General features: G+C 56.4%; 107 protein-coding genes and 5 tRNA genes (1 of these 112 running past the window's edge). 39 read left to right on the forward strand and 73 right to left on the reverse strand.

Annotated features, from left to right (window positions below; all coding sequences use genetic code 11):
- The 4 genes from ACMGEE_RS04590 to ACMGEE_RS04605 form a co-directional block, all read right to left on the reverse strand.
- Positions 1-8,700, reverse strand: an 8,700-nt coding sequence (locus ACMGEE_RS04590; protein WP_436829749.1) for a hemagglutinin repeat-containing protein, incomplete at its 3' end; no start/stop codon positions are given.
- A 36-nt stretch (positions 8,701-8,736) separates the two neighbouring features.
- Positions 8,737-10,428, reverse strand: coding sequence for a ShlB/FhaC/HecB family hemolysin secretion/activation protein (locus tag ACMGEE_RS04595; RefSeq protein WP_436829750.1), 1,692 nt, complete (start codon positions 10,426-10,428; stop codon positions 8,737-8,739).
- 671 nt (positions 10,429-11,099) lie between these two features.
- Complete coding sequence (locus ACMGEE_RS04600) at positions 11,100-11,645, reverse strand: glycine zipper 2TM domain-containing protein (protein WP_125290754.1); 546 nt, start codon at positions 11,643-11,645, stop codon at positions 11,100-11,102.
- Positions 11,646-11,900: 255 nt separating this feature from the next.
- A complete protein-coding gene (locus tag ACMGEE_RS04605) occupies positions 11,901-13,205 on the reverse strand; it encodes an NAD(P)/FAD-dependent oxidoreductase (protein ID WP_125290755.1) in 1,305 nt (434 codons plus the stop codon).
- A 530-nt stretch (positions 13,206-13,735) separates the two neighbouring features.
- Here ACMGEE_RS04605 and ACMGEE_RS04610 point away from each other — a divergent pair.
- Complete coding sequence (locus ACMGEE_RS04610; RefSeq protein ID WP_436829751.1) at positions 13,736-14,338, forward strand: carbonic anhydrase; 603 nt, start codon at positions 13,736-13,738, stop codon at positions 14,336-14,338.
- A 259-nt stretch (positions 14,339-14,597) separates the two neighbouring features.
- Here ACMGEE_RS04610 and ycfP read toward each other — a convergent pair whose 3' ends face one another.
- The 20 genes from ycfP to yceD all read right to left on the reverse strand — a co-directional run bounded on the left by ycfP (position 14,598) and on the right by yceD (position 30,977).
- Positions 14,598-15,140 carry an alpha/beta hydrolase YcfP gene (ycfP, locus tag ACMGEE_RS04615; RefSeq protein WP_253454581.1) on the reverse strand — a complete coding sequence of 181 codons (543 nt, stop codon included), beginning with the start codon at positions 15,138-15,140 and terminating at the stop codon, positions 14,598-14,600.
- Between the two features lie 24 nt (positions 15,141-15,164).
- A complete protein-coding gene (gene nagZ / locus ACMGEE_RS04620; protein WP_253454582.1) occupies positions 15,165-16,184 on the reverse strand; it encodes a beta-N-acetylhexosaminidase in 1,020 nt (339 codons plus the stop codon).
- Between the two features lie 10 nt (positions 16,185-16,194).
- Positions 16,195-17,037, reverse strand: a complete 843-nt coding sequence (gene thiK, locus ACMGEE_RS04625) for a thiamine kinase (protein ID WP_436829752.1) — start codon at positions 17,035-17,037, stop codon at positions 16,195-16,197.
- A complete protein-coding gene (gene lpoB / locus ACMGEE_RS04630) occupies positions 17,021-17,584 on the reverse strand; it encodes a penicillin-binding protein activator LpoB (RefSeq protein ID WP_301289722.1) in 564 nt (187 codons plus the stop codon). Before lpoB ends, thiK begins: the two co-directional genes overlap by 17 nt.
- 44 nt (positions 17,585-17,628) lie before the next feature.
- The gene (locus ACMGEE_RS04635; RefSeq protein ID WP_253461015.1) at positions 17,629-17,994 is read right to left on the reverse strand and encodes a YcfL family putative periplasmic lipoprotein; all 366 of its coding nucleotides are present in this window, start codon (positions 17,992-17,994) and stop codon (positions 17,629-17,631) included.
- 18 nt (positions 17,995-18,012) lie between these two features.
- A complete protein-coding gene (gene hinT / locus ACMGEE_RS04640; RefSeq protein WP_253454585.1) occupies positions 18,013-18,363 on the reverse strand; it encodes a purine nucleoside phosphoramidase in 351 nt (116 codons plus the stop codon).
- A gap of 376 nt (positions 18,364-18,739) precedes the next feature.
- Positions 18,740-20,173 carry a PTS glucose transporter subunit IIBC gene (gene ptsG / locus ACMGEE_RS04645; protein ID WP_253454588.1) on the reverse strand — a complete coding sequence of 478 codons (1,434 nt, stop codon included), beginning with the start codon at positions 20,171-20,173 and terminating at the stop codon, positions 18,740-18,742.
- 291 nt (positions 20,174-20,464) lie between these two features.
- The gene (locus ACMGEE_RS04650) at positions 20,465-21,256 is read right to left on the reverse strand and encodes a metal-dependent hydrolase (protein ID WP_394150114.1); all 792 of its coding nucleotides are present in this window, start codon (positions 21,254-21,256) and stop codon (positions 20,465-20,467) included.
- Positions 21,257-21,273: 17 nt separating this feature from the next.
- Positions 21,274-22,260, reverse strand: coding sequence for a DNA polymerase III subunit delta' (holB, locus tag ACMGEE_RS04655; protein WP_301252730.1), 987 nt, complete (start codon positions 22,258-22,260; stop codon positions 21,274-21,276).
- The gene (gene tmk / locus ACMGEE_RS04660; RefSeq protein ID WP_253454591.1) at positions 22,257-22,889 is read right to left on the reverse strand and encodes a dTMP kinase; all 633 of its coding nucleotides are present in this window, start codon (positions 22,887-22,889) and stop codon (positions 22,257-22,259) included. The genes holB and tmk overlap by 4 nt, the downstream gene beginning before the upstream one ends.
- Positions 22,879-23,898, reverse strand: coding sequence for an endolytic transglycosylase MltG (mltG, locus tag ACMGEE_RS04665; RefSeq protein WP_253454592.1), 1,020 nt, complete (start codon positions 23,896-23,898; stop codon positions 22,879-22,881). Before mltG ends, tmk begins: the two co-directional genes overlap by 11 nt.
- Complete coding sequence (gene pabC, locus ACMGEE_RS04670) at positions 23,895-24,707, reverse strand: aminodeoxychorismate lyase (protein ID WP_436829753.1); 813 nt, start codon at positions 24,705-24,707, stop codon at positions 23,895-23,897. The genes mltG and pabC overlap by 4 nt, the downstream gene beginning before the upstream one ends.
- Before the next feature lie 133 nt (positions 24,708-24,840).
- The gene (fabF, locus tag ACMGEE_RS04675; protein ID WP_125290770.1) at positions 24,841-26,082 is read right to left on the reverse strand and encodes a beta-ketoacyl-ACP synthase II; all 1,242 of its coding nucleotides are present in this window, start codon (positions 26,080-26,082) and stop codon (positions 24,841-24,843) included.
- Between the two features lie 88 nt (positions 26,083-26,170).
- Positions 26,171-26,407: an acyl carrier protein gene (gene acpP, locus ACMGEE_RS04680; protein WP_004157115.1), complete on the reverse strand. Its 237-nt coding sequence runs from the start codon at positions 26,405-26,407 to the stop codon at positions 26,171-26,173.
- A gap of 154 nt (positions 26,408-26,561) precedes the next feature.
- Positions 26,562-27,296, reverse strand: coding sequence for a 3-oxoacyl-ACP reductase FabG (gene fabG / locus ACMGEE_RS04685; RefSeq protein ID WP_125290771.1), 735 nt, complete (start codon positions 27,294-27,296; stop codon positions 26,562-26,564).
- 13 nt (positions 27,297-27,309) lie between these two features.
- Positions 27,310-28,239 (reverse strand): ACP S-malonyltransferase, encoded by a 930-nt coding sequence (fabD, locus tag ACMGEE_RS04690; protein WP_301252721.1) that lies wholly within the window; start codon positions 28,237-28,239, stop codon positions 27,310-27,312.
- 16 nt (positions 28,240-28,255) lie between these two features.
- Positions 28,256-29,209 (reverse strand): beta-ketoacyl-ACP synthase III, encoded by a 954-nt coding sequence (locus ACMGEE_RS04695; RefSeq protein WP_125290773.1) that lies wholly within the window; start codon positions 29,207-29,209, stop codon positions 28,256-28,258.
- Positions 29,210-29,215: 6 nt separating this feature from the next.
- Positions 29,216-30,247 carry a phosphate acyltransferase PlsX gene (gene plsX, locus ACMGEE_RS04700; RefSeq protein WP_301252720.1) on the reverse strand — a complete coding sequence of 344 codons (1,032 nt, stop codon included), beginning with the start codon at positions 30,245-30,247 and terminating at the stop codon, positions 29,216-29,218.
- Between the two features lie 23 nt (positions 30,248-30,270).
- Positions 30,271-30,441, reverse strand: a complete 171-nt coding sequence (gene rpmF / locus ACMGEE_RS04705; protein WP_013025362.1) for a 50S ribosomal protein L32 — start codon at positions 30,439-30,441, stop codon at positions 30,271-30,273.
- Positions 30,442-30,455: 14 nt separating this feature from the next.
- On the reverse strand, positions 30,456-30,977 hold the full coding sequence (gene yceD, locus ACMGEE_RS04710) for a 23S rRNA accumulation protein YceD (protein ID WP_125290775.1): 522 nt from the start codon (positions 30,975-30,977) through the stop codon (positions 30,456-30,458).
- 142 nt (positions 30,978-31,119) lie between these two features.
- Here yceD and ACMGEE_RS04715 point away from each other — a divergent pair, with 142 nt between their 5' ends.
- Positions 31,120-31,704: a Maf family protein gene (locus ACMGEE_RS04715; protein ID WP_253454597.1), complete on the forward strand. Its 585-nt coding sequence runs from the start codon at positions 31,120-31,122 to the stop codon at positions 31,702-31,704.
- Positions 31,705-32,133: 429 nt separating this feature from the next.
- Here ACMGEE_RS04715 and rluC read toward each other — a convergent pair whose 3' ends face one another.
- Positions 32,134-33,096, reverse strand: coding sequence for a 23S rRNA pseudouridine(955/2504/2580) synthase RluC (gene rluC / locus ACMGEE_RS04720; protein WP_253461018.1), 963 nt, complete (start codon positions 33,094-33,096; stop codon positions 32,134-32,136).
- A 569-nt stretch (positions 33,097-33,665) separates the two neighbouring features.
- On the opposite strand from rluC, the gene rne reads away from it, so the two are divergent.
- Together rne and ACMGEE_RS04730 are read left to right on the forward strand one after the other, a co-directional pair.
- On the forward strand, positions 33,666-37,499 hold the full coding sequence (gene rne, locus ACMGEE_RS04725; RefSeq protein ID WP_436829754.1) for a ribonuclease E: 3,834 nt from the start codon (positions 33,666-33,668) through the stop codon (positions 37,497-37,499).
- A gap of 535 nt (positions 37,500-38,034) precedes the next feature.
- On the forward strand, positions 38,035-38,607 hold the full coding sequence (locus ACMGEE_RS04730; RefSeq protein WP_436829755.1) for a flavin reductase family protein: 573 nt from the start codon (positions 38,035-38,037) through the stop codon (positions 38,605-38,607).
- Between the two features lie 98 nt (positions 38,608-38,705).
- Here ACMGEE_RS04730 and flgL read toward each other — a convergent pair whose 3' ends face one another.
- The 11 genes from flgL to flgB form a co-directional block, all read right to left on the reverse strand.
- A complete protein-coding gene (gene flgL, locus ACMGEE_RS04735; RefSeq protein ID WP_253454600.1) occupies positions 38,706-39,671 on the reverse strand; it encodes a flagellar hook-associated protein FlgL in 966 nt (321 codons plus the stop codon).
- 20 nt (positions 39,672-39,691) lie between these two features.
- Positions 39,692-41,344: a flagellar hook-associated protein FlgK gene (flgK, locus tag ACMGEE_RS04740; protein ID WP_436829756.1), complete on the reverse strand. Its 1,653-nt coding sequence runs from the start codon at positions 41,342-41,344 to the stop codon at positions 39,692-39,694.
- Between the two features lie 116 nt (positions 41,345-41,460).
- Entirely contained in the window at positions 41,461-42,420 is a 960-nt protein-coding gene (flgJ, locus tag ACMGEE_RS04745; RefSeq protein WP_301252713.1) for a flagellar assembly peptidoglycan hydrolase FlgJ, read from the reverse strand.
- Positions 42,420-43,517, reverse strand: a complete 1,098-nt coding sequence (locus ACMGEE_RS04750; protein ID WP_301252711.1) for a flagellar basal body P-ring protein FlgI — start codon at positions 43,515-43,517, stop codon at positions 42,420-42,422. Before ACMGEE_RS04750 ends, flgJ begins: the two co-directional genes overlap by 1 nt.
- Before the next feature lie 9 nt (positions 43,518-43,526).
- Positions 43,527-44,228 (reverse strand): flagellar basal body L-ring protein FlgH, encoded by a 702-nt coding sequence (locus ACMGEE_RS04755; RefSeq protein WP_253454603.1) that lies wholly within the window; start codon positions 44,226-44,228, stop codon positions 43,527-43,529.
- A 66-nt stretch (positions 44,229-44,294) separates the two neighbouring features.
- Positions 44,295-45,077: a flagellar basal-body rod protein FlgG gene (gene flgG, locus ACMGEE_RS04760; RefSeq protein ID WP_125290784.1), complete on the reverse strand. Its 783-nt coding sequence runs from the start codon at positions 45,075-45,077 to the stop codon at positions 44,295-44,297.
- Positions 45,078-45,093: 16 nt separating this feature from the next.
- Entirely contained in the window at positions 45,094-45,834 is a 741-nt protein-coding gene (locus ACMGEE_RS04765) for a flagellar basal body rod protein FlgF (RefSeq protein ID WP_253454604.1), read from the reverse strand.
- 21 nt (positions 45,835-45,855) lie between these two features.
- Complete coding sequence (flgE, locus tag ACMGEE_RS04770; RefSeq protein WP_253454605.1) at positions 45,856-47,064, reverse strand: flagellar hook protein FlgE; 1,209 nt, start codon at positions 47,062-47,064, stop codon at positions 45,856-45,858.
- 26 nt (positions 47,065-47,090) lie between these two features.
- Entirely contained in the window at positions 47,091-47,762 is a 672-nt protein-coding gene (gene flgD / locus ACMGEE_RS04775) for a flagellar hook assembly protein FlgD (RefSeq protein WP_253454606.1), read from the reverse strand.
- Positions 47,763-47,773: 11 nt separating this feature from the next.
- Complete coding sequence (flgC, locus tag ACMGEE_RS04780) at positions 47,774-48,178, reverse strand: flagellar basal body rod protein FlgC (protein WP_253454607.1); 405 nt, start codon at positions 48,176-48,178, stop codon at positions 47,774-47,776.
- Positions 48,179-48,181: 3 nt separating this feature from the next.
- Complete coding sequence (gene flgB, locus ACMGEE_RS04785; protein ID WP_125290789.1) at positions 48,182-48,595, reverse strand: flagellar basal body rod protein FlgB; 414 nt, start codon at positions 48,593-48,595, stop codon at positions 48,182-48,184.
- 155 nt (positions 48,596-48,750) lie between these two features.
- On the opposite strand from flgB, the gene flgA reads away from it, so the two are divergent.
- The 3 genes from flgA (at position 48,751) to flgN (ending at position 50,252) form a co-directional block, all read left to right on the forward strand.
- Complete coding sequence (flgA, locus tag ACMGEE_RS04790; RefSeq protein ID WP_253454608.1) at positions 48,751-49,416, forward strand: flagellar basal body P-ring formation chaperone FlgA; 666 nt, start codon at positions 48,751-48,753, stop codon at positions 49,414-49,416.
- Positions 49,417-49,518: 102 nt separating this feature from the next.
- Entirely contained in the window at positions 49,519-49,812 is a 294-nt protein-coding gene (flgM, locus tag ACMGEE_RS04795) for a flagellar biosynthesis anti-sigma factor FlgM (protein ID WP_125290791.1), read from the forward strand.
- A gap of 8 nt (positions 49,813-49,820) precedes the next feature.
- A complete protein-coding gene (gene flgN, locus ACMGEE_RS04800; protein WP_125290792.1) occupies positions 49,821-50,252 on the forward strand; it encodes a flagellar export chaperone FlgN in 432 nt (143 codons plus the stop codon).
- An 87-nt stretch (positions 50,253-50,339) separates the two neighbouring features.
- Here the strand turns inward: flgN and murJ are convergent, their stop codons facing one another.
- The 4 genes from murJ to rimJ all read right to left on the reverse strand — a co-directional run bounded on the left by murJ (position 50,340) and on the right by rimJ (position 54,157).
- Positions 50,340-51,878 carry a murein biosynthesis integral membrane protein MurJ gene (gene murJ, locus ACMGEE_RS04805; RefSeq protein WP_253454609.1) on the reverse strand — a complete coding sequence of 513 codons (1,539 nt, stop codon included), beginning with the start codon at positions 51,876-51,878 and terminating at the stop codon, positions 50,340-50,342.
- A 122-nt stretch (positions 51,879-52,000) separates the two neighbouring features.
- Positions 52,001-52,918, reverse strand: coding sequence for a Gfo/Idh/MocA family protein (locus ACMGEE_RS04810; protein ID WP_253454610.1), 918 nt, complete (start codon positions 52,916-52,918; stop codon positions 52,001-52,003).
- 1 nt (position 52,919) lies between these two features.
- Positions 52,920-53,561, reverse strand: a complete 642-nt coding sequence (locus ACMGEE_RS04815; protein ID WP_253454611.1) for a DUF480 domain-containing protein — start codon at positions 53,559-53,561, stop codon at positions 52,920-52,922.
- Complete coding sequence (rimJ, locus tag ACMGEE_RS04820; protein WP_125290796.1) at positions 53,561-54,157, reverse strand: ribosomal protein S5-alanine N-acetyltransferase; 597 nt, start codon at positions 54,155-54,157, stop codon at positions 53,561-53,563. The genes ACMGEE_RS04815 and rimJ overlap by 1 nt, the downstream gene beginning before the upstream one ends.
- A 258-nt stretch (positions 54,158-54,415) precedes the next feature.
- Between rimJ and grxB the strand changes: the two genes are divergently transcribed.
- The 7 genes from grxB (at position 54,416) to solA (ending at position 59,440) form a co-directional block, all read left to right on the forward strand.
- A complete protein-coding gene (grxB, locus tag ACMGEE_RS04825) occupies positions 54,416-55,063 on the forward strand; it encodes a glutaredoxin 2 (protein ID WP_253454612.1) in 648 nt (215 codons plus the stop codon).
- Positions 55,064-55,204: 141 nt separating this feature from the next.
- Positions 55,205-55,768 carry a lipoprotein gene (locus tag ACMGEE_RS04830; RefSeq protein ID WP_301252709.1) on the forward strand — a complete coding sequence of 188 codons (564 nt, stop codon included), beginning with the start codon at positions 55,205-55,207 and terminating at the stop codon, positions 55,766-55,768.
- A gap of 201 nt (positions 55,769-55,969) precedes the next feature.
- Positions 55,970-57,016, forward strand: coding sequence for a dihydroorotase (pyrC, locus tag ACMGEE_RS04835; RefSeq protein ID WP_436829757.1), 1,047 nt, complete (start codon positions 55,970-55,972; stop codon positions 57,014-57,016).
- Positions 57,017-57,084: 68 nt separating this feature from the next.
- Positions 57,085-57,330: a DNA damage-inducible protein I gene (gene dinI / locus ACMGEE_RS04840; RefSeq protein ID WP_125290800.1), complete on the forward strand. Its 246-nt coding sequence runs from the start codon at positions 57,085-57,087 to the stop codon at positions 57,328-57,330.
- Positions 57,331-57,470: 140 nt separating this feature from the next.
- Positions 57,471-57,716 (forward strand): hypothetical protein, encoded by a 246-nt coding sequence (locus ACMGEE_RS04845; RefSeq protein WP_253454615.1) that lies wholly within the window; start codon positions 57,471-57,473, stop codon positions 57,714-57,716.
- Positions 57,717-57,955: 239 nt separating this feature from the next.
- Entirely contained in the window at positions 57,956-58,210 is a 255-nt protein-coding gene (gene bssS, locus ACMGEE_RS04850; RefSeq protein ID WP_125290802.1) for a biofilm formation regulator BssS, read from the forward strand.
- 123 nt (positions 58,211-58,333) lie between these two features.
- Complete coding sequence (gene solA / locus ACMGEE_RS04855; protein WP_436829758.1) at positions 58,334-59,440, forward strand: N-methyl-L-tryptophan oxidase; 1,107 nt, start codon at positions 58,334-58,336, stop codon at positions 59,438-59,440.
- Positions 59,441-59,521: 81 nt separating this feature from the next.
- Here solA and proP read toward each other — a convergent pair whose 3' ends face one another.
- Entirely contained in the window at positions 59,522-60,988 is a 1,467-nt protein-coding gene (gene proP / locus ACMGEE_RS04860) for a glycine betaine/L-proline transporter ProP (protein ID WP_301252705.1), read from the reverse strand.
- Between the two features lie 43 nt (positions 60,989-61,031).
- Between proP and ACMGEE_RS04865 the strand changes: the two genes are divergently transcribed.
- The gene (locus ACMGEE_RS04865; protein WP_436829759.1) at positions 61,032-61,439 is read left to right on the forward strand and encodes a hypothetical protein; all 408 of its coding nucleotides are present in this window, start codon (positions 61,032-61,034) and stop codon (positions 61,437-61,439) included.
- A 7-nt stretch (positions 61,440-61,446) separates the two neighbouring features.
- On the opposite strand, the gene trhO is transcribed toward ACMGEE_RS04865, so the two are convergent.
- The gene (gene trhO, locus ACMGEE_RS04870) at positions 61,447-62,499 is read right to left on the reverse strand and encodes an oxygen-dependent tRNA uridine(34) hydroxylase TrhO (protein WP_253454619.1); all 1,053 of its coding nucleotides are present in this window, start codon (positions 62,497-62,499) and stop codon (positions 61,447-61,449) included.
- Between the two features lie 212 nt (positions 62,500-62,711).
- On the opposite strand from trhO, the gene ACMGEE_RS04875 reads away from it, so the two are divergent.
- The 3 genes from ACMGEE_RS04875 to mdtG all read left to right on the forward strand — a co-directional run bounded on the left by ACMGEE_RS04875 (position 62,712) and on the right by mdtG (position 66,242).
- Complete coding sequence (locus ACMGEE_RS04875) at positions 62,712-63,806, forward strand: NADH:flavin oxidoreductase/NADH oxidase (protein ID WP_253454620.1); 1,095 nt, start codon at positions 62,712-62,714, stop codon at positions 63,804-63,806.
- A 154-nt stretch (positions 63,807-63,960) separates the two neighbouring features.
- Complete coding sequence (locus ACMGEE_RS04880) at positions 63,961-64,881, forward strand: Kdo(2)-lipid IV(A) acyltransferase (protein WP_436829760.1); 921 nt, start codon at positions 63,961-63,963, stop codon at positions 64,879-64,881.
- 134 nt (positions 64,882-65,015) lie between these two features.
- Positions 65,016-66,242 (forward strand): multidrug efflux MFS transporter MdtG, encoded by a 1,227-nt coding sequence (mdtG, locus tag ACMGEE_RS04885; RefSeq protein WP_253454622.1) that lies wholly within the window; start codon positions 65,016-65,018, stop codon positions 66,240-66,242.
- Position 66,243: 1 nt separating this feature from the next.
- On the opposite strand, the gene ACMGEE_RS04890 is transcribed toward mdtG, so the two are convergent.
- Together ACMGEE_RS04890 and ACMGEE_RS04895 are read right to left on the reverse strand one after the other, a co-directional pair.
- Complete coding sequence (locus ACMGEE_RS04890) at positions 66,244-66,558, reverse strand: ArsR/SmtB family transcription factor (RefSeq protein WP_253454623.1); 315 nt, start codon at positions 66,556-66,558, stop codon at positions 66,244-66,246.
- Positions 66,559-66,572: 14 nt separating this feature from the next.
- Complete coding sequence (locus tag ACMGEE_RS04895) at positions 66,573-67,697, reverse strand: alkene reductase (protein ID WP_253454624.1); 1,125 nt, start codon at positions 67,695-67,697, stop codon at positions 66,573-66,575.
- Positions 67,698-67,972: 275 nt separating this feature from the next.
- Here ACMGEE_RS04895 and ACMGEE_RS04900 point away from each other — a divergent pair, with 275 nt between their 5' ends.
- Both ACMGEE_RS04900 and ACMGEE_RS04905 read left to right on the forward strand, forming a co-directional pair.
- Positions 67,973-68,782 (forward strand): flagellin N-terminal helical domain-containing protein, encoded by an 810-nt coding sequence (locus tag ACMGEE_RS04900; protein WP_301289521.1) that lies wholly within the window; start codon positions 67,973-67,975, stop codon positions 68,780-68,782.
- 261 nt (positions 68,783-69,043) lie between these two features.
- On the forward strand, positions 69,044-69,451 hold the full coding sequence (locus ACMGEE_RS04905) for a MysB family protein (protein WP_125288639.1): 408 nt from the start codon (positions 69,044-69,046) through the stop codon (positions 69,449-69,451).
- A 2-nt stretch (positions 69,452-69,453) separates the two neighbouring features.
- Here the strand turns inward: ACMGEE_RS04905 and ACMGEE_RS04910 are convergent, their stop codons facing one another.
- Both ACMGEE_RS04910 and ACMGEE_RS04915 read right to left on the reverse strand, forming a co-directional pair.
- A complete protein-coding gene (locus tag ACMGEE_RS04910) occupies positions 69,454-69,693 on the reverse strand; it encodes a YceK/YidQ family lipoprotein (RefSeq protein WP_253454632.1) in 240 nt (79 codons plus the stop codon).
- Complete coding sequence (locus ACMGEE_RS04915) at positions 69,693-69,857, reverse strand: hypothetical protein (protein WP_436829761.1); 165 nt, start codon at positions 69,855-69,857, stop codon at positions 69,693-69,695. Before ACMGEE_RS04915 ends, ACMGEE_RS04910 begins: the two co-directional genes overlap by 1 nt.
- 70 nt (positions 69,858-69,927) lie before the next feature.
- Here ACMGEE_RS04915 and ACMGEE_RS04920 point away from each other — a divergent pair, with 70 nt between their 5' ends.
- The 3 genes from ACMGEE_RS04920 to ACMGEE_RS04930 all read left to right on the forward strand — a co-directional run bounded on the left by ACMGEE_RS04920 (position 69,928) and on the right by ACMGEE_RS04930 (position 72,490).
- Positions 69,928-71,121 carry a zinc-dependent alcohol dehydrogenase gene (locus ACMGEE_RS04920; RefSeq protein ID WP_253454634.1) on the forward strand — a complete coding sequence of 398 codons (1,194 nt, stop codon included), beginning with the start codon at positions 69,928-69,930 and terminating at the stop codon, positions 71,119-71,121.
- Positions 71,122-71,460: 339 nt separating this feature from the next.
- A complete protein-coding gene (locus ACMGEE_RS04925) occupies positions 71,461-71,934 on the forward strand; it encodes a YciE/YciF ferroxidase family protein (RefSeq protein ID WP_125288642.1) in 474 nt (157 codons plus the stop codon).
- 46 nt (positions 71,935-71,980) lie between these two features.
- Positions 71,981-72,490: a ferritin-like domain-containing protein gene (locus ACMGEE_RS04930; protein ID WP_125288643.1), complete on the forward strand. Its 510-nt coding sequence runs from the start codon at positions 71,981-71,983 to the stop codon at positions 72,488-72,490.
- A 66-nt stretch (positions 72,491-72,556) separates the two neighbouring features.
- Here the strand turns inward: ACMGEE_RS04930 and mdoH are convergent, their stop codons facing one another.
- Together mdoH and ACMGEE_RS04940 are read right to left on the reverse strand one after the other, a co-directional pair.
- A complete protein-coding gene (gene mdoH / locus ACMGEE_RS04935; protein WP_253454635.1) occupies positions 72,557-75,106 on the reverse strand; it encodes a glucans biosynthesis glucosyltransferase MdoH in 2,550 nt (849 codons plus the stop codon).
- A complete protein-coding gene (locus ACMGEE_RS04940) occupies positions 75,099-76,637 on the reverse strand; it encodes a glucan biosynthesis protein G (RefSeq protein ID WP_301251305.1) in 1,539 nt (512 codons plus the stop codon). Before ACMGEE_RS04940 ends, mdoH begins: the two co-directional genes overlap by 8 nt.
- A gap of 270 nt (positions 76,638-76,907) precedes the next feature.
- Between ACMGEE_RS04940 and mdoC the strand changes: the two genes are divergently transcribed.
- Entirely contained in the window at positions 76,908-78,032 is a 1,125-nt protein-coding gene (gene mdoC / locus ACMGEE_RS04945) for a glucans biosynthesis protein MdoC (RefSeq protein ID WP_253454636.1), read from the forward strand.
- 33 nt (positions 78,033-78,065) lie between these two features.
- Here the strand turns inward: mdoC and ACMGEE_RS04950 are convergent, their stop codons facing one another.
- The gene (locus ACMGEE_RS04950; RefSeq protein ID WP_394149898.1) at positions 78,066-79,532 is read right to left on the reverse strand and encodes a phospholipase D family protein; all 1,467 of its coding nucleotides are present in this window, start codon (positions 79,530-79,532) and stop codon (positions 78,066-78,068) included.
- Positions 79,533-79,729: 197 nt separating this feature from the next.
- On the opposite strand from ACMGEE_RS04950, the gene ACMGEE_RS04955 reads away from it, so the two are divergent.
- Positions 79,730-80,884: a beta-glucosidase gene (locus ACMGEE_RS04955; RefSeq protein ID WP_436829762.1), complete on the forward strand. Its 1,155-nt coding sequence runs from the start codon at positions 79,730-79,732 to the stop codon at positions 80,882-80,884.
- Here the strand turns inward: ACMGEE_RS04955 and ACMGEE_RS04960 are convergent.
- From ACMGEE_RS04960 to uvrY, 15 genes are all read right to left on the reverse strand, one after another.
- Positions 80,859-81,038, reverse strand: coding sequence for a hypothetical protein (locus ACMGEE_RS04960; protein WP_436829763.1), 180 nt, complete (start codon positions 81,036-81,038; stop codon positions 80,859-80,861). The two genes, ACMGEE_RS04955 and ACMGEE_RS04960, sit on opposite strands and share 26 nt — an antisense overlap.
- A gap of 27 nt (positions 81,039-81,065) precedes the next feature.
- The gene (locus ACMGEE_RS04965) at positions 81,066-81,206 is read right to left on the reverse strand and encodes a hypothetical protein (protein WP_199746402.1); all 141 of its coding nucleotides are present in this window, start codon (positions 81,204-81,206) and stop codon (positions 81,066-81,068) included.
- A 512-nt stretch (positions 81,207-81,718) separates the two neighbouring features.
- Positions 81,719-82,522, reverse strand: coding sequence for an N-acyl amino acid synthase FeeM domain-containing protein (locus ACMGEE_RS04970; RefSeq protein ID WP_301251174.1), 804 nt, complete (start codon positions 82,520-82,522; stop codon positions 81,719-81,721).
- Between the two features lie 157 nt (positions 82,523-82,679).
- Positions 82,680-83,435 carry a YoaK family protein gene (locus ACMGEE_RS04975; RefSeq protein ID WP_436829764.1) on the reverse strand — a complete coding sequence of 252 codons (756 nt, stop codon included), beginning with the start codon at positions 83,433-83,435 and terminating at the stop codon, positions 82,680-82,682.
- 318 nt (positions 83,436-83,753) lie between these two features.
- Positions 83,754-85,973 carry a TonB-dependent receptor gene (locus ACMGEE_RS04980; protein WP_436829765.1) on the reverse strand — a complete coding sequence of 740 codons (2,220 nt, stop codon included), beginning with the start codon at positions 85,971-85,973 and terminating at the stop codon, positions 83,754-83,756.
- A 139-nt stretch (positions 85,974-86,112) separates the two neighbouring features.
- Positions 86,113-87,504 (reverse strand): efflux transporter outer membrane subunit, encoded by a 1,392-nt coding sequence (locus ACMGEE_RS04985; protein ID WP_301251178.1) that lies wholly within the window; start codon positions 87,502-87,504, stop codon positions 86,113-86,115.
- Positions 87,501-88,583: an HlyD family secretion protein gene (locus tag ACMGEE_RS04990; RefSeq protein WP_301729747.1), complete on the reverse strand. Its 1,083-nt coding sequence runs from the start codon at positions 88,581-88,583 to the stop codon at positions 87,501-87,503. The genes ACMGEE_RS04985 and ACMGEE_RS04990 overlap by 4 nt, the downstream gene beginning before the upstream one ends.
- Positions 88,580-90,211, reverse strand: a complete 1,632-nt coding sequence (locus tag ACMGEE_RS04995; protein WP_301251306.1) for an MFS transporter — start codon at positions 90,209-90,211, stop codon at positions 88,580-88,582. Before ACMGEE_RS04995 ends, ACMGEE_RS04990 begins: the two co-directional genes overlap by 4 nt.
- Before the next feature lie 61 nt (positions 90,212-90,272).
- Positions 90,273-90,704 (reverse strand): MarR family winged helix-turn-helix transcriptional regulator, encoded by a 432-nt coding sequence (locus tag ACMGEE_RS05000; RefSeq protein ID WP_253454643.1) that lies wholly within the window; start codon positions 90,702-90,704, stop codon positions 90,273-90,275.
- A 521-nt stretch (positions 90,705-91,225) separates the two neighbouring features.
- Positions 91,226-91,311: transfer RNA gene (locus ACMGEE_RS05005), tRNA-Leu, on the reverse strand.
- Positions 91,312-91,323: 12 nt separating this feature from the next.
- Positions 91,324-91,397: transfer RNA gene (locus tag ACMGEE_RS05010), tRNA-Cys, on the reverse strand.
- A gap of 42 nt (positions 91,398-91,439) precedes the next feature.
- Positions 91,440-91,515: transfer RNA gene (locus ACMGEE_RS05015), tRNA-Gly, on the reverse strand.
- Between the two features lie 153 nt (positions 91,516-91,668).
- Positions 91,669-92,217 carry a CDP-diacylglycerol--glycerol-3-phosphate 3-phosphatidyltransferase gene (gene pgsA, locus ACMGEE_RS05020; protein ID WP_253454644.1) on the reverse strand — a complete coding sequence of 183 codons (549 nt, stop codon included), beginning with the start codon at positions 92,215-92,217 and terminating at the stop codon, positions 91,669-91,671.
- Between the two features lie 71 nt (positions 92,218-92,288).
- Positions 92,289-94,121 carry an excinuclease ABC subunit UvrC gene (gene uvrC / locus ACMGEE_RS05025; RefSeq protein ID WP_253454645.1) on the reverse strand — a complete coding sequence of 611 codons (1,833 nt, stop codon included), beginning with the start codon at positions 94,119-94,121 and terminating at the stop codon, positions 92,289-92,291.
- A complete protein-coding gene (gene uvrY, locus ACMGEE_RS05030; protein ID WP_253454646.1) occupies positions 94,114-94,773 on the reverse strand; it encodes a UvrY/SirA/GacA family response regulator transcription factor in 660 nt (219 codons plus the stop codon). The genes uvrC and uvrY overlap by 8 nt, the downstream gene beginning before the upstream one ends.
- A 237-nt stretch (positions 94,774-95,010) precedes the next feature.
- Between uvrY and ACMGEE_RS05035 the strand changes: the two genes are divergently transcribed.
- The gene (locus tag ACMGEE_RS05035; RefSeq protein ID WP_125288658.1) at positions 95,011-95,235 is read left to right on the forward strand and encodes a DUF2594 family protein; all 225 of its coding nucleotides are present in this window, start codon (positions 95,011-95,013) and stop codon (positions 95,233-95,235) included.
- Between the two features lie 76 nt (positions 95,236-95,311).
- Positions 95,312-95,650 (forward strand): GlpM family protein, encoded by a 339-nt coding sequence (locus ACMGEE_RS05040; protein ID WP_253454647.1) that lies wholly within the window; start codon positions 95,312-95,314, stop codon positions 95,648-95,650.
- Here the strand turns inward: ACMGEE_RS05040 and ACMGEE_RS05045 are convergent.
- From ACMGEE_RS05045 to ACMGEE_RS05055, 3 genes are all read right to left on the reverse strand, one after another.
- Entirely contained in the window at positions 95,647-96,252 is a 606-nt protein-coding gene (locus ACMGEE_RS05045) for an autoinducer synthase (RefSeq protein WP_253461038.1), read from the reverse strand. The genes ACMGEE_RS05040 and ACMGEE_RS05045 overlap by 4 nt on opposite strands.
- A 125-nt stretch (positions 96,253-96,377) precedes the next feature.
- Positions 96,378-97,100: an autoinducer binding domain-containing protein gene (locus tag ACMGEE_RS05050; RefSeq protein WP_436829863.1), complete on the reverse strand. Its 723-nt coding sequence runs from the start codon at positions 97,098-97,100 to the stop codon at positions 96,378-96,380.
- Between the two features lie 611 nt (positions 97,101-97,711).
- Entirely contained in the window at positions 97,712-98,407 is a 696-nt protein-coding gene (locus ACMGEE_RS05055; RefSeq protein WP_436829864.1) for an extensin-like domain-containing protein, read from the reverse strand.
- 267 nt (positions 98,408-98,674) lie between these two features.
- On the opposite strand from ACMGEE_RS05055, the gene cycA reads away from it, so the two are divergent.
- The gene (cycA, locus tag ACMGEE_RS05060; protein ID WP_253454650.1) at positions 98,675-100,066 is read left to right on the forward strand and encodes a D-serine/D-alanine/glycine transporter; all 1,392 of its coding nucleotides are present in this window, start codon (positions 98,675-98,677) and stop codon (positions 100,064-100,066) included.
- A 278-nt stretch (positions 100,067-100,344) separates the two neighbouring features.
- Here cycA and rutR read toward each other — a convergent pair whose 3' ends face one another.
- Positions 100,345-100,983, reverse strand: coding sequence for an HTH-type transcriptional regulator RutR (rutR, locus tag ACMGEE_RS05065; RefSeq protein ID WP_301729748.1), 639 nt, complete (start codon positions 100,981-100,983; stop codon positions 100,345-100,347).
- 267 nt (positions 100,984-101,250) lie between these two features.
- On the opposite strand from rutR, the gene rutA reads away from it, so the two are divergent.
- The 7 genes from rutA to rutG are packed head-to-tail and all read left to right on the forward strand — an operon-like array spanning position 101,251 to position 106,791.
- Positions 101,251-102,342 (forward strand): pyrimidine utilization protein A, encoded by a 1,092-nt coding sequence (rutA, locus tag ACMGEE_RS05070; RefSeq protein WP_369894871.1) that lies wholly within the window; start codon positions 101,251-101,253, stop codon positions 102,340-102,342.
- Entirely contained in the window at positions 102,342-103,088 is a 747-nt protein-coding gene (rutB, locus tag ACMGEE_RS05075) for a pyrimidine utilization protein B (RefSeq protein WP_301251183.1), read from the forward strand. The genes rutA and rutB overlap by 1 nt, the downstream gene beginning before the upstream one ends.
- 14 nt (positions 103,089-103,102) lie before the next feature.
- The gene (gene rutC, locus ACMGEE_RS05080) at positions 103,103-103,489 is read left to right on the forward strand and encodes a pyrimidine utilization protein C (RefSeq protein ID WP_253454654.1); all 387 of its coding nucleotides are present in this window, start codon (positions 103,103-103,105) and stop codon (positions 103,487-103,489) included.
- Positions 103,490-103,499: 10 nt separating this feature from the next.
- Positions 103,500-104,318 (forward strand): pyrimidine utilization protein D, encoded by an 819-nt coding sequence (rutD, locus tag ACMGEE_RS05085; protein ID WP_436829766.1) that lies wholly within the window; start codon positions 103,500-103,502, stop codon positions 104,316-104,318.
- On the forward strand, positions 104,303-104,893 hold the full coding sequence (locus tag ACMGEE_RS05090) for a malonic semialdehyde reductase (RefSeq protein WP_369894874.1): 591 nt from the start codon (positions 104,303-104,305) through the stop codon (positions 104,891-104,893). The genes rutD and ACMGEE_RS05090 overlap by 16 nt, the downstream gene beginning before the upstream one ends.
- 10 nt (positions 104,894-104,903) lie before the next feature.
- On the forward strand, positions 104,904-105,428 hold the full coding sequence (gene rutF / locus ACMGEE_RS05095; protein WP_369894875.1) for an NADH-dependent FMN reductase RutF: 525 nt from the start codon (positions 104,904-104,906) through the stop codon (positions 105,426-105,428).
- A gap of 43 nt (positions 105,429-105,471) precedes the next feature.
- Entirely contained in the window at positions 105,472-106,791 is a 1,320-nt protein-coding gene (gene rutG, locus ACMGEE_RS05100; RefSeq protein ID WP_301251186.1) for a pyrimidine utilization transport protein G, read from the forward strand.
- Here the strand turns inward: rutG and ACMGEE_RS05105 are convergent.
- Entirely contained in the window at positions 106,788-107,699 is a 912-nt protein-coding gene (locus ACMGEE_RS05105) for a DMT family transporter (protein WP_370733887.1), read from the reverse strand. The genes rutG and ACMGEE_RS05105 overlap by 4 nt on opposite strands.
- Before the next feature lie 113 nt (positions 107,700-107,812).
- A complete protein-coding gene (locus ACMGEE_RS05110; RefSeq protein WP_125288670.1) occupies positions 107,813-107,995 on the reverse strand; it encodes a con-10 family general stress protein in 183 nt (60 codons plus the stop codon).
- A 340-nt stretch (positions 107,996-108,335) separates the two neighbouring features.
- On the opposite strand from ACMGEE_RS05110, the gene wrbA reads away from it, so the two are divergent.
- The 3 genes from wrbA (at position 108,336) to ACMGEE_RS05125 (ending at position 110,709) form a co-directional block, all read left to right on the forward strand.
- Positions 108,336-108,935: an NAD(P)H:quinone oxidoreductase gene (gene wrbA / locus ACMGEE_RS05115; RefSeq protein ID WP_253454660.1), complete on the forward strand. Its 600-nt coding sequence runs from the start codon at positions 108,336-108,338 to the stop codon at positions 108,933-108,935.
- Between the two features lie 22 nt (positions 108,936-108,957).
- The gene (locus ACMGEE_RS05120; RefSeq protein ID WP_253454661.1) at positions 108,958-109,188 is read left to right on the forward strand and encodes a YccJ family protein; all 231 of its coding nucleotides are present in this window, start codon (positions 108,958-108,960) and stop codon (positions 109,186-109,188) included.
- 147 nt (positions 109,189-109,335) lie between these two features.
- The gene (locus tag ACMGEE_RS05125) at positions 109,336-110,709 is read left to right on the forward strand and encodes an NAD-dependent succinate-semialdehyde dehydrogenase (protein ID WP_436829767.1); all 1,374 of its coding nucleotides are present in this window, start codon (positions 109,336-109,338) and stop codon (positions 110,707-110,709) included.
- 98 nt (positions 110,710-110,807) lie between these two features.
- Here ACMGEE_RS05125 and agp read toward each other — a convergent pair whose 3' ends face one another.
- The 3 genes from agp to ACMGEE_RS05140 form a co-directional block, all read right to left on the reverse strand.
- The gene (agp, locus tag ACMGEE_RS05130) at positions 110,808-112,604 is read right to left on the reverse strand and encodes a bifunctional glucose-1-phosphatase/inositol phosphatase (RefSeq protein WP_436829768.1); all 1,797 of its coding nucleotides are present in this window, start codon (positions 112,602-112,604) and stop codon (positions 110,808-110,810) included.
- 314 nt (positions 112,605-112,918) lie between these two features.
- Positions 112,919-113,006 (reverse strand) — tRNA-Ser (locus tag ACMGEE_RS05135).
- Positions 113,007-113,416: 410 nt separating this feature from the next.
- Positions 113,417-113,504: transfer RNA gene (locus tag ACMGEE_RS05140), tRNA-Ser, on the reverse strand.
- A 216-nt stretch (positions 113,505-113,720) separates the two neighbouring features.
- Here ACMGEE_RS05140 and yccA point away from each other — a divergent pair.
- Positions 113,721-114,272: the 5' portion of an FtsH protease modulator YccA gene (yccA, locus tag ACMGEE_RS05145; protein ID WP_253454663.1), read on the forward strand. The gene runs 105 nt beyond the window's last position; 552 of the gene's 657 nt are visible here — the first part of the coding sequence; it begins with the start codon at positions 113,721-113,723; its stop codon lies off the right edge, out of view.

The raw sequence follows: 114,272 nt of genomic DNA on the forward strand, positions 1-114,272 counted from the left end.
GTGTTCGACCTTATAGTCCGCGTGGTTTTCAATACTGCTGAAGCCCAGCGTGCCCGTATCCAGCCGGTTTTTATCCGCCGCTGCCGTCGAGCCGATAACCGCGCCGTTCAGCTGCGTGTGGTCGCCCACCGTCACGTCAAAGCCGCCCTTGCCCGCAAAGATGCCGGTTTGTTCGGCCACGCTCTGCCAGTTGCTGTGCATCTTGTCCCGGCTCAGGTTCACGCTGGCCGAGCCACCGCCGCCGCCGAAGGTATAGCTGGCTCCGGCGCTGGCGCTCTGCTGCCTGCTGTCGTAGCGGTCGCTGTCCTGCTCCGAGGTCAGCGTCAGGTTGCGCCCGGTGTCCACCTTCACGCTGTTCCCGCTGACCTGCGCGCCCTGCAGCAGCGTGTCGCGTCCGGCGTTCAGGCTCAGGCCGTTGCCCGCGTTCAGCGTCGTCTCGCTGTGCGTCAGGCCGTTGCCGTTAGCGCGCCCTTTTGCCGCGTTGACGCTGGCCGAGACGTTGAGGCCGGTGCCGCCGGAACCGGCGGTCAGCCCCACGCCGACGCTGCCGCCCTTGCTGCTGTTGCTGCTGTCGGTTCGCTCGCTGTTCTGCGCGGAAAGCAGGCTGATATCGTTCTTCGCCGCCAGCGTCATGTCGCCGCCCGCCTGCAGCTGGCTGCCCTGCACGGTGATATCGCCCCGGCTGCCCGGCTGCGCGCCGGTGGCGGTTACCTGCACGTTGCCGCCCGCGCCCAGCGAGCTGCCCTGCGCCTGATGGCTCTCCGTGCGAGTTTCGCTTTTAGACGACTGGCTGCCGTAAGAGAGGTTAACGCCTACGGTGTTGGTCGCGCCTTCCTGATAGCCCTCATCGCCCGGCTTCAGGCCCAGCGCATCATTATGTGCGGTTGCCGCAGCGGTCTGCGCGCCATCCAGTTCATACGCCTGCTCCGCCTGGGCGACGCTCAGCGCCGCTTTGGTGTTCTGCAACGCTTTCAGGCGACCGTCGCCGGTATCCTGCGCCGTCTGCGCCACGCTGACTGCCGTGTTCAGCGCAGCGCCCACGGTGCCGGAAAGCGCCAGCGTCAGGCCGCTCTGCTTCTGCTCGGTTCTGGTCAGTGCGGTATGGCTGTTCTCCGCTGCCGTAATCGCCACGTCGCTGCCGCTGAGCGTCAGATCTTTACCGGCAATGACGTCACTGCCGTGGATGTTAAGCTGGTTACCGGCGCTGAGCGTCACGTTGCCGTCGCTGCTGCCAATCGTGCTGCCCTTATTGAGCGCGCCGTCCGCGTCAGTGGTGCTTTTCTGCATCGCCTGGCCGACGGTAAAGCCGATGCCGCCCGTGCCCATCAGGCCCGATTTTTTCTCTTCGCGCTGGTGATTTTCCTGGTGGGATTCAGCCGCGGTGGTGACTTTCAGATCCTGTCCTGCGCTCAGCGTCACATCCTGCGTGCCCGCCACGTTGCTGCCGGTGACGGTAAGATCGCGGCCTGCCTGAAGCTGTACGCTGTCGCCGCTGAACGTGGTGCTAATCCCCTGACGATCGTGTACCTCGTCGTGCGTTTCCAGGCTGCTGGCGGACAGCAGCCCTTTGCTGCTCTGCTTGCTGTGCTCGACCAGATCGGTGCTGCTGTTGCCGGTGCCTAAAGTGATATCGCGCCCGGCGCTGGCCGTTAGCGTACCGCCAGCCGTCACTTCTGCGGCGCGGGAATGAATATCCTGCCCCGCGCTGAGCTGCAAATCGCCTGCGGTAGTAATTCGTGTGCCGACATCGTTCTGCTGCGAAAGACGACGATAATTATCGCTGCCCCAGCTGTCGTTTTCACTGTGCTGCGTGGAGACGGTGCCCAGCGTCAGATCGTTGCCCGCGCGGATCTGTGTGGTGCCGTTTTCACCCGCATTAGCGATATCGCTACCCGCCAGCGTGATGTTATGCAGAGCGCTCAGCGACAGCTTGCCGTCGGAACCCTGCACGTAGATGCCCGCGGGCCGATCCACCCATCTGTCCGTGCCGTCGCCCCGCAGCGTCGCCTGGCTGGTAATATCGCGTCCCGCCAGCAGCGAAACAGATTTATCACCGCTGATGGTGCCGCCAAGGTTGGCGATATCCTGGCGAGCGCTGAGGCTGACCTGATTACCGTCGATATACCCGCTGTTGGTCAGCGTCTGCGCCGTCAGCTGCGTCACTTCACGCCCGTGGATAGTGCCGCTATTGGTCATATCCTTTTGAGCATTCAGCGCCACGCTACCGCCACCGAGCAACGCGCCGTCGCCGGTAAGATCGCCTTCTTTTACTTTCGCATAGACCTGCGGCACCAGTACCGTCTGCTGCGTCCCGTCCGGCAGCGTGACCGTCTGGTTAACCAGCCAGACGATATCGCTGGTCAACAGCGCCATCTGCGCGGGCGTCAGCGCCACGCCGAGCGTCAGTTGGTATGTTTTACCAAAAGCCACGCCGTTATTCATCAATCCGCGGAACTGATCTTCATCATTGCTGTAGCCCGCGGTATAGCGACTGCCGGTCAGTTGCGTAATCTGATCGCGTACCAGGCGCTGTTCATAATAGCCGTCGCCCAGTCGCTTCAGGGTCTGGCTGCCGTCCGTCGACAGCGCGTTCTGCATATAGTCGCTGCCCAGCCACTGCTTCTGATTAACGAAGCGCGGATCGGTTTCCACCAGGTAGTGGCTGTCGCTGGCAGGCTGAAGCGAAAACAGGCTATTGTCTGGCAGACGTGTATCCGCCGAAACGGCGCGGATAACGGGCGTAATGCTTTGTCCGTTAACCACCGTGGCGGGCAGCGTCAGTGAGAATTGCTGCCCGGCTGGCAACAGCAGCGGACGATCCTTCTGCCCGGCCAGCTTGTCCAGCGTCAGGGTGCTGTCGTAACGCGGTGCGATAACGGGTTGCGAAGCCGTATCGCCAGACGGCGTCAGCGCGACCGCCGTCGCCGCCTGCTGGCCGTTAATCGCGCCGACCGCCCCCGCCTGAATACTTACCGATTGCTGCTGTCGGTTGCCGGTCTGATAGCGGCTGCCCTGTGGCGCCGCGTTCGCCTGCCAGGCAAAGGTTTTCAGGTCGATGGTTTCCGTTACGGCAGCCGGACGATAGTTGCTGCTACTTTTACCTTGAGAAGTCTTGGTGCCGCCCAGTTTCTTTTTCTTTTTCTTGGCGTACCAGCGCACCACTTTGCCGTTATCCGTCGTGACGCGCGTTCCCTTCGTGGCCTGGTTATCCAGATCGCCAATCTGCCCACCCAGCGTGGCGCCAGCCACAATCTGGCTGTCATGATTGAACAGGCGATCGGCGGTAAAGGTCATGTTGCCGCCGGACAGGATTTTGCCCGGATCGCTCGATTTGATCTGCGTTTCCTTTACTACCCGCTGATAGGTGTACTCATAAAACTCGCTGCCGCTGGTACCGTCCGGCATGCGCGCGTTGTGCACCTTATATTTATTTTTATGGCTGGTATCCACCTCGCTCCAGTCGAAGCGATCGGTATGGCCTTTCAGCACCGCATCATGATGCTGAGCGTTTTCCGTGGTGACCGTTTTGGTGGTGAGGTTACGGTTGGTATTGTTGACCTCGGCCATGGCGATCGCCGCATCCCGTCCGGCTTCAATAGTCGCCCCGTCGTTATTGAGCTGCCGCCCCTGCCCGATGGCCTGATAGTTGCTGTCCAGCTGGCGGCCGATATGCATATCGCCAACGCTGTAGATCAGGGCATGGTCGCGGTTGTTCACCGTATCCGCAGCCAGATCGAGGCGATCCCGTGCGGCAATCACAGCCGCTTTGCCGCCGTCGCTGAGGTTATTCAGCACCGTAGCGGCAATGGCTATACGATCGCCAAAAATGCGGCCGGTGCCGGTATTGTTCAGCACGTTGGCTACAAGGTGCGTCAGCGTGCCGTCTATCAGGCCGGTGTTATTTAGCGTATCCGCAGCGGTGACGTGCGTTTCCTGCGCGCTGATTTCCCCTTTTTTGCCGTTAGTGACGTTGCGGGCAGAGAGCCAGAGCGCCTGCTGCGCGCTGATGGTGCCGTCATTGGTGAGGCTGCCGCCCGTAGCCAGCCGCAGCGTGCCGTTGGCTTTAACCTGGGAAGCATTATGGAAGTCGCCCGCCAGCGTAATGCCCAAATCACCCTGTGACAGCACCTGCCCGTCGCCGCTCAGCGAGGCGGCACCGATCTGGGCCTGCTTATCGGCAATCAGCGTGCCCTTACGGTTATTAATACTCAGCGCCTGTCCCTGAGCGGCATCCTGAACAATCAGCGTACCGGCGGAGGAGATCAGCCCGTTGAGGTTTTCCAACGCCTGCCGCACGGTCAGCGAAAGCATGGCCGTTGCCTTCAGCGCGCCTTTGCTGTTGTCCAGCGTGTCGGCCTGTACCGTCAGCGTTCCGGCCTCAATGCCCTTACCACTCTTCTGCGTGTTTTGATTGAGCAGGCGCGGCGTGGTGATAGTCAACCCCTGCCCGCCCTGGAGCAGGCCGTCGCTATTATCAAGCTGCTGAGAAAGCGTTAACCGTCCGGCGTCCACACTTTGTAGCTGGCCGGACTGATTGGCAAGCTGCCCCGCGGTCAGCGTCAGCGTTCCGGCGGAAAACAGTTTGCCGCTCTGATTTTGTAGCGCATTCTGGCCCAGCGCCAGCGTCAGATCTTTTCCGCCCTGGATCTGTCCCTGTTGATTTTGCAGCGCGCCGCTGTCGATGCGGGTCGCGCCAGAACCGGCAATCAGGCCGCGCTGATTGATCAGCGTCTGCCCTGTGGTATCAATCGCGATATCGCCCGCAGATTGCAGTTTGCCGTCGGTGTTATTCAGGGCTCCGCCGCTAAAGGTCAACCCGCCGTTGCCGGCCAGCTGCCCCTGAACGTTGTTCAAATCGGCGGCCTGCAGCGACGCCAGATTGCCCGCCGCGATAAAACCGGTCTGGTTGTTAACCCCGCCGCTGCGCAGATCCAGATTACCCAGGGCGACAATACCGTGCTGGTTGCCGCTGTCGGTATTGATCAGCGCCTGCCCCTGGGTGTCCAGCGTCAGATCGCTGCCTGCCTGTAACAGGCCGCCCTGGTTCTGTATTTCTCCTGCGGTCAGAGTCAGCTCCCCCTTACCGCCGCTCAGCGTACCTGCGCGGTTGTTGAGGTTTCCGCCGGTAAGCCGGGTCGCGTTTTTGCCAACGATCGTGCCCTGCTGATTATTTATCTCTCCAGCGTGAAGCGTTAACGTGCCGCCGCCGATCAGCTGGCCATTTTCATTAATAAAGGGATTACCCTGGGTATCCAGCCGCAGATCCTGCCCTGATTCCAGCAATCCGGCGCGGTTGTTCAGCGTGCCGGTATCCAGCTGCAAAGCGCCCCGCGCGCCCAGCTCTCCCTGCTGATGGTCAAAGGTCTGCCGATGCGTGTCGACTGTGACATTCTGCCCAATCATCACGCCGTGGTTGCCGTTGATTTGCCCGGTGTTGAGCAGCAGATCGCCTGCGGAGACAATACCGCCTTTTTGGCCACTGTCGGTATTGGTCAGCGCTGCGCCCTGGGTATCGAGCGATAATGCCTGGCCCGCCTGGATCAGGCCACGCTGATTATCTACCGCGCCGCCAGTTAGCGTCAGCGATCCGTCTGAAGCCAGCGTGCCGTCAATATTGCTCAGCGCGCCACTGTGCAGCCGGATATTGCCCGCTGCCGCCAACATGCCAGCGTCGTTATTTATATCGCCGCTGTTGAGGCTCAGCTCGCCGCCCGCGATGACGCCGCCCGACGCTCCGCTCTGCTGATTGGTAAGCGTGCGGCCATGCGTATCAAGCTGCATATCACCGCCGGACTGAATACGTCCCGCGCGGTTGTTCAGTTCGCCGCTGTTCAGCCGCAGGCTTTCCTTCGCGCTGAGGCTGCCGTCCTGATGGTCAAACGCCTGCTCATGGCTGTCGATAACAACGTTCCGCCCCTGGATCGTACCCCGATCGCCCAGGATCCGCCCGGTTGCCAGATTGAGATCGCCACGAGAGACGATCCCGCCTCGTTCGCCGCTGTCGCGGTTATCAAGCGCTGCGCCCTGCGTATCAAGCAAGAGATCCTCACCCGCCTGCAACAGGCCCCGCTGATTATCCATTGCGCCGGTGGTAAGAGAGAGTGTGCGATCTGCCAGCACAGTACCGTCGGTATTCGTCAGCGCGCCGCTGGCGATACCAGCCGCCTGTGCGGCTATGATGCCGCCACGGTTATCAGTCTCGCCGCTGGTTAGGGTCAGCGTGCCGCCACTCAGGATGCCGCCTTTACCGCTGTCGCTGTTGATCAGCTTTTGTCCGTGCGTATCGATCGTCAGATCGTGACCGGACTGGATAAGGCCCGCGTGATTATCTGTCGCGCCGCCCGACAGGCTGAGCGTGTCCTGCGCGACTACATTGCCGCTGGCGTTGATAAAATCGCCCTGCTGCGTAGCCACTACGATGCGATCGCCCAGCAGCGTGCCGCCGTGGTTATTCACTCCCTGACTTTGCGCCGTCAGCTGCTGGCTGGCTTCAATCCGCCCCCGATCGTTGTCGATAAGCCGATCCGTTTTTAGCTGTGCTTCGCCGCCCGTCGCGGAAATGCGTCCTTGCTGATTATCCAGACTTGCTGCGGCAAGGCGCAGATCCCGGTTGGCCAGCAGTTCGCCCTGATTATTGTTCAGCGCTTCGCCCGCGGTCAGAAGCAGATCGCCCTGAGCCGCCAGCAGCGTGCCGCGGCTGTTATCCAGACTGCCGGAAGCAATGCGCAGACTGCCGCCGCTTTCCATGCGACCATCCTGATTGTCCGCCGCGCCAGAGAGCGACAGCGTCATTTCACCAGGGCCGCGCTGGGAAAGCAGGCCCTGGCGGTGATCGAGCGTTTCCGCCGACAGCGTTACCGCCTGCGCCTGAGTATGCCCCTGTGAGAGATCGAGCCGCCCGCCTTTCAGATCCAGCGCCCCGGCCGACAGCAGCGCGCCCTGGTTGCCATTAAGCTGCGAGGCAGTCAGCGTCAGTGCGCCATCGCCAGCCAGCTGTATAGTCCCCTGCTGATTATCAAGTTGCTGAGCATCCAGCGAAAGCGCATGACCGTTACCGGCAATCAGCCCGCTGCGGTTTTCAATTTGTTGCGCTTTAAGATGGGTATCGCCTGCGTTAACAATCGTGCCCTGATTGTTGTGGATTTGCCCGCTGTCCAGACTCAGCGCCTCGCTGTTTTGCTGACGCAGCAGCCCGCGATTGTTACTGATGTCCCCGGCAGCAACGACCAGCTTTCCGGCTGATATTTGACCGTCATCGTTATTCAGTCGGGTAGCGGCCTGTATCTGCACCGTTTTGCCAGTCACCGTTGCGCCTGCGGTACTGATGTCGCCCTGGGTAGCGCTTAGCGCTATCCCATCCGCTGCAGTCTGGCTGCCACCCAAATCGACCCGGCTTCCGTGCGCCTGGATCCCATCGCGTGCCAGGTTTTTGCCCTGCGCTTTCAGCTCGCCCTGACTGGTTAAAACCAGGCTGCCGGGCTGCGTCAGCGCGCCGCTGTCATCAACCCCTGCTGCCAGCGCGCTTCCGCCATTGCTCTCGATCCCGTTGGCGGTCAGCGTCACGTTGCCTTTTGCGGCGATAATGCCGTCATTATGCAGGGTGCCGTTAGAGGCCAGCGTGACCGCCTGTTGTGACAGGATCCTGCCGCTGTTGGTCTGGTCATCCTGAGTAGCGATTTGCAAAGCGGCCTGGCTTTGCAGCGTGCCGCTGTTTTCCAGCCGGCCATCTACGGTCAGGCGTAGTTCGCCCGCGCCGGCGCCCAGTTCGCCGGCATTGCGTACGCCAACCCCTTTTTCGGTGCCGGTCAGGGTGATTTTGTTGGCATACATGCCGCCAAGCGCGGCGACGTCGAGCGCATAGGCTGGGCGAGCGGTCGCGTCGCTGGTTTTCACCGTGGTTACGCTACCTTCCGTAGCTACCTGATTTCGTCCGGTAACAACGTTCAGTTCTCGGGCGTGCAGCCTGGCATTTACCGCTACCGACTGTGCGACGATCTGGGTGTAATCAGCATCGCTGTCGTTTAAGCCTTTGCCCTCGATATTGATCCGCCCGCCGTTCACGTCAAAGCCTTTCAGCTGGCCGTTTTCCATAATCGGCTGGCCCGTGGTCAGGGTATTACGGCTGGCATTGATAAAACCGCAGCCGTTGCAGGTTATCCCTGCGGGATTAGCAATAACCACCGCGGCCCGCTTTCCGGCCACTTCAATAAAGCCATTGAGCTGGCTGGGATTACGGCTGTTGACCTCATTGAGGATGACGCTGGCTTCCTGCTTTGACAGCCAGGGATTAGCCGCCACCATGCCGCCCAGCTGGGTGCGCGTGTTTTGATGACTGTTGTTCAGAATGGCACCGCGCTCGCCGACATCGAGCTGGCTGTATTGATTGCGCGAGACGCCCTGGCCGTTCGGCGTCTGGATATTAATTTGCGGCAGCCCGTTGGCGGTGGACATCACCGTCGGCTGCTGGTTGCCGGGCGCGCTGCTGTCGGCAACGATATTAGCCTGCGCAGGCAGGCTAACCGCCCCAGCCGCCAGCCAAAGCGCGAAACTAAGTGGACTGATACGGATCGGCTTTTCCGTACGCGAGTTGCGCTGACGGCGACGGGCAAGATGGCCGTAGCCGCTACGGGCAATGTCGGACACCACCATCAGCATGCCGCGAACTTTATTGAAGATAATGCGGTAGCAAAGCTTGTTCATAATGCGCACAGTCCCTTGTCAGGCAAAAGAAGCGGGTCAGTAGTTCCAGTTCAGGCTGAAGCCAAAGGTTGCCGGATCGGTTTTAAATCCCTCTGGTTTTGAGAGCGGGATCCCGGCAAAAAGGTCATAGCTAAGGTTGACGGGCGCGATGGCGCCGCGTAGCCCCGTTACGCCTCCGGCCAGATGGCGTCCGGGCAAACCGCCCTGGATTGCGCTGTTGCCGCTGACTTCGCCATAGTCGACCCCAAGATAGAACTCCTGGGCAGGCAGCGGCGTCTGCCAGGCCAGCGTATTCTGTAGCGTCCAGCCACGGCTGGCGCTCAGGGTGCGCTCGCCATCAAAGCCGCGCACCGTCCAGCGGTTGCCGATAGCAAACTCATCCTGCGGCGTCAGCGGCGTGTTACTCATCTGCCGACGATATTGCATGTTGTAATTAAAACGCTGAGTACGCAGTGAGAATGGCACCGTCAGCGCCGCCTGCCAGGTCAGTATTTTTGCCAGCGCGGTCGCATAGGTGCTGTCGTGATAAGACTCTTCCCAGGCCGGTAAGGCGCCAAACCAGCGCGTGCCGCGCTGATAGCTGACTCCGGCATCAAGCGTGGCCGGACCAATATAGTGGCGATGCGACAGCCCTAACCGCCAGGCGCTGGTACGGCGCTGCTGGCTGACGACCTCGGTATCGTTGATAAAATTGCGTGACTCTTTTACCAGCACATCGTAGGTGGCGAGAGTTTTAGAAGAAGCGTTGCGGTGCAGCACCCGGCTGGCCTGCACATCGAGCGAACGGCTTTTCCCGGCATAGAGAAAATCGCGGCTGTAGCCAGCCACCGTTTGGTGGTAGTCGTAATCGCTGGCGGTCAGCCCAAACTGCCACCACCCCACCGGCACCGAATAGTGTCCGGTCAGGCTTTTGCTGCTTTTTCTGCCGGCGAAACCCAAATCGCGGCTGGCGGTCAGGTAAAACAGATCGCTCAATGAAGTGGGATTATCCAGCGCCAGCATGATGCCGCTCTGATACCGTCCCGTGCTTTCCGTGCCGGAATCGTCCAGCCAGGCGCCAAGACGCCAGAAACGTCGCTGGGTGCGCTCGATAATAATATCGCTTTCGCCGGGTTTTTCTGCCGGACGTAGCGCCATCTTCGCCTCGACGCCCGGCAGGCGCTGCAGATTTTCCAGTCCCTGTTCGATATCGCGCAGATCCAGCAGGTCGCCGGAATGCGCTGGCATGGTGGGATAGAGGCTGACGTAGCGCGAAGCGCCGGGAGCCAGCTCAACCCGACGGATTTTACCCGGCACAATCAGCAGCTTCAGCTCGCCCTGACGCAAATCCTGCGGCGGCGCGAGCACCCGGGTTGTCACCCAGCCATGATTAATAAGACGGTTTTGCAGCGTGCCCATTAGCTGATTGATGCCCTGCACGCCTACGCAATGACCGACAGCCTGGTTTGCCAGCCGCTGCAACGGCACCCAATGCGGCAGAGCCTGCTGGCCGGATAGCGAGACGCGCTGAAGCGTAAAACAGGGTTTTTCAGCCGGAAAAGTTATCCGCGAAGGTGCGGGGAGCGGTTCGGCAAGACGGATATCGGGTGCTTTTGGCGCTATCTGTGCCTGGCGAGCTTTTTGCTGCTCCTGCTGATGCTGAATTTGCTCATCGCCCGGCGCTGCGTAAACCGCACCGCAGCCGGTTAGCCCAATAACAGCCAGCGCCGACTTCAGGCGCTTTTCCATTTTTCCCTGCATGACTATTCTGCCCGCCAAATATGTAACAAAATGTGTATTACGTATTTTTATGCGCACATTATGCACCTGCCGGGCAAAAGCTCAAGGAAAAACAGAGAAAAACTTACAAAAAGCTTACATTAATAAGTGAGAGGGATTAATGAAACCAGTTAAGCGTTACACTAATAGAAAGGAATTTCAGGGAAATTAAGACACGATTATTGAGAGGTTCAAAGGGGGACATGAATCAGCTAATTATAATTAATTCATTAAAAATCATATATTAACACAAGAAAACCTCGTATTACTTGCTTTAAAAGCCCCGGACATGATGGATGGTTACAACCGCATTTCTGACAATGATCGGAGGCTAATATTTATGTAACGCCCCTCAACCACATAAATTTAGCTTAAGTCATGCAGTTGATAATAAATTTCCTTAACCAACCGCTATAACAAGGTCAATGCTTCTACGGATCAATTCGGAAAGCGCCTGGTCTTTTTGTATAAGAATACGGTTGACCGCTTGCAGGAGGGACTTATAAAGGAGGTTGCAGGTGAGCAAATTCAAGCATCGTGATAAAAGGCGCTGCAGATAAGCAAATTCGAGCATAGTGCTAAAAAAAAACCCCTCCGTTAAGAGGGGGCCGAGCGTCATGCTTTAGCAGAGGCCGGGCAACTTATGCCTGGTTCTGGCTGTTCAGGATCAGCTGACCGTTGCTGTTTAAAGGGATGCGTGTCCCCGGGTCGTTATCCATGCGGATTTTGCCCTGCTGGTCGCCAATTTTATAGGTGACGTCATAGCCCAGCGTTTTTTCCTGCTTATCGTAAACGGTTTTGCAGCGCTGTTCGGTGGTCGTGTAGGTATCGCGATCCTGCAGAGCGCCCTGCACCTGATTACCGCCGTATCCGCCTGCCAGCGCGCCCGCTACGGTAGCCACATCGCGTCCGCGTCCGCCGCCAAACTGATGACCCAGCACGCCGCCCGCCACCGCGCCCAGTACGGAACCGGCGATACGGTTCTCATCCTGCACGGCACGCCGGTGAGTCAGCGTGACGTTACGGCACTCCTGACGCGGATTTTTCGTCGTCTCTTTAATTGGCGTGGCGGAGAGCACCTGAGCAAACTGCGGCTCACGCTCGAATACATTCATGCCTGCTACAGCGGCAACGCCCAGCGCGGCCGCTACGCCAATTCCGATACCTGCCAACATTGATTTATTCACAGGGCTGTCTCCTGAAACGGTTATTACGCATCGTCGCCAGCCGCAGAGTCCGGGCCATACGCGACGCGCTTTGTTCGGTAAAGTGTGCTTATCAGGACCAGTTATGACAATAAGAATTCAGGACGAAATAAATGTTTAAAGTCAAATGCAAAAGCTTTTAAGAGAGTTCTTAGGAGGGATGCGGCAGAAGAAGGGCTTATAACGACGGTATCGTTATAAGCCCTGTTACTATAGATCAGGCGGTCCTGATTTTACTTAGTGCAGCTTAAGGCGCGGACGGATAACCCGGTTAATGCTGCCCACCAGCATCATCAGGCCGGTTTTAAAGTAGCCGTGCAGCGCGACCTGGTGCATACGATAAAGCGAGATATAGACAAAGCGCGCGATGCGTCCTTCAACCATCATTGAACCGCGCATCAGGTTGCCCATCAGGCTGCCGACCGTGCTGAAACGCGAGAGCGAAACCAGCGAGCCGTGATCCTTATAAACATAGGCTTTCTGCTCGCGTCCTTTCATCTGTGCCAGAATGTTATCCAGCACGCGCGACGCCATCTGATGCGCTGACTGCGCGCGAGGAGGCACAAAGCCGCCAGAAGGCAGCGCACACGAAGCGCAGTCGCCAATCGCGTAGATATCCGGATCGCGGGTCGTTTGCAGCGTTGGCTGTACCACCAGCTGGTTAATACGGTTGGTTTCCAGCCCGCCAATTTCTTTCATAAAGTCCGGCGCTTTGATACCCGCCGCCCAGACCATCAGATCGGCATTGATAAACTCGCCCGATTTGGTATGCAGGCCATTTTCATCGGCGCTGGTCACCATCGTCTGCGTCAGCACGCGTACGCCCAGCTTAGTCAGCTCCTGATGCGCAGCGGTGGAAATGCGCGGCGGCAGCGCAGGCAGAATACGCTCGCCCGCCTCTACCAGCGTGACGTTCAGCGCGCTGTTGTTCAGACCTTTATAGCCATAGCTGTGCAGCTGTTTCACCGCGTTATGCAGCTCGGCGGAAAGCTCTACGCCGGTCGCGCCGCCGCCGACGATAGCAATATTCACCTGCTCCTGGCGCCCTTCGCTGGCGGAGAATTTCAGGAATAGGTTCAGCATTTCATTATGAAAACGGCGCGCCTGGTGCGGGTTATCCAGGAAAATGCAGTGATCCTTAACGCCCGGCGTGCCGAAGTCATTGGAGGTGCTGCCCAGCGCCATGACCAGCGTGTCGTACGCCACTTCGCGTTCCGGCACCAGCAGCTCGCCCTGCTCGTTGCGGATTTCCGCCAGCTGTAATTTTTTATTGTCCCGATCGATTTCGGTCAGCGTGCCCAGCTGGAACTGGAAGTGATGATTGCGGGCGTGGGCCAGATAGCTCAGCGCGTCAATCCCTTCATCCAGCGATCCGGTCGCGACTTCGTGCAGCAGCGGCTTCCAGAGATGGCTGTGATTACGGTCCACCAGGGTTATTTCCGCCTTTTTTTTCCGTCCCAGTTTCTGACCAAGCTGTGTCGCCAGCTCAAGCCCGCCGGCTCCTCCGCCGACAATAACAATCTTCTTCATTGGTGTAGTCAAACGACCCCCTTAAATTGTGAACCAGTCGTTAATTAAAGGTTAAATAATATCCTTAATTAACATAGGGTTGGCGATTTATTCGCTATCTGCAGGCAGAATAGCACGCGGGAAATCGGCCGTCCTGTAAAAATTGATACAGGTCAATTTTTTTCAACCATTTCTTATTAGCACGCTGTTTTTGCTGAATAATTTTCCGTGTTTCGGGGAGGATAAGGTGCGTCCGCAAGGTGTTTATTTCACCACCTGAGTGATTTTTTATCTCTGATAATGCGACTCAACAGGAATAATTGGCCGATACCCTCCCCGATTGGGTGGAGTAAATATGACGTTCTTTTTCAGTTTATTTTATTGTCCTGCAATCACCTGTGGCAATCGTATTTAAATATATACTAAAAAAACCAAATCAGGCTCCAATAAAAAACCCGACATATTTAATAATAATTACCCTGAAAAACTTGCAGCAGGCTTAGTTATTAATATCCTCTTAAGCTATTCCGGCTATTCTGCCGAAAAAGGAAGAGGGAAAAGGAATGAAAACACTGAACAGACTGCTGGCACAAAACCGCAGCTGGGCGCAGCAGCAGGCAAACCGCGATCCAAATTATTTTTTAAATCTGATGGCCGCCAAGCCGCCGCAGGCGCTATGGATAGGCTGCTCGGACAGCCGGGTACCCGCCGAGGTATTAACTAACGCTCATCCCGGTGAGCTTTTTGTGCACCGTAATATCGCCAATATGGTGCTGGAAGAGGATGAGAGCCTGATGAGCGTGCTGCAATACGCGCTCGGGCATTTGCAGATTGATACCCTGATCCTGTGCGGCCACTACGACTGCGACGGTATCCAGGCCGCTCTGGCGTTGCAGCAGGTCAACGCGCCGCTTTTTTCCGATCCGTTAACCCGCTATCTGCAAAAACTGTACGATTCGCTTAACGACTGGATGGCTGTTTTCCAGCCTGAAATGAAAATAGCCACGACAGGGAAGGAAAAATTAACCGAATACCACCTTATGGCGCAGGCGGTGAATTTAATTAATGCCTGGCCTGTTAAATCAGCAATCAAAGCGGGAAGAGACATCGCTATTTACGGGTGCGTACATGAGCTACACAGCGGCTATTTAAAAAGGCTGGTTTGAAAGGATGCTGATATAAACAGTCAATTACGTGGTCATAGCCAGGCAGGCGCGGTAGCCTTTCTGCTGGCTGACATGCCGAATAACAGCGTGGTGATTGTGGAACATGAAAGCGCGGCGTATCCGGACAGGGATATCAGCGACGTTAGCAACATTCGGCCAGGCCGCCGCCGCGAGTAATATTATGCCGGGGCAGTGACCGATGAAGAAAAGCTTGTGAACGTTTGCTGCCCGCCGGGATAAGGCGGGCGAGCGTTAGCGGCTAGCCCAGCGTTTTAAATGCTTTGATCCGCTGCAGGTGCGAGGAGATGTTTTTGAATTTATGCGGCTGGTGGTCATCCCAGACGATTTCATAATAGTCACCCAACGTTGACGCGCTACGCTGGCTGTCCAGCGCCTCGTCGCGTCGAGAGAGGATCACCAGGCAGCGATCGCGGTTTTTTTCCCGAAAGTTGCTGACGCACTTGGTGGCAATATCCACATACTCTTCAGGCCTGTCGATTTTGCCCGGCATGTTTTCTTCTGGCCACAGGTTGGGATTGAACATTACCTGACGGATATCGTTCAGAAAGCCGATGCGCTCGGCCCAATAACCGCCTAACCCTACGCCGCAGATCAGCACGCGTTCATCGTCGCTGCTGCTCAGAAGCTTGTGGGTTTCATTCAGCAAATACTGCATATCATGTTTAGGATGCAGCGTGCTGTAGCTCAACAGCCGTACATCGGGATCGATAAACTGCAGCTGCAGCACTTTTTCATGATTGCCGGGACTGGTTGAATCAAACCCGTGCAGATAGATGATCATCGCCCTTCTCCTGTGGTGTATGCGTCAGCCTCGCTGCTCCAGCCAGCGGGTTTGCAGCTTGCTTAACGCCTGGCTGCTCTCTTTCCAGCGCGGCGAAGCCAGCAGCTGCTGGCGGGTAAACGTGCCACGATGGTACAGCTGCGTGGCGCGTTCGGCATTGATCGGCGACAGATTATCCAGCACGCTGACGGCGCCCTGACGGTTGTTGCAGACCAGGATCATATCGCAGCCGGCGTCCAGCGAAGCCTGACCGCGTTCGGCATAGCTGCCCATAATCGCTGCGCCTTCCATCGACAGATCGTCGGAAAAAATCACGCCGTCGAAACCCAGCTCTTTGCGCAGCACTTTTTTCAACCAGTGCGAGGAACCGCTGGCCGGATGCGGGTCTACCTGAGTATAGATAACGTGCGCAGGCATCACCGCATCCAGCCTGTTTTCGTCAATCAGCTGCTTAAAGATCTGCATATCGTGCTGACGAATCATCGCTTCGGGACGATCGTCGCGCGGCGTTTCTTTATGCGAGTCCGCGCTTACCGCACCGTGACCGGGAAAATGCTTGCCGGTGGTTTTCATACCCGCTTCATGCATGCCATCAATAAAACGGCGCGCCATCGCCAGCGCCACGGCAGGATCGTCATGGAAACTGCGTTCGCCGATTGCCGCGCTGCCGTGTCCTATATCCAGTACGGGCGCGAAGCTGATATCAATATCCATCGCGATCATTTCGGCAGCCATCAGCCAGCCCGCTTCCTGCGCCAGCCTTGCCGCTTCGGCTTCGCTGTTCAGCGCGGCAAAAGATTGCATCGCAGGCAGGCGCGTAAAGCCTTCGCGGAAGCGCTGCACGCGCCCGCCCTCCTGATCGACCGCGATCGCCAGGCGGTGACGCGAGGCCGCGCGGATCTGCCTGATCAGCTCCTGAAGCTGCTCAGGATCGTGGTAGTTGCGGGTAAACAGGATTAGCCCGCCCACCAGCGGATGCTGTAAAATTTCCCGCTCTTCCGCGTCCAGCTCGTAACCGAGCACATCTAACATTACCGGTCCCACAGATTACCTCTTATGATCGAACTCGCTGCCAGGCCTGTGCCGCCAGCGTATAAAACGTCTGTTCGCCGCTCTGCTGCCAGCGCAGCTCGTACCAGCTTGCCGCCAGCAGCGTCAGCCAGGGCTGCCAGTGCGCCATCTGCTGCCGTAGCCTTGCCGCATCCAGCCGTTGCAGCGCGGCATAGCGCTCGGTTAGCGCGCGCTGCTGCTCAGCATCCAGCGCGTTTCCTGCTACCAGCGCGGCCAGCTCCAGCGCGACATCGCCATCGCTGGCATACTCCCAGTCAATCAGCCGCAGGCTATTTTGCTGACGGATCAGATTGCCCGGATGCACATCCATATGCAGCAGCGCCCGCCGCAGCGGTTTTGGCTCGCCGCGCCGCTGTAGCCGCTGCAATGCCCGCAGCCAGCCGCAGTGCCGCCGTGCAGGCCGACTGAGCTGCCAGTAGCGCTCCAGCAGCTTTTGCAGCTGCAAAGGATAGCCGCTGAGCGGCTGTTGGTGCAGCCTTGCCAGCTCGCTGACAACCGCATCCAGCGCGCCGGGAAAGGCCGCCTCGCTCAGCGCCTCGCCCGGCTGCCAGCCCAGCAGCAGCCAGTTATCAGCATAGCCGCAGGCGGCAGGCGCGAGATCGCAGCCGGAAAGCTTGCGTAAAATACGATACTCACGCTGGCGATCCACACCCGGCACGGGATTATCCTGGCGCTGATGGCGGGCCAGCAGCGTTGCCCTTTCCAGCTCCACCTTTGCCGTCAGCCCCGTCAGGCCGTGCAGCGGAAAAAAAGAACCGGCGGATCGCTCCGCCGGAAATCGTTGTTTAATCAGCCTGCTCAGTGCGGGATCAATGCTGTACGACACCGTTACCCGACCAGATGATTTCGCCAGTCTGCACCAGCATCAGCTGCATTTGCAGTTCCGGCGATTTTACGTCGCCCTTAGCGTTGGTATAGAGCACATACTGTGCGCCAACGTAGCGAGCCAGGCCGACGGCTTTACTGCGCGAGCTCAGGCTGTCTTCGGCTGACAGTCCCAGCGTCTGTTTAGCGGTAGCAAGCTGTTCAGGCGTCACCAGCTTGAACTGGGTGTTATTTTGCAGCGCGCTTTGCAGCGAAGCGGTGGCTTTGGCGCGTTGCAGGCTGCCGTTGGTGCTGTTTTTCACGCCGTCGATCAGCAATACGCTACCGGGCGTGATGCCGTCCGCTTTCAGCATTTGCGCCACCAGCGGCGTTACGCTGGCATCCCAGTTAATCGACTGCATTTTAGGCGGCTGCGGCACCGTTTCCGGCGGCGGCGGCTGGGTCGGCACGGGCTGCGGCTGTTCGGGAACCGGCTGCACCGGCTCGACGGGCGCGGGCTGTTGCTGCTGTTGCACCACACAGCCGCTAAGAATAAGCGCCAGCAACATGACGCCCGAGAGTTTAGCTATCTTCCTTTCCACGCAATAATCTCCTACAGATACAGGTAAAGGCGAACCTTACTGGCCGTCAGGTTACCCGTTTGCGACGATATTTCAACACTGCTATGCGGCGCGACCGTAATCTTGCGAGGCGCTTCGAAGGGCAGAATTTCCAGCCCTTTATCGTCATACCAGTAAAAGCGATAGTAGAGCGTAACGGGTTTTTCCTGCTGGTTATAGAGCTGCGAAGCGCCTCGCTGCTGCCCTTCATGCTCCGATATCACCGGCTCGCCGGTAAGGATCCCCGCCGACAGTACCGATGATTCCATAACCAGCGACTGCGAAGTATCAATGGTCGTGCGATCGCTGGCGCAGCCGCTCAGCAACGCCAGCATGGCGCCCAGGACGATAATCCGCATCATAGTGCCTCCGGCACGTTATTCAGCCAGCATCGGGCCCAGCGGACGACCGCCAACCAGATGCAAATGGATATGATAGACTTCCTGTCCGCCATGCTGATTGCAGTTCATGATCAGACGATAGCCGTCCTCGGCGATCCCTTCCTGTTTAGCGATTTTCGCGGCCACCACAATCATCCGGCCCAGCGCGGCTTCATGCCCCGCCACCGCATCGTTGGCGGTAGGGATCAGGATATTCGGCACGACCAGAATGTGCGTCGGCGCTTTTGGCGAGATATCGCGAAAGGCCGTGACCAGCTCGTCCTGATAAACAATATCGGCCGGGATTTCGCGGCGGATAATTTTACTGAAAATCGTTTCTTCAGCCATGATGCATGTCCTTAAGCTATGAGATGAGTTACGGCAGTATGAGCGAGATATTTGTTTTCTTTCAACCTTCCGCTGGCTTTTCTTTACTGTCTGCCGCTTTTCGCGGCGCTGACCGCAGATTTAACGCCTTACGTGACGCTTTGCGCGAGTAACGTTTGCCTGTTTCGGGTGTTACAAGGATAGCAAGAAGAGACGGCGGTCCGATGTCAGCTGCCGTATTGAGACGGAGCGATTATGCCGATGCTGGTGTTGGTGCTGCTGGCGCGCTTGTCTGGATTGGATGGATGAATCGCGGCCTTTTTGGCGGCTGACATTTACGCCGGATAAAAAAAGCCCCACTCGAAGGTGGGGCTTTTTGTTTTATCTTACCGATTGATTACTGTTTGCGGATGTACTCATCCATCTCGGTTTTCAGGTTATCGGATTTGGTGCCGAAAATGGCCTGAACGCCGGAACCCGCCACGACCACGCCCGCTGCGCCAAGCTGTTTCAGACCGGACTGATCCACTTTGGATACGTCCGCCACGCTGACGCGTAAACGCGTGATGCAGGCATCAAGGTTAGTGATGTTCTCTTTACCACCGAAAGCGGCAACCAGGTTAGCAGCCATTTCACTGGAATTACCTGCCGTTTGCGTCGTTGAAGTTTCTTCACGGCCCGGCGTTTTCAGATTCAATTTAACAATCAGCACGCGGAACACGGTGTAGTAAACCAGACCGTACAGGATACCGATAATCGGGAACAGCCAGATACGGCTGCTGTTGCCGCTCAGCACCACAAAGTCAATCAGGCCGTGCGAGAAGCTGGTGCCGTCGCGCATCCCCAGCAGGATACAGATAGGGAAAGCCAGACCGGCCAGGATAGCGTGGATCGCATACAGGACTGGCGCCACGAACATAAAGGAGAATTCGATTGGCTCGGTGATGCCGGTCAGGAACGAGGTCAGCGCGGCGGAAATCATGATGCCGCCCACTTTCGCACGGTTTTCTGGTTTAGCGGAGTGCCAGATAGCAATCGCTGCCGCAGGCAGGCCGTACATTTTAAACAGGAAGCCGCCGGAGAGTTTGCCCGCGGTCGGGTCGCCTGCCATATAGCGCGGGATATCGCCGTGGAAAACCTGACCAGCCGCATTGGTGAACTCGCCGATCTGCATCTGGAAAGGCACGTTCCAGATATGGTGCAGACCAAACGGCACCAGAGAACGCTCAATTACGCCGTAGATACCGAAAGCGACTACCGGGTTCTGATAGGCGGCCCACTGTGAGAATTCCTGAATGGCGGTACCAACTGGCGGCCAGATAAAGGAAAGCAGGATACCGATAAAGATCGCCGTGAAACCGGAGATAATTGGAACAAAGCGCTTACCCGCAAAGAAACCGAGATATTCCGGCAGCTTGATACGGTAGAAGCGGTTAAACATATAGGCTGCTATCGAACCGGCGATAATACCGCCCAATACGCCCGTATCGGCGAGATGCTTCGCTTCGATCTCCCCGGCTGGCATATGCAGCACCAGCGGTGCTACGACCGCCATCGTTTTTACCATGATGCCGTAGGCCACCACCGCCGCCAGCGCAGAAACGCCGTCATTGTTGGTAAAGCCCAGCGCCACGCCGATGGCGAAAATCAGCGGCATATTGGCAAAGACGGATCCACCTGCTTCCGCCATAACGTGAGAGACAACGGCGGGCAGCCAGCTGAAGTTGGCGGAGCCTACGCCAAGCAGAATACCGGCAATCGGCAGCACCGATACCGGCAACATCAGCGATTTACCGACCTTTTGCAGGTTTGCAAATGCGTTTTTGAACATAGTGTGAAACTCCTGAGTATGGGTGCTTTACGCGCTTTTCAACGCGATATAACGGGGGGAGGACCCGCTATGGGTGGAGCGCTTTGCGCCCTCGTGATTTATTACGAACTGTAAAATAATTCCGAAAGCATTTGTTTGACGGTTATCACGTTTCACTGAACAACCGCCTGCTATGTAGTTTAATTCCCGGAAATTTGCCAGTTTTTGCCCATTCAAAAGCCGTATCGCCCACAAACAGGCGATACGAACTGCTTTTTTTACAAATTTATTACGAGCAATAAAATAAAGCGATTAGTCGGTAAGGCGGCTCATCGGCACGTGGAAAAGGCGGGAGAAATTCGCTGTGGTGGCTTCGGCCAGCGTTTCAATACTGACGCCTTTCACTACGGCCATATAGTCCGCTACATCGCGCGTGTAAGCTGGCTGATTCTCTTTGCCGCGGTAAGGCACGGGCGCCAGATAAGGCGAGTCGGTTTCCACCAGCATGCGATCGAGCGGAACATAGCGTGCCGCCTCGCGGATCGTTTCCGCATTGCGGAAAGTGGCAATGCCGGAAAACGAAATATAAAAGCCCATATCCAGCAGCTTTTCCGCCGTTTCCCGATCTTCCGTGAAGCAGTGCAGTACGCCGCCGCACCCTTCCACCTTCTCTTCTTTCAGGATCGCCAGCGTATCCTCGCGCGCATCGCGCGTATGCACAATAACCGGTTTATTCAGATCGCGACCGATGCGAATATGCTCGCGGAAAGAGGCCTGCTGCTGCGCCATGGTTTCTTTCTGATAGTAGTAGTCCAGCCCGGTTTCGCCCATGGCGATAACACGCTCGTCGGCGGCCAGCTGGCGCAGCTCGGCAAAATCATAAGGTTCATCCTGATTGAGCGGATGCACGCCGCAGGAGTACGCCACGTTGGGACGATCGCCAATCAGGTCGGTCATCGCTTTATAGCCGGGCAGCGTGGTTGCTACCGCCAGCATAAACTTCACGTCGCGTGCGGCGGCTTTCGCCAGCACGTCATCCACATCGCGGTGTAGGCTATCATAATTCAGGCCGTCAAGATGACAGTGGGAATCGACTAAAAACATAATTATTCTCTGGTTCGTTAGCCGACCACGGAAGCATGGAGCATTTGCTCCCACGCCAGCAGCTGGTCGGTCAATAAGAGTTCACGGTTTACGGCTACCACGTTCAGCAGGCGATCGCGGCACAGGAACCATTGGCGAATGCTCTCATCCAGCGCGCTGGCCGGTAGCTGACGGGCAACCTCCGCCACCAGCGTCTGGCTGTCGGCATTGGCGATAAAGCGCCCGCCGCCCTGCTGCCATTTCAGCGCGTCCACCAGCAGCGCGCAGAGCCAGCCGGTACGCGCCGCCGCGTCGTCGTGGTTCAGAACGGGCAGCAAGGATAGCATATCTTTTTGCAGCGCCCCCGGCAGCGCCTCGCACAGCGCCTGCCGCGCCGCCCAGCTTTTTTCCAGCAGCGTTTGCGCCGCTGCAGGCGCGCCACCGCTTAGCCGCAGCGCGGTCAGGCAATCCTGCTGTGATGCGCCAGCCTGCTTTTGCAGCCAGCTCAGGCTTTGCGTCTCGTCCGGCGCGGCCAGGTGAACGCTTTGACAGCGGCTGCGCAGCGTGGCCAGCAGCTGTGACGGCTGCTGGCAGCAGAGCAAAAACCAGGTGTTCACCGGCGGCTCTTCCAGCGTTTTCAGCAGCGCGTTGGCGGCGGCCTCCGTCAGCTGAGCGGCATCGGGCAGCCAGACCACTTTCGCTCCGCCCTGCTGGGCATGATGGAAGAGCTTCTCCGTAACGCCGCGCACCGCATCAATACCCAGCGAGCTTTTGCCCTTTTCCGCCGACAGTTCGTACCAGTCCGGATGCGTATGGGCCTGCATCAAACGACAGGCGTGGCACTCTCCGCAGCTTTTCAGCCCGTCTCTGCGCTGGCACATCAGCCAGCGGCTGATCCCCCAGACCAGCGAGGCATCGCCCATGCCCGGCAGCGCCTGGAGCAGCAGCGCGTGGTGTCCGCGTCCGGCCTGATGCTGGCCGACGATCTGCCGGTAAGGCTGGTTAAGCCACGGATACCAGATCATGACCGTACCTGTAGCCACTGCGCCAGCGTCTGTCGGATAGCGGCGGAGACGCCCTCTATATCCTGCGTGGCGTCGATAGTTTTAATGCTTTCGTCCGCGGCGGCCAGCGTCAGATAGCGTTCACGCGTGCGGGTAAAGAAGTTCAGCGACTCCTGTTCGATCCGATCTAATGCGCCTCGCGAGCGGGCGCGTTGCAGACCGATTTCTGGCGTCACGTCCAGATAGAGGGTCAAATCAGGCGCGAAATCACCCAGTACGCTCTGTTTCAGCTGCGCCATCAGACGGATATCCATGCCTCGCCCGCCGCCCTGATAGGCCTGAGAAGAGAGATCGTGGCGATCGCCAACCACCCAGGCGCCGCGCGCCAACGCCGGTTTAATGACATTCTCCACCAGCTGCACTCGCGCCGCGTAAAGCATCAGCAGCTCCGCGCGGTCGGTGATCTGCTCGCCTTCAATCCCCTGCTTGATCAACTCGCGGAGTTTTTCCGCCAGCGGCGTGCCGCCCGGTTCGCGGGTAAAGACGATATCCTCAATGCCGTGCTGTTTAAGCGTCGCAACGATGGTATCCCGAGCGGTCGTTTTGCCCGCGCCTTCCAGCCCTTCGATAACGATAAAATTACTTTTCATTTTTTTCCTTGAGCAGCAGGCGCCACGCCTGGACCGCGCGATTGTGGCTCGCCAGGTTAGTGGTAAAAGTGTGTCCGCCTTTGCCGTCCGCAACAAAATAAAGGAAGTCCGTTTTTTCCGGATGCGCCGCGGCTTCCAGCGAGGCTTTGCCCGGCGTGGCGATAGGCCCCGGCGGCATGCCGGCAATCACATAGGTGTTATAGGCCGTCGGCGTTTCCAGATCCTTGCGCGTCAGCGTGCCTTTATAGCTGTCGCCCATACCGTAAATCACGGTCGGATCGGTCTGCAAACGCATTCCCAGCCGCAGACGATTGATAAATACCGAAGCGACCTTGCTGCGCTCTTCGCCCAACGCCGTCTCTTTTTCCACAATCGACGCCATGGTTAACAAATCATTTTTATCTTTATAGGGCAGCCCGTCCGCTTTGTTCTGCCACAGCGTATCGACGATTTTTACCATCTGGCCGTGAGCCCGCTCCAGGATCGCCACGTCCGTGGTATTGGCGGTGTAGGAATAGGTATCGGGATAGAACCAGCCTTCGACGTTTTGCTCCGACATTTTCAGCGTCTGACCCAGCGTGGTCAGTTTATCGTCAGCCAGCGTGTGTTTGATATAGGGCGCTGCGCGCAGCTGCGCCAGCCACTCCTGCATCCGCGACCCTTCGATAAACCGGATCGGGAACTGCGCCTCTTTACCGCTGGAGAGCAGCGCCAGCATCTGGCGTACCGTCATACCCTGCGTGAAGCGATAGGTACCGGCTTTAAAATTCGCCAGCTCCGGCTCCAGCTTGAGCAGCCAGCCAAACCAGATGGAATGCGGAATAATTTTTTGCCTGTTCAGCTCGGCTTCCAGCACCACGCGGCCCGATCCGGCCGGAAGCGTGAAAATCGTCTCATGGTTAATCGAGAGCGGCGAACCGGCCAGCTGCTTAATTTGCCAGTAGCTGAAAGCCAAACCGGCGATAACAAGCGCGACGATCCCGCCGACTAGTTTGCGTTTTACTGTCATAAATTTCCCTGAAAATCGTGCTCATTGATCCGATTAAACAACGTTCTTGAGCGATAAAACCGGTTGTCTATCTCCACTACCGGCAGCACTGGCATCAGCGCATTGGTGATAAAAATTTCGTCCGCTTCTTCGAGGATCTGTGGCGGTACGCTGACTTCACTGACTCTGACACCCTGCGCGGCCAGCAGCCGCATCACCCGCTGACGCTGGATACCGTTTACGCCGGCCTGCGTCACGTCGGGGGTAAAAACTTCCTCGCCTTTACGCCAGAATAAATTTGCCGCACAGCATTCCACCAGCAGCCCCTGAGTGTCAAGGACCAGCGCTTCGTCAGCGCCGGTCTGCTCAAGCTCTGTGCGAATGAGTACCTGTTCCAGGCGATTAAGATGCTTGATACCGGCTAACTGCGGATTGCGGCCCAAACGGATGGTGCTTAGCGCCAGCCTTACGCCCGTCTGGCGCAGCTGATGATAATGCGTCGGATAGTCCGACAGCATAATGATGCGTGAAGCCTGCTGGCAGCCGCTGGCGCTGTAGCCCCGGCCGCCGACACCGCGAGAAACAATAACTTTAAGCACGCCGGTTGTACGCGTCGCGGCGGCTATCTTCATCTCTTGCCGCAAGGCTTGCCAGTCAACATCACGGATTAGCAGGCGCTCGCAGGCCTGCTGTAATCGTTCAAGATGCGCGCGCAGGTCAAAGACTTCACCCTGCTCTATACGGGCCGTAGTAAAACAGCCGTCACCAAACTGTACGGCGCGGTCCCTGACGGACAAATGCTCCTGAGGCTGACCGTTTATCCAGATCATCTGCTCTCCTTATTTGCTACGCGCAAGCTTACCTGCATCCTCGCGTAGATTCACGTCCGTTTAAACGGCTAAAGTAGCGTGGGGATAAAACAAAAAAGGCCCGCATTTGCGGGCCTTTTTTCACAACAGACAATCAGATTTTCCGGAAGATCAGCGAGCCATTAGTGCCGCCAAACCCGAAGGAGTTGCACAGAGCGTACTCCAGTCCTTTAACCTGACGCGCCGTATGCGGCACAAAATCCAGATCGCAACCTTCATCCGGGTTATCCAGATTGATGGTAGGCGGAATGACCTGATCGCGCAGTGCAAGGATAGAGTAGATGGATTCTACTGCTCCCGCCGCGCCTAACAGATGACCGGTCATGGATTTTGTGGAGCTGACCATTACGTCATACGCCGCAGCGCCAAATACGGATTTCACAGCCTGCGCTTCTGCCACATCGCCCGCAGACGTCGAGGTGCCGTGTGCGTTGATATAGCCGATTTTTTCCGGCGACAGCTGTGCATCGCGCAGGGCGTTTTCCATTGCCAGCGCCGCGCCCGCGCCGTTTTCCGGCGGCGAGGTCATGTGGTAAGCATCACTGCTCATGCCGAAGCCAACCAGCTCGGCGTAAATCTTCGCGCCGCGCTTTTTAGCATGTTCGTATTCTTCCAGCACGACGATACCTGCCCCGTCGCCCAGCACGAAGCCGTCACGGTCTTTATCCCACGGACGGCTTGCCGCCTGAGGATTGTCGTTACGGGTAGAAAGCGCACGTGCCGCGCCAAAGCCGCCAATGCCCAGTGGCGTACTGCCTTTCTCTGCGCCGCCGGCAATCATGACGTCGGCGTCGTTGTAGGCAATCATACGCGCAGCCTGACCAATGTTATGCACACCGGTTGTACAGGCGGTAGAAATGGCAATGCTCGGCCCTTTCATGCCGTACATGATAGTCAGATGACCGGCAATCATGTTCACAATAGTGGAAGGCACAAAGAAAGGACTGATTTTACGCGGACCGCCGTTCACCAGCGAGGTATGGTTTTCTTCTATCAGACCAAGACCGCCGATGCCGGAGCCGATAGCGGCGCCGATACGGTGCGCGTTCTCGTCAGTAATGACCAGACCGGCATCCTGCATAGCCTGCATACCAGCAACAACGCCGTATTGAATGAAGGCGTCCATCTTGCGCTGATCTTTACGCGAGATAAACTCCTCGCAGTTGAAATCCTTTACTAAGCCAGCAAAACGCGTTGCGTAGGCACTGGTTTCAAAATGGTCGATCGGGCTGATGCCACTCTGACCGGCAACAAGAGCATTCCAGGTAGACTCTACGGTATTGCCGACAGGAGACAACATGCCAAGACCGGTCACAACTACACGACGCTTAGACACGTTCGTCCTCCAGGGAGGGGATAAAAGAGAATCAGTGGGACCTACAGATAAAACTCAGGCGGTCGAGCGACCGCCTGGAGATGCTCACTTACGCCTGGTGACCATTGATGTAATCAATAGCAGCCTGAACGGTAGTGATTTTCTCAGCTTCTTCGTCCGGAATCTCGGTATCAAACTCTTCTTCCAGAGCCATTACCAGCTCAACGGTATCAAGAGAATCAGCGCCCAGATCTTCTACAAAAGAGGCAGTGTTAACAACTTCTTCCTGCTTAACGCCAAGCTGCTCGCCAATGATTTTCTTAACGCGTTCTTCGATAGTGCTCATACTATTAAATTTCCTATCAAAACTCGCTTTCGCGATGGTTTTCGTAGTGTATAAAATGTTGAAAAAGATGCAACTAAATCCCGGCTGGTCAAACCACGAATTTACGCTATTTTGCGGGCATTACCGCAAATAACGCAAATAGTTTTCGCGATTATCAGACCATATACATTCCGCCGTTGACGTGCAGCGTCTCACCAGTGATGTACGCCGCCTCGTCAGAGGCTAAAAATGCAACGGCACTGGCGATTTCCTGCGCGCCGCCTAAGCGACCCGCCGGCACTTCCGCCAGGATGCCCGCACGCTGCTCTTCAGTCAGCGCACGCGTCATGTCGGTTTCAATGAAACCGGGAGCCACAACGTTAACGGTAATACCACGTGACGCGACTTCACGCGCCAGTGACTTGCTGAAGCCGATCAAACCCGCTTTTGCTGCCGCGTAGTTTGCCTGACCCGCATTACCCATTGTTCCAACAACGGAGCCAATGGTAATAATTCGGCCCACGCGTTTTTTCATCATAGCGCGCATTACCGCTTTTGACAGGCGGAATACGGAAGTCAGATTAGTGTCCAGGATATCCTGCCACTCGTCGTCCTTCATACGCATCAGAAGATTATCACGCGTAATGCCAGCATTATTGACTAAAATGTCCACTTCGCCAAATTCTGCGCGAATATTTCCCAACACTTCGTCAATAGACGCGCTGTCGGTAACATTCAGCAGCAGGCCTTTGCCATTGCTGCCCAGATAAGCGCTGATTGCATCCGCACCGCTCTGGCTGGTAGCGGTACCAATCACCTTCGCGCCACGCGCGACCAGGGTTTCTGCAATCGCACGGCCAATGCCGCGGCTCGCGCCGGTCACCAGCGCAATTTTTCCTTCGAAGCTCATCTTCATCCTCTTTTTACTGCTCGATCGCCGCTGACAGGCTGGCCGCATCGCCGATCGCCGTTGCCGTCAGGGTGTCTACAATTCGTTTTGTCAGGCCGGTCAGCACTTTGCCAGGCCCTGCTTCCAGCAGCGACGTAACGCCCTGCTGCGCCATGAACTCTACGCATTCAGTCCAGCGAACCGGGCTGTAGAGCTGGCGAACCAGCGCGCTGCGGATCGCTTCAGGCGACGTTTCGCACTTAACATCCACGTTGTTGACGACCGGCACGGTTGGCGCGCTAAAGACAATCGCCTCCAGCGCGACGGCCAGCTTGTCCGCAGCGGGCTTCATCAGCGCGCAGTGCGACGGGACGCTAACCGGCAGCGGCAGCGCACGTTTTGCGCCAGCGGCTTTACAGGCTGCGCCAGCGCGTTCTACCGCCGCTTTGTTGCCCGCGATAACAACCTGACCCGGCGAGTTAAAGTTCACCGGAGAAACAACTTCGCCCTGCGCCGACTCTTCGCAGGCTTTAGCGATAGCCGCGTCGTCCAGACCGATAATCGCCTGCATGGCGCCCGTGCCTGCCGGCACCGCTTCCTGCATCAGTTTGCCGCGCAGTTCGACAAGTTTGATCGCTTCTTTGAAGTCGATCACGCCTGCGCAAACCAGCGCACTATACTCGCCCAGGCTGTGTCCTGCCAGCATTGCAGGCTGAGATCCGCCTTTTTCCTGCCAAACGCGGAAAATAGCAACAGATGCAGCCAGCAGAGCGGGCTGCGTCTGCCAGGTTTTGTTCAGTTCTTCAGCAGGGCCGTTTTGCACCAGCGCCCACAGATCGTAACCCAGCGCGTCGGAAGCTTCGCGAAACGTCTGTTCTACCAGCGCGTTTTCTGCCGCCAGTTCGGCCAGCATACCCACGGTCTGCGAACCCTGACCTGGAAAAACCATAGCAAATTGCGTCATTGTTATATCCTGTTAATCAAAAACGAACCAGCGCCGAGCCCCAGGTGAAACCGCCGCCAAAGGCTTCCAGCAGAATAAGCTGACCTGGCTTGATGCGGCCATCGCGCACCGCTTCATCCAGCGCGGTCGGCACAGAGGCGGCAGACGTGTTGCCGTGACGATCGAGCGTGACCACGACCTTATCCATTTCCATACCCAGCTTGCGCGCGGTAGCGCTGATAATACGCAGGTTGGCCTGATGCGGCACCAGCCAGTCAATCGCTTCGCGCTCAAGGTTATTGGCCTGCAGCGTTTCTTCAACGATATGCGCCAGCTCCGTCACGGCAACTTTGAAGACTTCGTTGCCGGCCATGGTGACGTAAGAAGGCTGTGCCTGATTCTCACGATCCTGGTTAGCCAGCGTCAGCAGCTGCCCGTAGCGGCCGTCGGCGTGCAGATGGGTGGAAATGATGCCCTGCTCTTCGCTGGCGCCAAGCACCACGGCGCCCGCGCCATCGCCGAACAGAATGATCGTGCCGCGATCCTCAGGATCGAGCATACGCGCCAGCACGTCGGAACCAATCACCAGCGCATTTTTTACCGCACCGTTTTTAATGTACTGATCGGCGACGCTCAGGCCGTAGGTGAAGCCCGCACAGGCCGCCGCCAGATCGAAAGACGCGGCGTCTTTAATATCCAGCATTTGCTGGATCATGCAGGCGGAGCTTGGGAAGGCGTGGCTGGAGGAGGTCGTTGCCACCACAATCAGGCCGATATCGTCTTTATCGATACCCGCCATTTCCAGCGCGCGCTCGGCGGCATGAAAGCCCATCGTCGCCACGGTCTCGTCGGGCGCAGCGATGCGACGTTCACGGATACCGGTACGGGTGACAATCCACTCGTCCGACGTATCCACCATTTTTTCCAGATCGGCGTTAGTCCGCACCTGTTCAGGCAAATAGCTGCCCGTACCGATAATCTTTGTATACATGTCCGCTCAGTCACTCTTAGGTAATACAGTTTCAAGGCGGGCGGCAATCCTTTCCGGAAGTTGCCGCCGCACCGCCTGCTCTGCCTGTTCTATCGCCGCAACAAATGCGCGCTGGCTGGCGCCGCCGTGGCTTTTTACCACGGTTTTGCGTAGCCCTAACAGGCAGGCGCCATTGTACTGGTCGGGGTTAAGATGACCGAAGCGCTTAGCCAGGCGTTTTTTCAGCAAACGCCCCAGCAGCGACAGCCACCAGGCCCTTTTTTTACCTTCTGGCGATTGCAACAGCGAAAGAAACACTCTGACCACGCCTTCCATTGTCTTTAACGTGACGTTGCCGATGAAACCATCGCACACAAGGACGTCCGTTTTCCCGGTAAGGAGTTCGTTGCCTTCGAGGTATCCAATATAGTTAATTTCCGGCGCGTCACGCAGAATACCTGCGGCGTCCCGAATCGTTTCCAGACCTTTGGTTTCTTCCTGCCCAATATTCAGCAGCGCAACGCGCGGTCGGCTGATGGCCAGCACTTCTTCCGCCATGACCGCACCCATTATCGCGAATTGCACCAGCATAGCGCTATCGGAATTCACGTTAGCGCCTAAATCCAGCAGCACCGTTTTGCCAGCCCGTACGTTGGGCAGCACGGTCATTAGCGCCGGACGCTCGATACCGTTTAACGATCCGAGCATGAGCTTGGCCAGCCCCATCAGCGCGCCGGTATTGCCTGCGCTGACGCAGGCGTCGGCCTGTCCTTCTTTTACCAGCTCAAGCGCCACGCGCATTGAGGAACCCCGGCTATGGCGAATAGCCTGTGCCGGTCTGGCATCACTGGCAATAACCGACTCGGCAGGAATAATCTGTAGACGTTCCCGGAGCGCGGAATCAGCTTTTGCGAGTAATGACGTGAGTGTGTCGGGATCGCCGACCAGAAGAAGATGTAGCTGCGGATCGGACGCCAGTGCCTGCATTGCCGCAGGCACTGTCACGCAGGGACCGAAGTCCCCGCCCATGGCATCAATCGCCAGGGTCAAACGTGTCAAAGTATCGCCGGCTGGGCCGTGAGTTACTTAACGATGACCTTGCGACCGCGGTAGTAACCATCCGCAGTGATGTGGTGACGCAGATGCGTTTCGCCAGAAACTTTATCTACGGAAAGAGTGGCAGTGGTCAGCGCATCGTGTGAACGACGCATGCCACGTTTGGAACGGGTTGGTTTATTCTGTTGTACGGCCATGGACCTTACTCCTATTACTTACGCTTTAAACTGGCTAATACGGCAAATGGGTTTGGTTTTTCCGCCTCTGCAGGCAACTTGCCAAAGACCATGTCCGCCTCGGACACTTCACAGTGTTCAGAATCATGCACCGGAACGACCGGCAGGGCGAGGATAACTTCATCTTCCACCACCGCCAGCAGGTCGATTTCGCCAAACTCGTTGACTTCGACCGGCTCGTACGCTTCCGGCAGTGCCTCCGCCTGCTCGTCATTGACGATCGGGCTGAAGCAATACGTTACGTGGACAGAATGCGGAAAGTTCTGGCCGCAGCGTTGACAACACAGCGTAACGGAGACCGCCGCAGTGCCTTTCAGCACCGCTAAACGCTGATTGTCGATTGCGAACGACATCGAACATTCTACATCGCTATCCACACTCACTACCGATTCGGCAAGACGCTCCACCTGTTCAGGGGTGTAAACGCCCTGGTAGTCCAGGCGTTTCTGAGCGGTGCGAACCGGATCGAGAGTCAGGGGTAATTTTACCTTTTGCATAGGGCGCGCATATTAACTTTGTAACGAGTTAGAGTCAAAGAAAAAGGCCGTTTAACAGCATCTTTCACCCATTATTCGCAACCAGTGCGGCGCATAGTTTAAAATGTCCTGCACTCCTGCGCTATCTATTCCGGAAAAAATTATGACACAGCTGGTTCTGGCTTCAACCTCCCCTTTCAGAAAAGCCTTGCTTGAGAAACTGGGCCTCGCTTTTATTACCGCAGCGCCGGAGGTGGATGAAACGCCGCAGACCGGCGAATCTGCGATAGATCTGGTGCAGCGCCTTGCCGGCCAGAAGGCCCGCGCGCTGGCGGCAAGCTATCCTGACCATCTGATTATAGGCTCCGACCAGGTTTGCGTAATAGACGGTAAAATAACCGGAAAACCGCATACGGAAGAGAAAGCCTGCGAGCAGTTACGCCAGGCCAGCGGCCATAGCGTGATTTTTTATACCGGCCTTGCGCTTTTTAATAGCCGGACGAAAAGCATAAAGGCGATCTGCGAACCTTTCAGCGTGGATTTCAGATTATTAACGGAGCAGGAGATTATTAATTATGTTCGCAAAGAGCAGCCTCTGGGCTGTGCAGGCAGCTTTAAGAGCGAAGGATTAGGTATTACGCTGTTCGACAGATTAACGGGCCGCGATCCTAATACGCTGGTCGGGCTGCCGCTAATCGCGCTTTGCGAAATGCTGCGCGAGGCGGGAATGGATCCGCTGGCAGGTTAGGATCCTGTCGGCTCGGCAGCTTCTGGCTGGTCAGAAATTTTGAGGCTGGCAGGTCGTTTCTGGCTTGTCAGGAGGTTCAAGGCTATACGTAAGTCCTCACGGGCTAAGTCGCTTTAGCCTGTAAGAAAGCGGGAGGGGCCATCCGGAACCGGGACACGCAAAAAACGTCATCCCTGACACGCTCGGTTCGCTTATCCGGACAGCGCCTCCCGCCATTAGCCTTAGCGTAGCGCCAGGGAGGAATCGCTTAAAAACAGGGCCTGCAATTTATCACTGATTTATTGAAGGCATATTATTTAAGACATACGATCGTCCGTTATCTCTCACTGGCGAACCGTCTTTACCGCTGTCGATTGCCAGAACCGGTTATGACCTGCCTTTACTGACGCTGAGCATCCATGCCAATGTCGAATAACGCTGCACTAAAGATCACTTCGCCGGAGAGGTTTTTCGCAATACGGCCAGGCAGTGCTTCAGCTCATCATCCAGCGGCGCTTCCACTCGCATCACTTCTCCGCTGTTCGGATGGGTGAACTTAAGCGCGGCGGCGTGCAGAAACAGCCTTTTCAGACCCGTTCCCGCCAGCTGAGCATCGAAATCTCTTTCGCCATAGCGATCGTCAAAGGCAATCGGATGCCCCGCATGCAGCGTGTGTACGCGGATCTGGTGCGTCCGCCCGGTAATGGGGCTGGCTTTGACCAGCGTCGCCTTTTCATAACGCTCTTCAACTTTGAAACGCGTTTCGGAAGGCTTGCCTTCGCTACTTACCCGCACCACGCGCTCGCCGCTTTGCAAAATGTTTTTCAGCAGCGGCGCCTGCACCGCTTTTACATGGGAAGGCCACGAGCCGCGCACCAGCGCCAGGTAGTCTTTCTGCATCCCCTTTTCACGCAGCTGTTCATGCAGCGAACGCAGCGCGGAGCGTTTTTTTGCTACCAGCAGGATGCCAGAGGTATCGCGATCCAGACGGTGCACCAGCTCCAGGAAACGCGCCTCCGGACGCAGCGCCCGCAGGCCCTCGATTACGCCGAAGCTTAGCCCGCTGCCGCCGTGAACGGCGGTGCCTGAGGGCTTATTCATCACCAGGATATAATCGTCTTCATAAACGATAGCGTTCGCCAGCGCGGCCACCTTATCCAGCTTTGGCGAAACGGCCGCTTCTTCGCGTTCTGCGACCCGAACCGGTGGAATACGCACTTCATCCCCGGCTTCCAGCTTGTATTCCGGCTTAATGCGTCCTTTATTTACCCGCACTTCGCCCTTGCGCAAAATGCGATAAATCATGCTTTTCGGCACGCCTTTTAGCTGCGTGCGTAAAAAATTATCGATGCGCTGCCCCGCGTCATCGGCGGCGATAGTCACAATTTGAACTGCTGGAGTATTGGTTTTCATGGTTGGCGATTCTAAATAGAGCGTCAGCATAGCGCCACTTCTTTTTCTGTGCTTAACTGACAGTGACCTCTGCCGCAGAAGGTTTATGCCTGTTTTTTCGGCAATTTGCTGAAAAGCGCTGCAAATCGTTTTAAAAGCTGGAATAAACTTCGCAGAGCGGGAAAAGTCACCTTGCTATCACAAGCTTAGCAGTGGAATAATGATTCCGTTTTACTGGCTCAACGCATGTGAAACAAGAGAATAGCGTTATAAGAATTTTGCCGGATCGTACATACACGCAGCAATGGCGTAAGACGTATTGTGCAATCAGGCATTTAGCGGGCTGCGGGTTGCAGCCTGGACGACAAGACGGGACAGGTTCACTCTGGTACCACTGGTGGTTATCCCTCTTTATAAACGCGCTGTTTTTCCAGTTGAAAAGCAGGCTACCGAGATTTGCGCCCCTTGAGCTGGCGACAACCGGGAGGTTGACGGCTTTGCGATGAGACACGGGGCCATCGGTTTAGACGCGTCCAGCGTTACTATGCCCGTAGCTTTGTCACTAATGTAAGAATAATGAGTAAGTTACGATGAAAAGAATGTTGATCAACGCAACTCAACAGGAGGAGTTGCGTGTCGCCCTTGTAGACGGACAGCGTCTGTACGATCTGGATATCGAAAGCCCAGGACACGAACAGAAGAAAGCCAATATCTATAAAGGTAAAATTACCCGCATCGAACCCAGCCTTGAAGCCGCCTTCGTTGATTACGGCGCTGAGAGACACGGTTTTCTCCCTCTGAAAGAAATCTCCCGCGAAAACTTTCCTGCCAACTATTCCTCTCATGGCCGTCCTAATATCAAAGACGTGCTGCGTGAAGGTCAGGAAGTTATTGTTCAGATTGATAAAGAAGAGCGCGGCAATAAAGGCGCGGCGCTGACTACCTTTATTAGTCTGGCCGGCAGCTACCTGGTGCTGATGCCGAACAATCCGCGCGCGGGCGGCATTTCCCGCCGTATCGAAGGCGATGACCGCACCGAGCTGAAAGAAGCGCTTTCCGCGCTGGATCTCCCGGAAGGCATGGGTCTGATCGTGCGTACCGCAGGCGTCGGCAAATCCGCCGAGGCGCTGCAGTGGGATTTAAGCTTCCGTATGAAGCACTGGGAAGCGATTAAAAAGGCCGCCGACAGCCGCCCTGCTCCCTTCCTGATCCATCAGGAAAGCAACGTTATCGTTCGCGCCTTCCGCGACTATCTGCGTCAGGATATCGGCGAAATCCTTATTGATAACCCGAAAGTGCTGGAGCTGGCTCGCCAGCATATCGCCGCGCTGGGCCGTCCCGATTTCAGCAGCAAAATCAAGCTGTACACCGGCGAAATCCCGCTGTTCAGCCATTACCAAATCGAATCGCAAATCGAGTCGGCCTTCCAGCGTGAAGTGCGTCTGCCTTCCGGCGGCTCTATCGTTATCGATTCCACCGAAGCGCTGACCGCTATCGACATCAACTCCGCGCGCGCTACCCGCGGCGGCGATATCGAAGAAACCGCCTTTAATACCAATCTGGAAGCGGCGGATGAAATTGCCCGCCAGCTGCGCCTGCGTGACCTGGGCGGCCTGATTGTTATCGACTTTATCGATATGACGCCGGTTCGCCACCAGCGCGCGGTAGAAAACCGCCTGCGTGAAGCCGTGCGCCAGGATCGTGCCCGTATCCAGATTAGCCATATCTCGCGTTTCGGCCTGCTGGAGATGTCGCGTCAGCGCCTCAGCCCGTCGCTGGGCGAATCCAGTCATCACGTCTGCCCTCGCTGTAGCGGCACCGGCACCATCCGTGATAACGAATCGCTGTCGCTTTCTATTCTGCGTCTGATTGAAGAAGAAGCGCTGAAAGAGAACACCAAAGAAGTCCACGCTATTGTTCCGGTACAGATCGCATCCTATCTGCTGAATGAGAAACGTGAAGCGGTAAGCGCCATTGAAAAACGCCAGGGCGGCGTGCGCGCGATTATCGTGCCTAACGATCAGATGGAGACACCGCACTACTCCGTGCTGCGCGTGCGCAGCGGCGAAGAAACGCAGACCCTCAGCTATCATCTGCCAAAGCTGCATGAAGCCGAAATGGCGCTGCCTTCGGAAGAAGAGCACGCCGAGCGCAAACGTCCTGAGCAACCAGCTCTGGCCGCGTTTGTAATGCCGGATGCGCCGCCTGTGCCGCACGAGCCGGAACCAGAAGCGCCTGTCGAGCCTGCTGCTGTCGCTCAGCCTGCCGCCGCGCCTGCTGCTAACGAGCCGGGCCTGGTCGGCCGCTTCCTGCGTGGCCTGAAGAAGATGTTCGCTGCCGAAGAGAAGCCAGCCGAACAGCCTCAGCCTGCCGCCGTGGTGGAAGAAGAAGAGAAAGCGCCGGAAGCTACCCCGCCGCGCAGCGAGCGTCGTAACAACCGCCGTCAGAATAACCGTCGCGACCGCAACAATGGCGATCGTTACGGTGACCGTAGCGAGCGTAACGACCGCAACGGTGAACGCAACGACCGTAACGGCGAGCGTAACGACCGCAACGGTGAACGTAACGACCGCAACGGCGAGCGTAATGACCGCAATGGCGAGCGTAATGACCGCAACGGCGAGCGTAATGACCGCAACGGCGAGCGTAATGACCGCAATGGCGAACGTAACGACCGCAACGGCGAGCGTAACAACAATCGCAACAGCAATCGTAACGAGCGCATGGTGCGCGACAGCGATCCGCAGGCGGAAGCACGCGAAGAGAATCGTCGCAACAAACGCAACGTCACGCCGCAGGATGATGCGCCGGTCAGTGAAGAAGTTCGCAACCAGCAGCGTGAAGAGCAGCAGCAGCAACGCCGCGAACAGCGCGCCGAGCGCAAACGTCGTCAGGAAGAAAAACGCCTGGCCGCTCAGGAAGAAAAAGTTGAAAGCGCACTGCCAGAAGAAGAAGCGGCTGTCGCTGTTGAACAGGGTGAAGAGCAGGTTCAGGTAATGCCGCGTCGTAAGCCGCGCCAGCTGAGCCAGAAAGTGCGTATCGAGACGGCTGAGCAAACCGCAGCCCGCTCTTTCGCGCCGGAAGAAGCCGCGCCAGCTGAAGAACAGCAGCCAGCCCTGACCGAAGCGGTGGATATCGTGGAAGCTGATGAGGAAGAGCGCGACACCAACAGCATGCCTCGTCGTTCACGTCGTTCGCCACGTCATCTGCGCGTTAGCGGCCAGCGTCGTCGTCGCTATCGTGACGAGCGTTACCCGAACCAGTCGCCGATGCCGCTGACCTTTGCCGCCGCTTCCCCGGAAATGGCTTCAGGTAAAGTGTGGGTCTCCTATCCGGTAGCCCATATCTCTGATAACCATGAGATTGAGCAGTCGGTAGTGCCGGATTACGGTCACGAAGAGACGGCCGCAGCCGTTGCCGTGGCGGTCGCTGAAAGCCTGCCGCAGGACGTACAGGACGAAGCGCAGCCGGTACATATCGCTGAGCCAGTCTCTGTCGAGCCAACAACATCGGCTGAAATCGCTGCTGCCGTAGCGCCAACAGCCGTAACCGACAACGCTGCGATTGCTGCGCCGGTGAATGAAGAACCTGCCGTTATCTCCGCCGCTGACGAAGAAGTCGCACAAGAGGTTGCACAGGCCGCCTTCCCGGCTGCGGAACCCGCAGAAAGCGAAGCTGCCGATCGGGCTTTCGCCGCCGACGTCAGCGAGCAAACAGAGCAGCAGGTAGCCGAAGTGCTTAACGCGCCAGAAGTCAAAGCACCCGTAGTGGCTTCCGAGCCGCACGCGCCGGTTGCCGGTCGCGACGAGCCTGCTTCTGCGTCCGCACAGGCTGAAGCCGCAGCGCCAGCAGCGCAGACTGAGGCTCCGGCCCAGGCTGAAGCGGCAGCGCCAGCAGCACAGGCTCCGGCACAGGCTGAAGCAGCAGCGCAGGCTCCGGCTCAGGCTGAAGCAGCAGCGCAGGCTCCGGCTCAGGCTGAAGCAGCAGCGCCAGCAGCGCAGGCTCCGGCTCAGGCTGAAGCCGCAGCGCCAGTAGCTCAGGCTCAGGCTGAAGCAGCAGCACCAGCAGCGCAGACTGATGCTCCGGCTGAAGCAGCAGCGCCAGCAGCCCAGGCTGAAGCACCGCGTGTTGCTTCCGCTGCGCCAGCGCGTCCTCAGGCACCTGCTGAAGCCGCTCCACAGGCTCAGGCAGCACCGGCGTCAACAACAGCCGTTGCTGAAAAAGCGCAGCCTGAAGTTGCCGCGCCGGCCTTTAAACATCATGCCACGGCACCGATGACCAAAGCGCCAGCGCCTGAGTACCAGGCAGAACCTGCTCGCAACAGCGACTGGGTGCGTCCTTCCTTCAACTTTGAAGGCAAAGGTTCCGCAGGTGGTCATGCCGCCACTCATCAGGCGACGGCTCCGGCTACCCGCCCTGAGTAAGCAGCAAGGCTGATAAAAAGCCCCGGTCACTGACCGGGGTTTTTTTTTGCCTGAGCTGGCGCAATACTATGCTGGCTGCACGATATGCGCCGCTTCTCCGCTATTAATCATTATTTTTGATAGTAATTATCCGCGCCAAACGCTCGATTTCCGGCCTTGGTCGGGATCAGGCCGGCCAGGCGGCTACGCGATGGCGTTGCCGATTATTTTTCACGCTATGACGTGCTGATTACGTAAGTGCTGCCAGTTCCTGCTCATAAACATGGCGTTGAACAGTTTACTATTGCGGGGCAAAGCGTTGACGCAACCTGTCTGCAAGGGGCGACGGTGCCGCTTAACATAACCGGTTTACCCGGCGTGTCGCTTCCTTTTGGTACGGGCAGTGCAGATTGTCAGCAAATGACATGCAGAAGCGACTGTTTTACACGTGGTTTCGTTACCGGAAGCGGTTACTCCGGTGAAGGGATGCCATCCGGCATTGTCATATCCCGCCGCCACGCTTAGCTTTATTTATCCATTTCAAAGGAGGCTATTTATGGATGCTTTTTTTCAACCTGTTGAACTCGAAAAAGCTTATCGGCTGATCAATCACGGCCCAACAATCCTGGTGTCGGCAACACATGAAGGCGTCGAAAACGTGATGTCCGCCGCCTGGGCGTGCGGACTGGATTTCAAACCGGCAAAATTAACGGTGGTGCTTGATAAAAGCGCCTTTACCCGCCGCCTGATTGAAGCCAGCGGTCAGTTTGTTATCCAGGTTCCCACCGCCGCGCAGGCCGACCTTGTGCATTACCTGGGCACCCATTCACGCCATCAAGAGCAGGATAAGCTGTTGAAATCGGGCATGGATCTTTTCTCCATGCCGGAAGTTGCGCCGCCGCTGGTGGCAGGCTGTGCCGCCTGGCTTTTTTGTCATCTTATCCCGCTTGAACAAAATCAGCAGGATCATGATTTATTTATCGGGGAAATTAAAAGCGCGTGGGCTGACAGCCGGGTGTTCAGAGAAGGTCACTGGCACTTTGAAGAAGCGGGCGATGAGTGGCGTAGCCTGCACTATATTGCCGGCAAACATTTCTATACTACCGGCACGTCGCTGGTGGTGGAATAAGCAAACAACAGGCAAAAAAAACCCGTCGTCAGGAGGTTAATCTGAAGACGGGGAAAAAACGGACGCACCCGGTTTAAGCGCGTCCAAAATGGGTAAACCTAAGAATTCATTTTAAACAGCGACATCTGCGACATGGAGCTGAACACTTTATAAGACGCCTGTAGCGCAGCCTGCTTCATGGTGTAAGACGAAATCGTGCTGGTGTAATCGGCATCTACCAGATTACTCATCTGGGTCGCCTGGCTCAGCGCGGTATCGTCAGATTTCGCTTCAATGCTGTCCAGCTCGCTCAGCTGCGTACCCACTTCGGACTGAACTTTCAGCACGTTGTTCATGGAGTTACGCAGGCCACGGTTGGCCTTAGCCATATCCGCTGCCGCCGCATCTTTGGTCGCGCCGTCCGCATTCGCCAGCGGCTGCTTCAGCGAGTTAATCGCCGTGTTCAGCGTGGTGAAGATGTTGCTTTCACTGGCGCTGCCGTCCGGCTCCGCCACCGCATTGCTGGTCAGCGAGGTAAAGACCTGGCTGCCGGTGTGGCTGGTGGTCATGGTGCGGCTGGCATCCACTTTCTGGCTGATGGCGGTATCGCCGCCGCTGTAGGCGACGTTGCCGCTGGCATCCTGAGTGAAAGGCGCCGTATCGGACTTGTAACCGGCAAAAATATAGCGGCCGTTACCGTCCGTAGAGTTTGCCAGGTTCATCAGCTGATCGCGCAGGCTGGTGAGCGTGGTTGCATAAGTCGAGCGGTCTTCGTCCGACAGCGTGCCGGTTGAAGCCGCCACTACCGCCGTTTGCGCCTGGGTGATCACGCTGGTCACCTGAGACAGATTGGTGGCTTCCTGCGACAGGCTGCTGGTGGCGAAGTTACGCGCCGTTTTGTACTGGCTGGTCTCGGCCTGAGCCTGAGACAGCACAACGGCCTGGGCCGCCGCGACCGGATCGTCCGAGGGCCTGACCACGCGTTTGCCGGTCGATAACTGTTCGCCTGACTTCAGCCAGCTGGCCTGCGAATCAGAAATGCCGCGCATTTGCTGGTCATAAATCATTGTGGTGCTTAAACGCATGATTTTATCCTTCTGAGGAATCAGCTTACGGCGCCAATCAGCGCGTTAAATATGGTCGTGGCGGTCTGCAAAATCTGCGCATTGGCCGTGTAATACTGCTGATAGCGCGTCAGGTTGCCGTATTCTTCATCCAGGTTCACACCGGAAACGGACTGCTGCTGATTGGTCAGCTGCGTCACCACGTTGCCCTGCGTGGTGCTGGTCGTTTGCAGGTTGCTGGTTTTGTTACCGATAGAGGCAACCATGCTGGCGTAGCCCTGCGTCACCGTGCTGCTGCCGCCGATCACTTTTTTGGTCTGCAAATCCAGCAGCGACTGAGCATTTTTGTTGTTGCTCACACCATTATCGGCATCGCCAGCGGCGACTTTAGCTTCGTCGGTGATATTGACGCTCATATTGGTGATAACGTTGGCAACCGGCTTCACCAGGAAGCTGTCCTTCGCCGTTGGCGTACCGGACACCGTCAGCTGCAGGCCATCAAAGTTCAGCGTGGTGTTGCCGCTGGCGTCCGTAGACGGGTTCGCGGACACGCTGGCATTGTCGGAAAGACGCTTTACGCTCCAGCCGTTGGTGTCGTAGCTCACCTTATAATCAGACGCTTTTATCGCGCTGGTATCGGTCCAGGCTGCCGAAAGCGAAGCCGTCTTGCTGTTATTGGTGTTGGACGTCACCGACGGGCCGCCGAGGTTAAAGAAGGCCTCGCCCGCGTCGCCGTTGCTGTCATAGCCCGCTTTGTGCTGGGTATTGAAGCTGTCGCCCAGCGCCATCGCCATCTGGCCAAGCTGGTTACGGGTATTATCCAGATCGGTGCGGAAAGCCAGCAGGCCGCCCAGCGAGCCGGTGGTCACCAGGCTTTCCGGGATTTCCGTCGCCTTACCGCTGGTATTATCCACCATAGCGATAGTTTTACGGCTCGGATCGCTGCTGGCAGAAACGGAGGCCAGCTTGCTGTAGCTGTCGCCCTGCACCAGCGAAATACCGTTGCCGATGCTGATGTTATAGCTGCCGCCGTCCTGCTGGCTGACGGTTACGCCGACAATTTTGTTCAGATCGCTGACCAGCTGATCGCGCTGATCCATCAGATCGTTAGGCTCGTTGCCCGCGCCCGCGCCTTTCAGCTTGGTGATCTGCTGGTTGATATTGGCGATCTGCTTAGCGTAGCCGTTGATCTGATCGACGCTGGAGGTGATCGAGGTGCTCAGGCTGCTGTCTACGTTACGTAAATAAGTATCCGTAACCCTGAACTGGTTAACCAGACCGTCGGCCTTACCCAATACCGCCTGACGCGAAGACGAGTCGGAGGCGTTGCTGACCAGCGTTTGCAGCGAAGAGAAGAAATCCTGCACGGTGGTAGACAGCGTATTGGTGGTGCTGGAAAACATATCGTCAATGTTGGACAGCTGGCTGTACTGCGTGGTCAGCGCGCTGGACTGGGTGCTGGCGCTGCGCAGCTGATTGGTAATAAAGGCATCGTATTCGCGGTTGACGCTGGCCACCGCCACGCCGTTGCCATAATACTGCGTGCCGTTCAGCGTGCTGCTTGCCTGGGCAAGAACCGTAGTCTGACGTGAATAGCCAGCAACGTTGTAATTGCTGATGTTGTTACTGGTGGTGCTCAGCGCGGCCGAAGCGGCGTTGATACCGGTCATAGCGGTGTTAATTAAGTTAGACATGTCGGTTCCTTATTGCTCCAGCACGGGCCGGCATTACAATCGGTTGCCGGCATGCGCTGATGCGGAACCGGCTTTTAAACGTTATCGGCAAAAATAAGGCAAACTTGAGCGGAAAATCAGAACAAATCGCCGATATCCTGGCTATAGGCTTTCACTACTTTCTCGCCCATGTTCTTGAATTGTTGGATCATTCCCACCAGCTTCTGCGCATACTTCGGATCGGTGGCGTAGCCTGCCGCCTGAAGCGCCTGCGCGCCCTGCTCCGGCGTTGCCGCCGTGGTCACCGCCTGGTAGCGCGGGTTGTTGGCAATCAGCTTCACATAGTCGCTCAGCGCATCGAAATAGGAGTCATAAACGCGGAATTTGGCTTTCACCTTTTTCGCTTCGCCGTGTTCATATTCGGTGGTGGTGATTTCGGTGGTTTTGCCCTGCCAGCTGCCCGTCGCCTTAATGCCAAAAAGGTTAAAGCTTGGCTTGCCTTCTGCGGTCATGATCTGCCGCTGGCCCCAGCCAGACTCCAGCGCGGCCTGCGCCAGGATCAGGTGATGAGGAATACCGGTACCGGCGCTGACTTCTTTCGCCGGCTGCGACAGTTTGGCAATAAAGTCAGCGCTGTCGCCGCTGAGCGGCCTGTCCGGCGAAGCAGGCAGGCGCGGCACGGCGCGACGGACGATCCGCTCCTGCTCTGTTTCCATCGCCATCGCCAGCGGCGGCAGCGTGTTGATAAAGTCTTTATCCAGCCTCATCGGCACGGTGCCCGCTTTCTCATCGGGCGCCTGCGCCTGCTCCATCTGCTTGACCATCATGTCGGCCAGGCCAAGCCCTTTCGAGGCGATTTCCTGCCCAATCTGCTGATCGTACATTGAGGTATAAAGACGCGTCTGTTCGGTGCTCAGCAGACCATCCTGCGGCAGCGCCTGGCGCATACTTTTCAACATCATTTGCACAAACATCCCTTCTACCTGTTTGGCGACTTCCCGCGCATGCGCTTTCGGGTCGTTGCTGGCCTGGCGTTTCAGGTTGTTCAGTGAGCCGCTGTCGTAGGCGGCTCCCATCAGAGACTGGGCGTTGCTCATCAGATAATTTCCAGTTTGGCGTGCAGACAGCCCGCGCTCTGCATTGATTGCAGGATGGACATCAGGTCGATCGGCGTGGCGCCTAAGGCGTTCAGGGCACGAACAACGCTGTTCAGGTTGGCACTGGCGTTTACGCTTTGCAGCGCGCCGCCGCTCTGGCGCAGGTCGATCTGCGTTTGTGGCGTGACCGTGGTCTGGCCGCCTGCGAACGGCGTGTTCGGCTGGCTGACGTTCTGCTGCTGGTTAACCGTGACCGACAGGTTGCCCTGAGCGATAGCGCAGGAGCTGAGCATCACTTCGCGATTCATTACCACCGAGCCGGTGCGCGAGTTGATAATCACTTTTGCATCCTGAATCGGCACGGAAACATCGATGTTCTGGATATCAGCCAGCAGGCGAACCTGAGAGGTGCCGTTAGCGGAAACCTGTACCTGCACGGTACGGCCATCCAGCGCCTGAGCAGAGCCGTAGCGACCGTTAATCGCGTCAGCGATACGCTGCGCCATGCTGAAGTCTTCTTCGTTCAGGAACAGGTTGATCACGTTAGACGCGCCGAAGCTGTTCGGCAGTTCACGTTCGATAGTCGCACCGCCGGTGATGCGGCCGCCGTTTACCTGGTTAACCGTGACGCTGCTGCCGCCGGCAGAAGCGCCCGCACCGCCCACCAGAATGTTGCCCTGCGCCAGCGCATAAACCTGGTTATCCACGCCTTTCAGCGGGGTCATCAGCAGCGTGCCGCCGCGCAGGCTTTTGGCGTTACCCATAGAAGAAACCACCACGTCAATCACCTGGCCCTGACGGCCAAAGGCAGGCAGCTTGCCGGTGACCATCACCGCCGCGACGTTTTTCAGCTGCATGTTGGTGCCGCTGGGCACGGTAATGCCCAGCTGCGACAGCATGTTGTTCAGACTTTGCGTGGTAAACGGCGTCTGGGTAGTCTGGTCACCGGATCCATCCAGCCCGACAACCAGACCGTAACCGATCAGGGAGTTGTCGCGCACGCCGCCAACCGTGGTCAAATCGCGAATGCGATCGGCGTGGGCAAAAGCGCTGACCGCAGTCAGCAGCAGCAGGGTGAATCGAATAATCTTACGCATTTTAACCTCTTAGAATGGTGACAGGTTCAGGAAGAACCGTTGCAGCCAGCCCATCGTCTGTGCCTCATTGATATAGCCGTTGCCGACGTACTCAATGCGGGCATCCGCCACCTGGGTCGAAACTACGCTGTTGCTGCCGCTGATGGTGCGTGGGTTAACCACGCCCGAGAAGCGGATAAATTCCGTACCCTGGTTAATCTCAATCTGTTTCTCACCAACCACTTTCAGGTTGCCGTTCGGCAGCACCTGATTCACGGTCACGGTGATGACGCCGATAAAGGTGTTGTTCGCCGTTGCGCCGCCTTTACCTGCAAAGTCGCTCTTGCCGTTGGCGTCGATATTGGTTTTTTCGCCGCCCAGCAGGCCGGTCAGCGCGGAAGGCAGCGCCGTCAGACCAAGGGATGCGCTACCGTCACGTCCTGCGGAGGCCGTGGAGCTTTTGCTCGCACTGACGTTTTCCTGCAGGGTAATGGTCAGCGTATCGCCGATATTACGTGGACGACGATCCTCGAACAGCGGCTGGTAGCCGTAGTTCATCGGCATCACGCCCTGAAAAATGGAGCCGTTAACCACAGGCGGCGAAGCGGCCAGCGGCTGGGCCGTTGTCGAACCTTCAACCAGGGGCTGACGTGGAACTAAAGCACAACCGTTAAGCGTCAGAAGCGCTAAGGCTACTAACAAGCGTCCAGGCACTGAAATTTGCTTCGCCATGGAATTAACCTTTAATCATTAGAGAAAGCTTTTATTAAGCGCCGGGCGAACCCGGCACGGTCTTACTTACAGCTGAGTCAGTTTGGCCAGCATCTGATCGGACGTGCTGATTGCCTTACTGTTGATCTCATAGGCGCGCTGAGTCTGGATCATGCTGACCAGCTCCTCGGCAACGTTTACGTTGGAGGTTTCAACGTAGCCCTGATAGAGCAGGCCCGCGCCGTTGTTGCCCGGCGTGCTGTCGGTCGGTGCGCCCGATGACTGCGTTTCCTGGTACAGGTTTTCACCTTTGCTTTCCAGGCCAGCATCGTTAATAAAGGTGCTCAGCGTCAGCTGGCCGACCTGCGTAGGCTGGGTCTGACCCTGCACCGTCACGCTGACCACGCCGTCACGGCCGATAGTCATGTTCAGGGCGTTGGCCGGGATAGTGATCGCCGGCTGCACCGGGAAACCGGCGTTGGTCACCAGCTGGCCGTTCTGGTCAGTCTGGAAAGAGCCGTCACGGGTATAGGCCAGCGTGCCGTCCGGCATCTGTACCTGGAAATAACCCTGCCCGCTGATCGCCACATCTTTCGATGAGTCGGTTTTGTTCAGGTTGCCCTGAGTGTGCAGACGCTCGGTCGCTACCGGACGAGTACCGGTACCCAGCTGCATCCCGGAAGGCAGAGAAGTCTGTTCAGAAGACTGCGCGCCAGGCTGACGAATGGTCTGATACATCAGATCTTCAAACACGGCACGCTGGCGTTTAAAGCCGTTGGTGCTGACGTTCGCCAGGTTGTTCGAGATAACGTCCATATTGGTCTGCTGAGCATCAAGACCGGTTTTGGCAATCCATAAAGAGTTAATCATGTTAGTTCCTCTGCTCTTAGCTCATTGACAGCAGCTGGTTAGCGCGTTGTTCGTTTTCATCGACGCTGGAGATGACTTTCATTTGCATCTCAAAGCGGCGTGCGTTGGCGATCATATCGACCATGGTCTGGCTGGAGCTGACGTTGCTGCCCTCCAGTACGCCAGGCATCACCTGAATGGTCGCATCGGCCTGCAGGGTTTGCGCTGCGCCGGTCGGACGGAACAGGCCGTCGTCGCCGCGAGTGACTTCCGAGCTGGTGGCTTTTACCAGCTTCAGACGTCCCAGCTGGACAGTGGCGTTCGGCGGATCGCCAGGGTTCAGCGCGGTAATCGTACCGTCAGCGGCAATGGTGATTTCCGAGCCTTGCGGTACGGCAATCGGTCCGCCGTCGCCCATCACCAGTTTGCCCTGGATGGTGAGCTGTCCGGCCGGGTTCAGCTCCATGTTGCCGTTGCGGGTGTAGGCCTCAGCGCCATCCTGAGCCTGCACGGCCAGCCAGCCATCCTGACGAACGGCGACGTCCAGCGAACGTCCCGTGTAGTCCATCGCGCCCGGGGTCATATCTGAGCCCGGCGTCGAAGCCGTCACCAGCGTACGGGTCGGCAGTGACTCGCCCTGCACCGGCACGGCGCGCAGCGCGTTCAGCTGCGCACGGAAGCCAGGCGTGGAGGCGTTGGCCAGGTTGTTCGCCGTGACTGCCTGCTGTTGGAGGGTCTGACTGGCAGCCCCCATTGCGGTATATATCGCGTGATCCATTTGACTCCCCTGTTAGCCGAATTAACGCAGGTTGACCAGGGTGTTGAGGATCTGGTCCTGTGTTTTAATGGTCTGGGCGTTAGACTGATAGTTACGCTGTGCCACAATCATGTTGACCAGTTCTTTACTCAGGTCGACGTTGGAAGACTCCAGCGCGCCTGCGGTCAGCGTACCCAGGTTACCGGTGCCCGCCAGGCCAACCAGCGCCTGACCAGAAGAAGCCGTTGCTGACCACACGTTGTTGCCTTCAGACTTCAGGCCTTCCGGGTTAGCAAAGTTAGCCAGGGCGATCTGACCCAAGGTCTGGGTTTTCTCGTTGGAGTAGTTACCTACTACCGTGCCGTCGTTGTTGATCTGGTAGCTGGTCAGTTCGCCCGGCTTGTAACCATCCTGCGTTGGGTTGCCGAAGGTGCTGGTGCCGGTGTTCTGCTGCTGGCTGCCCGCCATGTTCAGCGTGAAGTTAGTGGCAGCAGAACCGTTCAGGCCCGCCAGCGTAATCGCCTGCGTCGCGGTGGACGTCATCTGGCCGCTGGTATCAAAAGTCATGTTGAACGTGCCCACGTCAGCGGTTGGGTTCGCCGAGCTGCCGTCCTTCACGTTCACCGTCCAGGCGTTGTCAGCCGTTTTGGTGAAGTACAGGTTCAGGTTGTGCTCGTTACCCAGCGAGTCATAGGTGGTCATTGACGCTTTGCTGTTGTAAGAGCTGGTGTTGTTAATATCCAGCGGCGTGGTCGTCGGCACGCTGTCGGTTGAGTTCAGGTTAGCTACCAGTGCCGCTGCGCTGGTGGATTTCGCCGCCATCGCCGTGGTTGGTACGCTCAGCGCAACCGGGTTAGCACCGGTCTGCACGGTTGGCGGCGTGCCGGTTGCCGGATAACCGGTCAGCTGCAGGCCGTTGGCGTTAACGATGTTACGGTTAGCGTCCAGCGTGAACTGGCCGTTACGGCTGTAGTAAACCGCGCCGCTGGCGTCAGCCATACGGAAGAAGCCGGCCTGGCTGATTGCCACGTCCAGGCCACGGCTGGTAGAAGTGGTCGTACCGTCGTTAAAGTCCTGGGTTACCGCAGCTACTTTTACGCCCAGACCGACTTTAGAATCGGCGAACATATCAGCGAAGGAAACGGTAGCGGATTTAAAACCCACCGTTGCGGAGTTGGCGATGTTGTTGCCGATAACGTCCAGGTTGCTGGATGCTGCGTTTAAACCGCTGACTGCCTGAGAAAATGCCATGTGTGTATTCCTGAATCGGGGTTAAGTTAAATAATCTGACGAACATTCGCGATGGTGGTCTTACCCATCGTGCCGAGGTCGAGAACGGCACCGCTGGTGTCGTTAGTAACCCCATTGACTAATGCATAATTCAGCGGCTGCGCGACCAGCTGTCCGGTAGCGTTGCTGGCGCTGATGGCCACGTTATATTTGCCGTCGCCTGCGGTGGTGCCGTCTGCTGACGAACCATCCCAGGAGAAGGTGTGGACGCCGGCGCTGAGCGCACCCAGGTTAATGGTTTGCACTACCTTGCCAGAAGGATCGGTAATGGTGGCGGTGGTCGCCGTTGAAGCCTGTTCCAGGCTAACGCCAAACGGCGTGGTCTGACCGCTGCCGACCAGCACCTGCGAGCCGTTAACCATCACGCCTTTGCCGATCAGGGTGGAAGCCTGCAAAGACTGTCCGCTGTTGATCTGGCCGGAAATCGATCCCAGCGTGGTGTTCAGTTTTTCAATGCCGCTCAGGGTATTGATCTGTGCCAGCTGTGTAGTCAGCTGGCCGTTATCCATTGGGTTCGTCGGATCCTGGTTTTTTAACTGCGTGACCAGCAGGGTCAGGAAGTTACTTTGCAGGTCGGCTGCCGTTTTATCGGTAGTCGACGACGAAGAAGTAATAGCTGTGTTGTCAAGTGACTCATTAACGCCAACGGTAATGCCCATCTGTCTGTTCCTTATTGACCCATCGTCAGGGTTTTCATCATCATTTGTTTAACGGTGTTCAGCACTTCAACGTTGGCCTGGTAACTGCGCGACGCCGACATGGTGTTAACCGTTTCCCCGACCACGTCCACGTTTGGCATCTTGACGTAACCTTTCGCGTCGGCCATTGGGTTGCCCGGTTCGTAAACCAGCTTCGCTGGCGTAGGATCGTCCACTACCTGCGCGACGCGTACGCCGCCGGTCGCTGCGCCTGGCGCCGCATCGGTCTGGAAAACCACCTGCTTCGCCACGTAAGGCTGACCGTCCGGCCCGGTTACGCTGTCGGCGTTGGCCAGGTTACTGGCGCTGACGTTCAGACGCTGCGACTGGGCAGCCATTGCCGATCCGGCGATATTAAAAATGTTCAGTAAAGCCATTTATTATTGCCCCTGTAATACGGACATCATGCCTTTGATCTGGCCGCTGATAAGAGTCAGATCCGTTTGATACTTCAGGCTGTTATCGGCAAATTCGGTACGTTCGCGGTCCATATCCACCGTGTTGCCATCCAGCGAGGGCTGGGACGGCACGCGGTACATCAGATCCATCGATGCCGGTGCAGAAGACTGCGCAGCAATATGGCGTGACGAGGTGACCGCCAGCGACATGCCCGTTCCCTGCGCTCGCCCCTGCTCCATCACTTTGCTCAGCTGGCTGGCGAAATCGATATCGCGCGCCTGATAGCCTGGCGTGTCCGCGTTAGCGATATTGGATGCCAGGATTTCCTGCCGCTGTGCACGCAGGTTAAGTGCTTCAGTGTTAAACCGTAGGGCTGCGTCGAGTTTGTCGAGCATGTTTCCTCCGCAATTGAAAATTCAGTGGGGAGAGAATAAGCGGGTTAGGATTAATCCGATCGGCAGAATAGCGCTAAAAAGCGTCGTTAATTTGCGCCTTGACTTTGCGGCCCCGTGCGTAGAATCGTCGCCATGTTGCAGCGAGGATGAAAAATATGCGTGTGTTGACTCTCTTCCTGATGAGTCTGAGTCTGGCAACGGTTAGCGCCAGCGCCGCCGACCTGACGGCCCAGCTCAATCAATTTTTTAAAGCCCGCTATGGGGAAACCGGCCAGGGTGCCGATACCCTGAGCGTGGTAGTGAAAACGCCGCAGGGGCAGTGGCCCGCCTGTGATGCACCGCAATTTTCCTTACCGGGCAATAGCCGGATGTGGGGCAACATGAGCGTGGCCGCCAACTGTGGCCAGAACCGGCGCTATCTACAGGTACAGGTGCAGGTTGAAGGCGATTATCTGGTGGCGGCTCGCCAGGTCGTGCGCGGTACCGCGCTGACCGCGGACGATTTAAAAGTGGTGCATGGCCGTCTGGATACGCTGCCGGCGCGTGCGGTGATCAATATGGCCGACGTGGCCGACGCTGTCGCGCTGCGGGACATCGTGCCCGGCCAGCCGCTGACGATGATGATGGTGCGCCAGCCGTGGCGCGTGAAGGCCGGCGACAACGTCAATGTTATCGCCAGCGGAGACGGTTTTAACGTCGCCAGCGAGGGCCGCGCCATGAACAACGCCACGGCGGCGCAGCCGGTCAGAGTACGCATGAATTCAGGGCAGATTGTGAGCGGGAAAGTCGGCTCCGATGGGAATATTCTTATATCGTTGTAAAGCGTTAAAGATGGCTTCATCTCTGCCGATAGTGTAAATAACAGACGTAATACACTTGAGCAATTCAGGCCGCTATTTGCCTGAGCAAACTGGAGCCAGATTATGAGCATTGACAGAACTCAACCTATGAAGCCGGCCAGTACCGTGCAGCCTCGCGATCTTCCTGAAATGGCTACGCCGAAGGCGCAGAAGGTAGAGACAAAAACAACCGAATCAGGTACCCAAGTGGTACTGAGCGGCGCACAGTCACAGCTGACCAAATCCAGCTCGCAGGATATTAATACCGCGCGCGTTGAGCAGCTGAAGACCGCCATCCGTAACGGCGAACTGAAAATGGACACCGGCAAAATCGCCGACGCCCTGATCCAGCAAGCCAAAGACTCTTTAAAAGGTTAATCAGGTAAATGACTAAACTGTTGAACGCGCTCGATAAAATGCTGGAAGTCCTGAAAAGTCTGTCTGACGTAATGGCGGCAGAGCAACAACAGCTCTCGAGCGGTCAGATCAACAGCAGCCTGCTGCAACGTATTACGGAAGATAAAAGTTCGCTGCTGGCCACGCTCAATTTCCTTGAGCAGCTGCGCCGCGATGCGGAGAAAGAAGCGGGCTTCCACGCGCCCTACAGCGGTCAGCCGGAAATGGCTCGTCGCTGGGCTGCGCTACAGGAGCAGACGGTAAAACTGCGCGATACTAATTTGCATAACGGGATGTTGCTTAACCATCAAATCACCTTTACGGAAAAGGCGATTGAGGTATTAAAGCCCTATCAGACCCAGAAGTTTTATGGCCCGAACGGCCAGGCAACTTCAAGCGGCTTTATCAGCCGTAAGGTATAAAGCGCCGTCACTACCCCGGCCTGCGCCGGGGTTTGCGTTTTAGTGAGTGCAGAAGCTAAAAACCCCGTTTTGCAACGGGGTTTTGCTTTATATGGCCGTAGTGCGGGCGAAATCCTTAACGCGGAATCCCAGCAGCGCCAGCACCGCAAAGTAGACGCCGCCGCCAACGGCGCAGACCGCCGCCAGACGCAGCAAACGCATCAGCATATTGCCCTGCGCCCATTCCGGCATGACCCACATCATCCCTGCCAGCGCGGCCGCCATAGCGATAACCGCGATAACCAAACGCAGCAAAAAGCTGAACCAGCCAGGCTGTGGCAGAAATATTTTCTGTTTGCGCAGCTGCCAGTAAAGCAGCGCGGCGTTCAGACAGGCCGCCAGACCAATCGACAGCGACAAACCGGCATGTTTCAGCGGGCCGATAAAGGCCAGGTTCATTACCTGCGTCATAATCAGCGTCACGATGGCGATTTTGACCGGCGTTTTGATGTCCTGCCGCGAATAAAAGCCCGGTGCCAGGATTTTCACCACGATCAGCCCCATCAGTCCGACCGAATAGGCGACCAGCGCGCGCTGGGTCATGGCCGCGTCAAACGCGGAGAATTTCCCATACTGAAACAGCGCGACGGTCAGCGGCTTAGCGAGGATCCCCAGTGCAACCGCGCTTGGCAGCGCCAGCACGAAGCAGAGACGCAGTCCCCAGTCCATCAGACGGTTATATTCATCGTGATTATTGCTGGCGAAGCTTTTGGCCAGCGAGGGCAGCAAAATGGTGCCCAGCGCCACGCCCAGCACCCCGGAAGGAAACTCCATCAGGCGGTCGGCGTAGTACATCCAGGAAACGGAACCGGAAACCAGAAATGAAGCGAAAATAGTGTTGATAATCAAGGAAATCTGGCTGACGGACACGCCCAGGATCGCTGGCCCCATCTGGCGCATCACCCGCCAGACGCCCGCATCCTTCAGGTTAAGGCGCGGCAGCACCAGCATGCCAATTTTCTTTAAATGCGGCAGCTGATAGCCCAGCTGTAAGACGCCGCCGACCACCACGGCCCAGGCCAGCGCCATCACCGGCGGGTGGAAATGCGGGGCCGCGAACAGCGCAAAGCCGATCATGCTGATGTTCAGCAGCGTCGGCGCAAAGGCCGGCACGGAAAAGCGGTTCCAGGTATTCAGGATCGCGCCCGTCAGCGAGGCCAGCGAAATCAGCATGATATAGGGAAAGGTGACGCGCAGCAGCGCTGAAGTCAGCGCAAACTTGTCGGCCGTATCGGCAAAGCCGGGCGCGGTCACTAAAATCACCCAGGGCGCGGCAAACATCCCGGCCACGGTAATAATCGCCAGCGCCAGCGTTAACAGCCCCGAGACGTAGGCGATAAACACCCGCGTCGCCTCCTCGCCCTGCTTGCTTTTGTACTCCGCGAGGATCGGCACAAAGGCCTGAGAAAAGGCGCCTTCGGCAAAGATGCGGCGCAGCAGGTTCGGCAGTTTAAAGGCGACAAAGAAGGCGTCGGTTGCCATTCCCGCGCCGAACACTCTTGCCACGATGGCATCGCGCGCAAAGCCCAGCACGCGAGAAAACAGGGTCATCGAGCTGACCGCTGCCAGGGATTTCAACAGGTTCATGATCTTCGATTCTTTTAAAGGAGGTGGCGCGCCACGGTTATCATCCGGCCGCTTCAGACGGCGCGAAAGCTGGCATAGTCTACTGATATGCCGTGAAATAACCACATCCTATTGTTACAGCATTATTCCCTGTCGCTGTCGCGCCAGAGCTTTTCAATGACGCGCTGCGCCGCCAGCGCCTGCTCGCCGGAGGTTTGCGGCATAGTCTGATTTTGCGCGCAGTCGATAAAATGGCGCGCCGCGCCAGCAAACCCACGCTGCTCCAGCGTGCTCTGCCAGCCTGGAACGGGATCGATAACGAGGCGACCGGCCGTTTCCTGCCGTAGCTCCCGCATATCGTCAACCTGCCAGACGCTGCCGTCCGCTATCGCCATCACCGATTCGCGCTGGGTGCCCGCCCGACGGTGCATACTGGTGGTGATTTGCAGCTTGTCGACCTGAAAATGGTGCTCGGCATAGAGCATTTCGCCGTCGTCATTGGTCAGCAGCGTACCGCTTTGCAGTGTCGCCCCGCCGCCACCGAGCCACAGCGCGGTATCCACGACGTGCAGATAATCGTCCAGCAGCGTAAAAAAGAGATCGCGCGGGCCGACGCTGTCGCTGCGGTGTTTGTCCATGCGCAGCGAGGCCAGACCGCCCAGCGCTTTTAGCTGCAGATAGCGAGGCGCAAAGCGGCGGTTGAACGCCACCATCAGCTTGCGGCCACGCTGCTGCGCCAGCGCCACCAGCTGTTCGGCTTCGGCAAGCGTTGCCGCCAGCGGTTTATCGACGCAGACATCCTTGCCCGCCAGCAGCAGCTGTTTAACGATGCTGAAGTGCGTGGCGGTTGAGGTATGCACAAAGATCGCGTCACAGTCGTTAATCAATCCATCCAGCGTGGCATAAAGAGGAATACGCCAGCTGTCGCAAATCGGGCGGGCCTTCTGCTGATTAGGGGAAAACGCGCCCGCCAGCCGCCAGCCCTGCGCGTCAGCCAGCACCGGAAGCCAGGCTTTCTGCGCAATATTGCCCAGCCCCACCATACCTATACGCAACGTCATATCAGGATCCTTTCAGCAATTGAGCCAGCTGCCGCTGCATTTCCGCCATCTGGCGCTCGAGTTCCGCCACTCTTTCTGTCAAATCGCCGCTTTCTGGTGCGTCTGAAGAGGCGGGCAATGCGGCCTCATCCACCTCGCCGCTGAACAGGTGCATATAGCGGCTTTCCCGCTTGCCTGGCTCACGCGCCAGCCGGACGACAAAGGGGCCGTCCTCGCGCGCGGCAAGATTTTCCAGCGTCCGCTCAAGCTCAGCCATATCGGCAAATTCATGCAGCCGTGCGCTGCGCGTGCGCAGTTCGCCCGGCGTTTGCGGGCCGCGCAGCAGCAAAGTAGCCACCAGCGCCAGCTCTGCGGCAGAAAATTTGAGCTGGCCGAACTCGCTGTTGCAGAAGCGGTGCTCATATTTCACCACTCTCTGGCCGGATCCGCTAAACGAGGTAACCAAATGCTTTTTCGCCAGCATGTCCAGCGCATCCTGCACGCCGGTTTCAGCCAGCGTCATCACGGGTTCGCGGTTCGATTTCTGGTTACAGGCCGTGACCACGCCGTTCAACGACATGGGATACTGATCGGGCGTCGTCACCTGCTTTTCCAGCAGGCAGCCAATAATGCGCGCCTCAACGGGCGAAAGAAGAATTTTCATCAAAGAGGTCCACGTCGTTCGGGTGTCCATTCTCTGGCGGTCAGCGCGGTCAGCACGTGATCCTGCCAGCGTCCGTCTATCAGCAGATAGTCTTTGGCATAGCCCTCTTTTTCAAAGCCGAGCCGGGCCAGTAAGTTGCCGCTGCGCTGATTATGCGGCATGTAGTTCGCCATAATTCTGTGCATATGTTGCTGGCGCTGCATATAACGAATAGCCGACTGGAGCGCCTCGAACATCATGCCCTGTCCCTGCCATTTCTGCCCCAGCGAATAGCCCAGATAGCAGGCGTGAAACGAGCCGCGCACCACGTTACTGAAGTTGGCCACGCCGCGCACTTCGTTTTCGTCCGGATCCATCACCGCAAAATAGTAGGCGTTGCCCTGCTTATGCATATCGGTGATCAGCCCCAGCCGCGCCTGCCAGCCGGAAGGATAGCAGTGGCTTTCATCCCGAATCGGCTCCCAGGGCTTAAGAAATGCCCGGTTTTCCGCATAGTAATCCGCCAGACGCCAGGCGTCTCTCTCGTGTACCAGGCGCACGACCAGCCTGTCGGTAGTCAGGCGCACTTTAGGGGCTGCGGAACGATAGCCAAACATCTTCTCTCCTGAATTCAGCCGATCATAAATAAAAGCGCCGCGTTGCGTCGACGGCACGTCTTTTTACTATAACCGCCTGATTGCAGTCGGGTAAAATAATGCCGGGAAATATTCCCGTTGTGAATGGCGGAAACGGCTGAAACGCACGATAGCTGGCGCACCGGTTTGCCCTGTCAGCCGTTCTCTTCCATACTCCCTGCATACATTAAGAAGGTTAATGGTATTTGCCGTTACCTTTATCGCTGTAAGGAGGCACTTTTGAAACTGTTTATTTACGAACACTGTCCGTTCTGCGTAAAGGCACGCATGATCTTTGGCCTGAAAAACCTGCCGGTCGAACTGGTGGTGATGCTGAATGACGATGAAGAAACGCCGAAGAAGCTGATCGGACAAAAAATGGCGCCGATCCTGATGAAAGAAGACGGCAGCTGCATGCCGGAAAGCCTGGATATCGTCGCCTTTGTTGATAAAAGCGACGGCGAGCCGCTGCTGACGGGCCGTCCTAATCCCGCGATCAGCGACTGGCTGCGTCACGTTAACAGCTATCTGAACAAGCTGCTGCTGCCTCGCATCGCCACGGCATCCTTTGCCGAGTTCGCCACGCCCGAAGCGCGCCGCTACTTCACGGAGAAAAAAGAAGCCAGCGTCGGCAGCTTTGACGAGCTGAGGCAGCATTCCGCAGGCTTTATTAAAAATATCAATGACGATCTGCGCAAGCTCGACAAGCTGATTGTGAAGCCCAACGCGGTGAACGGCGAGCTGTCGCTGGATGATATCCACCTTTTCCCGGTGCTGCGTTCCCTGACCCTGGTAGCGGGCGTCGACTATCCCAGCCGCGTGGCTGACTATCGCGACAATATGGCGAAACAGACGCAGATCAATCTGCTTTCTTCCGTGGCTGCCTGATCTTCCGGGGCCGTTTTCACGGCCCCGCCTTATTTCGTCACAACTTTTCCCACCAGCCGGGTGACTCTTTGTCATTTGTCGGGCAAGCTATCGCTGCGCGTCAGAAGGGGTAACTGACGTCATAACGTGACGAGGAGCACTATGAACAATCTTATGCGGGGCGCGATGGCCCTGATGCTGGCGCTGAGCCTGGCGGGCTGCAACAAGCTGACTCAATATTCCGTCAGCGAGCAGGAAGTAAACCAGGCGCTGCAAAAGCATAATAATTATGAAAAGCAGATTGGCGTGGCCGGGCTGATCGATGCCCATATTGTCCTGACCGATCTCAACAGCAAAATCGGGCGCGAAGAGGCGGACAAAGTCACGCTGACCGGTAAAGCTACCGTGGACATCAGCTCGCTGTTCGGCCCACAGCACGCGGAAATGCTGCTGACCATGAAGGCGCAGCCTGTTTTCGATAAGGAAAAGGGGGCAATCTTCCTGAAAGATATGCAGCTGACCGACGTCCAGGCGCAGCCCGCGAAAATGCAGGGCGTGCTGAATACGCTGACGCCCTACCTGAATCAGTCGCTGAAAGAGTATTTCAATCAGAAGCCGGCTTACCTGCTCAGCACCGATCGCAGCAAGGCGGAGTCGATGGCGAAGCGTTTCGCTAAAGGTCTGGTAGTGAAGCCTGGCGAGCTGGTGATCCCATTTACTGATTAACACCTCAGGGTTTCCCGACTGCTGCGGGAAACCCTGATTTATTTCTCCGCCGCCTTCATAAAGCAGGTGCAAACGCTATGGGAAACCCTGGCCCATTTCGCTGCCGCCCTCATAAAGCAGGTGCAAACGTTTGGCTTTCCCTTTATCCTTGATACCCGGCCAAATCGCGCCATACGATTTCACTTCTGCCGGAGCCTGTTCATGACTGCACACCCTCAGCAACTTATTATCCGCCGCCCTGACGACTGGCATATCCATCTGCGAGACGATGAGATGCTGAAAACCGTGCTGCCCTTCACCAGCGAGGTCAACGGTCGGGCAATCGTTATGCCTAATCTGGTGCCGCCGATTGTTAGCGTAGCCGCCGCCGTGGCCTATCGCGATCGCATCCTGGCCGCCGTGCCGGAAGGCCACCGTTTTACGCCGCTGATGACCTGTTATCTGACCGATTCGCTGGCTGCGGACGAGGTCGAGAAAGGCTTTAGCGAAGGCGTGTTTACCGCTGCCAAACTTTATCCCGCCCATGCGACCACCAATTCCAGCCACGGCGTGACCAATATCGATGCCATCGCCACCGTGCTGGAGCGGATGCAGAAAATCGGCATGCCGCTGTTGATCCACGGCGAAGTGACCGATGCGCAGATCGATATTTTCGATCGCGAGGCACGCTTTATCGAAACCGTGATGGAGCCGTTGCGCAACCGCTATCCGGCGCTGAAAGTGGTTTTTGAGCATATCACCACCAAAGAGGCCGCTGAGTACGTGCAGGAAGGCAATCATCTGCTTGGTGCCACCATCACCCCGCAGCACCTGATGTTCAACCGTAACCATATGCTGGTGGGCGGCGTGCGTCCGCATCTTTACTGTCTGCCCATCCTGAAGCGCAACGTGCATCAGGAAGCACTGCGCAAAGTGGTCGCCAGCGGCCACGAACGCTTCTTTTTGGGAACGGACACCGCGCCGCACCTGCGTCATCGTAAGGAGGCCAGCTGCGGCTGTGCAGGCGTCTTTAATGCCCCTTCTTCCCTGCCCGCCTACGCCACCGTGTTTGAAGAGCTGGGCGCGCTGGCGCATTTCGCCGCGTTCTGTTCCGAGAACGGCCCGCGCTTCTACGGCCTGCCGCTGAATGAAGGCACGCTGAAGCTGGTGCGTCAGCCGTGGACGGTGCCGGAGAGCGTCACGCTGGGCGAAGACACGCTGGTGCCGTTCCTGGCTGGCGAAACGCTGAACTGGCGCGTCGAGCTGTAATTCAGACAAAATGATTGCTTCCGCCGATCTTACTGTATATATTCACAGTGAATTCATCGGAGGCTTTTATGCGTATTGAAGTCACTGTAGCAAGAACCACCTCGCTGCCCGCTGGCGCCATCGATGCGCTGAGCGCCGAGCTGAGCAAGCGAATCGACAAACAATTTCCTGAATCCGCCCACAGCGTTTCGGTACGCTACGCCGCAGCCAATAATCTGACGGTGATGGGCGGCGGTAAAGAGGCAAAAGACCAGATTACCGATATCCTGCAGGAAACCTGGGAAAGCGCCGACGACTGGTTTATCACCGACTGATCGACGTCCCGTGGTCTTTCCGTTTTTTGCCGGGCTTCGCCGTCCGGCTTTTTTCTTTTCTCCCCTCTTTGCTCCTGACGGAATCTGGCTATAGTAGAGTGACCAAATATGCGTTGCTGCCGCTGGCTAAGAGGTCTGCCATGAATGTTGAAAATCCTGAAGAAGCGATGACGTTTGGCGAGCTGCTGGCGCTGATCGCCGATCAACAGCGCCGCCTGAGCGTGCTGGAAGTTGCTTTCTCCTCTCTCTCTTTGTGCCTGGATGAACAGGCCGCGCTGCGGCTGGTCGACAAGCTTCGTCTGGAAGCGACCCGTTCAGATTATGATGAAAATAAGCGGCAGCACTTCGCCGCGCTGGCCGATGAGTTAGCCAAACGAGCCGGGTGAATAATATTTACTCAAGTATTGTTATTTCGCTGCCGATATTTATTATATCGGGAGCACCCGCTCTTAGTTTCTGCGTACGCAATCCCGTAACAATTAAAGGCAATCGGCTCAGATCGACATTTCATTCTGCGAACATTGGAATTTCTGTTATAATTTTCCTGTTCTATGAAAAAAAGCCGCATTGAACCTCGATAAATCACTTCGTTGTCATTGTTAACACGAGTAATAAGGGGGTTATAATGGACAGAAACAAAGAGGTTATCCAGACACATCCCCTCGTTGGGTGGGATATCAGTACCGTAGACAGCTACGATGCTATGATGATCCGTCTGCATTCACTTTCATCAAATGAACAGCCAGACGATGAAGCTGAAGTGGGCCAGACCTACTGGCTGACCACCGATGTTGCCAGACAATTTATCTCCATTCTCGAAGCTGGCATAGCGAAGATAGAAGCTACTGAATATCAGGATCGCGACTACAAAAAGCACTAATTTCGTCCGCGTTGGCCTGAAGGCACCCAAATGGGTGCCTTTTTCATTTCTGCCGCATTTTTTTTCATTCCAGCCGCATTTTGCTATTCTGCCTGCCTGTATAACCGATGGAGCCAGGTACTGATGGTTTATGACTTAATTGTGGTGGGCAGCGGCTCGGTAGGTGCAGCGGCCGGCTGGTACGCCACCCAGGCGGGACTGAATGTCCTGATGATCGATCGGGCGCATCCGCCCCATCGCGAAGGCAGCCATCATGGAGACACGCGTTTAATTCGCCACGCTTACGGCGAAGGCGCCCGCTACGTGCCGATGGTATTGCGCGCTCAGCAGCTGTGGGACGAGCTGGAGCAGCAGTGCGGCGAGCGAATTATGCAGCGCAGCGGCGTGCTGAATCTTGCGCCTGATCGTTCCGAATTTATCCGCAACGTGCGGCAGAGCGCCGAAACCTATAGCCTGCCGGTGGAGATCTTCAGCGGTGAAGATGCCATGCGGCGCTGGCCGCAGCTGGCCGTCCCTGAAAACTATACGGGGATTTACGAGCAGCAGTCCGGCTATCTGAAATCCGAACTGGCTATTCGTCACCTGATCCGCCTGTGCAAAGAAGCGGGCTGCGCGCAGCTGTTTAACTGCGCGGTCACCGGGCTGGAGGAGCGTGACGGCCTGCAAGTCGTCCAGACCCCGGAAGGCGCCTTCCGGGGCAAAAAGCTGCTGCTGAGCGCCGGAACCTGGATCAAAACGCTGCTGCCGGAACTGCCTGTCACCCCTGTCAGAAAAGTCTTTGCCTGGCATCAGGCGGACGGCCGCTACAGTGAAAATAATAAGTTTCCCGCGTTTGCCGTGGAAATGCCGGACGGCACCCATTTTTATGGATTTCCTGCTGAAAACAACGCGATCAAAATCGGCAAGCACAACGGCGGTCAGCCGATTAGCGCGCCGGAACAACGTAAGCCTTTTGGCGCCGTTGCTGAAGACGGCAGCGAACTCTTCGGATTTTTACGGCAGTTTTTACCTGGTGTAGGCGTTTGCCTGCGTGGTGAAGCCTGTACCTACGATAATACGGCGGACGAAGATTTTATTATCGATACGCTGGGAGCAGACAGGTTGATTATTAGCGGGCTAAGCGGACACGGATTTAAATTCGCCACGGTATTGGGTGAAATCGCCGCGCAATTTGCTCAGGGAAAAACCGCAGAATTTGATTTAACGCCCTTCTCACTTTCCCGCTTATAAATAAAAAAGGCGGCATCGTTAAATGCCGCCTTTCCATAACGCTAATTATTTCCAGCCGTCATCTGATAACGGCGAGAAATATTATTTAACCGACGCCGCCGCATCTTTCTTTTGCTGACGCAGACGGAGTTTTTTCACCAGCTTGTGCGCTTCCGCTTCGCTGCCAACCGCAGGCGCTGAACCGGTCAGCGGCTTACGTGCCGTTTCACGCATGGTAAAGACGGTGATCACGCCGATTGCGCCAGCGCCCATCAGATAGTAAGCCGGCATCATCAGGTTATGCGTCGTTTCCACCAGCCAGGTAGTAATCAGCGGCGTGGTGCCGCCAAACAGCGAAACGGACAGGTTAAAGCCGATCGCCAGCGCGCTATAGCGAATATCCGTGGCAAACAGCGCAGGCAGCGTGGCCGGCATCGAGCCGCTAAAGCAGGTGTGCAGCACGCCAAGGATGATCAGCCCGGCAAACACCAGCCACATATTACCGGAACCAATCAGCATCATGCTTGGGATAGCCAGCACAATCAGGCCGATAGCGCCGCTTAAAATAACCGGACGACGGCCCAGGCGATCGTTCCAGTGCCCGGAAAACAGCGTCAGCGGCATCATCACAAACATCACCACCAGGATCAGCAGCAGGCTGCTCATCTCGCTCAGGCCGAGGATACCGGTCAGGTAGCTTGGCATATAGGAGGTCAGCATGTAGTTGGAGACGTTAAACAGCAGCACCAGGCCAATACATTTCAGCATCTGGGCGCGATATTTGCTCAGCATTTGCAGCAGCGTCAGACGTGGCTTGCTGTGTTCCAGCGCGTCCTGCTTTTCCATATGCTTCTGGAACGCCGGAGTTTCTTCCAGCTTCAGACGGACATAAAGACCAAACAGCCCCAGCGGCGCGGCGATAAAGAACGGAATACGCCAGCCCCAGTCCAGTAGCGTCGCCTCCGGCATCGCCGCCGTCAGGCCGGTGACCAGCCCTGCGCCGAGCAGATAGCCGCCTAACGTGCCGAACTCCAGGAAGCTACCCATAAAGCCGCGACGGTTATCGGTAGAGTATTCGGCGATAAAAGTCGCCGCGCCGCCATATTCACCGCCGGTGGAGAAGCCCTGCACCAGGCGAGCGACCAGCAGCAGAATTGGCGCAAGAATACCGATGCTGTCATAGCTGGGGATCAGGCCGATACAGAAGGTACCGATAGCCATCATAATCATGGTGACGGCCAGCACTTTCTGCCGTCCAACTTTATCGCCCAGCGGCCCGAACACCAGCCCACCGATAGGACGCACCACAAAGGCTGCCGCAAAGGCACCAAAGGCGGCAAGCAGCTGGGCCGCCGAACTGCCGCCGGGGAAGAAGACCTTACCAATAGTCACGGCCAGATAGCTGTAGACGCCGAAGTCGAACCATTCCATCGCGTTACCGAGCGCGGCTGCGCCTACGGCACGCTTCAGCATGTCGTTATCCACGATGGTGATATCGTCTACGGTGAGTTCTTTCTGTTTTTTCTGCCAGAAGTGCTTTTTATGTCTGTTTTCTGAGTGCGTGCTCATGCAGTCCCCTTAATGAGAATGACTGGCAGCATCATAGCTTTCGTTGCCGGTGGAGCCTGTAGAGAAAGAAGGGAATGAAAGCTATAAAGCAGCGAAGATTAAAAGTACGGCGCTTAAAAACGTTTCTTTACGGGAATTTACTCTATACGACAGTCTTCTTTTTATCAAGTTTGTGACAGAAATCGCTGTAATAGCCATTTTAATACTGTGCGTATCGCGTTGGGGAGCCGGAAGGCAGCAGGACGCCCTGCCTGAAAAAGCCGTGCTGATGCGCTACTGGCTGCTCAGATTGACATTCTTTACGGGCTTTCAGTATGTTGTAACTATGTGCAGACGACAAAACGTTAGCGCAATGTTAGCGGAGCAAAAAAGTGAGAAAACGGGGAATTGCCGCCGTTACCGGCTGAAAGAGCAAAAAAGGCCGGTAAAACCGGCCCTGAATGCTGTCTGACGGTCACTCAGTTATCGGGCGTTGGGATTTTTAGCGTCATATTCAGCAAGCCGCGCGACTTGTTGAAAATTTTATTGCCGTTTTCCCGACCGGCGCGACGCGCCCGCTGTTCTTCCGGCGCCAGCGCCAGCTCTTCCATACAGATTGGGCTACAGCAGTCGTGATACTTTTCCGCACAGCTGGCGCACTGAATAAACAGCAGATGGCAGCCGTCGTTTTTGCAGTTAACGTGCGTATCGCAGGCCGTGCCGCACTGATGGCAATGCGCAATAACATCATCGGAAATACGTTCGCCCATGCGCTCATCAAAAACAAAGTTTTTGCCCTTGAAGCGTACCGGCAGCCCCTGCTCGCGTGCGCGACGCGCGTATTCGATAATGCCGCCTTCAATGTGATAGACGTTCTCAAAACCGTTGTGCCGCATCCAGGCGCTCGCCTTTTCACAGCGGATCCCGCCGGTGCAGTACATCACGATTTTTTTATCTTTGCTGTCCTGCAGCATATCCACGGCCATCGGCAGCTGGTCGCGGAAGGTATCCGCCGGGATTTCCAGCGCGTTGTCAAAGTGCCCGACTTCATACTCGTAGTGGTTGCGCATATCGACAAAGACCGCATCCGGATCGTCCAGCATGGCGTTGACCTCGCCCGCTTTCAGGTAGCCGCCGACGTCGCTGGCATCGAAGGTTTCGTCTGCGATGCCGTCAGCAACGATGCGCTCGCGCACTTTCAGACGCAGCACCCAGAACGATTTTCCGTCATCGTCGAGCGCTATATTCATTCGCAGGTTATCCAGCGCCGGGTCGAAAGCGTAAAGCATCGTCTTCATCGCTTCATAATTGCTGGCCGGCACGCTGATTTGCGCATTGATCCCTTCTGCGGCGACGTAAACGCGACCAAACACTTTCAGTTTGGTTAAGGCGATATAGAGCGCGTCACGAAACGCTTTGGGATCGGTAATGGTGAAATACTTGTAAAAAGAGACTGTGGTACGCGGCTCGGTCTCGGCCAGCATCCGCGCTTTCAGCTCTTCATTAGAAACAAGGTTATGTAACACTGGCATGGTGTACGTTCCTGCGACTTTTGAGAAATTTTGCGGGCGATATCATACCTGAATAGCGCCAGAAGCAAACCAAAATCGGGCCGCAGCGTAAAAAATTCGTCTCAGGAAAGTTAGAGCCTTGCAACAGGTGGAAAAGCATATCCGGACCAACATCACAAAAAAATCCGCCTATAGTTAGCCTGTTCCGACTTAATTTTTTACGGAGATATTGCATGAGTCAGCTATTTACCCCAATCGAGCTGGGCAAGTTAACGCTTAAGAACCGTATCGCCATCGCACCGATGTGCCAGTACTCCGCCGAGCACGGCAAAGCCACCGCCTGGCACCGCATTCATCTGGGTCATCTGGCGCTCTCCGGCGCCGGCCTGCTGATTGTCGAAGCGGCGGCCATTGAAGCCGCCGGCCGCATTACGCCGCAGGATTTAGGCCTGTGGGATGACGAAACCGAACAGGCGCTGGGCAGCGTGCTGCAGGATGTACGCAGCTATTCCACGATGCCGATTGGTATCCAGCTGGCCCATGCCGGCCGCAAAGCCTCTACCGATGTGCCATGGCGCGGCGGCGGTTTCCTGCAGCCGGAACAGGGCGGTTGGCAGACCTCCGCGCCTTCTGCGGTGCCTTTCAGCGATGACGATAACGCGCCGGTTGCGCTCACGCTCGAACGTATTGAAGAGATCAAACAGGCCTTCGTCGACAGCGCTGTTCGTGCCGATCGCCTTGGTCTGGATCTGGTGGAAGTTCACGCCGCGCATGGCTATCTGCTGCATCAGTTCCTGTCTCCGCTTTCCAACAAGCGCGAAGACCAGTACGGCGGCTCGCTGGAAAATCGTATGCGCCTGACGCTGGAAGTGTTCCGCGAGGTGCGTCGCGTATTCCCGGCAGACAAGCCGGTTGGCGTGCGTATTTCCGCTACCGACTGGGTAGACGGCGGCTGGGATCTGGCGCAGTCCATCGCGCTGAGCAAAGCGCTGGAGGCGGAAGGCTGTGCCTATATCCACGTGTCCAGCGGCGGCCTGGCACCGCAGCAGAAAATCACCGTCGGCCCGAACTATCAGGTGCCTTTCGCTGCGGCGATTAAAAAAGAAGTCGCCATCCCGGTGATTGCGGTCGGGCTGATTACCGAACCGCGCCAGGCGGAAGCGGTGCTGGTGGAAGGCGAAGCGGATATGGTCGCGCTGGCTCGCGGTATGCTTTATAACCCGCGCTGGCCGTGGCATGCCGCCGCCGAGCTGGGTGCGAAGGTGGACGCGCCAGAGCAATACTGGCGTTGCGAACCCCATGAAGTCAAAGGGCTGTTTAATTCGTAGTCCCTGTTAACCAGCGCGCGCCCGCGCGCTGGTGTTTAAACCTTCTGAATCTCAACGCATTATTTCAGTTCGCTGTCAAAAAATGGCACAATAGGTCATAAATAATAAATCCCGGGCAGCATAATGGTGCCCCTTTTTTACGATCTGGAAACTCATGACTCAGCTGCCTCAGTTTTCGCGCGCTTTGTTGCATCCCCGTTATTGGTTTACCTGGTTGGGTATTGGTCTGCTCTACGTGCTGGTGCTGTTGCCCTATCCCGTGCTCTATCGCCTCGGTTGCGGCCTGGGTCGTCTTTCCATGCGTTTTATCACTCGCCGCGTGGCGGTAGCCCGACGCAATCTGGAACTTTGCTTCCCTGAAATGCCGGAAGCGGAGCGCGAGGCGATGGTGGTTCGCAACTTCGAATCCGTCGGCATGGGCTTAATCGAAACCGGCATGGCCTGGTTCTGGCCTGACTGGCGCATCAGCAAATGGTTTCAGGTCAGCGGTCTGGAGCATATCGACAAAGCGCATCAGGAAGGCAAAGGCGTGCTGCTGATCGGGATGCATTTTCTGACCCTGGAACTGGGCGCCCGCATCTTCGGCATCCATAATCCCGGTATCGGCGTTTATCGTCCTAACGACAACGCGCTGCTGGACTGGCTGCAAACATGGGGCAGAATGCGATCCAATAAAAGCATGTTGGATCGCAAGGATCTGAAAGGCATGATCCGCGCGCTGAAAAACGGCGATATTATCTGGTACGCGCCCGATCATGACTACGGCCCAAAAAGCAGCGTGTTCGTGCCCTTTTTCGGCGTGGAAAAAGCGGCTTCCACCAAAGGCAGCTATCTGCTGATCCGCAGCGGCCAGCCCGCCGTGATCCCTTTTGTGCCGCGTCGCTTACCGCACGGCAGAGGCTATGAGATGGTGATCCTGCCGGCGGAAGAGAATATGCCGCTGGATGATGAAGCTGCTACCGCCGCGCGAATGAATAAAGTCGTCGAGCACGGCGTGCTGATGGCGCCGGAGCAGTATATGTGGCTGCACCGCCGCTTTAAAACGCGCCCCGCAGGCGACCCCTCTCTGTATTAATGCTCCGGGCGGAACCGACCCCGCCCGTTTCTCAACCACGGCTCAATCCTCCCGCGTTTTCCCCGGCGGGTGCTATTAAGTCGTGCGCTTTAGGCGCATACTTAGTCTGCTAACAAACTGACCAGGCTGCGCTTATGGCTGTGACCGATGCTTCCCCTTCCCCGATTAACTGGCAAAAAAACCTCTTTGTCGCCTGGTGCGGCTGTTTTCTGACCGGCGTCGCCTTCAGCCTCGTAATGCCCTTTCTGCCGCTTTACGTCGAGCAGCTTGGCGTAACCGATCCGCAGTCGCTGAATCTTTGGTCGGGGGTGGTATTCAGCATTACCTTTTTGTTTTCCGCTGTCGCGTCGCCATTCTGGGGCGGGCTGGCCGATCGTAAAGGCCGCAAAATCATGCTGTTGCGGTCGGCGCTTGGCATGGCGATAGTGATGGTGCTGATGGGGATGGCCACCTCCATCTGGCAGTTTCTGGCGCTGCGGGCGTTGTTAGGTCTGCTGGGCGGTTTTGTGCCCAATGCCAACGCGCTGATAGCGACTCAGGTGCCGCGGAAGCGAAGCGGCTGGGCGCTGGGCTGGCTGTCGACGGGCGCGGTTAGCGGCGCATTGATCGGCCCACTGATTGGCGGATTGCTGGCCGACAGCTTTGGCCTGCGCCCGGTGTTCTTTATTACCGCCGCCGTGCTGTTTCTCTGTTTCCTGATGACGCTGTTTGCTATCCGCGAAACCTTCGTGCCGGTACAGAAGAAAGATATGCTGCACGCCCGTGACGTTTTTAGCTCTTTAAAACGGCCGAAGCTGGTGCTGGCGCTGTTTGTCACCACGCTGATTATTCAGGTTGCTACCGGATCTATCGCGCCTATTCTGACGCTCTACGTGCGGGATCTGGCTGGCGATATCCAGAATCTGGCGTTTGTCAGCGGAATGATTGCCTCGGTGCCCGGCGTCGCTGCGCTGCTCAGCGCGCCCCGGCTGGGTAAACTGGGCGACCGTATCGGGCCTGAGCGTATTCTTATCGCCATGCTGGTGGTTTCCGTGCTGCTACTGATCCCGATGTCGCTGGTGCAGACCCCTTTGCAACTGGGGATCCTGCGTTTTCTGCTGGGCGCGGCCGACGGCGCGCTGCTGCCCGCGGTACAGACGCTGCTGATCTATAACGTCAGCAATAGCGTCGCCGGACGTATCTTTAGCTATAACCAGTCATTTCGCGATATTGGCAACGTTACCGGGCCGCTGATGGGCGCGGTGGTTTCGGCTCACTGGGGGTTTCGTGCGGTGTTTATCGTGACGGCCGCCATCGTGCTTTTCAATGCGGTTTACTCATGGCGGACGCTGCGCCGCCGCGTGACGAGACCGGACGCGTAAACTATAACGCGCCCAGGAAATTACCTATCGTGTCGGCAAGCTCGCGGATACGCGGCTCGCAGCGGCGATAGTAGGTCCACTTGCCGACTTTGCTCGCCTCCAGCAGGCCCGCTTCCTGAAGCACCTTCAGGCAGAGCGAGGTGGCGGGCTGCGATAAGCCCGCCTTGTCCTGAATCAGGCTGGCGCACACCCCGTAACGGTCGAAGTCATACAGCTGGCTATAGCCGGCAAAGGCTTCATCAGGGTTTTTCAGCCAGGCCAGCACGGCCATGCGTGTCGGATTGGCCAGCAGCTTCATCGCGTTTTCAGGGGTCATCCAGCCTCACAAAATCAGGAACCGTAAAAAGGATAGTCAGTATACCCTTTACGCGTGCCGCCATATAGCGAAGCGGCATCCACGGCGTTCAGCGGATAGCCGTGGCGAAAGCGTTCCGGCAGATCCGGGTTGGCGATAAAGGTTCTGCCAAAGCCAAACAGATCGCCCCAGCCCTGTTGCAGCACGTGTTCTGCCTTTTCCTGGGTGTAGCGGCCGGAATAGATAATTGGCCCGCGCCAGGCTTTACGCAGCGCAATGCGGAAGGTTTCCGGCAGATCGGGGCTGTTATCCCAGTCGGCTTCTGCGATTGACAGATAACCGATCTCAAGCGTATTCAGCATCTCTGCCGCTACGGTGTAGGTAGTCTGCGGATCGCTTTCCACCAGGCCCAGGTAAACCCGCTCTTCATCCGTACTGGTAAACAGCGGTGCAAAGCGTACCCCGACGCGATGGCTGCCAAACACGGAACTGACCGCTTCGGTAACTTCTTTCAGGAAGCGCAGCCTGTTTTCCAGCGAGCCGCCATATTCATCGGTGCGGAAATTGCTGTGTTCGGAAATAAACTGATTGATCAGGTAGCCGTTGGCTGAATGCAGCTCAACGCCGTCAAACCCGGCTTCCTTCGCGTTTTGCGCCGCCGTGCGGTACAGCTCGACAATCTCTTTGACTTCGGCGGTGGTCAGTTCGCGCGGCGCATCCGGCGCGGTCAGGATGCCTTCGCCCGGTCCGGTTTCGATAAAGACGCGTACGCCCGTTGCAGGCACGGCAGACGGCGCCACCGGTGGCTGCTTGCCCGGTTGCAGTTCGCTATGTGAAACGCGTCCCACATGCCACAGCTGGCAAAAAATTGTTCCGCCTTCCTGATGGACGGCTGCGGTGACCTTTTTCCAGCCCGCAATCTGCTCCGCGCTGTGGATACCTGGCGTCCAGGCGTAGCCCTGCCCGCGCGGTTCAATCTGCGTGCCTTCCGTGATCATAAAACCGGCGCTGGCGCGCTGGCGGTAGTAGTCCACCATCATCTCGCCCGGCACGTTGCCCGGCTGGTCGCTGCGGCAACGCGTCAGCGGCGGCAGCACGATACGGTTACGTAAGGTCAGATCGCCAATTTGCAAAGGCGTAAACAGGGTTTGCTTGCTCATAATTCCACTCGCTCAGGTAATAAGAGCCGCTATTATATTTAAACATTTAAATGTGTAAATTCATTTTGTGCTGTTGATGAAATATTAGCGATGCTTCAGCCAATCATCCGGGTAACCCATTGATATCGTTCGTATGTGGAGGAATAAGCCGTTTTGTGCAGGTTTTATGCTAAAACTGTTTAAAGTTTTTTCAGGGTGTGACGATAAATAATACAGACGGTGACGGGCATCCTGGCGCCGTATCCGAACCCTGGTTAAACTTTAAGGAAACGATTATGTCCGTTATCAATACTAACATCATGTCCCTGACCACTCAGAACAACCTGAACAAATCACAGGCTTCTCTGAGCACCGCTATCGAGCGTCTTTCTTCCGGTCTGCGTATCAACAGCGCAAAAGACGACGCAGCAGGCGAAGCGATTGCTAACCGCATGAACTCGCAGATCAAAGGCCTGACTCAGGCTTCACGTAACGCCAACGACGGTATCTCTCTGACTCAGACGGCTGAAGGCTCTCTGAACGAGATGAACACCAACTTACAGCGTATCCGTGAACTGACTGTTCAGGCGAAAAACGGCACCAACAGCGCCGACGACATCGACTCAATCCAGAAAGAAGTTGACGCGCGTCTGTCTGAAATCAACCGTATCGGTACGGCTACCACCTTCAACGGCACGGCGATCTTCAACAGCACCGGCAGCGTAAAAATCCAGGTTGGCGCCAACGACGCAACCGACGCTAACGTCATCAATATCGACCTGTCAGGCGCAGGCTTCCAGTCTTCTGGCCTGGGCGCAACCTTCAGCGTGACCGGCGGCAACCTGTCAGACCTCGACGCGCGTATCAAAGACGTTGATACCGCACGTAGCGGCCTGGGTGCGATTCAGAACCGTTTTGAATCCACCATCAACAACCTGAACACCTCTGTGACCAACCTGACCGCGTCACAGTCACGTATCCAGGATGCTGACTACGCAACTGAAGTTTCTAACATGTCGAAGGCGCAGATCCTTCAGCAGGCTGGTACCTCCGTGCTGTCAAAAGCCAACCAGGTTCCACAGGGCGTGCTGTCTCTGCTGCAGTAAGCCTTACGCTACAAGACAAAACCCGGCTCAGGCCGGGTTTTTTTGTTTTATGGCAGCGCAGCAAGCTCTGCCCGCTCCCTATTTCCTGGCTTATCTCACCAGGCGCCTGGATGCTCGCCTGGTTCTGACAGACGCTATATTATTAACTCATTGATTAATTAATATAAATTCTCATTTATTTTTTTCCTTCCCCGGGTTTACCGCAGCCGATCTTCTACTATCCTTCTTTAAAACCTGCATTTTTCGTTATGGAGATACCCAATGAGCATGTATGCAACCCTGGAAGAGGCTATCGACGCTGCGCGTGAAGAGTTTCTAGCCGCTAATCCGGAGATGGAAGAGGACGATGCCGCGGTCAGCCAGTTCAACCTGCAAAAATATGTGATGCAGGATGGCGATATCATGTGGCAGGCGGAGTTCCTGGCGGATGATATCGAAGAGGGAGAGGTGCTGGCGCTGCGCAGCGGTGAAGCGGCACAGGCCATTTTCGACGGTGATTTTGACGAGATCGAACTGCGTCAGGAGTGGCTGCCGGAAAATACGCTGCATGAGTGGGATGAAGGCGAATTTCAGCTGGAGCCGCCGGGCGATACCGAAGAAGGCAAAGCAGCGGCGGACGAGTGGGAAGACGATAACAGCGATTCCGACCGCGCAGACCGCTGGGAGTAATTTTACTCGTAGGGTCCGTGGTGCGCATCCACCGGCAGCAGCAACGTATCGAGAACCAGCGACAGCGGCAAATCGATAATCGTCAGAAAGCGCCAGGGCGTATCACGGACATCCCACTGCACGCCAGGATAGTATTGATTGCCGTGCCCCTGTCCGGGCAGGGTTCGACTGATGATGCTGCCGCAGCCGGTCAGCATCGTCAGGCAGCATGCCAGCAATAAAGCACGTAACAGTGTGGTCATTACCTTTCCCGATCCGTATAAAAAACGCGCCATTGTACAACAACGGCTAAGGGCAGTAAGCCTGCGCAGCGCAAAATATCCGTAAAATCTTCCTTAATTTTAGCCTTCTCTTTGTCCGATGTTTGACCTTTCGGCTCGCCGCGCGCCCTGCGTTCGTTTTTCATGTTCTATGCTTGGTAAACGCAAATTTTTTTGCCTTGACGTGAGACTGAAAAAAATACCGGAGCAGAGACTATGAGAGCCCTTACCTACCACGGCCCGCATCGGGTCAGCGTTGATAACATGCCCGACCCGACGATTGAAGCCGCAGACGATATTATTCTGCGCGTAACGGCCACCGCTATCTGTGGTTCCGATCTGCATCTTTACCGCGGAAAAATTCCCAGCACGGAGCATGGCGACATTTTTGGCCACGAGTTTATGGGCGAAGTGGTGGAAGCAGGCAGTGGCGTGACCAAAGTCGCAAAAGGCGATCGGGTGGTTATTCCCTTTGTGATTGCCTGCGGCGATTGTTTTTTCTGTCATCTGCATCAGTATGCCGCCTGTGAAACCACTAACAGCGGCCGCGGTGCCATTCTGAACCCGAAAAAAATCACGCCGCCCGCCGCGCTGTTCGGCTTCAGCCACCTTTATGGCGGTATTCCCGGCGGACAGGCGGAATACGTGCGCGTGCCGAAAGCCAACGCCGGCCCTTTTAAAGTGCCGGACACGCTGTCGGATGAGAAAGTACTGTTTCTTTCCGATATTCTGCCCACGGCCTGGCAGGCGGTACAGAACGCTGAAGTCAAACAGGGTTCCAGCGTGGCTATCTTTGGCGCCGGCCCGGTTGGCTTACTCAGCGCCGCCTGCGCCAGACTGGCGGGCGCCGAGCAGATTTTTATGATTGACCATCATAACTACCGACTGGCCTTTGCGCGCGAGCGCTATGGCGTTATCCCGATCAATTTTGATGAAAATGACGATCCGGCCGCCTGGATTATTGAAAATACCAAAGGCCATCGCGGTGTGGATGCGGTGATCGATGCGGTAGGGTTTGAGGCCAAAGGCAGCCTGACGGAAACCGTGCTCAGCAACCTGAAGCTGGAAGGCAGCAGCGGCAAAGCGCTACGCCAGTGCATTGCGGCCGTGCGCCGTGGCGGCATTGTCAGCGTACCGGGCGTTTATGCGGGCTTTATTCATGGCTTCCTGTTCGGCGATGCCTTTGATAAAGGGCTGACCTTTAAAATGGGTCAGACTCACGTTCACGCTTACCTTCCCGATCTGCTGAAACTGATCGAGCAGGGCCACCTGAAACCCGAAGAGATCGTTACCCACCATATGCCGCTGGAAGAGGCGGCACGTGGCTATGAGATCTTTGAAAAGCGTCAGGAAGACTGTCGCAAGATTATCCTGGTGCCGGGAATGGCAAGCGCCCAGGCAACGGTTTAATTAATCTTAAGCCCGCCACAGTATCTGTTGGCGGGCAAAACGAACTGTTTTTCCGTAAAGTACCGCCGCTATTTTTGGAAGCCTGACGTTTCCAGATGCTTTACCTCCGGCGACTTTTTAACAGCTCGCCAGCGTGGGTCGTTGATAACGTTCATAAGTTAACTATTTGTTAATTATATTTTTCCCCTCTGTCTGTGACCGCTGTCTCAGAATATTCCTTGAAAAGGATATTCTCCCCTTCTTGCCTTCCGAAATGCTCAGACCAGGCTAACCTTATTCCTGTAGCTTTACAGAGTGTGAATTTGCACTTTCTTTCCTGTTATTGAAATGGAGTGAAATATGACCATCAAGACGCTGGAAGATTTATTTATTCATGACCTGTCGGATGTGTATAGCGCAGAAAAACAAATCTCTCGCGCCCTGCCTAAAATGGCGCGTGCCGCTACCGATGAAAAACTGGTAGCCGCTTTCAAACAGCATCTTGAAGAGACTCAGGGCCAGATAGAGCGTCTGGACCAGCTGGTGGAAAGCACCGACGGCGTGCGCATTAAGCGAATGAAATGCCACGCGCTTGAAGGCCTGGTAGAAGAAGCCCAGGAAATTATTGATTCCGTGGAGGCTGGCCCGGTTCGTGACGCTGGCCTGATCGGCGCGGCGCAAAAAGTCGAGCACTATGAGATTGCCACTTACGGCACGCTGCGCGCGCTGGCTTTAAAGCTGGGCTATAAAGAGGCTGCTCGCCTGCTGGGCGAAACGCTGGAAGAAGAGAAGGCCACTGACGAGAAGCTTACCGTCATCGCTGAGCAGCAGTAACGCCAGAAGCTGGCCCCCGGAAAATAATTCAATCAAGAGGTACACCATGACAACGCATGAAGAGAACTATTTAGCCTGGGTGAAAGATGCGCACGCGATGGAAAAACAGGCGGAAAGCATGCTGGAAAAACAGGCAGAACGTCTTGAGCATTATCCCGATCTGAAAGCCCGTATCGTGCAGCATATTGAAGAAACTCGTCAGCAGCAGGCGCTGGTACAGTCGGTTATCGACCGCTACGATACTTCAAATTCCGTCTTTAAAGATACCATGGGTAAACTCACCGCTTTTGGTCAGGCGATGGGCGGCATGATGGCGGATGATGAAGTCGTGAAAGGCGCTATCAGCAGCTATGTGTTTGAGAACCTGGAAATTGCCAGCTACACCTCGCTGATTGCGGCGGCTGAACTGGTTGGCGATACCGAAGGCGCAAGAATTTTCGCGCAGATCCGCGAGCAGGAAGTGGCAATGGCCGACTGGGCGCTGAATCATCTGCCGGACGTTACCGAGCAGTTTATGACGCGCGACGCCGCGCCGGGCGTAGAAGCGAAAAAGTAACGCCTCTTCCTTAAGGCAAAAAAAATCCGGGAACCTGCGTTCCCGGATTTTTTATTTATGCCTGCATCAGATTTTCGTCGGCTGAATAGCCAGCGGATTCATGCGCAGCGACTGATAGTAATCGAACCAGTCGTGATACTTATCGGCGTTCTGCCACAGACGATAGTGCATTCTGGAAAGCGTCACCGGGTCGCTAATCAGCGCCAGACGACGATCGCGATCCAGTTTCGCCGGTGACTCGCTCAGCGCCTGCTCGACACGGCGATCGCGGGCGAATTCCAGAATATCGCTTTTCAGGTGGCGCGAAGTGGCCATCGCGCTGGCCAGTGCGTTGAACGACGGATTGAACAGCGCGTGCATAAAGCCATCTTTCAGCGCACGTTCACGGTTCAGCGCGTTGTAGCGATCGGTGTCGACCAGCTCTCTCGGCGGCTCAAACTCTTCCGGGATCAGGAACAGATTAGCGCGTTTCGACGCCATTCCGGTCGTGGAGCGGCTTGAATACACCGACACGAAAGGCGAGAGGATCAGCGAGAAGACGATCGGTGCCAGCCACCACAGGAAGTTCAGATCCAGCCAGCCCATGCCTGCCGCCCAGACGATGCCAAGCGCCATCTGGGAACCGTGACGTTTAAACGCCTCGCTCCATGGGGTCGCATCGTCATCGCGCTGCGGCGAGTTCCAGACCACTTCCCAGCCCAGGAAGGCGCTGACCACGAACACCGTATGGAACAGCATACGCACCGGCGCCAGCAGGACGGAGAACAGCACTTCCAGGAACAGCGAAACGGTTACGCGCACCACGCCGCCATAAGGCTTCGCTCCCTTGAACCACACCAGGATGATACTGAGCAGTTTAGGCAGGAACAAGAGCACCATAGTGGTGGAGAAGAGCGCTATCGCCAGTTCGGGACGCCACTGCGGCCAGACCGGGAAAAGCTGTCTTGGCTGCAGGAAGTACTGCGGCTCCATCAGCGTATGCACCACCTGAAGCGCCGTTGACAGCGCCAGGAACAGGAACCACAGCGGCGCCGACAGATAGGACATCACGCCGGTCAGGAACACCGCACGGTGTACCGGATGCATCCCTTTAACCAGGAACAGGCGGAAGTTCATCAGGTTGCCGTGACACCAGCGGCGGTCGCGTTTCAGCTCGTCCAGCAGGTTTGGCGGCAGCTCCTCATAGGAGCCGGGCAGATCGTAAGCGATCCACACGCCCCAGCCCGCACGGCGCATCAGCGCGGCTTCCACAAAGTCATGCGACAGGATAGAACCGGCGAATGAGCCTTCGCCCGGCAGCGGTGCCAGCGCGCAATGCTCGATAAACGGCTTCACGCGGATAATGGCGTTATGGCCCCAGTAGTGCGACTCGCCCAGCTGCCAGAAGTGCAGACCGGCAGTGAACAGCGGCCCGTAGACGCGCGTGGCGAACTGCTGGCAGCGCGCATAGAGCGTGTCCATACCGGAAGCTTTCGGCGAAGACTGGATGATACCCGCGTTCGGGTTAGCTTCCATCATACGCACCAGGCCGGTCAGACATTCGCCGCTCATGACGCTGTCCGCATCCAGTACCACCATGTAGCTGTACTGGCTGCCCCAGCGGCGGCAGAAGTCATCGATGTTGCCGCTTTTACGCTTCACGCGGCGGCGGCGGCGGCGATAGAAAATGCGCCCTTCCCCGCCCACGTCACGTACCAGCTCCATCCACGCTTTCTGCTCGGCCATCGCGATGTCCGGGTTGTAGCTGTCGCTGAGGATATAAACATCGAAATGCTGCTGCTCGCCCGTTCTGACCACGGACTCCCAGGTAGCCCGCAGGCCAGCGAAAACGCGTTCCACATCCTCATTACAGATCGGCATAATCAGCGCGGTACGATGTTCCGGGTTAATGGGATCGTTATCGTTACTGTTGTACGAGATACTGTATTTGTCTTTGCCGATCAGCAGCTGTAAAAAGCCCATCAGCGCCGTCCAGAAGCCGGCGGAAACCCAGCAGAACAGCACGGCAAACAGGAACAGGATCCCGGTTTGCAGCACGTACGGCAGAATTTGCAGCACCGACTGCTGCCAGTTCTGGTTGATCATCTCCATAGGATCGATCAGCGCCCAGCCCTGATAAGGCAGAATGGTTTTCATGTACCAGGTGGCGATCACCGTTTGCGCGATGGTCAGCAGCAGCAGGATATAGCGGCGAATCGATCCGACGTGACGCCATTTATCTTCTGCACGCTGCTCTTCGGCATTGGCATAGCGCGGTTTGGTTTTATGCCCGCGCAGAGAATCCCACGCGCGTGACACCGGGTTAGTACGCCAGGCTTCCGGGTACATAGAAGAACGCGTGTGGGGCGGCATCGCCTTCAGCGTGGTGCGATGCAGCGCATCTTCGGCAAACTGTTCGCCTTTACCCACGGCATCCGGCCACGTCATCTCAATCCGCGATTTCACCGAAGCCAGCGGCGCGTCGTCCGCGCGCTCCGGCATTGGCGGCTCGCCCAGCGTCTGATGCAGCTGGCTAAAAGCCGCCTCAGACTGGTCAGGCAGCGCGTTCAGCAGCGCCTCTTTCCGCTCCGCGGGCAGAGGCAGCGCATCAATATAATCAGCGTTAGTCTTATTCATTGGCAGGCAACTGATAGCTCCAGGTTTCGGTCAGCGTTTTGTCGCCGTTAACCAGCGCAGCACGCATCTCTGTAGGCTGTTTGTTGTCCTTAACGCGTAGACGGATCACCAGACGCCAGCCTTTGGTGACCGGATTGTAGCGAACGCTGTTTTCCACCAGCTCGCCGTTATTACCGATGCTGACCTGAGGCGCAACCGGCGTATCGGCCGGCAGCTTGCTCATATCCTGACCGGCGAAGTCGACGATAAAGGCGACCGTGCCGTCCGGCTGACGAACAAGGTTAGACTGTTTCACATCGCCGGTTGAGCGCAGCGTATCTTTTACAAACGCCATATCCGGCGAGTGCAGCTGGCTTTCGTCGCGGGTAAAGTGCAGACGATACTTAAAGTTCATCTCTTTGCCCGGCTCCGGCAGACTTTCCGGCGTCCAGTAGGCCACGACGTTGTCGTTGGTTTCATCAGCCGTCGGGATCTCTACCAGTTCCACCCGTCCTTTGCCCCACTCGCCCTGCGGTTCAATCCAGCCGCTTGGGCGCAGATCGTAACGGTCGTCCAGATCCTGATACTGAGAGAAATCGCGGCCGCGCTGCAGCAGGCCGAAGCCTTTTGGATTCTCTACGGTAAAGGTGCTGACCGCGAGGTGTTTAGGGTTATTCAGCGGACGCCAGATCCATTCGCCGTTGCCGGCATGGATCGACAGGCCGTCGGAATCATGCAGAGCAGGACGATAGTTAACCTGCGAGGAAGGCTGGTTAGCGCCGAACAGGTACATGCTGGTCAGCGGCGCTACGCCCAGTTTGCCGACTTTATCGCGCAGGTAGACTTTCGACTGTACGTCGACAGTGGTTTCTTTACCTGGCGTGATAAGGAAGCGATAGGCGCCGGTCGCGCGTGGCGAATCAAGCAGCGCGTAGATCACCAGATGCTTGTCGGCCGGTTTTGGTCGTTCTACCCAAAACGTTTTAAAACGCGGGAATTCCTCGCCGGAAGGCAGCGCGGTATCAATAGCCAGCCCGCGCGACGAAAGACCGTAAACCTGACCAGCCCCGATAACGCGGAAATAGCTGGCACCCAGGAAACTGGTGATCTCATCGTCTTTTTTATTTTTACTGTTAAGCGGATAAAGCACTTTAAATCCGGCAAACCCAAGGTTTTTGACGGTTTCAGGATCGTGCTTAACATTGCCGAAATTAAAATAGTCCGGTGAATATTTAATCTCATGAACGGTAGACGCCGTCACTTCATTAATTTGCACCGGCGTGTCGAAGTACATGCCCTGGTGATAGAACTCCAGCTTGAACGGGGTTTTCAGCTTGCTCCACCAGGCTTTATCGCGATTGAACTGGATCTGCTGATAGTCAGCATATTTCATCTCGCGCAGTTGGGAAGGTAAATTGCTTTTGGGCGCTTCATACCCTTTCCCGGCCAAATCTTTCGCCTGTTTTGCTACATCATCAATGCTGAAAGCCCAGCCGGAGCTGGCATACATTGACAGCAAAACCGTTGCGCCAATCAGACGCAATTTCATCAGTTTTGGCTTATTTTTCATTTTAATCAGCACATCCCCCCCTTTCGTGTGCTTAAATCAATCCCATCCATCTTAATGGATAATTCGCAATTCCGACAGCTCAACAACATTTTTGTTCCTCGCATTTGTTGCTTTTAGCGCCCTGTTCTCAACTGCTTAGCGGATACGGATTCCCCTGATAGTATACCTGTGTTTTCTCCACTAGAGTAAGCGGTAAGCTTTAGCGTGGCTCAGGGTGAGCAAACGCTGTAACGTGTTGAATATGGGACGAATATGACAAAACAATCCGGGCAGCGAGAATATTTTTTTGACTCGATCAGAGCCTACCTGATGCTTTTAGGCGTACCTTTTCACGTCTCGTTGATTTATTCCAGCCAAAGCTGGTCAGTAAATAGTCCGCACGCTTCCGAATGGCTTACGCTGCTGAATGATTTTATTCACGCATTCAGGATGCAGGTATTCTTCGTTATTTCAGGTTATTTCTCTTATATGCTCTTTTTACGCTACAGCCCGCAGTACTGGCTGAAGGTGCGTCTGGAGCGTGTAGGCATTCCGATGCTGGCGGCCGTGCCGCTGCTGACGCTGCCGCAGTTTTTTATGCTAAAGGCCTGGACCGCGAGAATTGGCGACTGGAGCCAGCTAACGCTTTATCAGAAATTTAATGCGCTTAGCTGGGATCTTATCTCGCACCTGTGGTTTTTGCTGGTGTTGGTTATGCTGACCCTGACCGGCGCATGGCTGTTTAAAAAACTGCGTGACGGCAGACAATTAACGGACTATTCCGAGCTGAACTGGACACGTCTTAGCCTGGCTATCCTGCTTTGCAGCGTGATTTGGGGAGCGATTCGGCGATTGCTGTTTATTTTCGAGCCGCAGCTGTTAAGCAATGCCCTGTTTAATTTTGTGGTTATGCAAACCTTGTTCTTCCTGCCCTTCTTTATACTGGGCGCGATGGCGTGGAAATATCCGGCGATTAAGGCCCTTTTAATTAAACCTGTGCCCTGGACGTTTATCGGTTCCGCGCTCGCGTTTGTCGCCTATATTGCTAATCAGACATGGAGTAAAGGCGAAGGCTGGCTCTATGAGATTGACGCCGTGGTATCAATGATGATGGGGCTGTGGATGGTTAACGTGGTGTTTTCATTGGGACATCGCCTGCTGAACAGCCATTCGCCTCGCGTGACCTATCTGGTCAACGCCTCCCTGTTTATCTACCTGGTGCACCACCCGCTGACTATCCTTTACGGTATTTTCCTGGTGCCGCATATCGGCAGCAATACGCTGGGCTTTTTCGCCGGTCTGGTGTTCGTCTTCGGTATCGCGTTTATGCTTTACGAGATCCATTTGCGGATCCCGGTGCTGCGCTTTCTCTTTTCGGGCAAGCTGCCGCAAAAATAGCGCCTGAAAACTGGCCCGGCGACGCCGGGCCTTTTATAACAGCCACTCTATAGGCAAACGCCAGACCAGCCGCACCAGCAGCCGCTGAATAAAACGCGTACCCGGCTCGTGACGATGAACGATCTCCTTATCGCCTTCTCCGGGATATTCCACCCAGTTTACCCTGCCCCATTTATCCAGCCGCAGCGTCCAGGCGCGGTCGCGGATCCGGCTGATAAAACGCTGATGGATGCTGGTGGCTAACGGTTCGCTTTCAATCACAAAACCCATTTCGGTATTGAGCATGGCCGAGCGGGGATCGAAATTAAACGAGCCGATAAACACCTTTTCACTGTCGACGCTAAAAGTTTTGGCGTGCAGACTGGAACCGGAGTTCCCGGTCAGGCCGCGATCGTGCGGCTTTTCACGTAGCCCGGTGTTAGGTTTCAGCTCGTAAAGCGTGATGCCGTGCCGCAGCAGCTTTTTGCGCCACTTGGCATAGCCTGCATGAACCACCGACACATCGTTTGCCGCCAGCGAATTGGTCAAAATCGCTATTTTTACGCCTTTTCTGACCAGCCCTAACAGCTGTGCCACGCCCGCGCGAGTAGGTACAAAGTAGGCGGAGATAATATCGAACTGCCGCTGGGGCTGGCCAATCACTTCTAACATACGCTGTGGCAGCAGCGTCGACGCTTTGGCACGGCCCAATCCCTTACGAGGATCGTCGCTGAGCAGGCGCGTTTTAGCCCAGGTAAGCGGCAGATCGCCCGCGGCCAGCTGCGTAGTAAAGGAGGAGACTTCAATACGTTGCAGATAGCGTTTCACCTGCGGGTTATTCAGCCACTCGGCGGGCAGCGACGCCGCTGCGCGTTCAGCTTCATGCTCAATATCCACCACTTTACTGAAGGGCTGCACGGCATGGCTTTCCCAGTAACGTTCAAAGTCATCCGTCACCTCGTTCACTACCGGGCCGATAGCCATCACATCCAGATCGGAAAAGAGCGGTTCGTCGCCGGCGCCAAAGTATTCATCGCCTACGTTACGGCCACCCACGATGGTGACTTCCCGATCGACGGTAAAACTCTTGTTGTGCATACGGCGGTTAAGCCGGGCGAAATCGGTGAGATAGCCCAGCGCGCGCAGCGTACGAAACGAGAAGGCATTAAACAGCCGAACCTGAATATTTTTATGGCGGCTCAGCTCGCTTAGCGTGTGGTCCAGCCCCATCGTATTGTTGTCATCCAGCAGCAGCCGCACCTGCACGCCGCGATCTGCTGCCGCCAACACGGCGCTGAACAGCAGACGGCCGGACATATCGTCCTGCCAGATATAGTACTGAATATCCAGCGTGCGTTCGGCGTTAGCCATCAGCTGATAGCGGGCGGCAAAGGCGTCCAGGCCCTCTTCCAGCGGATAAATGCCGCTGTGTTCAGGGTGACTCTCTACCAGAGAGGAAACGGCGCTCGTCAGCGACGCGCGCGCGGCTGGCTCATCTTCTGGCGCAAAAGCTTCAACCACGGTTCTTCCTTATTTTAACTTCCCGATATACAGGCGGTGAGGAACAATTCAGGCACTCTCTATTATTGTTCCAGTTATGGCAGATTGTCATGCGACTGTTCTGATAGCGGTGCGGCAGCAGTGATAAACATAGTCGTTAATACCAATTGGTCTAGACTTAGCGCATATCGCGCAGGTTTTGCTATGAGGAAAACGTCATGAGAGTAACGCATCCGCTGCCGTCTCAGAGGCGCGACCAGCCGCTGTTCAAAAGCTTTTTCCAGGGCAGTTTCGCCTGCTCCACCGCCTGTCGGGGCGAGGGAAAAAGAGTGGATCTGGTGATCAACAGCGGCCACGATATGCTGCTGGAGAAGGATTATGCACAGCTGGCGGCTAACCAGCTGCTCACCGCGCGCGACAGCGCCCGCTGGTATTTGATTGAAAAAACGCCGGGCAACTACGACTGGTCGACCTTTCTGCCTATGCTGCACGCCGCGGAAAACAACGGGCTGGAAATTATCTGGGAGCTGGCGCACTTTGGCTGGCCCGACGGCCTGGATATCTGGCAGCCGGCCTTTGTCGATCGCTTTGCCGCCTTTGCGCGTGCTATGGCTTGTCTGATGCGGGACGAAGGCTACGAGACGCCTTTTTTCACCCCGGTTAATCAGATTTCGTTCTGGGCATGGGCAGGCGCCGAAGCCGCGCTGTTTAATCCCGGCGTGACGGGCCGTGGCAAGGCGCTGAAGCAGCAGCTGGTCAGGGCTTCGCTTGCCGCGATGCGCGCTATTCGCGAAGAGCTGCCGGGCGCAAGATTTGTGCTGACCGATCCGCTGGTACATATCGCCACCCACGAAGCGTCAGCGGCCGCTCGCGAAGAGGCTCAGCGCCAGCACGACGCGCAGTTTGAGGCCTGGGATATGCTAAGCGGGCGGCTGATGCCCGAGCTGGGCGGCGATCCTTCGCTGCTGGATATTATCGGCCTTAATTACTATCCCGATAACCAATGGTATTTAAACGGCGATCCGCTTACGCCCGAACACGCTGAATATCGCGAGCTGTCCAGCCTGCTGCTGGAGGTCTGGCAGCGCTATCAACGACCGCTGCTGATAGCGGAAACGGGCGCGGAAGGCGATAAGCGCGCGCCGTGGCTGCGAAACGTCGTAGCACAGGTCATGCAGGCCAGGGATCAGGGTGCAGATGTGGAAGGCGTTTCGATTTTTCCGGTGGTGGACTACCCTTCATGGGCCGACGATCGCCGCTCGCCGGGCGGGCTGTTTGGCCTGCCTGATGCCAACGGCAACCGCACGATTTGCGAGCCCTATGCGCTGGAGCTGCGCAGCCAGCATATCAGGATGAAGTCTTTAGGGGGATAACGGACGAGGGCGGCGCGCACTCCTGCAGTGGGTAAGGCACCGGCGTGCGCCGCACGTCTGACAGCCAGGTCAGCGCAAAGATAACCGCCACGGCAATCAGCCCGGCGGCCAGCAATCCTGTGAGCGCCAGCAGGCGATCTTCGCGAGTGTCCATGCTCTTTTACCTCCATCCTGACAACCATTACGTCATTAATAACGTAACCAGTAGCACAAAGATTATCAGCGTAAAGGAAGCGACTGCAAGCACCACAATAGCAAAATGGGCATCGTCAAGCTGGTGACGCGACTCGCCGGAAAGGCTTTCTTGCGTTGGTTCTGTCATGTTAATCACTGTCGGCTGGCCTGACACGCTGCCAGCCCTGCTCTGTTAAATACGCAAGGCACTCCGGGCAAAGCGTTATCGTTCTGACAAGGCAGCGCATAAATAAAATTTACGCTTTAGCGTCGCTGATTCCTTCAGGTGTCGTACATCTGCCGCGCATAAAAAAGGAAGTGTATCATAATCCCTGCCTGGGGACGCAAAGATAAATAGCCTTATTTAATGCTACTATCGTCTCAATTTTGAACCCCGATTTTTATTTATCGATAATTAAGCTCACATATAATGCAATCCGCACGATAGTTTCATATTCGTTTAATAATAACAGACATGCACAATACGCCCCTCACCAGCATTGAGACCTGAGTTTATTTTCAATGAAAATTAATAGCAGCAACAATAAATATCAACAGAGAAAGAAAGTCTTTATTTTCCCTGAGCGGCAACAGCGCCAGAAAAGCAAACGCATAAAGCATACGTAGTTATTATTGCAAATTCATTACTACTGGAATAATTTATAGATGGCAAAGATAGTGATAAAGCTCAGCGTCCTTTTTATCCAGGGTAAATTTGTTACACAGCCAGCTCTGATGGCAGGTTTTCTTGTATTCGGCCAGCAGGCCCAGCTCGTGTAATATCCTTATCCAGCCTCGGGTACCGTATTGCGGCTTTTCGTAAATTTTTTCCCGGATGGCCTTAACATCAACCCGTAGAAGACAGGTATGTATATTGCCGTAATCAGGATGGATTTTGGTTGCGCCAATCTGTTCAAACAGCAAGTTTCTGATATAAAAAGCAGCCACTTTTTCTCTGACCTGCACCACGATGTCGTCCACTTTATCCACAAAAATGGCGTACATCATCGTCTTCAGATAAAGCATAAACACCAGGTTTTCCGTGCCCGCATCGCTCTTAATGGAGAGCGCGCCGATTTCCGTCACCTGTCGATGCTGGAGATTAAGCGTCTGCAGCTCTTCGGCAAAAAGCTTACTGCACGGCAGTTTATTATTTTTCTCTCTGATAACGCCTATCGTGCCTAACACCCGATCGCCTTTACGAGCCAGCAACAGCGTACTGTTTTTATCGACCAGTCCTTCATTATAAAGAAACAGAGCGCGATTTTTTTTAACGAATCCTTTCTTTGCATACTCTTCTTTTATTACATCCATACCCTTAAGAAAATCAATAAAGCCGCCCGCAGGCGAGACATCAATGTCGTTATCCAGTGATTTACTAAAGTTACAGATCCTTAGCGTACCGCGATGGAGCACCCCATCGCGCACGGCCTTTTTCAGGATGGAATCCCTTATTAAAGTCATGTCTTACCTCTCAGAGCAGCAGCGTGTACTCATAAAATATAATAAAGTATTGGCGCATGAAAAGCTAAGAATAATCTGAAGTAAAACAGGAAGGAAATAAGACGGGCGTTTAAAAAAAGAGGAGAGTCGGCTTCCCTGCCGGCCAGATAATAAAGCTTTAAGACAGACGTATCTTATTTAGTCCGTAAACGTTTTTTTTAGCTCTGTGCAGCGTGACGGCGATTGCCCAAAGCGCCACGACCGCCAGGAACACGCCCAGCCCCAGCATCGCCACAAAGCCGGCGAATCTGAACAGCAGCAGGCCCACGATACAGCCGGTCAAAAAGGAAAAGACGGTGGTCAGATGGGTATAAAGCTGTTTCTGCTGAAAGCGGCGCTCGCTGTAAGAAACATGGCTGATAAAGGAAGAGACGAACGAGCCTAAGGCGATACCCGCATCCGTCAGCGTGCCGGTGATGTGTGTCGCCCTGACCCGCCCGTTGGAAAGCTGCGTGGACGTCGAGTTATGGATGCCCATCAGGAAACCCAGCAGCACCGATATTTCCTTGTTATTGCCCGGCGAAAAGAAAGCCAGCTCAAAAACGGAGATCAAGGAGAGCACCACGCTTTCTGCCAGGATAATCAGGCAGAAAATGGTTCTGAAATTCTTTTTTAGTCCCGCCAGCACCATAAATCTTGCACAGACGGAGCCAATGACAAAAGCCGCGATCAGCACCGCCAGAAAAATCAGGCCTTGCATATCGGCGCTGAAAACTTCTGAGGAGATCTGCGAGGTGTTTCCTGTCATATGCGAGGGGAAAAAGCCAAACGCGCCCAGCGCCATAGCGTTCAAAATCCCTGCCGTGGTGGCCAATACTAACGCCAGGTAACGATCTTCCGTGTGGGACCTGACCTTCTTTTTCTTAATCAGCACATTGTTCACCATTGAGTTGCGTGGAAGGAAAAGAGATAACGTAGGGTCCTGACAGTAAAACAGAACAAGCTTTAGCTTTATATGGCGCTAAAAGTCATTACGGAGCCTGATAATTGTTCAGCCTCACTAAAGCTTAACGTACCTTTGTTAGACAAATGTAAATGTAGAGTAATGTTTCTTAATATTACCAGTAAGAACAATAAATTACAGATTAATCTGGAAAATTCAGCCGGGCTGCCGGTGAAAATTGAGACGGTTTAAAGCGAGACGCTCGTCCCTTTTTTGCAACGAACGCCTCGCTGATTTAGCAGGAAATAATCAGAAATCGTAGGCCATTGAAAGCTTAAGCTGGCGAGGGTTTCCCTGATAGATATAAGAGCCATAGCTTTCCACGCCCGACCAGTACTTCCTGTTGGTGACGTTTTCCACGCCCAGACGCCAGGTCATCTCGTTTTGCTGCACGCTTATGCGGTAGCGCAGCCCTAAGTCCAGCGTGGTGTAGCTGTTCAGCTTTTTGCTATTGGCGGCGTTGGCGTACTGCGAACCGGAATGCGTCACCCGCGCCAGCGCCGTCAGCCCTTCAACCGGTTTGATATCATATTCCGCGCCCAGCACCGTATAGAAGTTCGCCACGCCGATAGCGTTTTTCCCTTCGTAGAGGCCATCTTCCGTTTTGGTCATTTTTGGATCCAGCCAGGTGGCGCTACCGTTCAGCCGCACGCCGTAAACCGGTTCGCCGAAGAGATTCAGCTCCATGCCACGGTTGCGCTGCTCGCCGTAAAGCCCAAACATCTGCGTTTGCTGGTTAATAATGCCGGTTGGTTTTTTGATTTCAAACAGCGCCAGCGACCCGCCGAGACGACCGCTATCAAGCTTCACGCCCACTTCATTCTGTTTGGAAAGTGAAATACCGGTGACCTGTCCCGCGTTCTTTGCGTCGCTGGTGGCCGTGTCGCCCGGCTGCAGCGCTTCAATATGGTTAGCGTAAAGCGAAACCGTTTCCCAGGGTTTCACCACCAGCCCGTAGCCCGGCGTCCAGCGCGATTGGGTAAAGCGCGAGTCGGTATCTTCGATCGCCGTGCCGTAAGCATAGTTACGCACCACCACCTTCTGATGACGTACGCCTGCCGTCAGCAAAATCTTATCATCCAGAAAGCCGAGCGTATCGGCCAGCAGAACGCCCTGCGTACGGATCCGACTGGTGGGGCGAGGATCGTCAAGATCGCCGCCGAAATAGGTGTTGGCTGGCGCCGGTACGGCGGAGGTCTGATAGATATTGGTCGCCTGCGGCGTCAGTGCCATGCCATAAGCGGTTTTTTCACGTTTGGTCTGTGCCGAATAGCCGATGTTGACGCTGTGGCTGACGAAACCGGTGTGGAAATTACCGCGAACGCCGCCCATGCCGCTGAAGGCGTCGACATATTTATTGGTATCCATACGGCTGATGGTCGCCGATCCGTCTTCATCAAGCAGTTTCGGCGTACCGTAAGCGCCCATTTCGTGAGAGTGCTGGCCGCCCACGGCACCGTAAGCTGTCCAGCTGTCGGTGAGATCGTATTCCGCGCGCGCCATGCCAAATTCGCTTTCCAGGTTGCTGTAAACCCAGTTCTGGCTGTAGTTGCTGGTTGCGCGCGGCACGGCGGGAATAAAATCGACGCCGCTGACGTTAACGCCAATGCGCCCGCCGTGGAACGCCTGCTTCTGATAGCCAAGATCCAGCGAAGTGCGCAGCCTGTCGCCGCGATAGTCCAGTCCCAGCGAGGCTAATGTGGTGCGGCGCTTTTCGTTATCAATCGCCGTTTCACCTTCACGATGCAATACGTTGGCGCGCACGCCCCACTGGTTGCTGTCACCGAAGCGGCGTCCTACGTCCAGCGACGTCCCTGCCTGGGAAGAAGAGGTATAATCTACGCCCAGTTGAGTCAACGGCGCGTCTTCGGCATGTTTAGGCTCCAGGTTAATCATGCCGCCGACGCCGCTGGTGGCGGCACCATTAATCAGCGCGTTAGATCCCTTAAAGATTTCCACGCGATCCACCATCTGGGTAGAAACGACCTGACGCGGCATCACGCCAGGCAGCCCGCCGAAGGTCATATCGTCGCCGTCCAGATCGAAACCGCGAATGCGATAAGTTTCCGCAAAGTTGCCGTAGCCCTGCACGTTCTGTACCGAGGCGTCATTAGCAACCACATCCTTCAGCGTTTGCGCCTGCCGATCCTGGATCATCTTGCTGGTGTAGCCGATCACGTTGAAAGGCACATCATGCGCATTCTGCTCGCCAAGCATGCCCAGGCGGCCGCCGTTGGCGACCTGCCCTTCCAGATAAGCGGGCACCAGCTGGTCGCCGCCCGATTTGAAATTATCCGCGCCTGTGGCAATAACGGTCATGGTCTTGTCGGCCGGGACGTTGGCGGCGGCAGAGACTGTTTTTGCGGCGGCAGGCGTTTCTGCCGACATAGCTGGCATACCGGCGGACGCGATAAACGTCGCCAGCAACGTAAAATTGAAGCGGCGGTGAAACAGGCGTGTATGGGCCATGGCGGTTCCCTGATAGCAAGCTGAGTGATAATCATTATTATTCGGATTGCGATTATCTTTATAGCTACCGGGAATGCAAGCGGTAAACTCCACTTTTACCGCCACTTTAAGAGAAGTAATCCATTAGTTGCGCAGGGTTTTATCCGCTGCCAGCGTCTCCCGCCTGCCAGCCGCCGCCCAGCGCCCGATACAGATCTATCTGCGCCTGCAGTAAATTATTTTTTACCTGCACCAGGTTCAGCTGGGTGCTGAACAGCGTTCGCTGCGCGTCCAGCGCCTCCAGATAAGATGCGTAACCGTTCTGATAACGATTATTGGCAATATGCAGCGCTTCGCTCACTACCTGCTCCTGGGTTTGCAGCTCCGCCAGCTGCTCTTTATAGCGAGCAATAGCATCCAGATCGTTGTTCACCTCGCTGAAAGCGTTGCGCACCACCTTCTCATAGTTAAACAGCGCCTGATTGCGGGCCGCCATAGAGACATCGACCTGCGCCGTCAGCGCCTCGCGGTTGAGGATGGGCGCCAGCACGCTGCCGCCGATGCTCCAGAGCCGGAACGGATTATCCGCCAGCTGATGCAGCGCGGCGCTTTGCAGCGTGCCGCTGGCCGTCAAATTCAGCGAAGGCAGCAGGCGCGCTTTCGAAGAGGCCAGCGTGGCGTCCGCCGCCAGCAGCAGGCGCTGGGCCTGAACGATGTCCGGACGCCGCTGCAAAAGTTCGGAAGGCAGCAGAGAAGGCAGCTGCTGTGGAGCGACCTGCTTAAAACGGCCCTGTCGGGCGATTTCGCGAGGATTCATCCCCACCAGGATGCTGAGCGCATTCTCCTGCTGCGCAATCTGATGCCGCAGCACCGGGATCTGCGCTTTTGCCGTCTGGTATTCCGACTGCGACTGCACCCATTCCAGCCTGGAGGTATAGCCGGTTTCAAACTGCCGTTGCGCCAGCCGCAGCGAATTCTCACGCGTGGCGAGCGTCGCCTCCGTTACGCGCAGCTGCTCGTCCAGCGCCAGCAGCGTCATATAGCCAGAGGCCACCGAGCTGGCTACGGTCAACTCTGCGGCAGAAGACGCGGCCTGGATTGCCGCCAGCGAGGACTCAGCGGCCGCAATGTTGCTGCTGCGTGCGCCCCATAAATCCACCTCATAATTGGCCTGGAGCAACCCTTGAAATACGGCAGATTCATGGGGCTGGCCGCTGACCGACGAGAGCGCTCTGGCGTGGCTGGCGGAGCCGCCTGCGCTCAGCGTGGGAAAGTTATCACCCTCGGCCGCCCGCAGCTCAGCACGGTACTGATCGACGCGGGAGCGAGCGGTAAGGATATCCAGATTATGCTTCAGCGCCTGCTCAACCAGTACGTTCAGATCGCGATCGCCAAAGGCGCGCCACCATCCGGCTTCTACGGGTGAGGAAGGCCCGGCCTGATGGCGCCACTGCGCCGGAACGGGCAGCGATCCCGGCGCCTTTTCGACTTTGGTGGCGCAGCCGACGGGCAGCAGGATAACGATCAGCAGCGCCAGCGCCCGAGGCCTCATTTCGACTCTCCGGCGGCGGTATCGATATTCACCTCAACGGACATGCCGGGTCGCAGACGCTCTACTTTTTCGCTGGTAATGGCTATCCGCACCGGAATACGCTGGGCGATTTTGACAAAGTTGCCGGTAGCGTTATCCGGCGAAATCGCGCTGAACTCCGAACCGGCCGCAGGCGAAATATATTCAACTTTGCCCTGATACGTTTCGCCGTTCAGTGCATCGACGGTAAAGGTCACGGGCAGGCCAGGCCGGATATGCGCCATCTGCGTCTCTTTCATATTGGCAACGACCCACTTCTGCGGCGGCACCAGCGAGGTAAGCCGGGTGCCTGCCGCCACGTAAGCGCCCAGGCGAACGGCAATCTGCCCCAGCTGGCCGTCGCGCGGCGCGATAATCCGGGTATTGTCCAGATCGATCTGCGCCAGCTCCAGCGCGGCCTGCGCATTCGCCACGTCCGCCTCCATTGAGGCATGGTTAACAATCGCGGTTTGCAGATCCTGACGGGAAACTTCCAGCGTGGCTTTCGCCTGCTGTACTTCGGCCAGCGTCTGGGCATTGCTGGCGCGGGAGGCGTCGCGCTCGCGCACGGACAGCGAGCCGTCAGACACCAGATTCTCGACGCGCTTTAAATCCAGCCCGCTTTTAAGCGCCTGAGCTTTGGCATTTTCCAGCACGGCCTGGTTGCGGGCGATCACCGCCTGCGCGCTGCGCCGCTGCTGGACGTTGTTCTCCAGCGCCGCCTTTTTGATCGCCAGCTGCGCCTGCGCCTGATGCACCCGCTGCCGGTAAATACGATCGTCAATGGTCATCATCACCTCGCCCTTACGCACCGGCTGGTAATCCAGCACGTTGACGGCGGTGACGTAGCCGCTGACCTGCGGACTGATAAACGTGACCTGGCCGCGCACGTAGGCGTTTTCCGTAGACTGAACTGAACTGGTGAAAGGCGGCAGCTGCCAGGCATAAAGGATCACCAGCACCCCGACCAGGGCAATGCCTGCGCCCGTCACTATAGAGATGATCCGTAGCCTGTTATTGCGTTCACGCTCGGCGAGCTGGCTCTGTTCCTGCTGACTCATTCATTCCTCATTATTTTATTCGCCTGCAGCATCTGCCTTTCCGCTTCCGCTTCGCGTTTGGCCTGCTGCCAGTTGAGATAGCGCAGCCGCGACAGACGCCACAGTACCCAGATTAATGTGACAAAGGCCATGCCGGCCGTAAGAAGATAGGTATCGTTGTAAGCCAGCACGTTTGCCTGCAGCGTAGCTACCGTCTGTAGCTGCGCCGTACTCTGCGCGCTGAGCTGAGCGGGATCGCCGATCAGGCTGTTGAACAGCCCTGAATATTGCGACAGCCGCTCGGTGACGTTGGGATCCAGCAGGGAGAGCTGGTCGCCCAGCAGGCTGGAGTGATATTTTTCCCGCCACACCTGAAACGTTCCCAGCAGCGCCGATCCGATCAGGCCGCCCAGATTCTGGCTCATGCCGAACAGCACCACCAGGCTGACCAGGTTTTTCGGCTGGGTCACTACGCTGCCGATATTCAGCAGCAGCGCGGGCGCAATAAAGAAGGTGCTGCTGAAACCCAGCAGGAACTGGCTGAAATACATATTGTTGCCGCGGGTCAAAGGGCTTGACTGTGCGTCCATCAACGAGGCTACGATAATCAACAGCAGCGACACCACGATTGGCCAGCTAAGATGTTTAACATTGATGGTCAGCGCGCTGGTGGCGATGCCGGCAATCACCCCCAGCAGGATAGCCAGCGCCAGGCCCTGCATCTGATCGTTCAGCAGCCCGACCTGCTGTAAATAGCCAATAGCGCCGGTATTCTGCTCGGCCAGCGTGACGCGCAGCATCACCATCACGATGCCAAGACGGAAAATGGCACCGGTACGCAGCCAGCGCGTATTGATTAAGGGATTGCTGCGGTTATGTTCAAGCACCACGGCGGCAATCACCAGCACCAGCCCGAGCGCCAGACATACGCCCAGCCACGGCGTGCTGGTCCACCACTCAATGCGGCCCAGCGACAGCACGGCGCAAAACAGCGCCATACCCGGCGCCATCAGCATAAAGGTCAGAAAATCCTTCTTTTCAAACACCTTCATACGATCGCCCGGCGGCAGCTTCAGGATCAGCACCGCCCCCAGGCAGATCATCGCCAGCCCAAGCTCAAACAGGTAAAGACCACGCCACTGCTCCAGCTGCAGCAGCTCGCTGGAAAAGAGGCGCGCCAGCGGGATAGCCAGCTGTGAAGCGCCCAGGCCGATAGCCATCGCTTTTAAGCGATGCTTTGCCGGCCAGGCCTGCACCTGATAATAAATGCCCAGCGAGCTAAGGGCCGCGCCTACCATGCCGTGGGCGGCGCGCACGATAATCGCCGAGCTAAGATCGTTAACCAGCAGATGAAAGAAAGACACCAGCGCGTAAAGCACCAGGAAGGCTTCGGTAAAGGCGCGCAGACCATACTGCTGGCGGAATTTCACCAGCAGCAGGTTAATAGAAATGTTGCCCATCACGTAAACCGAAGGCAGCCAGGCTATTTCATTGCTGTAGGCGCCAAACACGCCCTGTAAATTGCTCAGGTTCGCCGTGACCAGCGCATTACTCAGCGCGCCGGTAACGGAAATCAGCAGTCCGATCAGACCAAAGGCGATGCGTTTTGGCGTGGGATGGAGAGGTGTTGAGGGCGATCCGGGCAGCATCGGCTTTTCGCCTGGCGCCCATTCGCGCGGCGCGAAAGGATCGGGACGGTTAGCGCGCACGCTATTTCGCCTCGGTCGCTTTCAACAGTTTTTGCAGCACTCGCTGTGCGACGATTAATTCGTCGCGGCTGATGGTCGCCAGCAGCTCGTTACGCAGCTTTTCTATCTCGCCCGCCAGCTGCTGATGCAGGGCCGTTCCCGCTGGCGTAATGGCGACCAGACGTTTGCGGCGATCTTCCGGCGGCTGCGTTCGCACCACCAGCTGCTGTTTAACCAGCCGATCCACCAGCGGCACTATCGTCGCCTCTTCCAGGCCCAGCGCCAGCGCCAGCTCTTTTTGGCTGACGGGCGCGGTTTGCGTTGCCAGCGTCGCTATCGCCATCCAGCTGCTGGTGGTTAAACCATCTTCTTTCACACGACGATCGATCGCCTGCCGCCAGGCCTGAGCAGTCAGGTGAAGCAGCCGGGAAAAGGTGAGATCCTGAATATTCAATATATAGAAGCCTGATAATTAGGTTGCTAACAAAAAACAGAGCATGATTATAATCAAGGATCATAGTCGACAGAAAGCGGTTTGCCGTGGTCCTGGGAAAATTATCGCAAAACAGGCTCTGCGCCTGCACGGCAAGCCAGCAGCCCGCGATAAAGGTTTTTTATTCCTGAAAAGCATTGACAGAATATAAAGCGAGGCGGCAGCGCCCCACCATACCAGAGCGGTTTAAATAGTTGCGGTGCCGGATAGTCAGGAAAAAGGGGTAACCATGTACGCATCATGATTTCAGACGGGGAATTTCAGGCGCAAAATATCGAACAAACTATGCGCTATGACAGAAAGGTTAAAATAGTTCCAGTGCCAGGTAATCAGGAAAAATGAATAGTCATGCACACACAAAAAAATGATGTCAGGCGGCATGTCAGGCGGGTATTTTCAGGCACAAAAAAACCGCCTTGCGGCGGCTTCACGACATTGCACAAAGTGCTTGTTTTTATTTGTTTTAATCGGTAGTCAAAGCGTGGTGCCCGGGGCGGGACTTGAACCCGCACAGCCATAAGCCGAGGGATTTTAAATCCCTTGTGTCTACCGATTTCACCACCCGGGCATGGGTGTAAAGTGGAGGCGCGTCCCGGAGTCGAACCGAGGTAGGCGGATTTGCAATCCGCTGCATGGCCACTCTGCCAACGCGCCTTTATTCTGCTTTGCTGCCAGCGCTACGCTGACCGCTAAATCTGGAGCGGGAAACGAGACTCGAACTCGCGACCCCGACCTTGGCAAGGTCGTGCTCTACCAACTGAGCTATTCCCGCATTTTTCAGCGTTCTTAACAGAACTTGCTGATTTACTTTATCTTCTGGCGACTCAGCTGCCTTTCGATGCGTTGCATTCTACTGACTGGACGAAATGAGTCAACACAAATATCCGCACTTTTTTCTCGTTTGCTGCTTTTTAAATCGCATTGATCATCGTTCGAGCAGATCGCCGCGTGCCGCGCTCAAATACTGATACATCGACCAGAAAGTGAGGACGGCGGCCACGTAGAGCGCCGCCACGCCGATGCCTTCTACCAGGCGATCCGGACGCCACAGCAGCGCAAACAGCGCCAGCATCTGTGCCGTGGTTTTCACTTTGCCGATCCAGGAGACGGCCACGCTGCTGCGCTTGCCGATTTCCGCCATCCACTCACGCAGCGCCGAGATAATAATTTCCCGCGCGATCATCGTAGCCGCCGGTAGCGTAATCCACCATTCGTGGTAATGCCCGGCCACCAGAACCAGCGCAATAGCCACCATCACTTTGTCCGCAACCGGATCGAGAAACGCGCCAAAACGCGTGGTTTGTTTCCAGCGACGCGCCAGCCAGCCGTCGAACCAGTCGGTGATCGCCGCCACGATAAAGATCAGTGCGCAAACCAGCGGCGCCCATTCAAACGGCAGATAAAAAGCCAATACAAAGAAAGGGATCAACACGACACGAAGCAGAGTAAGTAAGGTCGGAATATTAAAATGCATAGGTACGCTAACTGTCTGGGCAGAGTAGAATTTGTCCCTATGTTCCTACAATGCCTTAGCCAACGCAATGCTTAGTGTTTCAGCGAATAAAAGATTTTCTCCGCCAGCGCCTGCGAAATGCCGGGCACCCGAGCAATCTCCTCGACCGAAGCGTTCATCAGCGGCTGCAGGCCGCCCATATATTTAAGCAGCATTTGACGACGTTTAGGCCCTATGCCTTCGATGCTTTCCAGGGCGCTGGTATTTTTAACTTTCGCCCGTTTATTGCGATGGCCGGTAATTGCATGATTGTGAGAGTCGTCACGAATATGCTGGATGACATGCAGCGCTGGCGAGTCGGACGGCAGAGAGAATCCCTCCCCTTCCGGCTCGAAGAACAGCGTTTCCAGCCCGGCTTTGCGATCGCTGCCTTTGGCCACGCCCAGCAGGATCGGCCGATCTTTATCCCAGCCGACATCCAGTTCCGCAAACACGGCTTTCGCCTGCGCCAGCTGGCCTTTGCCGCCGTCGATCAGGATCAGGTCTGGAATTTTACTCTCTTCCAGCTCTTTGCCATAGCGACGGCGCAGCACCTGATTCATGGCCGCATAGTCATCGCCCGGCGTAATGCCGGTAATGTTATAGCGCCGATATTCAGAACGCAGTGGGCCATTGCTGTCGAAAACCACACAGGAAGCCACCGTCTGCTCGCCCATCGTATGGCTGATATCAAAGCATTCCATCCGTTTGATTTCCGGCAGATCCAGCACTTCACTTAACGCCTGTAAGCGTTGGTGAATAGTGGACTGCTGCGAAAGACGGCTAACCAGCGCGGTGCTGGCATTCGTTCTTGCCAGCTTCAGGTAGCGAGCGCGATCGCCGCGCGGATTGCTCTGAATGGAAACTTTTCTGCCGGCCATTTCGCTCAGCGACGCGGCTAACAGATCTTTTTCCGGCAGCGCGAAGTCCAGCAGAATATCAGCAGGCAGCGTGCGCGCCTGGCTGCCCTGTAGGTAGAACTGCCCGACAAACGTCTGCACCACTTCGGCGATATCGGTGCCGCCCGGCACTTTAGGGAAGTAGCTGCGGCTGCCCAGCACTTTGCCCTGACGGATAAACAGCACGTGCAGGCAGGCCATCCCGGCATCGAAAGCGACGCCGATAACATCCAGATCGTCGCCATTATTGGAAACGAACTGCCGTTCGGTTACGCGCCGTACCGCCTGGATCTGGTCGCGCAGCCGCCCTGCTTCCTCAAACTTCAGCGCCTGGCTGGCTTCCTCCATACGGCTAATCAGCTGCTTCAGCACCTGATCGTCTTTGCCGGACAGGAACAGCCGTACATAGTCCGTCTGTTGCGCATACTCTTCTTCGCTGACTAACCCCGCCACGCACGGCCCAAGGCAGCGCCCGATCTGATATTGCAGGCACGGGCGGGAGCGGTTGCGGTATACGCTGTTTTCGCACTGGCGGATCGGGAATATTTTCTGCAACAGCGACAGCGTTTCCCGCACCGCATAGCCGTTAGGGAAAGGCCCGAAATATTCGCCTTTGGCATGCTTGGCGCCGCGATGGCTGGCCAGACGAGGATGCTCATCCGCGCTGAGGAATATATAGGGATAGGATTTGTCGTCGCGCAGCAGGACGTTATAGCGCGGCTGATACAGCTTGATGTAGTTATGCTCAAGCAGCAGCGCTTCGGTTTCGGTATGGGTGACCGTCACGTCTATCTGATGAATGCTGGCGACCAGCGCTTCGGTTTTTCGGCTGCCCAGATTGCCACGAAAGTAGCTGGACAGGCGTTTTTTTAAATCTTTGGCTTTACCGACGTAGATAACCGTGCCGCCAGCATCATACATGCGATAGACGCCTGGCTGGCTGGTGACCGTTTTCAGGAAAGATTTGGCATCAAAAACATCATTCACTACTGGTTAACGACTCCGCATTGAACAGCCCGTGCCGGATAGCCAGATGCGTTAACTCGACGTCGCCGCTAATGTTCAGCTTGCTGAACATACGGTAGCGATAGCTGTTAACGGTCTTCGGACTCAGGCTAAGCTGTTCGGAAATATCTGCCACTTTCTGGCCCCTGGTGATCATCAGCATAATCTGTAATTCGCGTTCCGACAAACAATCAAAAGGCGACTCCGTTTTTTGCGGCTCGATCTGGCTGAGGGCCATCTGCTGGGCGATATCCGAGGCAATGTAGCGTTGTCCGGCGTTAACCTGGCGAATCGCGCTGACCACTTCCTGCGGCGCGGCGCCCTTGCTGAGATAGCCGGCCGCCCCCGCCTGCATTACCCTGGCGGGCAGCGGATTTTCAGTGTGGATGGTCAGCATAATGATTTTCACATCCGGGCTGTAGCGCACGATTTTCCGCGTTGCCTCAAGCCCGCCGATGCCGGGCATGTTCATATCCATCAGCACGACGTCGACATCATTGCTGCGGCACCACTTCACTGCGTCTTCGCCGCAGCAGGCTTCACCGACAACCTGAAAGCCTTTGATGTCTTCCAGAATGCGTCGAATGCCGGCCCGCACCAGTTCATGGTCGTCAACAAGAAGAACGCGTATCAAAAGGCCTCTCCAAATGGGTATTAACGGGGGGAAGGATCATTAACAGACCGTCGATTTTACCTCTTTTTGATTGCCGTTAGAACATAAATAAACGCCTGTTCCGCCGGGTGTTATTGCACGCCGTGCGCGCCAGGTGCCTGTATAGATGGGGTAAATATGATATACTCGTTACTTAATTGTATTATCAGCACCAAAAATCGCGCAGCCGATCCGTTAATAAAAAAACCAGGAGAAAACATGAGCGACACTGATTTTTCAACCAGTAAAGATACGCAAACTTTGGCCGAAGAGATGGCCTGCATGAAAGCGCTGGTTACATTTATGTTGAAAGGTATGGGCCAGGCCGATGCCGGTAAGGTAATTATTAACATGGAAAAATATATTGCTCAGCTGACGGATCGCCAGCAGGCGGACGTGTTCAGTAGCACGATTAGTCAAATTAAGCAGGCTTACCGCCAGTAATTGCCCGCAGCAAAGTAGCCCATTGTCTGCCGGTCAGCGTAGGGCTCGCTTAACTCACCAATGACTTAAGGGAACAATGGGCTTAATTTTTAAAGCTGTTTTGGGTGCGCTGGTTGTCGTTTTGATTGGTATTTTATCTAAAACGCGCAGCTATTATCTGGCTGGCCTGCTGCCGCTCTTCCCTACCTTCGCGCTGATTGCCCACTATATCGTAGCCAGCGAACGCGGCATTGAGGCCCTCCGCACCACCATCATCTTTGGTATGTGGGCCATCATCCCCTATTTTATCTATCTGCTGACGCTCTGGTATTTTGTCGGCATGATGCGGCTCCCCCTGGCGCTTGGTGGCGCCGTGGGGTGCTGGTGTCTGGCCGCATGGCTGTTGATTACGCTGTGGGCGCGCAGTCAGGCTTAAGCCTGACGTCCTCTGCCGCTCCAGCTGACGGAAACACCCAGCGTCGGCAGCACCTCTTCAGGGCTGAAACGGCGCGCGCCACGGAATTTTTCCGCCAGATTAGGCTGGTTAACCGGGATCCTGACGGCGAAAAGATTATCTTCAGACTGAATGACGCCTGCCGTTAACGGTTCATAGACCACCAGATGCTGTTCGAACATTCTTTCCAGCATTGGCGTAGCCGCGCTATAAAGGTATTCCACGCCCGACTGTTCGGCCAGCTGCACGCTGTGCCAGAGAATGCTAAGCGGTAGCTCGGGGTCAACATCCAGACGGGCAGAAAAACGCGACATTTCCCAGATAGCCTGCTGGCGCTTCTCTCCGCTTTCCCTGTCGTTCCACTCCATCAGGCGAGCGCAGCCGCAAATGCCTTGCTGTGCGGTCCAGGCGATTAACCAGACCACGTCCGAGCGGTCAAAGCGATCGTACTCCTGGCCAGGTGTACTTAACCGCGATGGAATCGACCATCCTTCGCCCCGCGCGAAAACGCTGTAGCGATAACTTCCTAATTCTGCCAGCAAAGACGAGGGCATGTCCCTTAGCTTGGTCTGGATAATCTTCATCATTAATCCTCTGTTGCATTCACCGCTGAATGCCTTTCCATGTGGCTCAGGCCTGGCAACCCCAGGCGCAGGGTAGACAACCGACCGGCAATACGAAACTACTAAAATTGGTAGCTATGATTCGTTTAAAGTAGCCCAATCGCAGCGGCATAAGAGGCCACCTGCGTTTTATTTGGCGCGTTGAACTTTCTTTGCATATTTTTCTGATGAAAATTCACAGTATGTGTTGAAATGGACAGGATCAGTGAGATTTCCGCTGCGGTTTTGCCTTCTGCTGTCCATTTGAGTATTTCTCGTTCCCGCTGGCTTAAAGGCATCGTCATTACGCTGAGCGAACGATCCTTTACGCGCTGTAAAGCATCAAGTATCCGGTCCGACAAAAACTGGAGTTTAAGTTGTTTTTCAGCGCATAACGCTGTCTTTTCAAAAGATTTACCCGAGGCCATCGACAAAATGCCCACAACGCGGTTGCTGGCTATCCTGGAGCAGGAAAACCCGGAACGAATACCAAACTCTTTAGCGGCATCGAACACTTTTCGTCCTTCCTTGACCACCGGATCGTTCCACAGCAGCAAAGTGCCCGGTACCTGGCAATAGCGAATGATCGGATCAACTTCCGAAAAATTTTCTTCCTGCCATTTCCGCACCCACCTTTCAGGATAGTTGGAAAAAACAAATATTTTAGGGCGAGTAAAAGGAACAGGATGGCGTATATATAGCGCATAGAAATTTAGCCCCAGATCCAGCGTGTGTTGGGCAAGCAGTCGCATTATTTCAGTCGTATCTGTGACCTCAAGGAAAGCCGCCTCGGTTTCCTTACACCAGCTGAAATAATTTCCAGTAGCCATTGCTGCCTCGGATGGATGAGGCATCAGCCCGCATCCTGCTGTAAATTTAGGGTCAATTCTGAATACCAGGTAATATAGGGGGAGAATTAACGCCCACTACTTATCCTTATGTCGCGGGATAATAACAAGAAAAGGTGCTCCTGATTGTCCGAAAATCGCAGGCATAGCAGTAACCTTTTAAATTAACAGAAAAATGCAGCGTGATTGCGCCTGGTGACGCCGGTAGCTGTAGCTATCCACTATCCACTATCAGCCATCAGCCATCAGCCATCAGCCATCAGCCATCAGCCAAAAGGTTACCTTGTACCCGCCCGATGCCTCTTTTAAGAAACAAGAATAAGATTTTTCCTGGAAATATTCAATCATGCGCTTTTAAGGGTCGATTTTAAAGCCTGCTAAAAATTTATTGCTTAAAAGGAGGCACTTGCGGAAAATCAATTTGATACGACAGTATCAAATATTATAACCATCTGATTTACAGCAAATTAAAGCATTAAAGACAGAAATTTGTCTTTAGGATAATTATTAATTACGGCTGTAGTACGCCTTTTCTCCGCCCTCAATTGGCGACGACGCGCTTTTACCCGATCTGGAAATATGGCACCGGCCGGTTACCGACAGAGGCCAAATCCTCGCATGCCCAGATGAAAGTGCGAGGCGTGGGCGCGGTTGTAGTCCGGGCCCAGTGAATTACCATACCAGGCGCAGCTTTGCTGGAAAACTTGCCGTAGCCAGAGCGCCTCGGGGCGCTGCTGTCCCCACGTCTTCTGCACGGTAATTTGTCTGCCGTCCTGTAAGCGGAAACCCGCCACGTCCAGCGCTTCCGCCGTGGCATGTTCGCTTAGCCTGCCTGTGGCACGGTGATAAATATTTCTACAGGCGTAGCTGCCGACATGATCGATACGTGCCAGCGGTGAGCCGAGCTGCGCAGCCGCCAGTGGTTTTGCCGCCGTGATAAACATCGTGGTTGAGAGCGCCAGCGAGCAGCTGGCCAGAAACGAGGCGCTGAGACGCACATCGCCGAACCCCTGTACGCGCACCGGATCGGCAAGCGGACAATTTCCCCCAACGGGCCGGACGCGGCTGAAGCGGATATAGCCGCCTTCCTGCGCTCGCCGTAGTGCCGCCATACAGGCTTCGGGATCGTTTTGCAGCCGCTTTAGCTTATAGCGGGTGATCCAGCCCGGCGCGTCGGTGACGTTCAGCGGCGTAAAGGGGTTCCAGGCCGACGGCAGGTTTTTTTGCAGCCACGGCGTTATCAGCAACGTCAGCAGAATAATGATGCCTGCGCCAATCAGTGCTTTCATCATCTCCTCCCGTTCATGCCGCTCCGCCGGCCCGTTTTGTCGAATAATGAGTGTAGCGGCGTTTTTGTGCGATCGAACCAACTGTGAATAACTTTACCTGCCAGCCACGCGCTTTTACGTTAAGATTTGCGCCCTTAAGCGGAAAAACGATGTCGGCCTTATGCCGTTTTTTCCCGGAGAGCGCGGTAATACAACGAGTTGCCGACGCGCATTAACTAAATAACAGCCCTCAGAGCTGACACAACATCTACAGGATAACTTCTCGTTATGGTTGACCAATTGAAAAAGCCTCTTCAGGAGGAGGCGCCCGGCGAGCTGCGGCGCAACTTACATAACCGGCATATCCAGCTTATTGCAATCGGCGGCGCTATCGGCACCGGCCTGTTTATGGGGTCCGGGAAAACTATCAGTCTTGCCGGCCCGTCGATTGTTTTCGTCTATATGATCATCGGCTTTATGCTGTTCTTCGTGATGAGGGCGATGGGCGAGCTGCTGCTCTCCAACCTTGAATATAAATCTTTCGGCGATTTTGCCGCCGATCTGCTGGGCCCCTGGGCGGGTTACTTTACCGGCTGGACCTACTGGTTCTGCTGGGTGGTCACCGGTATTGCGGACGTGGTCGCCATCAGCTCTTATTTCCAGTTATGGTTCCCCAGCTTCTCGGTCGGCATGAGCGCCCTGCTCTGCATCGCCGTTTTCCTGACGCTGAATATCGCCACGGTGAAACTGTTCGGCGAGCTGGAGTTCTGGTTCGCCATCATCAAGATAGTGGCCATTGTCGCGCTGATCGTTACCGGCATTGTGCTGGTCGCTATGCACTACCCTTCACCGGGCGGCGGCACGGCGGCGCTGAGCAATATCTGGGATCATGGCGGCCTGTTTCCAAAAGGAATGAGCGGCTTTTTTGCCGGCTTCCAGATTGCGGTGTTCGCCTTTGTCGGTATTGAGCTGGTAGGCACGGCGGCTGCGGAAACGCACGATCCGAAGAAAGTCCTGCCGCGCGCTATTAACGCTATCCCGCTGCGCATCATTATGTTTTATGTTTTTGCGCTGCTGGTGATCATGGCCGTTACGCCGTGGACGCAGGTCGTGGCCGACCGCAGTCCTTTTGTGGAAATGTTTATGCTGATTGGCCTGCCGGCGGCCGCCAGCATCGTTAACTTTGTGGTGCTGACCTCCGCCGCCTCTTCGGCCAACAGCGGTATTTTCTCCACCAGCCGTATGCTCTACGGCCTGGCGCAGCAGGGCGTCGCCCATCCACGCTTCGGCAAGCTGTCGCGGCGCGCGGTGCCGACTACCGGCCTTTTCTTCTCCTGCTTCTGCCTGCTGGGCGGCGTAGCGCTGATTTACCTGATCCCGAACGTGATGAAGGTCTTTACGCTGGTGACCACCGTCTCCGCGATCCTGTTTATGTTCGTCTGGTCAATTATCCTTTGCTCTTATCTGGCCTACCGCAAGCAGCGCCCGCAGCTGCATGCCGAATCCGTCTATAAGATGCCGCTGGGCAAGGTGATGTGCTGGATATGTCTGGCCTTCTTCGCCTTTGTGCTGGTGCTGCTCTCGCTACAGGAAGATACCCGCCAGGCGCTGATGGTGACGCCGCTGTGGTTTGTGATGCTCGGCATCGGCTGGTGGCTACGCCAGCGCAAACAGCGTTAATACCAAGAACGGGCCTTTACGGCCCGTTCTGACTGCTGACAAATCTAAATAGCGCATGCATCCTGGTGTTTTTTTACAGCAATCTGGCTGTTTCACAGCGGCAGAGGCTGAGCGGATAAGCGGACCGTTTTGGCGCATGGACGCGCCAAACGAGCCTACAGGGACGTGCGCGTCCGTGTTCCGATCTGCCTCTGCCGCTTTTCACCAATCTGCAAGCGACCTGTTAGTTAAGGATAAGTTTGTCAACAATCTCAACGGGCCTTTACGGCCCGTTTTTTTTAGCGGACGCGGATACCTTCAATCACCATTCGCTGCACGTTTTCTACCGTTTCCAGGAAAAAAGCCTCGTCGTTGAGCGTACGTCCCGTGACGGCCTCGACCTGGCTGGCGAAATCCGCATAGTGCTGCGTGGTTGCCCACAGCATAAAAATCAGATGATGCGGCTCTACCGCCGCCAGCCTGCCCGCTTCTATCCAGCCTTTCACGATTCGTGATTTCTCATCCACCAGCGCTTTCAGGTCACCTTCCAGCTCCGCTTTCAGCAGCGGCGCGCCCTGTAGCATCTCCAGACAGAACAGCCGCGAGGCCTGCGGATGGTCGCGCGAGACTTCCAGCTTCAGCCGGATATAGTCACGTATAGCCACCAGCGGCTCCTGATCGCTGCGCAGCGCGCGCAGCGGCGCCAGCCAGACGTCCAGGATCTCCTTAAGCACGGCAATATAGAGCGCTTCTTTTGAAGGAAAGTAGTAAAGCAGATTGGTTTTTGAAACGTCTGCCCCTTCCGCCACCTTGTCCAGGCTGGTGCCGTGCAGACCATAAAGAGAAAACAGCTCAAGCGCCGCCGCCAGGATAGCCGTTCGCTTGGCGGCAACGGCTTTAGAACGCCGGGTCGGCGCGGGGGATTTTGCAGAATTCACCGTAACTCCATCCTTTAACCGGCGGGCGTCTTGCCACCGTGCACTTTTTTCGCTCACGTCCGCCTGCTTTTTGTGCATGAATTTTTACCAAATGGTCTGTTTCGGACCATATGCTCCACAACATTTTAACACAAATATCTCAACTGATTGAATCATAGCCTTTTTTATAAAGTGGCACAGCCTTTGCAATCTTTCTTTTGCGCCGCTCAACAGGGAGCAGGGAAGCAACGCAGCGCGGACCGTCACCGTTAACTATGAGGTATTCCCATGAAAGTTGGTGTTTTTATCCCTATCGGCAACAACGGCTGGTTGATCTCTACCACGGCTCCGCAGTACAAGCCGACTTTTGAACTGAACAAGGCTATCGTTCTCAAGGCGGAGCATTATCAGTTTGATTTCGCGCTGTCGATGATCAAACTGCGCGGCTTTGGCGGCAAAACCGAGTTCTGGGACCATAACCTGGAGTCCTTCACCCTGATGGCTGGCCTGGCCGCCGTGACTTCCCGCATCGAAATTTATGCTACGGCCGCCACCCTGACGCTGCCGCCCGCCATAGTAGCAAGAATGGCCGCGACCGTGGATTCGATTTCCGGCGGCCGCTTCGGCGTTAACCTGGTGACCGGCTGGCAGAAGCCTGAATATGAGCAGATGGGTATCTGGCCCGGCGACGACTACTTCGCGCGCCGCTACGACTACCTGACCGAATACGTCACCGTGCTGCGCGATTTATGGGGCACCGGCAAATCCGACCTGAAAGGCGAATTCTTTACCATGAACGACTGCCGCGTCAGCCCGCAGCCGCAAAGCCCGATGAAGGTGATTTGCGCAGGCCAGAGCGACGCCGGCATGGCTTTCTCCGCGCAGCATGCCGATTACAACTTCTGCTTCGGTAAAGGCGTCAACACGCCGACTGCCTTTGCCCCAACCGCCGCCCGCATGAAAAGCGCTGCGGACCTTGCCGGTCGCGACGTCGGCTCCTACGTGCTGTTTATGGTCATCGCCGATGAAACCGACGAGGCTGCCCGCGAGAAATGGGAGCGCTACAAAGACGGCGCAGATGAAGAGGCGCTGGCCTGGCTTACCACGCAAAGCCAGCAGGACAAGCGTTCCGGCAGCGATACCAACGTGCGGCAGATGGCCGATCCTACCTCGGCGGTCAATATCAATATGGGCACGCTGGTTGGTTCTTACGCCAACGTGGCGCGCATGTTGGATGAAGTGGCTACCGTACCCGGCACCCAGGGCGTGCTGCTGACCTTCGATGATTTCCTGCAGGGAATTGAGAATTTCGGCGAGCGTATTCAGCCGCTGATGTCCTGCCGCAGCCATATTGCCCTGTCCGCTAAAGAGGTAGCCTGATGAGCCTGCAAGAAACCGTGATCTGCACCACCGCCGCCACTAAAAACAGCGTTACCCTGCCCGCGCGCCCGGAAGCCATCGCTTTCCCGCCTGAGCAGACCGCGCTGATCGTGGTGGATATGCAAAATGCCTATGCCACCACCGGCGGCTATCTGGATCTGGCCGGGTTTGACGTTTCCGCCACCGCGCCGGTTATTGAAAAAATCGCTGTCGCCGTGAAGGCGGCGCGAGATGCCGGGATCCAGATTATCTGGTTTCAGAACGGCTGGGACGACCAGTACGTGGAGGCAGGCGGCCCCGGCTCGCCAAACTGGCATAAATCCAACGCGCTGAAAACGATGCGCAACCGGCCCGAGCTGGCGGGCACGCTGCTGGCGAAAGGCGGCTGGGACTATGAGCTGGTTGACCAGCTTCAGCCGCAGCCCGGCGATATTGTGCTGCCGAAACCGCGCTACAGCGGCTTCTTTAATACGCCGCTGGACAGCATGTTGCGCAGCCGCGGCATTCGCCATCTGATCTTTACCGGCATTGCCACCAACGTCTGCGTGGAATCGACGCTGCGCGACGGGTTTTTTCTGGAATATTTCGGCGTGGTGCTGGAAGACGCTACCTATCAGGCCGGCCCGCTTTTCGCCCAGCAGGCCGCCATTTTTAACATCGAAACCTTTTTTGGCTGGGTAAGCAACGTAGAAACTTTCTGCACCGCGCTGCAAACCGCCAGCGTTGCGCAAACACAAACGGCCTGAGGCAGGAGAAAACGATGCCAAAAACGATTATTACTCCGCCGGGCACCGGCGTGCCCATTGCGCCTTTTGTGCCCGGCACGCTGGCCGATGGCGTGGTCTATGTCTCCGGCACCTTGCCTTTCGATCGGGACAACAACGTGGTGCACGTCGGCGATGCGGCGGCACAAACGCGGCACGTGCTGGAGACGATCAAAAGCGTTATCGAAACCGCAGGCGGCACCATGGCTGACGTCACGTTTAACTCCATATTCCTGACCGACTGGAGCAACTATGGCGAGATCAACCGGGTTTACGCCGACTATTTCCCCGGCGAAAAACCCGCACGCTTCTGTATTCAGTGCGGGCTGGTAAAGCCGGACGCGCTGGTGGAAATCGCATCAATCGCGCATATCGGCAGCTAACGGAGGCGCCATGCATCTTGACATTTCCGGCCTGGCGCAGCCTTCTGCGTCCACGCTGGTGCTCTCTGCCGGTCTGGGCGGGCTGGGCAGCTTCTGGCAGCCACAGCTCGCCGAACTGCGCAAGGCGTACCGCGTGGTAACTTACGATCAGCGCGGCACCGGACGCAGCCCGGATACGCTGCCCGCTGGCTACAGCATGCGCGATATGGCCGAAGAGCTGGCCTCGGCGCTGGCGGCGCGCGACATCGTCCGCTTCGACATTATCGGCCACGCGCTGGGCGGCATGGTGGCGATGCAGCTGGCGCTCGACTACCCCGAACGCGTGGCGCGGCTGGCGATCGTTAACGGCTGGCTGCGGCTTGACGCCCATACCCGCCGCTGCTTTCAGGTTCGTCAGGATCTGCTGCTGAACGTCGGCGTGGAAGCTTACGTTCGCGCGCAGCCGCTGTTTCTCTATCCTGCCGACTGGCTGGCGGAAAACGAAGCGCGTATCGAAGCGGAAGACGCGCTGCATAACGCGCATTTTCAGGGTACTGAAAATTTGCTTCGCCGCCTGCACGCGCTGATGAGCTGCGACTTTACGCAACAGGCCGGGCAGATTACCCAGCCAGCGCTGCTGATCTGTTCGCAGGACGATCTGCTGGTGCCGTCGATCTGCTCGCAAAAACTGTACGAGGCGCTGCCAAACGCCACGCTGGAGGCGATGCCTCGCGGCGGTCATGCCATGAGCGTGACGGAAAGCGCCGCCTTTAACGCCCTTTTACTGACCTGGCTGGACGAAACCGCGCCCGCCCACTTTTCCCCGGAGCCGCTATGGCAGAAGCCCTGAATTCCACCGCGCTGGCGACGCTGTTCACCGCCGCGCGCACCTACAATGGCTGGCAGGATCGTCCCGTCAGCGACCAGCAGCTTGCTGAACTTTATGATTTGATCAAGATGGGGCCGACCTCGGCCAACTGTAGCCCGGCCCGCTTCTGTTTTGTGCGTAGCGCGGAAGGCAAAGCGAAGCTGAAGCCTGCCCTTTCCAGCGGCAATCTGGAAAAAACCCTGACCGCGCCGGTGACGGCTATCGTCGCCTGGGATCCGGCTTTTTACGAGCAGCTACCCACGCTATTTCCTCATGCCGACGCCAAAGCCTGGTTTACCAGCAGCCCGGCGCTGGCGGAGGAGACGGCCTTTCGCAACAGTTCGCTTCAGGCGGCTTATCTGATTAGCGCCTGCCGCGCGCTCGGTCTGGATACCGGCCCGATGTCCGGCTTTGACCGGGCGATGGTCGATACCACCTTCTTCGCCGACAGCGGCTGGAAAAGTAATTTATTAGTCAATATCGGCTATGGCGACGCGAGCAAAGTCTATGCGCGGCTGCCAAGACTGGCTTTTGCCGATGCCTGCACGCTTGTATAAGGGGAAAATTATGTCTGTGGATACGTTAATGCCTGAAGTCGTGTCGGGCGTGGAAAAACAGTCGTTTCGCAACGCAATGGCGCGCCTGGGCGCGGCGGTCAACATCATTACTACCGACGGCCCTGCGGGACGCGCCGGTTTTACCGCTTCCGCCGTTTGCAGCGTGACCGATTCGCCGCCAACGCTGCTGGTGTGCCTGAATCGCTCCGCCTCCGTTTATGAGGTTTTCAACGCTAACCGCCAGCTTTGCGTTAATACGCTGGCCGCCGGACATGAGGAACTCTCCGGCCTGTTTGGCGGCAAAACGCCGATGGAGGCGCGCTTCCAGGCCGCAGAGTGGTCAACCCTGACCACAGGTTCGCCGGTGCTTGCGGGCGCGGTAGCCTCGTTTGACTGTCACGTTACGCAAATCGCCAGCGTCGGTACGCACGACGTGTTGATCTGTGAAATCCACGCGCTGGTCTGCAACGACCAGACTCACGGCCTGATCTGGTTCGATCGCGGCTACCACCACCTGGCGCGGCGGGATGCCTGATCCCCGCTCCGGCGGCTACTGATTCACTTCTCTGGAGAAGACGATGGCTGATTCCTGGTTCCCCCAATGGCGGCAGTCGGTGTCCGCCACGGGCCTTGTGGCCCCTGATGAAACGCTGCCGCCGGGCCAGACAATTATTATGGGACTACAGCACGCGGTCGCGATGTTTGGCGCCACGGTGCTGATGCCGCTGCTGATGGGGCTCGATCCCAACCTTTCGGTGATGATGTCCGGCATCGGCACCCTGCTGTTCTTTCTGATTACTGGCGGGCGCGTGCCCAGCTATCTTGGATCCAGTGCCGCTTTTGTCGGCGTGGTGATCGCGGTCACCGGCTTTAACGGCCAGGGCGTCAATCAGCATCTTGGCGTCGCGCTGGGCGGCATTATCGCCTGTGGCCTGCTGTATACGCTTATCGGCGTGGTGGTGATGAAGGTCGGTACGCGCTGGATTGAAAAGCTGATGCCGCCGGTGGTGACGGGCGCGGTGGTGATGGCGATCGGCCTGAACCTGGCGCCGATTGCGGTTCGCAGCGTCTCCTCTTCCATGTTCGACAGCTGGATAGCCGTGATGACCGTGATCTGCATCGGTCTGACGGCCGTCTTTACGCGCGGCATGGTGCAGCGGCTGCTGCTGCTGGTTGGGCTGATAGCGGCCTGGGCGATTTATGCACTGCTGACCAACGGCTTCGGCCTGGGTAAACCGGTGGACTTCGGCCTTATCGCCAGCGCGCCCTGGTTTGGTCTGCCGACCACGACCGCGCCGATTTTTAACAGCCAGGCGATGTTTACCATCGCGCCGGTGGCGATCATTCTGGTAGCGGAAAACCTGGGGCATCTTAAAGCGGTTGCGGGCATGACAGGTAAAAACCTCGATCCGTGGATGGGCAGAGCCTTTGTCGGCGACGGGCTGGCGACCATGTTGTCAGGCGGCCTGGGCGGCAGCGGCGTGACCACCTATGCAGAAAATATCGGCGTGATGGCGGTGACGAAAGTCTATTCGACGCTGGTGTTTGTGGCGGCGGCGGTTATCGCCATTCTGCTGGGCTTTTCGCCCAAGTTCGGCGCGCTGATCCATACCATTCCCGCACCCGTGATCGGCGGCGCGTCTATCGTAGTATTCGGCCTGATTGCCGTGGCCGGCGCGCGTATCTGGGTGCAGAATAACGTCGATTTGGGCCAGAACGGCAATCTGATTATGGTTGCCGTTACGCTGGTGCTGGGCGCAGGCGATTTTGCGCTGAAAATTGGCAGCTTTACCATGGGCGGGATCGGCACGGCGACCTTCGGCGCCATCATCCTTAACGCTATTCTCAGCCGACGCCGCGCCGCCGCGCTGAACGATGTGGCAAGGCAGCAAAGCTAGCTTTGTCTCTCAGCGGGCGAAGGCCGCTTCGCCCGCTTTTTCAGCTTGAGCTCGCTAATCAGCACGCCAGCGACAATCAGCGCGCCGCCGAGTAGCGCAACGCCAGGCAACCGCTCGCCCGCCACCCTTCCAACAATGCCCGCCCAAACCGGTTCACCCGCGTAGATAACCGTCGCGCGAGTAGGCGACACGCTGCGCTGCGCCCAGTTCATGGTGACCTGAATCAATGCGCTGGCCGCGCCCAGCCCCAGCGCGCTATACCATAAATAAGGGGAAGAAGCCGGTACGGCTTCGCCGTTGGGCACCATCAGCATAAACGAGCAAAGCGAGGCCGCTGCCAGCTGCACAACGGTGACTCTTTTGACGTCCACTTTGCCCGCGCTGGCGCTGATTAAAATAATTTCGCCTGCGATAGCCAGCGTGCTGAGCAGCGTCGCCGTTTCCCCGGCGCTGAACGAAAGCGAGCCGCTTTTCGGCCCGGCAAGCAGCATCAGGCCGCTAAACGCCAGCACGATACCGACCCAGGCCATCACGCCCGGCATGCGCCGCAGAAAAAGCCACTGCAGCAGCGGCACCAGCGGCACATACAGGGCGGTGATAAAGGCTGACTGGCTGCTCTCGATGGTTTGCATTCCCCAGGTTTGCAGGCCGTAGCCGCCGCTGATAGCGACGCCGATAGCCGCTCCGGCCCTGCATTCCGCCAGCGTCAGGCCGCGCAGCGACTTCCGCGCAACCAGGGCCAACAGCAGCGCCGCCGTGGCAAAACGCAGGCCAACGAAAAAGAAAGGGCCGCTGACGGTCATGGCATGGTGCACGGCCAAAAAGGTGCCGCCCCAGACCATGGTAATCAGCATCAGCACCAGCTCCTGCGAGCTGAGGGAAAATTTGTAGCGGGAAAGGAAAGACATAGCGCGCTCGTATAAATTTTTGGCGCAGTGTGGCAAGGGTTGTTGTGGGAATCAATCAGAAAAAGTTAAACGACGATCACGCCGCCGGGTGGCCCCGGCGGCGTAAGGATGGACTAACCGGATGTCTTGTCACGACTGCCCCGGCTGTTGCGTCCTCCTTTTTCCCCGGCCTGTGAAGCGCGCTGCGGGTCATTTTTAAAATTACCGCCGCTGGCCTTGCCGCCTTTACGGCCTGCTTCTGATGCTCTTTTACGGTCTTCAGCGAAATTTCCAGATCCACCACGATGTTCTGCCATTTCTTACCTCCGAATAGTTAAGCCATCATACTGCATTCATACGGTGAGCCTGTGGCTTCACCCTGGCGACGGTGGCCGCTCTTTCTGTGCACCGTCCCGTTATTAAGCATAGATTATCGACGCGAAGCGCGAATTATTTTATCAAAAAGCAGGTTTGCCAGGCGCTTTTACGGCTAAAAATTGCCGAAAATCATATTATTAAATCTAATATTTATTTTAAGCATTTTCTGGAATGTACCCGTTTTTATCCCTCGCTTTTTGCGTTTCTGCAAGCTGGAGCAGCCTCATCTATACTTTTCTATCGAACGCTGTTTAAAACCACCTACTCAGGGAGTGAACGATGGCTAAAATTTTAGTGCTTTACTATTCGATGTACGGACATGTGGAAACCATGGCGAAGGCGGTAGCAGAAGGCGCACGACGCGTCAGCGGCGCGGAAGTGACTCTGAAACGCGTGCCTGAAACCATGAACGCTGAGCGTTTTGCTCAGGTCGGCGGCAAAACCGATCAGGATGCGGCCGAAGCCACGCCGGACGAACTGCCGCAGTACGACGCTATTCTGTTCGGCACGCCGACGCGCTTTGGCAATATGTCCGGACAAATGCGCACCTTCCTTGACCGCACCGGCGGCCTCTGGGCATCCGGCGCCCTGTTCGGCAAAATCGCCAGCGTTTTCGCTTCTACCGGCACCGGCGGCGGCCAGGAACAGACGATTACCTCAACCTGGACTACACTTGCTCATCACGGCATGGTTATCGTACCTATTGGGTACGGTGCGAAAGAGCTGTTTGATATTTCACAGGTTCGTGGCGGCACGCCCTACGGCGCCACGACGTTCGCTGGCGGTGACGGCTCGCGTCAGCCCAGCGAAGATGAACTGAATATTGCCCGCTATCAGGGTGAATATGTCGCCGGACTGGCGGTAAAACTGAACGGATAACCTCAACTCACAGGAGAACAGTATGGCTACGCAACAATCTAAAGAACATCGAGTGGGAGAATGGGCAAGTATTCGTTCCACCTCGCCTGAAATTGCCGAAGCCATTTTTGAAGTGGCGAACTACGATGAGAAGCTCGCCGAGGGGATTTGGGAGCAACAGGGTAATGATGAAGTTCTGATCCGCGCGTTTGAAAAAACCGATCAGGACGTGCTGACCTGGGATAACGTCCCGGTCGAGCGTAAAAACGTCTAACCTCCACTGCGGCGAAACAGCAGTGCATTCTGCTGTTTCGTCGCGTTGCACAGCACAAACTGACACCCTTCCGCCTTGTTAAATCAATAAATCCTCTACTACGCTTATTCTCACCATTTAGCCTGACGGCCTTGAGAAGGAGCCACCATGTCCTATAAAACCATCAATCCTGCCAATAACGAACTGATTAAATCCTGGCCGGAGCATGACGATCGGCAGGTGGAAGCCGCGCTGAAAACCGCCGACGACCTTTATCATTCTTCCTGGTCCAAAGGCCCAATCCAGCCGCGCCTTCAGGTGCTGGCAAAGCTGGCCAACCTGATTGACAGCCGCGTGGACGAACTGGCAAAAACCGCCAGTATTGAAATGGGTAAACTGATTGAGCAGAGCCGTGGCGAAGTGCAGCTTTGCGCGAAGATTGCTCGCTACTATGCGGAAAACGCCGAGCGTTTCCTTGCCCCAACCTCTTATCCCACCGATCTGGGCGAAGCCTGGGTGGAAAATCACCCAATCGGCGTGCTGGTAGCCGTAGAGCCGTGGAACTTCCCTTACTATCAGCTGATGCGCGTGCTGGCGCCGAATCTTGCTGCCGGTAACCCGGTGCTGGCGAAACATGCCGCCAACGTGCCGCATTGCGCCACGCTGTTTGAAGAGCTGGTAACGGAAGCCGGCGCGCCAAAAGGCGCCTGGACTAACCTTTTCGTCAGCAACGATCAGATCGCCTCGCTGATTGCTGACGATCGCGTTCAGGGTGCGGCCCTGACCGGTTCCGAGCGCGCAGGCAGCGCCGTAGCGCAGCAGGCCGGTAAATACCTGAAAAAAACCACGCTGGAGCTGGGCGGCAACGACGTCTTCGTAGTGCTGGACGACTGCGATTTGGATAAAGCCGTGAAGGCTGGCGTTGGCGCGCGCCTGAGCAACTGCGGCCAGGTTTGCACCGCCGCTAAACGCTTTATCGTGCAGGAAAAAGTGGCCGATGCCTTTATCGAAAAATTCACTCAGGCCTTCCGCGAAGTGAAGATCGGCGATCCGCTGGATAAAAGCACCACGCTTGGCCCACTCTCTTCCGCCAGCGCGCGCGATACGCTGGTTAAGCAGGTGGAGAACGCGGTAGCCAAAGGCGCGAAGCTGCATCTGGGCGGCAAGGCGGTAGAAGGCGAAGGCTGTTTCTATGAGCCGACAATCCTTTCCGGCATTACCCGCGACAACCCGGCTTACTTTGAAGAGTTTTTCGGCCCGGTTGCGCAAATCTATGTGGTAAAAGATGAGGAGGAAGTGGTGAAACTGGCCAACGATTCGCATTACGGCCTTGGCGGCTCGGTCTTTACCAGCAATATCGAGCGCGGCAAAACCCTGGCCTCGCGCATTGAAACCGGTATGGTTTATATCAACTCCGCCAGCGATACCGCACCAGAACTGCCGTTTGGCGGCGTGAAACGCTCAGGCTACGGCCGCGAGCTTTCCGATCTGGGCATCAAAGAGTTTGTAAACCAGAAACTGGTTGTGGTCAGCAAAGGCTGATCGCCAGACGTAAAAAAGGCCGACAGCGTCGGCCTGAAATCAGGTTCTGACAGAGCATGATAAGACCGGCAATCAGCCGGTCTTTTTTTCGCCCGCCGTCAGGAAGATTTGTTTTCCGTCTGCGCTGCCGGAGCCGCTTTGTCGTCCGCAGGCTTGCTGGCGGTATCGGCCGCGTTGTTATCCACCGGCGCGGCGTTAGCTGATGTCTTTTCGGCATCAGCTTTATCAGCAGCGGCTTTATTGGCCGCAGCTTTCTCCTCAGCGGCCTGTTTTGCCGCGGCGTTGTCCGCTGCGGCTTTGTCAGACGCCTGCTTTGCTGCCGCTTTATCAGCAGCCGCTTTATCGGCGGCGGCCTTATCCGCTGCGGCTTTCTCCGCCGAGGCTTTCGCTTTCGCGGCTTTGTCCGCTGCAGCTTTATCAGCAGCGGCCTTATCGGCGGCCGCTTTGTCGCTGGCGGCTTTCTCCTGCGCGGCTTTTTCATTCGCTACTTTTTCGGCCGCGGCTTTATCCGCCTCGGCTTTGTCCGCTGCCGCTTTATCCGCAGAGACTTTGGCCTGCGCCGCTTTTTCGGCCGCCGCTTTATCCGCTGCTGCTTTATCGGCTGCGGCCCTATCGCTGGCGGCGGTTGCCTGGGCTGCCGCCATCGGCGTACCGGCAATGGCTTTATTCAATACCTGAGTAAACTGATCCCACGGGCAAAAGCCGTTGGCATCGGTCTTACAGCCGTTCATCTCAAGCGTCACGCGTTTTGGCGGCGTATCCAGAGAAAGTGGCGTCGCGTCGCGCAGCTGATCGCTGCTCTGGTAAACGTATTCCACCTTCACCAGCTCCTGATTGTTTTTCTTGTCGTGCCAGCGCTGGAACTGGATCATACCGCCGATTGGCGTACGTTCAAACTGGCCGGGCAGCGTGTAGGCTTTAAAATCCAGCGCGCTCAGCAGCGAAGCGATATTGGAATCGTGCCCCACCATCAGGGTCACCTTTGGCGCACTGGCTTTATCTTCATCCACCAGCAGGCTGCGGATATAGTCGACCAGCGGCGCCGCTACGTCGCGCGCCACTTGCGGCGAGGTAAACAGCGTATCCTGATAGCCATTTTTGATCGCCGACAGCTCTTTCCACTGCTCAGGGGTTTTAATCTGTCCCCAGGCGACCTGGTCGGTCGGCAGACCTTCATAATATTGCAGGGTAAAGGCGTCAACCAGCGAGTTGCCCACCTTCAACGGGCCGCTTACCGTTGGCTCTTTACCGTTTTCCGCAAAGAATTTGTTCTGGTTGGTGCTGCTCAGGTCGCACTGTTTTTTGCCATCGCAGGCCGGCGAGTTTTTATAATCAATGATTTTTTCCAGCCGCTGGAACGCTGGCTTCAGCGTCAGCTTTTCGGCGGTGCTGTTCATCGCGGTCAGCGCCTGCTGGTTAAAGGCTTCACTGCCGTCGGTAATAATCGGATTAAAGACGGGATCCATGGTTCCCATTTCATCCTGATGGGAAACCGCGACGTCGCAGCCGGGGAAAGCGCCGGTAATAAAGTACTGTGCCGTAGCAACGGTACGCTGCAGGCTATTGGCATAAGCGTAAATTTCATCGCTGCCCGGACACTGGTCCTGTTTGATCAACCCTTGCTGCGCCAGCCACTCGCGGGTATAGCGTCCCATATAAACTTCCAGCACGCCGCCTTTCGTCGTGAGCTGGCCGCCCGGTACGTCCCACTGCGGCCACTTCTTCTTCGTCGACTGCGCCAGCACGCTGCCGTTGTCGGCCAGCGGCGCCCGAAGATTATGGCGGCTCATCATTAACACCTGTTCAAGCTGATAGTTATCGTCGGCGGCGAAAGCGGAGAGGCTGGTCAGAGCCGAGCAGACCGCCAGCGCGCAAAGACTATACTTTTTAATCATGTGTTTTTTCCATTGATCCAAGGGTAAATCACCCGGCCAGCAAAGCGATACGTCCGGCAAAAGGCGGGCGTCGGAAAAGCTCGCCGCCGCACGGCAAAATGGGGCCGGGACCGGGCATTATTCGTGTTGAGAATATAGCAGACTATCGCCTTTGCCGTTACGGCGCATCAGGAGATTGAAAAGAAACGGGATGTTTTTCGTAAGCAGGATAATCGTCCGGCAGAACAGGGCCAGTGAGCAGGTAGAAAATAAAAAGCAGAACGCAGAAAGCAGAAAGCAAAACGGGCCGGCAATTGCCGACCCGTTAAATTTGATGGCGGAGGAGGAGAGATTCGAACTCTCGAACGGTTTCCCGTCGCCGGTTTTCAAGACCGGTGCCTTCAGCCACTCGGCCACCCCTCCGCACTTTTACCATCTGCACCTGAAGTGCATCTGATGGCGCGCAGTATAGGGGAAAGCCCAAAGGCTGCCAAGCATTTTTTTAGCTATTTTGTTGAATTTATGCGCTTTTATACATCTTTTTTTTGGTTGCTCAGGAAATGCGCCGCAGTGGTTCAAAAAGCCGCCAACAACGGGCCTGGAATAGCTAACAGCGATGCCGTAATAAGATAAGGTAGTTGAGAGTGGTTGAGTGGTTGAGTAGTTGAGTGGTTGAGTAGTTGGGCTGTTGGGCTGTTGGGCTGTTGGGCTGTTGGGCTGTTGGGCTGTTGGGCTGTTGGGCTGTTGGGGAAGCAGGGATCCTAAATCAGGCAACTATGCCATATCACGCGCAAAGCAAAACGGGCCAGCTTTCGCTGACCCGTTGAATTTGATGGCGGAGGAGGAGAGATTCGAACTCTCGAACGGTTTCCCGTCGCCGGTTTTCAAGACCGGTGCCTTCAGCCACTCGGCCACCCCTCCGCAATGACCCGAACTATAAACATCCTCCGCGCCAATGTAAAGCAGGGCCTGATTCAACTGCCGCAAAAACAGCCAGTTTTGGTTTTTTTGTTGTTATTAGCGCCAGCCTGCTCACAGAAACGCCGCCTTAACGAGTAAAGAAGGGTAAAACGTCTTCCCCCCTTCAGGCGCGGTCCTTATTCTCACTGCAATCTAATGACCTTAAGAGGCATTTCTATGGATCGCATCGTTACTCATACCAGGCAAAGCTCGCTGCTTGCCACGCATAAAGTTTTGCGTAACACCTATTTTCTGCTGGGGCTGACGCTGGCTTTTTCAGCGGTCACCGCCACGCTCAGCACCGTCTTCGCCCTGCCCGCGCCGGGCTTAATCATTATGCTGGCTGGCTTTTATGGCCTGATGTTTCTGACCTACCGCCTGGCGGACAGCCCAACCGGCATTCTGGCTGCCTTCGCTTTTACCGGCTTTCTCGGCTACTGCCTGGGGCCGATGCTGAATACCCTGCTGTCGGCGGGCATGGGCGATGTTATCGGCCTGGCGCTCGGCGGCACCGCGCTGGTGTTCTTCTGCTGTTCAGCCTACGTGCTGACCACACGCAAAGATATGTCGTTCCTGGGCGGCATGATGATGGCCGGTTTTGTGGTGCTGCTGGTGGCCGTTCTGGCTAATCTGTTTTTGCAGATCCCTGCCCTGCATCTGGCGATTAGCGTGATGTTCGTCCTGTTTTCTTCAGGCGCTATCCTGTGGGAAACCAGCAATATTATCCAC

Source organism: Erwinia artemisiae (genome assembly GCF_051400835.1).
Lineage (GTDB): Bacteria > Pseudomonadota > Gammaproteobacteria > Enterobacterales > Enterobacteriaceae > Erwinia > Erwinia aeris.

Coding starts and splice junctions, on each gene's coding strand:
- mdoC (WP_253454636.1), top strand. CDS start 76,908: ATGACAAAACAATCCGGGCAGCGAGAATATTTTTTTGACTCGATCAGA.
- ACMGEE_RS04845 (WP_253454615.1), top strand. CDS start 57,471: ATGAATGTTGAAAATCCTGAAGAAGCGATGACGTTTGGCGAGCTGCTG.
- ACMGEE_RS04880 (WP_436829760.1), top strand. CDS start 63,961: ATGACTCAGCTGCCTCAGTTTTCGCGCGCTTTGTTGCATCCCCGTTAT.
- proP (WP_301252705.1), bottom strand. CDS start 60,988: ATGAGCACGCACTCAGAAAACAGACATAAAAAGCACTTCTGGCAGAAA.
- hinT (WP_253454585.1), bottom strand. CDS start 18,363: ATGGCTGAAGAAACGATTTTCAGTAAAATTATCCGCCGCGAAATCCCG.
- ACMGEE_RS04610 (WP_436829751.1), top strand. CDS start 13,736: ATGAAAACACTGAACAGACTGCTGGCACAAAACCGCAGCTGGGCGCAG.
- pabC (WP_436829753.1), bottom strand. CDS start 24,707: ATGATCTGGATAAACGGTCAGCCTCAGGAGCATTTGTCCGTCAGGGAC.
- ACMGEE_RS04990 (WP_301729747.1), bottom strand. CDS start 88,583: ATGAGTCAGCAGGAACAGAGCCAGCTCGCCGAGCGTGAACGCAATAAC.
- flgD (WP_253454606.1), bottom strand. CDS start 47,762: ATGGGCATTACCGTTGGCGTTAATGAGTCACTTGACAACACAGCTATT.
- ACMGEE_RS04920 (WP_253454634.1), top strand. CDS start 69,928: ATGAGAGCCCTTACCTACCACGGCCCGCATCGGGTCAGCGTTGATAAC.
- flgB (WP_125290789.1), bottom strand. CDS start 48,595: ATGCTCGACAAACTCGACGCAGCCCTACGGTTTAACACTGAAGCACTT.
- ACMGEE_RS05110 (WP_125288670.1), bottom strand. CDS start 107,995: ATGGCAGAACATCGTGGTGGATCTGGAAATTTCGCTGAAGACCGTAAA.
- ACMGEE_RS04905 (WP_125288639.1), top strand. CDS start 69,044: ATGAGCATGTATGCAACCCTGGAAGAGGCTATCGACGCTGCGCGTGAA.
- ACMGEE_RS04965 (WP_199746402.1), bottom strand. CDS start 81,206: ATGACAGAACCAACGCAAGAAAGCCTTTCCGGCGAGTCGCGTCACCAG.
- rutD (WP_436829766.1), top strand. CDS start 103,500: ATGCATCTTGACATTTCCGGCCTGGCGCAGCCTTCTGCGTCCACGCTG.
- fabG (WP_125290771.1), bottom strand. CDS start 27,296: ATGAGCTTCGAAGGAAAAATTGCGCTGGTGACCGGCGCGAGCCGCGGC.
- holB (WP_301252730.1), bottom strand. CDS start 22,260: ATGATCTGGTATCCGTGGCTTAACCAGCCTTACCGGCAGATCGTCGGC.
- ACMGEE_RS04695 (WP_125290773.1), bottom strand. CDS start 29,209: ATGTATACAAAGATTATCGGTACGGGCAGCTATTTGCCTGAACAGGTG.
- flgA (WP_253454608.1), top strand. CDS start 48,751: ATGCGTGTGTTGACTCTCTTCCTGATGAGTCTGAGTCTGGCAACGGTT.
- fabD (WP_301252721.1), bottom strand. CDS start 28,239: ATGACGCAATTTGCTATGGTTTTTCCAGGTCAGGGTTCGCAGACCGTG.
- rutA (WP_369894871.1), top strand. CDS start 101,251: ATGAAAGTTGGTGTTTTTATCCCTATCGGCAACAACGGCTGGTTGATC.
- flgK (WP_436829756.1), bottom strand. CDS start 41,344: ATGTCTAACTTAATTAACACCGCTATGACCGGTATCAACGCCGCTTCG.
- ACMGEE_RS04970 (WP_301251174.1), bottom strand. CDS start 82,522: ATGACTTTAATAAGGGATTCCATCCTGAAAAAGGCCGTGCGCGATGGG.
- solA (WP_436829758.1), top strand. CDS start 58,334: ATGGTTTATGACTTAATTGTGGTGGGCAGCGGCTCGGTAGGTGCAGCG.
- mltG (WP_253454592.1), bottom strand. CDS start 23,898: ATGACAGTAAAACGCAAACTAGTCGGCGGGATCGTCGCGCTTGTTATC.
- ACMGEE_RS04595 (WP_436829750.1), bottom strand. CDS start 10,428: ATGGAAAAGCGCCTGAAGTCGGCGCTGGCTGTTATTGGGCTAACCGGC.
- flgC (WP_253454607.1), bottom strand. CDS start 48,178: ATGGCTTTACTGAACATTTTTAATATCGCCGGATCGGCAATGGCTGCC.
- cycA (WP_253454650.1), top strand. CDS start 98,675: ATGGTTGACCAATTGAAAAAGCCTCTTCAGGAGGAGGCGCCCGGCGAG.
- rutC (WP_253454654.1), top strand. CDS start 103,103: ATGCCAAAAACGATTATTACTCCGCCGGGCACCGGCGTGCCCATTGCG.
- ACMGEE_RS05045 (WP_253461038.1), bottom strand. CDS start 96,252: ATGAAGATTATCCAGACCAAGCTAAGGGACATGCCCTCGTCTTTGCTG.
- ACMGEE_RS04900 (WP_301289521.1), top strand. CDS start 67,973: ATGTCCGTTATCAATACTAACATCATGTCCCTGACCACTCAGAACAAC.
- ACMGEE_RS04635 (WP_253461015.1), bottom strand. CDS start 17,994: ATGCGGATTATCGTCCTGGGCGCCATGCTGGCGTTGCTGAGCGGCTGC.
- acpP (WP_004157115.1), bottom strand. CDS start 26,407: ATGAGCACTATCGAAGAACGCGTTAAGAAAATCATTGGCGAGCAGCTT.
- ACMGEE_RS04810 (WP_253454610.1), bottom strand. CDS start 52,918: ATGACGTTGCGTATAGGTATGGTGGGGCTGGGCAATATTGCGCAGAAA.
- pgsA (WP_253454644.1), bottom strand. CDS start 92,217: ATGCATTTTAATATTCCGACCTTACTTACTCTGCTTCGTGTCGTGTTG.
- rluC (WP_253461018.1), bottom strand. CDS start 33,096: ATGAAAACCAATACTCCAGCAGTTCAAATTGTGACTATCGCCGCCGAT.
- ACMGEE_RS04915 (WP_436829761.1), bottom strand. CDS start 69,857: ATGAAAAACGAACGCAGGGCGCGCGGCGAGCCGAAAGGTCAAACATCG.
- ACMGEE_RS04930 (WP_125288643.1), top strand. CDS start 71,981: ATGACAACGCATGAAGAGAACTATTTAGCCTGGGTGAAAGATGCGCAC.
- tmk (WP_253454591.1), bottom strand. CDS start 22,889: ATGAAAAGTAATTTTATCGTTATCGAAGGGCTGGAAGGCGCGGGCAAA.
- ACMGEE_RS04985 (WP_301251178.1), bottom strand. CDS start 87,504: ATGAGGCCTCGGGCGCTGGCGCTGCTGATCGTTATCCTGCTGCCCGTC.
- flgL (WP_253454600.1), bottom strand. CDS start 39,671: ATGCGTTTAAGCACCACAATGATTTATGACCAGCAAATGCGCGGCATT.
- flgM (WP_125290791.1), top strand. CDS start 49,519: ATGAGCATTGACAGAACTCAACCTATGAAGCCGGCCAGTACCGTGCAG.
- flgJ (WP_301252713.1), bottom strand. CDS start 42,420: ATGAGCAACGCCCAGTCTCTGATGGGAGCCGCCTACGACAGCGGCTCA.
- ACMGEE_RS05050 (WP_436829863.1), bottom strand. CDS start 97,100: ATGGCTACTGGAAATTATTTCAGCTGGTGTAAGGAAACCGAGGCGGCT.
- murJ (WP_253454609.1), bottom strand. CDS start 51,878: ATGAACCTGTTGAAATCCCTGGCAGCGGTCAGCTCGATGACCCTGTTT.
- ACMGEE_RS05090 (WP_369894874.1), top strand. CDS start 104,303: ATGGCAGAAGCCCTGAATTCCACCGCGCTGGCGACGCTGTTCACCGCC.
- ACMGEE_RS05055 (WP_436829864.1), bottom strand. CDS start 98,407: ATGAAAGCACTGATTGGCGCAGGCATCATTATTCTGCTGACGTTGCTG.
- ACMGEE_RS05040 (WP_253454647.1), top strand. CDS start 95,312: ATGGGCTTAATTTTTAAAGCTGTTTTGGGTGCGCTGGTTGTCGTTTTG.
- dinI (WP_125290800.1), top strand. CDS start 57,085: ATGCGTATTGAAGTCACTGTAGCAAGAACCACCTCGCTGCCCGCTGGC.
- bssS (WP_125290802.1), top strand. CDS start 57,956: ATGGACAGAAACAAAGAGGTTATCCAGACACATCCCCTCGTTGGGTGG.
- rne (WP_436829754.1), top strand. CDS start 33,666: ATGAAAAGAATGTTGATCAACGCAACTCAACAGGAGGAGTTGCGTGTC.
- rutF (WP_369894875.1), top strand. CDS start 104,904: ATGTCTGTGGATACGTTAATGCCTGAAGTCGTGTCGGGCGTGGAAAAA.
- flgE (WP_253454605.1), bottom strand. CDS start 47,064: ATGGCATTTTCTCAGGCAGTCAGCGGTTTAAACGCAGCATCCAGCAAC.
- ACMGEE_RS04955 (WP_436829762.1), top strand. CDS start 79,730: ATGAGAGTAACGCATCCGCTGCCGTCTCAGAGGCGCGACCAGCCGCTG.
- ACMGEE_RS05120 (WP_253454661.1), top strand. CDS start 108,958: ATGGCTACGCAACAATCTAAAGAACATCGAGTGGGAGAATGGGCAAGT.
- ACMGEE_RS04910 (WP_253454632.1), bottom strand. CDS start 69,693: ATGACCACACTGTTACGTGCTTTATTGCTGGCATGCTGCCTGACGATG.
- ptsG (WP_253454588.1), bottom strand. CDS start 20,173: ATGTTCAAAAACGCATTTGCAAACCTGCAAAAGGTCGGTAAATCGCTG.
- ACMGEE_RS04650 (WP_394150114.1), bottom strand. CDS start 21,256: ATGTTTTTAGTCGATTCCCACTGTCATCTTGACGGCCTGAATTATGAT.
- ACMGEE_RS04960 (WP_436829763.1), bottom strand. CDS start 81,038: ATGGACACTCGCGAAGATCGCCTGCTGGCGCTCACAGGATTGCTGGCC.
- ACMGEE_RS05125 (WP_436829767.1), top strand. CDS start 109,336: ATGTCCTATAAAACCATCAATCCTGCCAATAACGAACTGATTAAATCC.
- yceD (WP_125290775.1), bottom strand. CDS start 30,977: ATGCAAAAGGTAAAATTACCCCTGACTCTCGATCCGGTTCGCACCGCT.
- ACMGEE_RS04730 (WP_436829755.1), top strand. CDS start 38,035: ATGGATGCTTTTTTTCAACCTGTTGAACTCGAAAAAGCTTATCGGCTG.
- ACMGEE_RS04765 (WP_253454604.1), bottom strand. CDS start 45,834: ATGGATCACGCGATATATACCGCAATGGGGGCTGCCAGTCAGACCCTC.
- ACMGEE_RS05105 (WP_370733887.1), bottom strand. CDS start 107,699: ATGTCTTTCCTTTCCCGCTACAAATTTTCCCTCAGCTCGCAGGAGCTG.
- ACMGEE_RS04980 (WP_436829765.1), bottom strand. CDS start 85,973: ATGGCCCATACACGCCTGTTTCACCGCCGCTTCAATTTTACGTTGCTG.
- mdoH (WP_253454635.1), bottom strand. CDS start 75,106: ATGAATAAGACTAACGCTGATTATATTGATGCGCTGCCTCTGCCCGCG.
- ACMGEE_RS04995 (WP_301251306.1), bottom strand. CDS start 90,211: ATGCTGCCCGGATCGCCCTCAACACCTCTCCATCCCACGCCAAAACGC.
- ACMGEE_RS04815 (WP_253454611.1), bottom strand. CDS start 53,561: ATGAAAATTCTTCTTTCGCCCGTTGAGGCGCGCATTATTGGCTGCCTG.
- flgG (WP_125290784.1), bottom strand. CDS start 45,077: ATGATTAACTCTTTATGGATTGCCAAAACCGGTCTTGATGCTCAGCAG.
- ACMGEE_RS04715 (WP_253454597.1), top strand. CDS start 31,120: ATGACACAGCTGGTTCTGGCTTCAACCTCCCCTTTCAGAAAAGCCTTG.
- ACMGEE_RS04750 (WP_301252711.1), bottom strand. CDS start 43,517: ATGCGTAAGATTATTCGATTCACCCTGCTGCTGCTGACTGCGGTCAGC.
- rimJ (WP_125290796.1), bottom strand. CDS start 54,157: ATGTTTGGCTATCGTTCCGCAGCCCCTAAAGTGCGCCTGACTACCGAC.
- ACMGEE_RS05035 (WP_125288658.1), top strand. CDS start 95,011: ATGAGCGACACTGATTTTTCAACCAGTAAAGATACGCAAACTTTGGCC.
- ACMGEE_RS04925 (WP_125288642.1), top strand. CDS start 71,461: ATGACCATCAAGACGCTGGAAGATTTATTTATTCATGACCTGTCGGAT.
- wrbA (WP_253454660.1), top strand. CDS start 108,336: ATGGCTAAAATTTTAGTGCTTTACTATTCGATGTACGGACATGTGGAA.
- trhO (WP_253454619.1), bottom strand. CDS start 62,499: ATGCCAGTGTTACATAACCTTGTTTCTAATGAAGAGCTGAAAGCGCGG.
- pyrC (WP_436829757.1), top strand. CDS start 55,970: ATGACTGCACACCCTCAGCAACTTATTATCCGCCGCCCTGACGACTGG.
- ACMGEE_RS04890 (WP_253454623.1), bottom strand. CDS start 66,558: ATGACCCCTGAAAACGCGATGAAGCTGCTGGCCAATCCGACACGCATG.
- rpmF (WP_013025362.1), bottom strand. CDS start 30,441: ATGGCCGTACAACAGAATAAACCAACCCGTTCCAAACGTGGCATGCGT.
- ACMGEE_RS04895 (WP_253454624.1), bottom strand. CDS start 67,697: ATGAGCAAGCAAACCCTGTTTACGCCTTTGCAAATTGGCGATCTGACC.
- ACMGEE_RS04830 (WP_301252709.1), top strand. CDS start 55,205: ATGAACAATCTTATGCGGGGCGCGATGGCCCTGATGCTGGCGCTGAGC.
- ycfP (WP_253454581.1), bottom strand. CDS start 15,140: ATGATCATCTATCTGCACGGGTTTGATTCAACCAGTCCCGGCAATCAT.
- agp (WP_436829768.1), bottom strand. CDS start 112,604: ATGATTAAAAAGTATAGTCTTTGCGCGCTGGCGGTCTGCTCGGCTCTG.
- mdtG (WP_253454622.1), top strand. CDS start 65,016: ATGGCTGTGACCGATGCTTCCCCTTCCCCGATTAACTGGCAAAAAAAC.
- ACMGEE_RS04875 (WP_253454620.1), top strand. CDS start 62,712: ATGAGTCAGCTATTTACCCCAATCGAGCTGGGCAAGTTAACGCTTAAG.
- rutG (WP_301251186.1), top strand. CDS start 105,472: ATGGCTGATTCCTGGTTCCCCCAATGGCGGCAGTCGGTGTCCGCCACG.
- lpoB (WP_301289722.1), bottom strand. CDS start 17,584: ATGTTGCTGGCGCTTATTCTTAGCGGCTGTGTGGTGCAACAGCAGCAA.
- ACMGEE_RS04755 (WP_253454603.1), bottom strand. CDS start 44,228: ATGGCGAAGCAAATTTCAGTGCCTGGACGCTTGTTAGTAGCCTTAGCG.
- rutB (WP_301251183.1), top strand. CDS start 102,342: ATGAGCCTGCAAGAAACCGTGATCTGCACCACCGCCGCCACTAAAAAC.
- flgN (WP_125290792.1), top strand. CDS start 49,821: ATGACTAAACTGTTGAACGCGCTCGATAAAATGCTGGAAGTCCTGAAA.